This is a genomic window from Candidatus Binatia bacterium, assembly GCA_036504975.1.
Classification (GTDB): Bacteria; Desulfobacterota; Binatia; order UBA9968; family UBA9968; genus JAJPJQ01.
In genome coordinates this window covers 1-102499 of the sequence record DASXUF010000072.1, presented here as the reverse complement: position 1 = coordinate 102499, position 102499 = coordinate 1, and the positions used below count along the sequence as shown (strand labels likewise).

General features: G+C 57.7%; 98 protein-coding genes. 26 read left to right on the top strand and 72 right to left on the bottom strand.

The features are described 5' to 3' along the window. Window positions 1–124: 124 nt before the first annotated feature. From VGL70_09130 to VGL70_08970, 33 genes are all read right to left on the bottom strand, one after another. On the bottom strand, window positions 125–277 hold the full coding sequence (locus tag VGL70_09130; GenBank protein HEY3303681.1) for a DUF5989 family protein: 153 nt from the start codon (window positions 275–277) through the stop codon (window positions 125–127). Between the two features lie 284 nt (window positions 278–561). After that, window positions 562–942, bottom strand: a complete 381-nt coding sequence (locus VGL70_09125) for a GxxExxY protein (protein ID HEY3303680.1) — start codon at window positions 940–942, stop codon at window positions 562–564. Window positions 943–1191: 249 nt separating this feature from the next. Next, window positions 1192–1584 carry an SxtJ family membrane protein gene (locus tag VGL70_09120; GenBank protein ID HEY3303679.1) on the bottom strand — a complete coding sequence of 131 codons (393 nt, stop codon included), beginning with the start codon at window positions 1582–1584 and terminating at the stop codon, window positions 1192–1194. A gap of 331 nt (window positions 1585–1915) precedes the next feature. Continuing rightward, complete coding sequence (locus VGL70_09115) at window positions 1916–3769, bottom strand: carbamoyltransferase (protein ID HEY3303678.1); 1854 nt, start codon at window positions 3767–3769, stop codon at window positions 1916–1918. 22 nt (window positions 3770–3791) lie between these two features. Further along, window positions 3792–4382, bottom strand: a complete 591-nt coding sequence (locus tag VGL70_09110; protein HEY3303677.1) for a low molecular weight protein-tyrosine-phosphatase — start codon at window positions 4380–4382, stop codon at window positions 3792–3794. Further along, on the bottom strand, window positions 4375–5598 hold the full coding sequence (locus VGL70_09105; protein HEY3303676.1) for an ATP-grasp domain-containing protein: 1224 nt from the start codon (window positions 5596–5598) through the stop codon (window positions 4375–4377). The genes VGL70_09110 and VGL70_09105 overlap by 8 nt, the downstream gene beginning before the upstream one ends. Before the next feature lie 138 nt (window positions 5599–5736). Next, the gene (locus tag VGL70_09100; GenBank protein HEY3303675.1) at window positions 5737–6792 is read right to left on the bottom strand and encodes a polysaccharide deacetylase family protein; all 1056 of its coding nucleotides are present in this window, start codon (window positions 6790–6792) and stop codon (window positions 5737–5739) included. Window positions 6793–6820: 28 nt separating this feature from the next. Next, window positions 6821–7948 (bottom strand): glycosyltransferase family 2 protein, encoded by a 1128-nt coding sequence (locus tag VGL70_09095; GenBank protein HEY3303674.1) that lies wholly within the window; start codon window positions 7946–7948, stop codon window positions 6821–6823. A 56-nt stretch (window positions 7949–8004) separates the two neighbouring features. Then, entirely contained in the window at window positions 8005–9480 is a 1476-nt protein-coding gene (locus VGL70_09090; protein HEY3303673.1) for a lipopolysaccharide biosynthesis protein, read from the bottom strand. A gap of 1 nt (window position 9481) precedes the next feature. Next, a complete protein-coding gene (gene fabD, locus VGL70_09085; protein ID HEY3303672.1) occupies window positions 9482–10420 on the bottom strand; it encodes an ACP S-malonyltransferase in 939 nt (312 codons plus the stop codon). Between the two features lie 87 nt (window positions 10421–10507). Then, window positions 10508–11758, bottom strand: coding sequence for a DegT/DnrJ/EryC1/StrS family aminotransferase (locus VGL70_09080; protein ID HEY3303671.1), 1251 nt, complete (start codon window positions 11756–11758; stop codon window positions 10508–10510). Between the two features lie 70 nt (window positions 11759–11828). Continuing rightward, window positions 11829–13247, bottom strand: a complete 1419-nt coding sequence (locus tag VGL70_09075; protein ID HEY3303670.1) for a glycosyltransferase — start codon at window positions 13245–13247, stop codon at window positions 11829–11831. Further along, window positions 13217–14383, bottom strand: a complete 1167-nt coding sequence (locus tag VGL70_09070; protein HEY3303669.1) for a glycosyltransferase — start codon at window positions 14381–14383, stop codon at window positions 13217–13219. The genes VGL70_09075 and VGL70_09070 overlap by 31 nt, the downstream gene beginning before the upstream one ends. Window positions 14384–14463: 80 nt before the next feature. After that, complete coding sequence (locus VGL70_09065) at window positions 14464–15399, bottom strand: glycosyltransferase family 2 protein (GenBank protein ID HEY3303668.1); 936 nt, start codon at window positions 15397–15399, stop codon at window positions 14464–14466. Continuing rightward, a complete protein-coding gene (locus VGL70_09060; GenBank protein ID HEY3303667.1) occupies window positions 15396–16460 on the bottom strand; it encodes a hypothetical protein in 1065 nt (354 codons plus the stop codon). The genes VGL70_09065 and VGL70_09060 overlap by 4 nt, the downstream gene beginning before the upstream one ends. Further along, window positions 16453–17709: an ABC transporter ATP-binding protein gene (locus VGL70_09055; GenBank protein ID HEY3303666.1), complete on the bottom strand. Its 1257-nt coding sequence runs from the start codon at window positions 17707–17709 to the stop codon at window positions 16453–16455. Before VGL70_09055 ends, VGL70_09060 begins: the two co-directional genes overlap by 8 nt. Window positions 17710–17717: 8 nt before the next feature. Next, window positions 17718–18503: an ABC transporter permease gene (locus VGL70_09050; protein ID HEY3303665.1), complete on the bottom strand. Its 786-nt coding sequence runs from the start codon at window positions 18501–18503 to the stop codon at window positions 17718–17720. Between the two features lie 59 nt (window positions 18504–18562). Beyond that, window positions 18563–19624 (bottom strand): NAD(P)-dependent oxidoreductase, encoded by a 1062-nt coding sequence (locus VGL70_09045; protein HEY3303664.1) that lies wholly within the window; start codon window positions 19622–19624, stop codon window positions 18563–18565. Continuing rightward, window positions 19621–20319 carry a PIG-L deacetylase family protein gene (locus VGL70_09040; GenBank protein ID HEY3303663.1) on the bottom strand — a complete coding sequence of 233 codons (699 nt, stop codon included), beginning with the start codon at window positions 20317–20319 and terminating at the stop codon, window positions 19621–19623. The genes VGL70_09045 and VGL70_09040 overlap by 4 nt, the downstream gene beginning before the upstream one ends. Beyond that, entirely contained in the window at window positions 20300–21154 is an 855-nt protein-coding gene (locus VGL70_09035; GenBank protein ID HEY3303662.1) for a sugar phosphate nucleotidyltransferase, read from the bottom strand. The genes VGL70_09040 and VGL70_09035 overlap by 20 nt, the downstream gene beginning before the upstream one ends. Window positions 21155–21208: 54 nt before the next feature. Further along, window positions 21209–22588, bottom strand: coding sequence for an SAF domain-containing protein (locus tag VGL70_09030; protein ID HEY3303661.1), 1380 nt, complete (start codon window positions 22586–22588; stop codon window positions 21209–21211). Further along, on the bottom strand, window positions 22585–23169 hold the full coding sequence (gene rfbC / locus VGL70_09025) for a dTDP-4-dehydrorhamnose 3,5-epimerase (GenBank protein ID HEY3303660.1): 585 nt from the start codon (window positions 23167–23169) through the stop codon (window positions 22585–22587). The genes VGL70_09030 and rfbC overlap by 4 nt, the downstream gene beginning before the upstream one ends. A 69-nt stretch (window positions 23170–23238) precedes the next feature. Continuing rightward, window positions 23239–24381 carry a UDP-N-acetylglucosamine 2-epimerase (non-hydrolyzing) gene (gene wecB / locus VGL70_09020; protein ID HEY3303659.1) on the bottom strand — a complete coding sequence of 381 codons (1143 nt, stop codon included), beginning with the start codon at window positions 24379–24381 and terminating at the stop codon, window positions 23239–23241. 25 nt (window positions 24382–24406) lie between these two features. Further along, a complete protein-coding gene (locus VGL70_09015; GenBank protein HEY3303658.1) occupies window positions 24407–25447 on the bottom strand; it encodes a FemAB family XrtA/PEP-CTERM system-associated protein in 1041 nt (346 codons plus the stop codon). Continuing rightward, entirely contained in the window at window positions 25437–26309 is an 873-nt protein-coding gene (locus VGL70_09010; GenBank protein ID HEY3303657.1) for an XrtA system polysaccharide deacetylase, read from the bottom strand. Before VGL70_09010 ends, VGL70_09015 begins: the two co-directional genes overlap by 11 nt. A 210-nt stretch (window positions 26310–26519) precedes the next feature. Next, the gene (locus VGL70_09005; protein HEY3303656.1) at window positions 26520–27920 is read right to left on the bottom strand and encodes a TIGR03013 family XrtA/PEP-CTERM system glycosyltransferase; all 1401 of its coding nucleotides are present in this window, start codon (window positions 27918–27920) and stop codon (window positions 26520–26522) included. A 14-nt stretch (window positions 27921–27934) separates the two neighbouring features. Then, entirely contained in the window at window positions 27935–28828 is an 894-nt protein-coding gene (locus VGL70_09000) for a CpsD/CapB family tyrosine-protein kinase (GenBank protein ID HEY3303655.1), read from the bottom strand. A gap of 98 nt (window positions 28829–28926) precedes the next feature. Next, entirely contained in the window at window positions 28927–30453 is a 1527-nt protein-coding gene (locus VGL70_08995) for a GNVR domain-containing protein (protein HEY3303654.1), read from the bottom strand. Window positions 30454–30506: 53 nt separating this feature from the next. After that, window positions 30507–31109 (bottom strand): polysaccharide biosynthesis/export family protein, encoded by a 603-nt coding sequence (locus VGL70_08990; protein ID HEY3303653.1) that lies wholly within the window; start codon window positions 31107–31109, stop codon window positions 30507–30509. Window positions 31110–31302: 193 nt separating this feature from the next. After that, entirely contained in the window at window positions 31303–32715 is a 1413-nt protein-coding gene (locus VGL70_08985) for a hypothetical protein (protein HEY3303652.1), read from the bottom strand. 69 nt (window positions 32716–32784) lie between these two features. Next, window positions 32785–34521 carry an AAA family ATPase gene (locus VGL70_08980; GenBank protein ID HEY3303651.1) on the bottom strand — a complete coding sequence of 579 codons (1737 nt, stop codon included), beginning with the start codon at window positions 34519–34521 and terminating at the stop codon, window positions 32785–32787. Window positions 34522–34687: 166 nt separating this feature from the next. Next, window positions 34688–35257 carry a transcription termination/antitermination NusG family protein gene (locus tag VGL70_08975; protein ID HEY3303650.1) on the bottom strand — a complete coding sequence of 190 codons (570 nt, stop codon included), beginning with the start codon at window positions 35255–35257 and terminating at the stop codon, window positions 34688–34690. Between the two features lie 996 nt (window positions 35258–36253). Beyond that, a complete protein-coding gene (locus tag VGL70_08970) occupies window positions 36254–37156 on the bottom strand; it encodes a DUF748 domain-containing protein (GenBank protein HEY3303649.1) in 903 nt (300 codons plus the stop codon). Between the two features lie 453 nt (window positions 37157–37609). Here VGL70_08970 and VGL70_08965 point away from each other — a divergent pair, with 453 nt between their 5' ends. From VGL70_08965 to VGL70_08955, 3 genes are read left to right on the top strand one after another with little or no spacing between them, the layout of a single operon-like run. Continuing rightward, on the top strand, window positions 37610–38140 hold the full coding sequence (locus tag VGL70_08965) for a carboxymuconolactone decarboxylase family protein (GenBank protein HEY3303648.1): 531 nt from the start codon (window positions 37610–37612) through the stop codon (window positions 38138–38140). A gap of 12 nt (window positions 38141–38152) precedes the next feature. Further along, a complete protein-coding gene (locus VGL70_08960) occupies window positions 38153–39244 on the top strand; it encodes an NAD(P)-dependent oxidoreductase (protein ID HEY3303647.1) in 1092 nt (363 codons plus the stop codon). Window positions 39245–39251: 7 nt separating this feature from the next. Beyond that, on the top strand, window positions 39252–39917 hold the full coding sequence (locus VGL70_08955) for a rhomboid family intramembrane serine protease (GenBank protein HEY3303646.1): 666 nt from the start codon (window positions 39252–39254) through the stop codon (window positions 39915–39917). Window positions 39918–39938: 21 nt separating this feature from the next. On the opposite strand, the gene VGL70_08950 is transcribed toward VGL70_08955, so the two are convergent. Further along, on the bottom strand, window positions 39939–40937 hold the full coding sequence (locus VGL70_08950) for an SMP-30/gluconolactonase/LRE family protein (protein ID HEY3303645.1): 999 nt from the start codon (window positions 40935–40937) through the stop codon (window positions 39939–39941). A 264-nt stretch (window positions 40938–41201) separates the two neighbouring features. Here VGL70_08950 and VGL70_08945 point away from each other — a divergent pair, with 264 nt between their 5' ends. Together VGL70_08945 and VGL70_08940 are read left to right on the top strand one after the other, a co-directional pair. Next, the gene (locus tag VGL70_08945; protein HEY3303644.1) at window positions 41202–42836 is read left to right on the top strand and encodes a hypothetical protein; all 1635 of its coding nucleotides are present in this window, start codon (window positions 41202–41204) and stop codon (window positions 42834–42836) included. A 42-nt stretch (window positions 42837–42878) separates the two neighbouring features. Continuing rightward, a complete protein-coding gene (locus VGL70_08940) occupies window positions 42879–43670 on the top strand; it encodes a hypothetical protein (GenBank protein HEY3303643.1) in 792 nt (263 codons plus the stop codon). Window positions 43671–43736: 66 nt separating this feature from the next. Here the strand turns inward: VGL70_08940 and VGL70_08935 are convergent, their stop codons facing one another. The 7 genes from VGL70_08935 to VGL70_08905 form a co-directional block, all read right to left on the bottom strand. Then, window positions 43737–44669, bottom strand: a complete 933-nt coding sequence (locus VGL70_08935) for a dihydrodipicolinate synthase family protein (GenBank protein HEY3303642.1) — start codon at window positions 44667–44669, stop codon at window positions 43737–43739. A 136-nt stretch (window positions 44670–44805) separates the two neighbouring features. After that, window positions 44806–45450, bottom strand: coding sequence for a maleylacetoacetate isomerase (maiA, locus tag VGL70_08930; GenBank protein HEY3303641.1), 645 nt, complete (start codon window positions 45448–45450; stop codon window positions 44806–44808). Window positions 45451–45471: 21 nt separating this feature from the next. Then, the gene (locus VGL70_08925; GenBank protein HEY3303640.1) at window positions 45472–46569 is read right to left on the bottom strand and encodes an ABC transporter ATP-binding protein; all 1098 of its coding nucleotides are present in this window, start codon (window positions 46567–46569) and stop codon (window positions 45472–45474) included. Between the two features lie 2 nt (window positions 46570–46571). Then, a complete protein-coding gene (locus tag VGL70_08920) occupies window positions 46572–48278 on the bottom strand; it encodes an iron ABC transporter permease (protein ID HEY3303639.1) in 1707 nt (568 codons plus the stop codon). A 33-nt stretch (window positions 48279–48311) separates the two neighbouring features. After that, the gene (locus tag VGL70_08915; protein ID HEY3303638.1) at window positions 48312–49628 is read right to left on the bottom strand and encodes an extracellular solute-binding protein; all 1317 of its coding nucleotides are present in this window, start codon (window positions 49626–49628) and stop codon (window positions 48312–48314) included. Between the two features lie 24 nt (window positions 49629–49652). Further along, window positions 49653–50897, bottom strand: coding sequence for a molybdopterin-dependent oxidoreductase (locus VGL70_08910; protein HEY3303637.1), 1245 nt, complete (start codon window positions 50895–50897; stop codon window positions 49653–49655). Between the two features lie 27 nt (window positions 50898–50924). After that, on the bottom strand, window positions 50925–51281 hold the full coding sequence (locus VGL70_08905; protein HEY3303636.1) for a c-type cytochrome: 357 nt from the start codon (window positions 51279–51281) through the stop codon (window positions 50925–50927). 154 nt (window positions 51282–51435) lie between these two features. Between VGL70_08905 and VGL70_08900 the strand changes: the two genes are divergently transcribed. Beyond that, on the top strand, window positions 51436–51720 hold the full coding sequence (locus VGL70_08900) for a hypothetical protein (GenBank protein HEY3303635.1): 285 nt from the start codon (window positions 51436–51438) through the stop codon (window positions 51718–51720). On the opposite strand, the gene VGL70_08895 is transcribed toward VGL70_08900, so the two are convergent. After that, window positions 51709–52437, bottom strand: coding sequence for a hypothetical protein (locus VGL70_08895; GenBank protein HEY3303634.1), 729 nt, complete (start codon window positions 52435–52437; stop codon window positions 51709–51711). The genes VGL70_08900 and VGL70_08895 overlap by 12 nt on opposite strands. A 351-nt stretch (window positions 52438–52788) precedes the next feature. Here VGL70_08895 and VGL70_08890 point away from each other — a divergent pair, with 351 nt between their 5' ends. The 3 genes from VGL70_08890 to VGL70_08880 all read left to right on the top strand — a co-directional run bounded on the left by VGL70_08890 (window position 52789) and on the right by VGL70_08880 (window position 55115). Further along, on the top strand, window positions 52789–53007 hold the full coding sequence (locus VGL70_08890) for a hypothetical protein (GenBank protein HEY3303633.1): 219 nt from the start codon (window positions 52789–52791) through the stop codon (window positions 53005–53007). A 235-nt stretch (window positions 53008–53242) separates the two neighbouring features. Next, window positions 53243–54223 carry an ABC transporter substrate-binding protein gene (locus VGL70_08885; GenBank protein HEY3303632.1) on the top strand — a complete coding sequence of 327 codons (981 nt, stop codon included), beginning with the start codon at window positions 53243–53245 and terminating at the stop codon, window positions 54221–54223. 4 nt (window positions 54224–54227) lie between these two features. Next, complete coding sequence (locus VGL70_08880; protein HEY3303631.1) at window positions 54228–55115, top strand: TAXI family TRAP transporter solute-binding subunit; 888 nt, start codon at window positions 54228–54230, stop codon at window positions 55113–55115. A 121-nt stretch (window positions 55116–55236) separates the two neighbouring features. Here VGL70_08880 and VGL70_08875 read toward each other — a convergent pair whose 3' ends face one another. Beyond that, window positions 55237–55707, bottom strand: a complete 471-nt coding sequence (locus VGL70_08875) for a hypothetical protein (protein ID HEY3303630.1) — start codon at window positions 55705–55707, stop codon at window positions 55237–55239. A gap of 197 nt (window positions 55708–55904) precedes the next feature. Between VGL70_08875 and VGL70_08870 the strand changes: the two genes are divergently transcribed. The 4 genes from VGL70_08870 to VGL70_08855 are packed head-to-tail and all read left to right on the top strand — an operon-like array spanning window position 55905 to window position 60456. Beyond that, on the top strand, window positions 55905–57071 hold the full coding sequence (locus VGL70_08870) for a Rieske 2Fe-2S domain-containing protein (protein ID HEY3303629.1): 1167 nt from the start codon (window positions 55905–55907) through the stop codon (window positions 57069–57071). Between the two features lie 19 nt (window positions 57072–57090). Continuing rightward, the gene (locus tag VGL70_08865) at window positions 57091–58212 is read left to right on the top strand and encodes an extracellular solute-binding protein (GenBank protein ID HEY3303628.1); all 1122 of its coding nucleotides are present in this window, start codon (window positions 57091–57093) and stop codon (window positions 58210–58212) included. A 21-nt stretch (window positions 58213–58233) separates the two neighbouring features. Then, window positions 58234–59346: an extracellular solute-binding protein gene (locus tag VGL70_08860; protein HEY3303627.1), complete on the top strand. Its 1113-nt coding sequence runs from the start codon at window positions 58234–58236 to the stop codon at window positions 59344–59346. After that, entirely contained in the window at window positions 59347–60456 is a 1110-nt protein-coding gene (locus VGL70_08855; GenBank protein HEY3303626.1) for an amino acid ABC transporter substrate-binding protein, read from the top strand. A gap of 7 nt (window positions 60457–60463) precedes the next feature. Here VGL70_08855 and VGL70_08850 read toward each other — a convergent pair whose 3' ends face one another. The 6 genes from VGL70_08850 to VGL70_08825 form a co-directional block, all read right to left on the bottom strand. Next, window positions 60464–60967, bottom strand: coding sequence for a hypothetical protein (locus tag VGL70_08850; protein HEY3303625.1), 504 nt, complete (start codon window positions 60965–60967; stop codon window positions 60464–60466). A gap of 66 nt (window positions 60968–61033) precedes the next feature. Beyond that, window positions 61034–62356: an MFS transporter gene (locus tag VGL70_08845; protein ID HEY3303624.1), complete on the bottom strand. Its 1323-nt coding sequence runs from the start codon at window positions 62354–62356 to the stop codon at window positions 61034–61036. Between the two features lie 9 nt (window positions 62357–62365). After that, a complete protein-coding gene (locus VGL70_08840; GenBank protein HEY3303623.1) occupies window positions 62366–63313 on the bottom strand; it encodes an aldo/keto reductase in 948 nt (315 codons plus the stop codon). A gap of 67 nt (window positions 63314–63380) precedes the next feature. Further along, a complete protein-coding gene (locus VGL70_08835) occupies window positions 63381–63521 on the bottom strand; it encodes a hypothetical protein (protein HEY3303622.1) in 141 nt (46 codons plus the stop codon). 29 nt (window positions 63522–63550) lie between these two features. After that, on the bottom strand, window positions 63551–63826 hold the full coding sequence (locus VGL70_08830) for a type II toxin-antitoxin system RelE/ParE family toxin (protein ID HEY3303621.1): 276 nt from the start codon (window positions 63824–63826) through the stop codon (window positions 63551–63553). A 151-nt stretch (window positions 63827–63977) separates the two neighbouring features. After that, window positions 63978–64193, bottom strand: coding sequence for a hypothetical protein (locus tag VGL70_08825; GenBank protein HEY3303620.1), 216 nt, complete (start codon window positions 64191–64193; stop codon window positions 63978–63980). A 104-nt stretch (window positions 64194–64297) separates the two neighbouring features. Here VGL70_08825 and VGL70_08820 point away from each other — a divergent pair, with 104 nt between their 5' ends. Continuing rightward, on the top strand, window positions 64298–64900 hold the full coding sequence (locus VGL70_08820) for an ABC transporter substrate-binding protein (protein ID HEY3303619.1): 603 nt from the start codon (window positions 64298–64300) through the stop codon (window positions 64898–64900). A 34-nt stretch (window positions 64901–64934) separates the two neighbouring features. Continuing rightward, window positions 64935–65867 (top strand): aldo/keto reductase, encoded by a 933-nt coding sequence (locus tag VGL70_08815; GenBank protein HEY3303618.1) that lies wholly within the window; start codon window positions 64935–64937, stop codon window positions 65865–65867. A 24-nt stretch (window positions 65868–65891) separates the two neighbouring features. Here the strand turns inward: VGL70_08815 and VGL70_08810 are convergent, their stop codons facing one another. After that, window positions 65892–66602 (bottom strand): hypothetical protein, encoded by a 711-nt coding sequence (locus tag VGL70_08810; GenBank protein HEY3303617.1) that lies wholly within the window; start codon window positions 66600–66602, stop codon window positions 65892–65894. A 236-nt stretch (window positions 66603–66838) separates the two neighbouring features. Between VGL70_08810 and VGL70_08805 the strand changes: the two genes are divergently transcribed. Then, the gene (locus VGL70_08805; protein ID HEY3303616.1) at window positions 66839–69229 is read left to right on the top strand and encodes a DUF6600 domain-containing protein; all 2391 of its coding nucleotides are present in this window, start codon (window positions 66839–66841) and stop codon (window positions 69227–69229) included. Window positions 69230–69278: 49 nt separating this feature from the next. On the opposite strand, the gene VGL70_08800 is transcribed toward VGL70_08805, so the two are convergent. The 10 genes from VGL70_08800 to VGL70_08755 form a co-directional block, all read right to left on the bottom strand. Continuing rightward, window positions 69279–70415, bottom strand: coding sequence for an extracellular solute-binding protein (locus VGL70_08800; GenBank protein ID HEY3303615.1), 1137 nt, complete (start codon window positions 70413–70415; stop codon window positions 69279–69281). A gap of 304 nt (window positions 70416–70719) precedes the next feature. Continuing rightward, window positions 70720–71634, bottom strand: a complete 915-nt coding sequence (locus tag VGL70_08795) for a metallophosphoesterase (protein HEY3303614.1) — start codon at window positions 71632–71634, stop codon at window positions 70720–70722. 231 nt (window positions 71635–71865) lie between these two features. Further along, entirely contained in the window at window positions 71866–72813 is a 948-nt protein-coding gene (locus VGL70_08790; GenBank protein HEY3303613.1) for a hypothetical protein, read from the bottom strand. Between the two features lie 23 nt (window positions 72814–72836). Next, the gene (locus VGL70_08785; protein HEY3303612.1) at window positions 72837–73736 is read right to left on the bottom strand and encodes a RelA/SpoT domain-containing protein; all 900 of its coding nucleotides are present in this window, start codon (window positions 73734–73736) and stop codon (window positions 72837–72839) included. Window positions 73737–73910: 174 nt separating this feature from the next. Further along, a complete protein-coding gene (locus tag VGL70_08780; GenBank protein ID HEY3303611.1) occupies window positions 73911–74330 on the bottom strand; it encodes a hypothetical protein in 420 nt (139 codons plus the stop codon). 1067 nt (window positions 74331–75397) lie between these two features. Further along, window positions 75398–75625 (bottom strand): hypothetical protein, encoded by a 228-nt coding sequence (locus VGL70_08775; protein HEY3303610.1) that lies wholly within the window; start codon window positions 75623–75625, stop codon window positions 75398–75400. A 317-nt stretch (window positions 75626–75942) separates the two neighbouring features. After that, window positions 75943–76812: a thioesterase family protein gene (locus VGL70_08770; protein HEY3303609.1), complete on the bottom strand. Its 870-nt coding sequence runs from the start codon at window positions 76810–76812 to the stop codon at window positions 75943–75945. Between the two features lie 100 nt (window positions 76813–76912). Next, complete coding sequence (locus tag VGL70_08765; protein HEY3303608.1) at window positions 76913–77863, bottom strand: isocitrate lyase/PEP mutase family protein; 951 nt, start codon at window positions 77861–77863, stop codon at window positions 76913–76915. A gap of 5 nt (window positions 77864–77868) precedes the next feature. After that, window positions 77869–78789 (bottom strand): alpha/beta hydrolase, encoded by a 921-nt coding sequence (locus VGL70_08760; GenBank protein HEY3303607.1) that lies wholly within the window; start codon window positions 78787–78789, stop codon window positions 77869–77871. A gap of 47 nt (window positions 78790–78836) precedes the next feature. Then, a complete protein-coding gene (locus VGL70_08755) occupies window positions 78837–79817 on the bottom strand; it encodes an amidohydrolase family protein (protein HEY3303606.1) in 981 nt (326 codons plus the stop codon). A 240-nt stretch (window positions 79818–80057) separates the two neighbouring features. On the opposite strand from VGL70_08755, the gene VGL70_08750 reads away from it, so the two are divergent. The 3 genes from VGL70_08750 (at window position 80058) to VGL70_08740 (ending at window position 81986) form a co-directional block, all read left to right on the top strand. Further along, entirely contained in the window at window positions 80058–80432 is a 375-nt protein-coding gene (locus tag VGL70_08750; GenBank protein ID HEY3303605.1) for a hypothetical protein, read from the top strand. 160 nt (window positions 80433–80592) lie between these two features. Beyond that, window positions 80593–81012 (top strand): pyridoxamine 5'-phosphate oxidase family protein, encoded by a 420-nt coding sequence (locus VGL70_08745; GenBank protein HEY3303604.1) that lies wholly within the window; start codon window positions 80593–80595, stop codon window positions 81010–81012. An 11-nt stretch (window positions 81013–81023) separates the two neighbouring features. Next, window positions 81024–81986 carry an ABC transporter substrate-binding protein gene (locus VGL70_08740; GenBank protein ID HEY3303603.1) on the top strand — a complete coding sequence of 321 codons (963 nt, stop codon included), beginning with the start codon at window positions 81024–81026 and terminating at the stop codon, window positions 81984–81986. Window positions 81987–82014: 28 nt separating this feature from the next. Here the strand turns inward: VGL70_08740 and VGL70_08735 are convergent, their stop codons facing one another. From VGL70_08735 to VGL70_08715, 5 genes are all read right to left on the bottom strand, one after another. After that, entirely contained in the window at window positions 82015–83082 is a 1068-nt protein-coding gene (locus VGL70_08735) for an LLM class flavin-dependent oxidoreductase (protein ID HEY3303602.1), read from the bottom strand. Window positions 83083–83176: 94 nt separating this feature from the next. After that, window positions 83177–83650, bottom strand: coding sequence for a hypothetical protein (locus VGL70_08730; protein ID HEY3303601.1), 474 nt, complete (start codon window positions 83648–83650; stop codon window positions 83177–83179). A gap of 837 nt (window positions 83651–84487) precedes the next feature. Beyond that, entirely contained in the window at window positions 84488–84721 is a 234-nt protein-coding gene (locus VGL70_08725) for a hypothetical protein (GenBank protein ID HEY3303600.1), read from the bottom strand. A gap of 671 nt (window positions 84722–85392) precedes the next feature. Then, window positions 85393–86379, bottom strand: a complete 987-nt coding sequence (locus VGL70_08720) for a tripartite tricarboxylate transporter substrate binding protein (GenBank protein ID HEY3303599.1) — start codon at window positions 86377–86379, stop codon at window positions 85393–85395. Window positions 86380–86405: 26 nt separating this feature from the next. Continuing rightward, a complete protein-coding gene (locus VGL70_08715; protein HEY3303598.1) occupies window positions 86406–87284 on the bottom strand; it encodes a methyltransferase domain-containing protein in 879 nt (292 codons plus the stop codon). A gap of 135 nt (window positions 87285–87419) precedes the next feature. Here VGL70_08715 and VGL70_08710 point away from each other — a divergent pair, with 135 nt between their 5' ends. Next, a complete protein-coding gene (locus VGL70_08710) occupies window positions 87420–88406 on the top strand; it encodes an ABC transporter substrate-binding protein (GenBank protein ID HEY3303597.1) in 987 nt (328 codons plus the stop codon). A gap of 205 nt (window positions 88407–88611) precedes the next feature. On the opposite strand, the gene VGL70_08705 is transcribed toward VGL70_08710, so the two are convergent. From VGL70_08705 to VGL70_08690, 4 genes are all read right to left on the bottom strand, one after another. Continuing rightward, window positions 88612–89310 (bottom strand): iron-containing redox enzyme family protein, encoded by a 699-nt coding sequence (locus VGL70_08705; GenBank protein ID HEY3303596.1) that lies wholly within the window; start codon window positions 89308–89310, stop codon window positions 88612–88614. Between the two features lie 35 nt (window positions 89311–89345). Beyond that, window positions 89346–90065, bottom strand: coding sequence for a class II aldolase/adducin family protein (locus tag VGL70_08700; GenBank protein ID HEY3303595.1), 720 nt, complete (start codon window positions 90063–90065; stop codon window positions 89346–89348). 196 nt (window positions 90066–90261) lie between these two features. After that, a complete protein-coding gene (locus VGL70_08695) occupies window positions 90262–92457 on the bottom strand; it encodes a xanthine dehydrogenase family protein molybdopterin-binding subunit (GenBank protein HEY3303594.1) in 2196 nt (731 codons plus the stop codon). A gap of 15 nt (window positions 92458–92472) precedes the next feature. Further along, on the bottom strand, window positions 92473–92931 hold the full coding sequence (locus tag VGL70_08690) for a (2Fe-2S)-binding protein (protein ID HEY3303593.1): 459 nt from the start codon (window positions 92929–92931) through the stop codon (window positions 92473–92475). A 279-nt stretch (window positions 92932–93210) separates the two neighbouring features. On the opposite strand from VGL70_08690, the gene VGL70_08685 reads away from it, so the two are divergent. From VGL70_08685 to VGL70_08660, 6 genes are all read left to right on the top strand, one after another. Next, on the top strand, window positions 93211–94236 hold the full coding sequence (locus VGL70_08685; GenBank protein HEY3303592.1) for a TAXI family TRAP transporter solute-binding subunit: 1026 nt from the start codon (window positions 93211–93213) through the stop codon (window positions 94234–94236). Between the two features lie 60 nt (window positions 94237–94296). Continuing rightward, window positions 94297–96264, top strand: a complete 1968-nt coding sequence (locus VGL70_08680; GenBank protein ID HEY3303591.1) for a TRAP transporter fused permease subunit — start codon at window positions 94297–94299, stop codon at window positions 96262–96264. A gap of 51 nt (window positions 96265–96315) precedes the next feature. Further along, entirely contained in the window at window positions 96316–97305 is a 990-nt protein-coding gene (locus tag VGL70_08675) for an LLM class flavin-dependent oxidoreductase (protein HEY3303590.1), read from the top strand. 108 nt (window positions 97306–97413) lie between these two features. Next, window positions 97414–98175: a phage Gp37/Gp68 family protein gene (locus tag VGL70_08670; GenBank protein ID HEY3303589.1), complete on the top strand. Its 762-nt coding sequence runs from the start codon at window positions 97414–97416 to the stop codon at window positions 98173–98175. Continuing rightward, window positions 98148–98576, top strand: coding sequence for a three-Cys-motif partner protein TcmP (tcmP, locus tag VGL70_08665; protein ID HEY3303588.1), 429 nt, complete (start codon window positions 98148–98150; stop codon window positions 98574–98576). The genes VGL70_08670 and tcmP overlap by 28 nt, the downstream gene beginning before the upstream one ends. A gap of 13 nt (window positions 98577–98589) precedes the next feature. Then, window positions 98590–99003, top strand: coding sequence for a hypothetical protein (locus tag VGL70_08660; GenBank protein HEY3303587.1), 414 nt, complete (start codon window positions 98590–98592; stop codon window positions 99001–99003). 176 nt (window positions 99004–99179) lie between these two features. On the opposite strand, the gene VGL70_08655 is transcribed toward VGL70_08660, so the two are convergent. The 3 genes from VGL70_08655 to VGL70_08645 form a co-directional block, all read right to left on the bottom strand. After that, the gene (locus VGL70_08655; GenBank protein ID HEY3303586.1) at window positions 99180–99908 is read right to left on the bottom strand and encodes an RluA family pseudouridine synthase; all 729 of its coding nucleotides are present in this window, start codon (window positions 99906–99908) and stop codon (window positions 99180–99182) included. A 202-nt stretch (window positions 99909–100110) separates the two neighbouring features. Next, window positions 100111–101184: a mechanosensitive ion channel domain-containing protein gene (locus VGL70_08650; GenBank protein ID HEY3303585.1), complete on the bottom strand. Its 1074-nt coding sequence runs from the start codon at window positions 101182–101184 to the stop codon at window positions 100111–100113. A gap of 53 nt (window positions 101185–101237) precedes the next feature. Next, window positions 101238–102499 (bottom strand): cation:proton antiporter (locus VGL70_08645; GenBank protein HEY3303584.1); only part of this gene is annotated, 1262 nt, incomplete at its 5' end.

The window sequence follows — 102499 nt, the reverse complement described above, 5'->3', positions numbered from 1 at the left end:
AGTGTCCAGTGGGAGTGGCCGACGTAACTCGACCAGGGCATGGTGAACCCCAGGATAATCGCAATCCAGATCAGCCATAGCTTCCACCACATTTTGACCGTCACACAAGAATTTGGCTCATGCTTTAAAACAAGGTATAGATGAACGGCGCGACCGCGGATCCCTGCGTCAATACGATCAATCCGCCTAGAAGCACGAGAACGATAATGATCGGCGCCAGCCAAAACTTCTTGCGCTCTTTCATGAAAGCCCATAACTCAGCGATGAAATCGCCCATTGGCTTGCCCCCTTATTCGATTTTCTCCGCGTCCTCAGCGCCTCCGCGGTGCAATCTCTAAGTCCTTTTTCACCGCAGAGACACAGAGTCCGCAGAGGGATTCTTTCTCTTTGCTCTTCTCGGCGCTCTCGGCGCCTCGGCGGTGAGATATCTGAATTCATTTTCACCGCAGAGACACGGAGTTCGCAGAGGGTTCTTTCTTTTCCCTCGCCTCGGCGCTCTCGGCGCCTCCGCGGTGAGAGATCCGGATTCGTTTTCCACCGCAGAGACAGAGTCCGCTGAGGTTACTTCAAATTATGCACTATTCGCTTGATGCCATTCTTGAGCACAGGCACGTTGAAATTGATCAGCAAACCAAGTGGCCATCCGCCCAGCTTCAGATAGGTCAACAATTGTGCTTGATGAATCGGTTGCAACCCGTCCATCGCCTTTAATTCCAAAACCACCGTTCTTTCAACTAAGAAATCGAGCCGGTACCCGCAGTCCAACGGTAGTGACTTGTAGGTTATAGGCAGTGGCAACTGGCGCTCGAAGGAGATGTTCGCAAGGGAAAGTTCATGCGCCAAACATACCTCATAAGCCGATTCGAGGAGTCCAGGCCCGAGGACCTTATGAACCTCAATTGCCGCCCCGATAATCTTCTCCGTTAGTCCGTTCACAACTATACTCTCCGCGCCCTCAGCGCCTCCGCGGTGCAATATCCGGATTCTCCCCGTCCTCAGCGTCTCCGCGGTGTAATCTCCGAATCGTTTTTCACCGCAGAGACACAGAGTTCACAGAGGGGTCTTTCTCCGCGTCCTCTGCGCCTCTGCGGTGATATCTGAATTCCTTTTCACCGCAGAGACACAGAGTTCACAGAGAGGTTTTCTCCGCGTACTCTGCGCCTCCGCGGTGCAATTCCCGAAGACCCAAAGTTAAAATTGTCGCAACATGTGCGAACCCGGACGCTGCGTCGATGGGACACGGTAGCTTTCGGCTGCCGGATCATAGCGGCGCCGCATCGGATCCCTTCCCGCCAAACGCATGATAAACCCCATGGGAAAAACCAGACCATAAAAGACCACACTCAGGATTATTCTTGTGTTGATCCAGCCGAGAATGTGGCCGAGCTTCATCCAAACTCGGTAGATCGGTCCCAAACTTTGCGGTAGGAGGAGACCGAGAATGAGAAGCGCTCCGGCCGGGATGATCGCCCACAGCCGCACTTCTTTCCCCAACAGGAGCGGCCCAAACCCCAGCAGGGCAAAAATTCCACCGACGAGAAACCCAAAAGAGCGTAATTGTTTAGCGCCGATCACTTCTTGCATTCTTATCTCCCTCGTCTGTGATTTCGATACTTCTCCGAACTTAGCGCCCTTTGCGGCTTTGCGCGAGTCGTAGATTTCGGATCTAATTCTATATCGCGCCAAGTCGCCAAGAACGCAAAGAAAGAAATATTTCTCCGAACTTGGCGTGCTTTGCGTCTTTGCGCGAGTCGTAGATTTCGGATCTAATTCTTTATCGCGCCAAGGCGCCAAGAACGCAAAGAAAGAAATACTTCTCCGAACTTAGCGTGCTTTGCGTCTTTGCGCGAGTCATTCTTGTTCGGTTCCGTAACCCACAATTCAACCGACAATTTCAAATATCTTTGGTTCGGACTTAGTCCAACTCGAATTCATCCTGCCAATTGGTATCTTCGACCCAGGGCTTTTGGTCGGCTTTGTTCAACACATAGTTTTCCAGAACCAGGGTATCGAGCTGGGTGCGCATAAAACAGCGGTAGGCTTCCTCAGGCGTGCAGACGATGGGCTCATTGCGAACGTTAAATGAGGTGTTCACGATCACGCCGCAGCCGGTTTTTGCCTCGAAAGCTTTGAGCAGCTTATAATATCGTGAATTCGTCGCTTCATCGACGGTTTGGACGCGCGCCGAGTAATCAACATGTGTCGCCGCTGGAATATCCGACCGTGGAACATTTAACAAATCGATCCCCCACAATGCTTTCTGTTCCTTCGTCATGGGTGTCCGACGTGATTCTTGCACTGGAGCCACCAGCAGCATATAGGGACTATCCGCATCCATTTCAAAGTAGTCCGACACTCGCTCCCGAAGCACGGAGGGAGCGAAGGGCCGGAAAGATTCCCGGTACTTGATTTTTAGATTCATGACGGACTGCATCCCGGGATTACGGGCGTCCCCGATGATGCTCCGGCCACCCAAAGCTCGCGGCCCGAACTCCATGCGTCCCTGAAACCAACCCACGACTTTTCCGGCTTCCAGGTCTTCGGGGATTCGGCGAAAGAGAGCTTCATCGCTCAAAAATTCATGCGGCGCCCCATTGCTCTGCAAGAACTTTTCAATTTCATCGTTTGAAAAAGCGGGGCCCAAGAAACTCCCCTGCATCGCGTCGCCGCCGCCGTTTAGAGCCCGCGGCTTTTCTTCGAGCCGGTGCCACGCGGTCAAAGCGGCGCCCAGGGCGCCGCCGGCATCTCCTGCGGCCGGCTGGATCCATAATCCTTTGAAGGGTCCTTCGCGCAGAATTCTCCCGTTGCCGACGCAGTTCAGAGCCACGCCGCCCGCCAGGCAAAGGTTTTCCGCGCCGGTTTCGCGGTGGAGGGTCCTGGCCAATCGTAACATGACCTCTTCGGTCACCTCTTGGATCGATCGCGCCAGGTCCATATCGCGCTGCGTGAGCAAGGTTTCAGGCCTCCTGGCCGGACCGCCGAACAGACCCTCAAATTTCCCGTTAGTCATCGTCAAGCCCGTGCAGTAATTGAAGCAGTCCATATTGAGGCGAAAGGTTCCATCCGGTTTGAGATCGATTAAATGATCATAGATGGCTTGAACGTATTTGGGCTCACCGTAAGGAGCGAGCCCCATGACTTTGTACTCACCGGAATTGACCTTGAAACCGGTGTAATAAGTAAATGCAGAATAAAGCAGCCCGAGCGAGTGAGGAAACGAAATTTCCCAGAGCGGAGTAATATTATTCCCCTGGCCAAGCCACGCCGACGTGGTGGCCCACTCCCCAACCCCGTCCATGCAGAGAACCGCCGCTGTTTCGAAAGGAGAAGGATAGAACGCCGAGGCGGCATGGGACTCATGATGCTCGCCAAAGAGAATCTGAGGGAGCTCCGATTTACTGAGACCTCCAGAGACGGCCGCCAATTCTTTCTGCAGCAGACTCTTGAGAAGCATCTTTTCCTTCATCCATACCGGCATCGCCGCCAAAAAAGACTGGAGGCCGCTGGGAGCGAAGGCCAAGTAGGTCTCGAGGAGCCGCTCAAATTTCACGAGCGGTTTGTCGTAAAAGACGACGTAGCGGAGATCGGCCAGAGAGATTCCACCCTCGCGGAGGCAATAGCGTATCGCCCGGCCCGGAAATCCGGCATCTTGTTTTTTTCGGGTGAAACGTTCCTCTTGAGCCGCGGCCACGACCTGGCCGTCCCGCACGAGGCACGCGGCGCTATCGTGATAATAAGCCGATATGCCGAGAATGTCGGTGGAGAGCATTATATTCTCCACTGTTTGTTTCTTAGATCGCATTATCCGTGAGATATTTTAACAGATTGTCACAGGATCGCCGGATCGCTTTATAGCAGACCTCAAAATCCGCTTTGGTCCCGCCGAAAGGATCGGCAATCTCCGTCGATAGCCCGTTGTTGAAATAGCCGAGTTCCACCACCTTTCCCGTGGCCTCCGGATGCTTCTGAAGCAGCGTGGAACTCTGCACTAACTCCATAACGAGAATGAGATCCGCTCCGGCGACCAGCTCCCGACTGAGCGATGTGGTCACATGCGTCTGCAGAGACAGATTGTTTTGCCGAGCTACGGCGGTTGCCAATGGATGCGCTTCCTTCCCCGGTGTGGTGTCGAGTCCAGCCGAGCGGACTTCGATTTCTGAGCCTCGTTCTCTCAGCCTGGAGTCAAAATAGGCTGCGGCCAACGGGCTGCGGCAGACATTGCCCTGGCAGACGAAGAGAACCGAGCGAATCTGCCCCGATAAAGCCCGGCGAATATTACGACTCCGAATGCCGAGCCGCGAAGAGAAATCCGCGATCAACCGACGCGGATCTTTAATGTAGCGGGTGATCGTGTTGACTGAGCCCATCGGCACCTTAATCATTTAAATGGGTGCCCGCTTGACGCGGCCGCAGCAAGTCGCGCACGTATCGGCCCAGCTCGCGGGCAAAGGGCTTCGGATCGTCGAAGCGCAGCACTTCGTTGCGCATGCCGGGTTGATAAAAACGGCAAAACTCGAGCAGGGTTTTCAATTTTGTCGGACTATTCGGCGGGAGAGATAATTCTTCATCCGACTTCAATAGCCGGAGCAGCAAATGATCCAGGTCCCCCAACAGCCAGCGCGATTTCACGCCGATGCGATACCCGTTGACCGGGAGCTGGAGCTCCTCGCCGGCTGCTATTCGATACAACAGACAAGGGAAGTTGATTCCCGCGTCGAGAGCCAACTGCAACGACCCCCAGAAGCGTCCATTCACTTCCATCAGCAACGGAGCGCCTGATTGTCGGTCGACCTTGAATTCCACCATCGCGACCCCGTGCCAACCGACATGTTGTAAGAGGCGCAGGGCATAATCGGTCATCGGCTGCGGCAAGGCGACGCTCTCCCTTAATACGCTGACGCCGCCGGACGGCGGCTTTTCGCGCAGCCGCCGGTGCGCAAACAGCGACACCGGCTTTCCCTTGTCCATAAGGGCAAAGACGCCTTGCCCTTCTCCTTCTATCCGGCGCTGGATCAGCGACGGTTGGGATAAATAATCTATGGTTTTGTACAAGCGTCCCAGCTCCGCCTCGCCGGCGGCGTAATGAATTTGGGTCTTGCGTCGATGGCCTTCGATGTTGATCACCGACACTCCGGGTTTTACCACAACGGGGAAATCAAGAAGACCGTTGAATACCCGATCCCACCGGCCATCGGGAACAAAAACGGTTTCGGGAATCGGCACCCCCAACTGGGCGGCAAGCTGCATGAGACGATACTTATTCGACAAGGACTCGAAGGCGTCCGTGGTTGGGATGGGCAAGATAGTGTGCGCTTCGAATTCCCGGCGATGTCGAACCACCAGCGACATGGCGATTTCTGAGATTGGAAACACCGTGCTGATTTTTAAACTCTTCACAACCTCCAAAAGCCGCGAGACAAATTGCCGCTCATCGGCGTACGGGGAGGGATAAGAAAACGATCGCCAACAGTATTTTGAGGCTGCGGCCAAGCTGTCTTCATTTTCAGCTCCAACCGCGACCTTGAGGCGTTGCCGGCCAAGGGCGCGGGTCACGGCCAGCGCCGCCCGTTCATTGCCATCAGTGATCAGGACACTCATGTGCTGCGAGGAGGGGGAAAAGGTCTCTTCTTAAACTTGGACAACATTCGATCCTCTCCGCGCACTCAGCGCCTCCGCGGTGAGATATCCGGATTCTTCTTCACCACAAAGACACAGAGATCGCTGAGGTGACTTCAATTAGAGGAGCTTAAAGATTCCCGTGATGTGACAAGCAAACAGCGCGGTGGAGAACGTGATATCGTCATGCACGGAGATACGCTTGAGCTGAAAAGGATTATCCCGGGATTCTATATAACCCGGTCGTGTGGTACAGGCATAGCGATATCCCGCCGTGCGGACCAACGCTTCAACCGCATCGGAATAATCCCCGTTCGGATACGAAAAGCCACCTACGGGCCGTTCGACTTGCTCCTCAATGCAGCGTTTCGATTCCTGCAGCTCCACTTTCGCCGCCTGCGGAGCTATCTGCGTCAAAATCATGTGCGTAACGCCGTGCGAGCCGATCTCGACGGAGGATAATGCCATCTCCCGCACCTGTTTCCAGTCGAGCATCGCCACGCTATTAACATCCGCCCGTTGTCCTCTCAACACGAGCCACTGCTGCAATCGCTCGACGAGGGTTCCCAGCTCGGCCCCCGGCAGCTTTTTTAACTCCTCGATAACGGCATCGATGTCTCGTTGTCTCTCCGCCGAAGAAGCCGCGAGCCAGCCTGAGAGTGGGACGGGCAGCTTTTGCCGGTAGTTCCGCAGCGCCGCGCACGCCTCATCGGGCATTTCAGCAAGGACGCGAAGAACATGGCCGAGACGGTAGAACCAAGGGGTTTGACCGGATCCGATGAAGCCTGTCGATAGGAACAAGGTCGCCGGCAACCTGTACTTGCGGAGCAGCGGGAGAGCATTTTCGTAATTGTCCCGCCAGCCGTCGTCAAAAGTGATCACACAAAAAGGCCGGCGGGTCTGCGCCGCTCGCTCACGCCGGGCCAATAGCTCTTCCATGGTAACGACCTGATAATGATGCGCCAGGTAGCGTAACTGTTTTTCGAAGCTTTGCGGCCGCACATACATCCCTGGAGGGACGGCTTCGTTCCGTGCCGCGGCTGGATCGAGAACCCGGTGGTAGTTTAAGATGATGGGATATCCGATCCTTCTAAGCCGGCGATACAGAAATAACGTTCCGCTGTAGTACAAAGCGCCGGCCAAGAGCCAACGAAGCCAAATCTTCCAGGCGAACAACTATCGTCCTCGATCTCAATGCGTAATCTCAGCGTTCCGACGGCTCCCAAGTTATGATCCGTTGTCCGCGAAAGTATCGGAACCACGCAGTTAATATTGATAAATTAACCAGAACGAAGAATGAAGGAATTTTCAAAATATTTCGGGAAGACAGATCTAGTTTTACTCCGCCAAAGGCTAAGATATAAAACGCAAGTTGCAGCACAAAAAGAGAGAGATAAAACGACGACTTGTAAATTAAAAAAGCATTGCTCACAAATGTAAGGATCAGGGCAATAGAAACAAGCCAACGGCACAGCTTATGGCTCAATAACTGCCAGGAAAATATCCCATAGCGAAAAGGATTGAGCATGGGCAGACTCTTCATGAAGACAGAGATCCCTCTCAAGACCGTCCTCACTTTTCGTTCGTACTCTCTGGTTTCGTCGGCGATGTTTTTGTAGTATCCGACGCTTTCCGGATCGGATACGCCTCTGAGACCCAAGTGCACGGCGTTGAGCAAGGTGTTGAAGTCGCTCTGTAGTTCAGGCTGCCAATTTTGGCAGACCTCCCTCCGGGCGGCAAAGAAAGAACCGCTTAAGCCGACCAGTGTGCCGACTCTTGTCTCGAGGTTCCGGAGGAGCATCTCATATTTCACGTAGATGCCCTCCCCCCCGGTGGTTGAACCGGAATCAAAAACTCTATCGACGCTACTGACGCATCCTACGGTGGGATCGTAGAAATTTCTGACGATGTTCGTTATCGCGTTCGGCGGCAGTATGGTCGCGACATCCGAAAAAACGAGTATCTCACCGGTCGCCGTGTTCACCGCGAGCTTCTGCGCGGCCTCTTTTCCGCCTCTTCGCTCCGCCCTCACAAGCTGAACTCCTTTGGAACGAAGGGATCGCACGATGTCGTCGGTTCGGTCCTCGGAGCAGTCGGACGCGACAAAAATCTCCAGCCTGTCCCCGGGATAGTCTTGTTGGAGCGCATTTTCGATCTTCTCTCGGATACGCTTTTCCTCATTGTACGCCGTGATGATAAGAGAAACGGGCGGGGAAATTTTGCCCTTCTTGACCGATCGGTTGCGCAAAAAACCGAGGACGATCAATAGTATCGGGTAGCCGAGATAGGAGTAAAAAACAAATATGATGGCAGACCAAAAGATGGCTTCCATTGCGTCAAGACTCGCAAAAGCTTAGGAAAATATTATCATGCGTTCATGGACGACGACTACCGTTTCAGCATTTCCTTGGCTTCTGCGAACATCTCCCTATTGAAGAGAAGGTAGTATAAAAGGTAAGCGGCGACTCCTAGAGCCGATGATGCCGCCGTCTGAGCCACAAGACCGAAATCTGCGAGGACTACTTTCTGCATCGGCAGCACCGCCATCACCATAAATCCGGTTCCCAGGAAGGGGTGTCTCAGCTCTTTGAAGTACTCGACAAGCGGGAGGCCGACCAGGCTCAGCGAGATCGACGTGGTGATCAGGAATACGGCCGGGAAAACGAGCCAGGCATAGGCAAATCCCGTCAGCCCATAATGCGATCCGATGAAAAAGCTCAATGCGAGGACCGCAGCCATAATCAGATTGTTGAACATCAAAATCCCCGGCCTTCCGATGGCGAGGACCAGCGGAGCGTTCATCGTGTTGATAGCCCGGAAGCTCGCAACCATGCAGAGAATCTGCAGCGGCAAAATCGCCGGCATCCATTTTACCGATAAAAAGATGGGAACCGCGGTTTCCGCAACGAGAAAAATCCCCAAAAATGCCGGAAAGCTCACAAAAGCAACGAACTTGACGATCTTCAAGAAATAGCGCCTCAGCAGGGCGTGATCGTCTTGGACCGCCGAGAAGATCGGAAACGCTACCTGAGAAATCGTGGAGACCACCTTATCAAGCGGAATTGTAGAAAACTGGACCGCAATCGAGTAAAACCCCAGTTGGGTCTTTCCCAAGATCTTCCCGGCGATCAGAAGATCCATGTTAGTATAGAGATACCAAAAGAACCGCGCCAACGCGACTTTGGAGCCGAATTGGGTCATGCCCTTGATCTTGGAGAAGGAGAATGCGAATTCCAGCTTCCAGGGATAGAAGACGAAGAAGAGGAGATTCCTGGTGGCTTCGACGATGATATTTCCCCAAACAAGGCTCCAAACGCCAAATCCGTGCATCGCCAGCCACAACGTGGACACGGCGCCGGACAGGTTCCCGATCATCTCCGCCTGGGATCGTCTGTTGAATACCATATCTCGGGTCAACATATGATAGGAGACCAATCCCAGGCTATGCATGATGAATATGATGGATGCCACCCGGATTACGTCTGCAAGGCGAGGCTCCTTGAAGAACGCTGCGATGAGAGGAGCCGATAAAACGGACAAGACATACAGGACGACGTTAATGAAGATAACCGCCCAACAGATGTTCGATAGGTCTTCTTGCGTGAGATCCTTCTTCTGGATGATGGCGGAGCCGAGCCCCACTTCATTGAAGAGCATGACGAAGCTGAGATAGACGCCGGCCATCGCCATCAGGCCGTAATCGTTCGGCGACAGAATACGGACCACGTAAATGGTGATGGTCCACGAAATCACCTGCCCAAAGACCTTGACCAGGATCACCCAGAACACGCCACCCAGCACCCGCCGCCTCAGATTGATCTCGGGCAAGGCAGTATGTTTGAGTAAAATATTCTCGGCCTTCATATTATTCCGATCGAAAAGCCCGAAGCTTCGCCAGGCTGTTCATATCTTGCACGTTCAAAACCTTCGCCTCCCGGTTGATGTCCCGCATCAAGCCGCTCAGCACCTTCCCCGGTCCGACCTCCAGAAAGAAACGGCGCCCATTTTGGATCAACCGACCGATGGAGCTGGTCCACAGGACAGGGCGTACTATTTGTTCAACGAGACCCTCACGGATCCTATTCGGATCGTCGGGATAAACATCAGCGGTGACGTTCGATAGGACCGGAAAGGATGGGCGTGCCAACGGGCACTCTTGCAAAATCTCCTTCATCCTTTCTTTGGCCTCCGTCATAAATCGACTGTGCCAGGGTCCGCTGACCTTCAACGGCACGACGAGCTTCGCGCCCTTTTTTTTCGCCAACTCCGCCGCCTTTTGCAGCGCCTCTTTCTCGCCGGTGAGAACCGCTTGAAGAGTCGAGTTGTGATTCGCCACTTCGACCGAGCCGGTCTCCTTGACTTCCCCGCATATCGCCGAGAGAGTCTCCATATCCAAACCGAAAACCGCTGTCATGCCTCCGGGATGGCGATCGGCGGCTTCCTTCATGACGGTGCCTCGAAAACGGACCAATATCATGGTGTCGGCGAATGAGAAGACACCGGCCGCGCAGAGAGCGGCATATTCCCCAAGACTGTGCCCGGCCGCCGCCGACGGTACGACTCCTTCCTCCCGAAGGACTTGAAGACAGGCGAGATTGACCAAAGTGATCGCAGGCTGAACGTTTTCCGTCTGGACGAGAGTCGACTCGGGCCCTTCAAAGCAGAGTGTTGTGAAATCTTTCTTGATCAGATCCGAAGCCTCTTCAAAGAGCCGTTTCACGGCGGGATACCCCTCATAAAAATCTTTTCCCATCCCCATGTATTGCGACCCCTGCCCGGGAAACAGGAACACAACGTCTCTCATGAACTCCTCTTTCAAAACAAACTCCCCCAACGTGTACGAGCTGAACGAAAAACCTCCACGATGGTGTGCCGCCAATCCAGTTGCGATTCATTTTTGCATCGCGTCGCAGGCCGGCTGCTGATTCTCCAAACATGAAACTCGCGGCTCTTCTTTGATCTCGAAAGACTGGAACAAGGCGCAAATGGCCTCTTTGTCCCGTTCGGTCATCAGGTGATGTGTCGGAACAGTTATAAGCCTCTCCGCAACCTCCTTGGCTCCCGGATATGATTTCCCATCAAACATCCCTTTGATTTCCTCAATCTCGTTGACGGCCGTCGGATACATGCGGCTGAGCCCGAGCCCCTTTGCGCGTGAGTAAAGATAAACGCGGTCCCGTGTTTCCCGACTGTCGAGAATCAACGGTAGACGCAGGTAGCAGATCGCCGGCTGGATCGAGAATTTTTTAAACGGCAAATGCTCTCGGAAATAGCCGGCCGTCACGGACCGAACCCGATTCGCTGTTTCCAGGCGCCTCGGCCAGTTCCAAAGACATCCCGCCTTCATGCCCGATAATTTCTCGACCGGGAACTGCCTGTAGAAAAGCGTCTCACCTAACTTGAGGAAAGGCAAACCTTCCGGGAACCAATAAAAGATCGGGCGAATGAAAACGGCCATAAACAAGAGCTGCAAGAATTCCTTCGCCGTCTCAAAAAACCCGGGGGTCTCGAGCTCAGAACAGAGACGCTCGATCGCAGGCGCGATCTCAGAAGAGTTGGTCACAATCAGCCCCCCCGACCCACACGTAATGTTCTTGCCCCGTCCCAAACTGAAGAATCCCGCGTCGCCGATCGTCCCGAGTTTCTGTCCCTTGTACATGCCGCCCATCGCCTGAGCCGCGTCCTCTACGAGGTAGGCGCCGCGTTCTCGGCAGAGACGGGCGATCGGGTCCATGTTCGAGGGAGCGCCGAAAAGGTGATTTGGAATTACGCAAAGCGTTTCTTCATCGACGCTCATCTCCAGAGAACGAGGGTCGAAGTCAAGGGTCGCCGGATCAATATCGCAGAGCGCAACCTCCAGACCGGCCTTTACAATCGCGGAGGGAACGGAAAAACAGGTATACGCCGGGATAACGACCCGTTTCCTTTTGGACGAGTCCCTTAACGCCGACAGTATGAGGGTCAGCGCTGCTTTGCCGGAAGATACACACCACACGTGCCTCACGCCAAAATATTCTTTTATTCCTCCTTCTAACTTTTCGCGGTATTTCTTTCCACCGAAAAAGAGGCCGACAATGGCTTTCACCAAATCTATCGTATGGATGGGCGCCGCGGTCGGAGGAATAGTCGGACGAATCTTCATTTACACAATCTGTCTTTCACAAGAGCGTCCCAAGCTCTCGCCAATGGGTCCGTTGAAATATTCCATCCTTTTAATTCCCTGCACACACAGAATCAAGGACAGAAGCAAGATCGCCCGCGAGCGTGCGGTATGCGAAGCGCTCTCTCTCCTCCTGCCGAGGAGGTACAATACGTGTTTGGCCGGTGACCAGACTCTGGATGAGTATCTTAATTTCTGAGGTTTGATTGGGACAACAGATCCCCAGCCGATGTTTATTGACCAACTGAGCCGTTGCCCCTTCGCCCCCAATGACCAGTAGCGGACGCCCGGTCGCAATGTATTCGTAAATTTTAGCGGGAATCTGAAGCGGGGATGCCGGCTGGAGAATCAATAAGATCTCGGCAGCCATCATTTGCCGTGCGCATTCATCGTGCGGCACGGGCGCTTCTCGCCGTATAATCCCTAGTTGTTCGAGATCTCGGGCGAGGTCCTCACAGGAAGCGTCTTTCACCTCCCAAGCTCCGACAAAGCGAATTCGCAGCTGGTTCCGCCCGATTCGATTCTGATCGATCAGTTCCTTGACAGCTTGTAAAAGCGAAGCGGGGTTCCGGTTGCCGTACACGGTTCCGAAATGGCAGAGCTCTATCACGGGGTTAGAAACGGTATGCACCCCTTGTCGAGCATTGCGGCCGTTATCCACTAGATTGTAGGTATCGGCGTCAAAGCCATTCGTAATCGTGATAAATTTTTTTTCCAGGTCTGAGTGATCGGTCCGTAGCTTTGAACAGAGTTCAGCCGTGTTCGCAATGACGCAAGCCGCGGTCTTATAAACCGACCTCTCAAGCTGTGCGGCCTTGTGGAACAAAAAAGGAGAACGAACCTCGAGGTACGGGTTACACGTCCAGGGATCGCGGAAATCTGCCACAAAGGGGACCCGAAACCGCCGCGCAAGGGCTTGGCCCACCAACAACGCGGTCCAAGGCCCACCGGTGGCAAAGACAACATCGGGGTATTCATCAATCGGGATCCGCGAAAGCCACTGCACTGCAGGACGCAGCCAAAAGCATTGAGGGTCGGGAAAAGAAAACAGCCAATCGAGGACCAGGTTTTTTAGGTTGAGATACCGCTGACGAAAACCAACCTGCGCTCTTTGCGAAGCGTGCCCATTGACACCGGTTAACTCTTGGTGTCCTGCCGACGGGATAAATGTACTCATCACCTCGCGAAACCTATTTCGGACCTGCAACAATCTCTGCTCGGGGTTTTTGGACGGTACGCGGTAGATTTGGATCGAATTCGGCAATTGATCGCAGAGACTTTCATCCACTCCCATAGAGGGATACACAGATGCAGCGTCTGTGGTTAGCACCCGCGGCCGCCACCCGTATGTGTCGAGGTATCGGCAGAAGCCGAGCGGGCGCATCGACCCGCTCGCAGCGATAGGGGGAAAATAATAAGCGACAATTAATACCGTCTTCATCATTTCAGCGCGTTGGTCGCTCGTCGCCACGTACTCTCACATGGCTTGGTTTCGGCGAATTGCTTGGCGTATTCGGGTCCCAACCGTTCGCAGATCGTTCTCGCCAGCGAGTCAATGAGGGTTTCCCAATCATGTTCGCGCGCAATCTGTCGTCTGATCGCTATAGCCTTTGAGAAGCTAGCCGCCGGCTGCAGCGCATCGGCTAAGGCACGAGACCAATCGTCCGAGGTCTCGGCCAGAGTGACGACACCGGAGAATTCCTGGATAGAGCGAATAGGGGAGCTCACAACCGGTCGACCGCTCGCAAGATACTCGTGCAATTTTAGCGGATAGATATTGTTGGTATAGGCGTCGACGCGATAGGGCATGATACCGACGTCAAAGTGCTGCGGGTAGGAAGCGAGAACCGTAACGGGCTTCTGTCCTAGAAAGTGAACGTTGCTCCATTGCGACATCTCGCTGATAAATCCTTCGATCCCATGTTGCGGGTTTACCGGCCCTACGAAAACAAATTGCCACTCGCGGTGCCTCATGGCCAATTCCCGCAAGAGCGGCCAATCGAGCTGTACCTTAAGGTTGCCCGTATATCCAATGCGCGGATGGGGAATACGCCGGAGGTCGTCCGGTTCGGGGATTGGGGTCGCGTAAAGCTTGTAGTCAACTCCCTCGGGCACGAACGCGGTGTGCGGGTTGATCGCGCCTTTTCGTTCGAGAAGCGCCGGCGACACGACGAAAACTTGATCGACGTTTTCCAGTATCCTGAGCTCGCGCGGGTCGGATGAAGGAGGGGTGGGCGAAAACGAATATTCGTCGTCGATATGATAGAGCTTGAGATCGAAACCGAGGCTAAAAAGCGCCGGCTCGAACTGAGGATGCCAAAGATAAAGCACGAGCTTGCGGCACCCTTCGCGCTTCAGTCGGCGGGCGGCGTGCTTTAGCCTTCGCTCGAAGGTAAACCTTCGCATCCAGTCCGAATAATGAATTGCCGGGTACCACGGCTCCGGGACATACATATGAAAACCCGGGGGCAGGGAAAAATCTCCGTTCCCGGCGAGGGCGCGGCGCTTTCCTATGCTCTTGCGAAAGTTTTTCCACTCATGTGCAGGCTCCGACCAGACGACGTGAAAGTAGCGGGCGAGGCGCGTTAGAACGTGATGCGGCGTCATCCATACCGGGCTCCATTCATGATAAATGAGCGCGAGAACGCCGACATCCCCAAATAGGGGAGGAGTAGAGTTATCGGTGCTCAAACTTGTCCTCGAGGTAAAAGCGCGTTCCTAATAGGCCGGGCAAGGTCTCTGCCGGACTGCTCGATATCGGAAAGCAGCCTGTGCCGGTTGGTCTTGAGCCAGCGCAGCATCTCGAGCCGACACCAGATGAGATCCGCCGGCGACAGCGGCGCGCGATTGATCGCGCGCTGATATTCTACGAATTGCCTGAAGTAAGGGAAGAGGAGCTTGCCCCTTTTTTCCGGATTGAACCAGACCGTTCGTGAACGACGGTCCGGCGCCAGCGCCGTCGATTGAAGCGGATGCGCTCTGCGAAAAAAGAGGCATTCGGGCAGCATGCGAAAGCGTCCGTAAAGCGCGAGCTCGGCGAGCAGCACCCTGTCCGAGTCCGCGTAATCGCCGTGGAGTCTAGTTTTTTTCAATGCGTCGATCCGCATGAGACCGAAGTCGGGCTCGCAGATGTGATCCATCCTGATGACGTCACGGAAGCGTTCGCGGAGGCGCGGGGAGTCGAGCCGCAAGATCGGGTCCGTCCGCGGCAACAACTCGCCGTTGGCATCGATGTCTTTCGTTTTGGTGTAACAAACGATGACCGAAGGATCGGAATCCAAAACATCGACCGTGCGCTCGAGATATTCAGGCGCCCGAATGTCGTCGTGGTGCGCCAGTAAGAAGTACTGCCCACGGGACAGCTCGTACACCCGGTTCTGGTTGCGACAGAAGCCGACGTTGACCTCGTTCCGGTAGTAACGAACTCGCGGGTCCTGACCGGCATAGTCTCTACAGATCTCGCCTGTCCGATCCGTTGACGCGTTATCCGAGACAATGAGTTCGAAATCCGCAAACGTTTGGGACAACAGCGACCGCAAGGCTTTTTCGACGTAGAGTTCGCCGTTGAAAACCGGCATGCCGATGCTGACGCGCGGCAGGGATCGAGCGGCCGCTCCGTTCATGACTGAATTCTCTGAAGCCATATCTCGCGCCAGAACGTGTAAAGGCTGCGCGGGCAAAACAGTCTCTTGTTGCTGAAGTGCGCGCCGCACACGACTCCGTCTAAAATGATGCAGTCGTTGGAAAGCGGGGTCATCTTTCCCGTCTTTTCGTCGATGAGACGCTCCACCCGGCCCACGACTCGATAGGTCCCGCCGCAATACTTGACCATCTCGGGGTCGAAGGATAGACCGTGGTTGCGGTTTCGGGCGTTGACCGTCTGGATAATTTCATCCTGTGATTTCACCCGCACCATCTCGCCCGGTTGAAGAGCCAGCGCGGCGCGAGGGGTTTTCACCAACGAGCCTTGCTTGAAAGGATACGGAATTCCGCTGCGCCATTTTTGAATCGTCTCGTAGAGAAACATCCACAGGCGATAGCCGCGGCAACGCAAAAGCAATAAAAACCCCCGGAAGATCAGCGCGCCGATGACGTCGGAGATGCCAACGTTGCCCGAACGAACATCGCGCAGATATTGGCGGAGATCCCACCAGGCGAGCGGATAAGAGGCGCGGCGCAGCTCCGTGGCCTGGCAGCGATAGATCGGCTCGCCGCCTTCTTTCGAATCATCGGCGCGGGTCATTTCGAGGAGACGCGCCCGATCACAGCGCGCGCCGTTGCTTTTGCCGGCGGCCGGCTTTGCCGCGAGCGCGCGCGATTTTCCCGCAGCCGCGGAATTCGCCGGCGCCGCGGCGGCTCGCCGCAGCCAGGCTTCCTTCCAGAACAGCAGGCATCCGGCTTGACAGCCGCCATGCGCGGCGCCGCCGCAGCGCAGCCCGTCGAGATGAACGGTGTTGAACATGCGCCGCGATCCGCTGTATTCGATGGTGTCGCAGGTTTTGTCCGCGCGTTTGTAGACACGAACGCGCCGCCCGCAATATTGGAGCATCTCCGGCATGAACGGCAGCGCGTCCAGCCGGCCTTGATCGTCCAGAGTGGCGAGGATTTCTGCCGCGCTCCCTACCTCGACCCAGTCCCCGGCGCGGAACCCATGCCGGCGGAGGCGGGAGAGAAGCTTAGTCATGGAGCGCATCCCGCGCCGAGGGCTGTTCCACGATCTCCGGGTCGGACGCGGCGCCCACCTGGCACATCGTGAGTTTCGGATGCAAAGTCACCGCGCCGCGGACATTCGGAGTTCCGGTCACAAAGAACGTGGCCGCCGCGAGCCAGCGATCGTAGGGCCGGTTGGTAACGTAGCGATGCAAGTGGGCGTTCACGTGAAACGTGCCCTGGGCCAGAAAGAGATCCAGCTCGAAGGTGCACCGAAGCGTTTGGTCGGCGTCGAGGGACAGAGCGCCCGCCCCCAGCCGCTGGGTGCACGTGTCGAAAAGCGGATACTGATGGTCGTCGACGATCATAATGACCACGCTCATGTCTTCATGCGGCGTCCGGGCACGCGCCTCGACCGTGATGTATAATTTGCCGCCCGACTCGAACTCGACCTGCGGACCGTGAGCACCGTGAGTCGTGACCTTGGTGATTTGAACGCCGCGATCCGCATCGATCGCGCGTTGCTGCTGCCCGCGGCTGAAGTAAGTGCGAATGACCTCCGCGGTCGGCCCGATCATTTGCACGGCGCCCCGTTCCAACAGCAGACTGCTCTGGCACAGCTTAGCGACGGCCTGAAGATTGTGAGAAACAAAAACGACCGTGGCGCCGTTGGAGATCACGGAGTTCATGCGCTCGACGCACTTGAGCTGGAAGAGGTAGTCTCCGACGCTAAGCACCTCGTCGACCAGCAGGACGTCGGGATCGACATGGGCGGCAACGGAAAATCCCAGGCGGGCGTACATGCCGGAAGAATATCTTTTGACCGGAGTATCGATAAACTCCTCCAGCCCGGAGAAGTCGACGATGGCATCGAAGCGCTGGCGGATCTCGTCTCGGGTCATGCCCAGAATCGTCCCATTGAGAAAAATGTTCTCGCGACCGGTAAGGTCCGGGTGAAAGCCCGCCCCGACCTCGATCAGAGCGGAGATGCGACCGGCCACGTGAACGGTGCCCCGGGTCGGCAGCATGATGCCGGTGAGCAGCTTGAGGATCGTGCTCTTGCCGGCGCCGTTCCCGCCGATGATACCGAAGGCTTGACCGCGCGTAAGGCTGAACGAGACGTCCTTGAGCGCCCAGAATTCACGGCGCGCAAGCTCCGGCCCGTGCTCGCGCCGGATAAACCGGCGCGCCAGCGCGGGCACGAAATCCCTCAAGGAATCGTGCATTTCGCCGCGCCGGAACTTCTTGAATATTCCTTGAACGTCGAGAACGTAGTCGGCCATGGTCGTCGTCAGATACTTTCCGCGAAGAAAGGTTCGAGTTTTTTAAAGACGGCGAGCGACAAAATGAGGAGCAAGACGCTGACCACGCCGCTATAGCCAAGCCAGGGCAGCGACGGGCTCTGGTGCATAATCACGGTCGCGGAGATCCCTTCCAGCAAGGGAGAAACCGGATTGATAAGCAGCAGCGGCCCCCAGGTCCCGAAGAGTGAAGAGTCATAAAATACCGGCGTAAAAAAGATCGCGAAGGTCAGGAAGGCTTCGACGATGTACTTTACGTCGCGGAAAAAAAGACTGCCGGCGGAGGAAATGATGGCGAGCGCCGACGCCAACAAGACCAAGGGGGCGATGAGAAGCGGAAGCCAGAGCAAATGTACGCTCAATCCCGCGCCCGCGACGATCAGGAGCAAGGTGACGACCGCCGTCGCGACGAGGAAATCGAACAACTGCGACAAGACCGCGGCCAGCGGAAAAATCAAACGCGGCAGATAAATCTTGGTCACAAGGTTTACGTTGGCGACCATGCTGTTCGTGCCGAAGCGCAGCGCCGAAACAAAGAAGGCCCACGGCACCGCCTTCACCGCGACGGAAGTCAGATCCAAGATGGAAAACGGCGTCCCGGAGACCACGGCCAACGCGTAGCGGACCATGAGACCGGCGCAAACGATGACGAGCGGCATGAAGATCGCCCAGAGCATTCCCATGATGGACTGCTTGTATTTCACCTGGATGTCGCGCCACGCCAGCATGTACAGCAGGTCGCGTCGGTCGAAAACTTCTCGTAGGGCGTGGATCATCGACGGCGTTGTCCCCGACGAAGGCCTCAGGTCGGCGGCGGCAGGCGCAGGCCCGATCACTAGCGCGCGGATACTCGACTTCGAAAAGACGCTTGCGGCGACCAGCGGAGCATTGCATCGAGCCGTCCGGCCGCAAGCAACGCTCTGATGTGTTTGATCCGTATGTAGCGCGAGTCGGCAAATTCCTCGACGGTCAATCCATGGTCGCGAAACGCCGCGTAAAGCTGCTCGATGCCGCGGCGGACGGTCCATTGCGGCTGAAACTCGGGCAGGGTTCGGGCGATCTTGTCGCAGTTGACGCGATAGCAGCGGAGATCGGGGCCGCCGCCCTCCGCGTACTTGACGCGGCAGCCCGGCACGATTTCCTCCACCATCGCCGCCACGTCGCGGATCTGGTAATTTTCCCGCGTCCGGCCGACGTTGAATGCTTGATTATGAACCCGCTCCCGCGGCGCCTCGAGAACCGCGATAAAAGCGCGCGCGATGTCCTCGACGTGGACAAGCGGGCGCCACGGCGTCCCATCGCTGGCGATGAGGACCTCGCCGGTCGTGTAAGCGTAGCCGACGAGGTTGTTGACGACGAGATCGGCGCGAAGTCGTGGCGAAACACCGTATGCCGTGGCGTTGCGAAGGAACGTCGGGCTGAAGCCATCGTCGGCGAGAGGAGAGACTTCTTGCTCGACGCGAACTTTTGATTCACCGTAAGCCGTCATGGGATTGAAGGAAGCGCCTTCGTCGAGCAGGCCGTCCCCCGCGGACAATCCATAGAGACTGCACGAAGAAGAAAAAATGAACCGTGGGACGCCGGCCGCCTTGGTCAGCTCGCCCAGTCGAACCGAGGCGCGATAGTTGATGCCGTACGTGCAATCAGGATTGAGATCGCTGAGAGGATCGTTCGAGAGCGCCGCGAGATGAATCACGGCGTCGAACCCTTTCAAGTCCGCGACCGTCACGTTGCGGAGGTCCTTGCGCAGCGCAGGCACTTCGGCCAGACCGTCATTGAAATCGCAACCGGCAAAGAAATCGGTATCGAGCCCGGTGACCTCGTGCTTGCCATCAAGCAGCATCGGGACCAGCACTGCACCGATGTATCCGGTGTGACCCGTGACCAAGACTTTCATCGAATCTCCATTTCTACGATCGCTTTTCGGCCGTAGAAGCCCTCCGCATAACCGCTGGAAGCGTTCGCTTCCATTCCCCTGAGCCTCAGAATCGAGGAAAACAATTCACGCGAAAACCACTGTTTCTCGCTCTGGCTCGGGAAAGAGCCGAGAATCGTGTCGATCTTACGACGGCAAATAGATTCGTCGAGCGGGACGAAGAGGTTGGGCGACCCAAAATCGCCGTCGTATTTCGGGATTTCATACTCGAGAATCAAATGGTCCCGGAAAGTGTTCCAGGTCAGTTCAGACACCAGGCGGTGGTCCTGGTGAAGATCGTGGCGATAGTGCGTCAAGATCAAATCCGGCGAGAACTCGGTCTTGAGCCGCTCGAAGTGCTCCTTGAGCTCGCCGCCGAGATAAGGGAGAAAACCGTCGCGCAACCCGTGGACGACTATCTTTCTGGCATCGACGTTGCCGAGAAAGGCTTCCGCGCTATTCAAAGCCTCGCGCTTGCGCGCCTCGTCCGAGCTGAACACGACCCAGCAGACCTCGAGCTTTCGCCCCGCTGCTGCGAGCTTCAGGACCGTGCCGCCGCAGCCGATCTCGATATCGTCGCAGTGGGCGCCGAGACACAGCAGACGGAGCGGGCCGTGCCCGCCGGCGCCGAGTTTCAGACCCAGCATGGCCCAGCGGCTACCGTCCCCCGCGGGCATGACCGCTCACCGCGCGCGGTCTCGGCTTGCTCTCCCGCGGCGCCGGCGGCGCCTGGCGGGATGGGTTCCAAACTTCCCAGGGCGCTTGGCCCCGAGCATACAGGTCGTCGAGCGTCTGCTTGTCCTTGAACGTATCCATCGCTGCCCAGAAGCCGTCGTATTTGTAAGCCAAGAGCTGCCCGCGCTCGACGAGCCTCTGAAAGGGTTCGTGCAGCAACTCTTCGCCGTCGGCGATGTAGTCGAAAATCTCTTTCCGAAAAACGAAATAACCGCCGTTGATTCTAATGTCCGAGTGGCTCACGTCTTTGATGGACTCGACGACGCCCTCGGCGCCGAGGGTGATAAAGTGACAGCTCAGATTCGGCTTGACGCAGAGGAAGCTCGCCACTTTCCGCTCACGCTTGAACTGATCGACCTGCTCGTCGAGCGGCAGATCGGTGAGCCCGTCGCTGTAGTTGGCAAGAAAAAATTCTTCCCCTTCGAGATACTTCTGCGCGGCCTTCAGACGCTGCCCGATGTTCGAAGTGGTGCCGGTGTCGGCGAAGGTGATCTTCCAATCGTCGATGTCGCTGTTGAAAAGGCGGAGGCTCTTGCCGCCCTGGGACAGAACAAAATCGTTGGAGATGCATTCGTTGTAGTTGAGAAAATAATTCTTGATGTAATCCGCGCCGAAGCCGAGGCAGAGAATGAAATCCTTGTGGCCGTAATGGGCGTAATATTTCATGACGTTCCAGAGTATCGGGCGGTAGCCGATGTTCACCATCGGCTTAGGAATCGTCTCGGAATACTCCCGCAAACGCATCCCCAGGCCGCCACAAAAGAGAACGACTTTCATTGCATATCCTCCGCCGGTTAGAGCAGAATTTTTTGAGATGGAGCCGGGAGCGCGTTATGGAACGGAGCGATGGCTCGCAACATCGCCGTGCCTGCGACCTATGTCGCCGGCGCGCGAGCCCCGCAACCGCTCTTCGAGCCAGCTCTCGTTGCGAAAGTGCCGGTACTGCTCGGCGCGGAGCTTGTCCGCCAGGCGTCCCGCCGGCAATTCCACGTCGTCGTAAGTGAGCGGCTGGTCTTTTGCGATGTCGCGTTTGAGCTTGCAGCCTTCCACCAGACCCTCGGGAAGATAACGCCGCGCGCTCATTTCGTCCGCGTTCACCGCCTCGCCGTAGGTCATATACATGCCGTACTCGTCGAGCACCTCGCCCGCCTTGAGGTCGCGCTTGGCGACGGCGCACACTTCGACCACCGGCCCGCCGAGCGGCGGGGCGATCTCGTCGCCGAACAACACGACGCGCGCGATCGCGTTCGGCATCTCGAAATGCACCAGGTGGTAGGGAGTCCAGAACGGATACAACGGTCCTTCGCCCATCTTGTAGAGATTGAGATAGTGGCGCTGCTTGGGATCGGGGTGCTCGGCCAAACAGAAAGCCTTGATGAGCGGCGGGCCGACCGTATAATCGACGATGCCGCCCAAAGCGCGCAGCTCGTCGATGTCGTAGAGCTTACGGACGTCCATGATGGAGCCGTCGTAGTTGAGGCCGCGGGACATCCCGCGCGACCTGACTTTGAAGCCGGTCGCGTTCGCCACAATCGACTGCTCGAAACTGATTTTGGAGCCGTCGGCGAACGAGGTCACCATCGCGGCGTTCTGCCCCCAGCGCTCGGCCCAACCCTGCTGGGTCGTCGGGTTCCGATACGGGTCCTGAAGTCCTTTCACGTTGACCACCGCGCGCGGAATTAAGCCAAGCCCTTTAACCCAGCGGACGAGATTCATTTGGAGCCCGGGCTCGTCGCCGTCGCATGCCGAGAGGATGACTTTATGCTTTTTCGCGTATACCCGCAGGATGGGGCCGATGGTGGAGTCCACCTCGGCGTTCACCAGCACCACCGGCTTGCCGAAGCGGAAGGCTTCGAGAATCACGTGCGCGCCGAATTCCACCGAGCCGGTCACGTCCACCACCACGTCGATCTCCGGCGACCGGCAGATCATGAACGGGTCTTCGGCGACGGTCGCGACGCCGCGGCGGACGGCATCGTCGAGCTCCTCCTGGATAACGGCGGATTTCACGTCGTCGCGTCCCGAGTAGCGATAGACGTGGAAGGCGCGCTCGGGACGCCGGTTATAGACCGCCGCCATGCGCATGCCGGGAACGCTGTTCTCGATCTGGTTCGTGAGGCCTTGTCCCATGAAACCGGCGCCGATCATACCGACGCGGATGGGCTTGCCCTGCTCTTCCCTGGCTTTCAGGGCGTTATCTACAATAATCATGACGTTCTCCCTTCCTGCTTAAGGCTCATTTTCCGCCTGATCTCCGGCGCGATCTCGGCGAGAAGCTGCCAACCGTCGTCCTTGGGCGAAATCTCGGTCACGGCTAGCGGCCATTTCAAGCCGAGCCGCGGATCGTCGTACTTAAGGCCGCCTTCCAAGCCAGGAGCGTAGAACTCGCCCACCTGATAGCTCGTATCCGTTCTGTCTTCTAGAACCTGATAGCCGTGCGCGAAACGCTCGGGCACGTAAAGCGCCCGATAGTTGTCGGCCGTAAGCTCGACCGCAACATGATCGAGATACGTCGGGCTCTCGGGGCGCAGATCCACGATGATGTCCAGGATGGCGCCGTAGGTGCACCGCACCAGCTTGGTCTCGGCGGCGGGCGGAAATTGAAAATGCATTCCGCGCATCGTGCCCTTTTTCTTGTTGAAGGCGACGTTCGCCTGGGCGATCAGCGGCTTGAGCCCGTGTTCGGCAAACTCACGCTGGCAGAAAGCGCGCGCGAAAAAGCCGCGGCCGTCTTCGAGGCGCTTCAGGTCGAGGATGAAGGCGCCCGGGAGCTTCGTCTCGGTGAAGATCATCGTTATGAGAGAGCCTGGTTCCGTATTATAGAGTGTAGACCTTAGTCAAGCAGGCTTATCGGCCCGAGATCACGATGATCCGCCCGGGATGTGCTCCAGCAGCACCGCGACAATGCGCTCAGCGGCCTGGCCGTCCCAAAGCGGCGGAGCAGCCAGCGCCGGAGGAGGGCATTTTAGAATCCGACCGGCTTCTTTGACGATCGTCGCGGGAGACGTGCCGATCACGCGATTCGTCCCTTGCATCACGGTCACGGGGCGCTCTGTATTGTTGCGCAGCGTGAGACAAGGAATGTTGAGGAAGGTGGTCTCTTCCTGAATTCCTCCCGAATCCGTCAGCACAATCCGTGCGCCGGAAACCAGGGACATGAAATCCAGATAGCCAAGCGGATCCAAGCAATATAACCCTCGACCCGTGACGCGCTCAAAGTCGAAACGAAGGCCTGGCAGTGAGCCGTTGAGGCTTTCGAGCCGTTTGCGAGTGCGGGGATGGACCGGAAAAATAATCGGCAGACGCTGGGCGACGTCCGCAAGCGCTTTCATCAACATCTGCAACGTCTCGCCTTCGTCCACGTTCGAAGGACGGTGCAGCGTGACCACCCCGTACTCGCCTCTCCTCAGGCCCAACTTCTCGTGCGCCGTCGAACATTCCCATAGATGGCGCGATTGCTGCAGGGAGTCGATCATGACGTTGCCGACAAAGAAAATCTTTTTTGCGTCGACGCCCTCGCGCAGCAGATTTTCTTTGCCGCTCTCTTCGGTGACGAAGAGATAATCCGAGAGAGCGTCGGTCACCATCCGATTGATCTCCTCAGGCATTGTCCGGTCAAAGCTGCGAAGTCCGGCCTCGACGTGCGCCAGCGGAATCTGGAGCTTTGCGGCGGTGAGCGCCGCGGCGACCGTTGAGTTGACGTCTCCCACGACTACCACAAGATCGGGGCGTTCCTTCTGTAAAATAGGCTCGATACGCTCCATCACTCTAGCCGTCTGTTGAGTGTGCGACCCCGAGCCGACATCGAGGCAGTAGTCCGGCACAGGAAGATCCAGCTCGCGGAAAAAGACATCGAAGAGCTGGGGGTCGTAGTGCTGCCCCGTATGAATCAAAAGAGATTGAATCGGCGGAGCGCTCCGCCGATTGAATCGCCGGATCGCCCAAACAATCGGAGCGATCTTCATGTAATTGGGCCGCGCCCCGCTTATTAAAATGATTTTCACGGTCTTATCCCTCGCGTTACTATTCCTACGGTATAAATCGCACGATGCTCGGCCCTAAACGCTTGCTCACGAACAAAGGCAAACGCTGCCAGACAGAAATGGCCCACTTGAATTTGGCGTTCGCAGGACTGAGATCCGGCAGCGGGCCGCCGTTCGGCATCCAGTAATGCCAATGGAGCGGAACCGGCTGCGCTCCCCATTGTTCCTTGAACCTGTAGGTGCCGCCGCCCGGGGTGGAGCGCCCGAAATCAAAAAGGCTAAAGCCTTGCTCGCAACCGTATTTGAGCGCCGAGCTGTAAAGCAGCATGTTTGGGGCCAGGCGGTTGAAGCGCCGGTCCGACGACGCCCATGGGATCTCCAATACTCGCCGAAAGGCGTATAAAAACCCGGCGGCAACGGGTTGATCTTTCAGGTAAACGACGCCGATCCGGGAACTGTCCGGAAAGGATTTCAAGATTTCTGAGAAAAAAGTCTTTCCGTAGACGGGCGTCCCGAGATCGCGCATGTTTCTCGAAAAGACATTATAAAAATCCTCCAGCACATCGTCTCTTCCAAGACGGAAAGACATTCCTTCTTTTTCCGCTCGCCGGATTTGGCTGCGTAGCTTCGCGGGGAATTTGCTCCAGAGCGCGTCGAACCCGTCGGGAAGCTGCAAACGCATGGAAACCTTATGCTGCTTGTCCGGCCATTGGAGACCAGAGGGCTGCTCGTGCCGGAGCTCGATGTGGTCGGCCGTAACGTTCTTCGCCAACTTTACAGCGCGCTCCAATAATGCGCTCCGGGAGGTGTCATCGTCCGCCAGGACGCCGCCGTAATTGACGAAGGGCAGGGAAACCAGGAAGCGACCAAACAGTCGGCTCGAAAGACAGACCAAAGGCAAAACCCCGCGAATCCGTCCTTGCCGATCCTTCGATGTCAGGTAGAAAGTGCGGTGTCCGAAGACTCTCTCGATGATGCGCCGCCATGTCATCAAGTGATAGCCGGTAGCTTGAGGATGTCCCATGACATACTCGTCCCACTCGGCGTGACTTGTTGACGTCTCTTCCACGAGGGTTTCACGCTGCATCGGTTTTCAACGTAGTCGCAGGTGCGCTCAAACTCGTCGCATAGACCTCTCGGATCGGGGCAAACGAGAAGTTCGCCAGTAGCCTCCTGAGCTTTCCCTCCATTCGAGCCAAATTCGTATAGTGACGAAAGCGGCTTATCCAACCGGCTTGTATCCGCGGCTGATCCAGATCGATTTCCCACGGGTGAAAGTAAACGATGGCCGGCTGTCCTTCCTGTCGGTTCAGGTAGAGTAAAGCGAGATGGGTCATCGCATAGGGCAAAAGCCTGAAGTATCCGCCGCCGGCGACCGGAATGTTGAGCCCCGCGATTCGGAGCGTCGAAAGAGGAACTTCAGCGATGGGTAGATGTCCGTTCCCGTTTAAGACATGAAAAAACCGTTCGTGACCCGGTATCCCATATCGATCATGGCGTATGGGGAAGATACTCGAATCGTACTGAAACCCTTCCTCCGCCAAAATATCAAGCGCCCAGAGGCTTTCCGCAGTAATCGAATAGCTCGCGGCTCGGTACCCGATAATGGATTGACCGATGATATCCTCGACCACTTTTTTGGCGTGCCGCGTTTCCTCGCGGAATTGTGCCTGGGTCTGGGTGTAGATAAGCCGATGGGCGTAGCCATGTGAGGCAATCTCATGGCCGCGTTTTGAGATGACCTGAACCAGAGCCGGATTATGTTCAGCAACCCACCCTAAAACAAAAAAAGTGGCCTTTGCATGAAATTTGTCCAGGAGATCGAGGATGCGATATGTATTTCTTTCGACGCGGCTCTCGCGGCGGCTCCAATCTTCAAACCGAACCACGCTCTCGAATGCCGACACTTGATAATAATCCTCTACATCGACGCTCAGCGCATTTAACATGGCACCTCCGCACCTTGAGTCTCAAGGAGAAAGAAAGACTGCACGTGTATCGGGTTAAGGGAAGGGAGCGATATCATGTGAAGGGAATAACGCTGCGCAAGCGCAGAGAGGTTAGAGCATTGCGAAGGCCTGTTATCAGGCGTCAACGCTTGGAGGGTTCGGGAATTTTAGAAAGCTCCCGTCATCGGATGGGCGGTGTTTACAATACGACTATCGGGAACCGTGCCTGAGAAGAACGGTCTTGAGAGTCTCGAAAATGATTTGCAGGTCAAACAACGCAGAAATATTCTTTATATAATAGAGATCGTAGTGTAGTTTCTCGATCGCGTCCTCTTCGCTGTCCCCGTAGGGATAGCAAATTTGCGCCCAACCGCTGAGACCGGGTTTCACTGAAAAACGAAGATGATAGTAGTGTATTTTTTCTTTAAGTTTGGAAACGAAAAAGGGTCGCTCCGGTCTTGGCCCGACAAAGCTCATCTCGCCTTTCAACACGTTGACCATCTGAGGAATCTCATCGATTCTCAGTTTACGAAGGATTTTCCCCACGCGAGTGATCCGCGGGTCGCTTTTCGCCGCCCAAACCGGGCCGGTCCCGGTTTCAGCGTCATTCAACATCGAGCGGAATTTGTACAGCATGAATGGCCGCTCGTACTGCCCGACCCTTTCCTGAGAATAAATAGCCGGGCCCTTGGAATCTAACTTGATTGCGATCGCCGCCAGCAAAGCGATGGGAGCTGAGAGAATAAGGCCGATGATCGAGACTACGACATCGACGGCTCTCTTACTGGATAAAATCCATCGATTGCGCCGAAATCCCTCCGAAAGAACGATCCATCCGGGTTGGAGATCGGTGATGGGAATCTTCCCCATGACGCGCTCGTAGAACCGGTGGCAGTCCTCGACCGGTATGCCGCGCAGACGCAGCATAACCAGATCCTGCGCCGGAAAATCGGCACAGCTCTCCGGACCCTCCACCAGGATTCTGTCCACTCTATTGCTCTCCACCACCTGGATCGTGGAATGACGAGGAAAGACGGGCAAACTGACTCGAGTCGGATTACCGTAGGAGAGGACCACTTGCCCCGCTTGATGCCCAATGAAACCAACGACCTCCATGGCCAGATGCTTCCGACGGTGCAACTCCTCAGCCACGATTTTTCCAATCGCTTGAGTGCCGACGATAAGTACCTTGCCGCAAATTCGACGCTTCTTGAGAAGCCTCGTAAACTCGACACGCCAGGCAAAAAGGCCGACCCCGATCAGGAGCATGGTCGTGAGCGAAATATCTCGCAAATCCGGCCTTCTTATGACCTGACTCAGGCCGCCTATAATAAGACAGGTAACGCCGAATCCGCTTACGAGGCGAACGCCCCACTCCTTTTCAGGCAGGGTTGAATCGATCGAATAAAGATCCGCATAATAGAAAACAATGATGACCAAGAACCCTACAATTCCTCCTTGTAACAGGTATGCAGACCAGTGGACCGCAGGGCGGATTTCAGCGAAATCCACCACAAACCGGGCGACCGCCGCGATAACTACTGCCAGGATGAGGTCAACCAAAGGCAGGAGTAAATGGTGGCCGGAATAATAACGGTTGAACAGTCTCATCGGTATGGATCTACTTAGACGGTTTCTTGGTAATAATAGTACTTGGAAGTCATGCCTAGTTCCGCGCCGTTCAGGACGATTCCCATGATTTTATCGGACTTGAGGATTTCCATGGCTTCCGATAGACAATCCCGTGGAGTCTTGCCGGCGCGGACGACCAGGATGACTCCATCCACTTGTCGAGCCATAACCAACGGATCTGGGGTTGAGAGGACCGGCGGGCCATCGATAATGATCTGATGGTCAGGGAACTTTCGGCGAATCTCATCCATCATAATTCTCATCTTCTCAGTCGCCAAAAGCTCCGCGGCCAGACCGGAAAATTTCCCGGCCGGAAGAACCTGGAGGTTAGGAAGGAAGCTTTCTTGAACGTAATTTAAGACGTTCTCGTTTGAGGTCGAAGTCAAATAATCCGTAATCCCGGGACTGCGCTGCATGCCGAAATACTGATGAATTTGAGGATTACGCAGGTCACAATCCATAAGCAAAACTCGCTCTCCGGAATCCAGCGCTACAACGGTGGCGAGATTCGCCGCTACCATCGACTTGCCGTCGCGTTTGATGGGACTCGTCACATAGAGGCAGCGAACGCCCGTCTCCAGCCGCAGCCTCCTTACTTGCTCACGCAGGATTTTGTACTGATCGGCCGCTGGCGATTCTTTCTCTAAGGCAACGAGGGGGAAATTCTTGTAGCTGCGCAGGTCTCGCCCAAATAGAACTTCCTCCGCTCGTTCCCGCCACGATCCCGGAGAGGTAACAACATCCCGGTCCTTGCCGTTGCGCCCAGGCTCGAAACTCCCTTTATTAGAGATCACCGGCTCGCGCAACGCCTGCCGATCCCCAAACCTTGGGATAGTTACGGCCTTTTCCTTGCTTGCCTTTTCCAAGGCTTCGAAGACTCTGCTCATAACAACACCTCCCGGCGATTTGCGCCGATTTCGCTAAAAACATTTCTCCCTGCAGATTTCCCGTGCGGTATTGCGCGACACACCATAAAGATAGCAACCTAAAAAAATAACGGACTTAAAAAATGAATAGAGACAATTCCGACGACCAAGCCTAATCCGGAGACAAAGACTAAAATTCTCTGAGAGCGCCTTTGCTCCAAAATGCTGCCCCTGCTGCTGACGGCTGGAATGGTCGCCAGCAGGGGGACATCTGAATACTCTCTGAGTTCTTCAGCTCGTTTAAACGAGGTGTCGAGATTGTCTTGGAGAAAGACCAATCCAAAAGCCCCGGCCAACCCGGCCCCAAAAGCGACCAGAATAATTAATAAGCGATTCGGCGCCGCCGGCGCTTGGGGCAAATTGGCCTTATCGACGACCTGGAATTGTTCCCCCTTCTGCTTTTTTTCCATATTCTCGGAAAGCTGCGACTCATGCGATTTGCCTTGCAGTTCCTGGTATTTCTTTAGGGTACTGTCGTAGCCACGACTAATTTTAGCGACTTCTATCGCTCGCATGGGCGTGTTATCGATTCGAGCCTGATAAGACGCAATCTGTTTCCTCAAGACATCATTGGCGGCCTCTGTAGTGTTTATTTCCAAGTTCAAGTCTTCGATCTGTTTGAGGAGCATTTGCTGCACCGGGTTTCGCACCAAAGGTGTTGCAACGGATCCTTTCGTCTGAGACTGATTTTTCGCTTCTGCCTCCAGCGATTGAATCTCATTCTTCAGGCGAACAACGTCCGGATGCTTCTCGCTATACCGCGTAAGAAGATCCTCCAATTGCAGCTTGCGATCCTCAACCGTCCGCCATCCAGAAACGCCCTGTTGTCCTTCTGCACTGTTAAACCGACCGACGCCGGAAACCATATATTGCGATTCCGTCAGTTGCTTTGCCAGGCTCGCTTTTCTTTCGTGAAGAGTTGACAGACGGAGCGTATTGCCCTGGAGTTGCGCTCGAAGCTGTTCACTGGTCCTGAGATTGGCATCAAGCTGCTCGGGAAGCTCGAACCGATGTTGCGCCTTGAACAGATTCACCGCGGCCTCTTCTCTTTCCAAATCCTTGCGCAGTCTATCCAACTCCATATTGAGAAAGGTCGTGGTTCCGGTTGCCAACTGTTCCCTCTTCTCCAAATTCTCGTTCACAAAAAGCGAACCGAGCCGGTCGGCCACTCGCTTCGCTATCTCGGGGACCGCATGGTCAAAGGAAATTGCAAAGGTATCGTTGCGCCGGACTTCGATCTGAATATTTCTCCGCAATTTCGCAATCCGGCTATCGATTCCCGTCAACGTCGGGTAGAGATTAAGTTCCTCGACGACCTGCTGCAGGCGGGTTCTGCCGAGAATCGCCTCGGAAGTCGCGCGAATGCGCTGGTCAATGGTAGCCGTCACCGGCGAATGTACGTAAAAAGCAGGGAGCTGCTGCGGAGTAAGCAGGATCACAGAGCTCGACCGGTAAATATCAGGAAGGCTGAGTGCCAGATAGGCGCCCAGGGAGAAGACCACGAGGAACACGGTAATGATCTTCTCTTTCTTTAGATAGAAAAGGTTGGCCAAATTTTTAATATCGAAAGCAGGCGACGACACCATAAAACACCTCCAAAAGTCTTGCTTGAGCTCGCTTCATTGAAAGCTATCTTGCTTCACGGTACGATGACACGGTCGCCGGGCCTGAGCAGGATATCCTGTTTGAGATCGCCCTGGACGATGGCATCATAGTCGACGATATACTCGGTGACTTTGTCCCCTGCCCGGCGTACCAATTTAATGTTGTGCCGATCGGCAAAAATCGTCAGACCGCCGGCCCGGGTAAGCATTTGTAGAACCGTGTCATTCCCCGTCGCCGGATAGGCTCCCGGCTTTGTAACTTCGCCGATCAAAAATATCTCGCTCGATGATATGTTCCCGACGCGAATGCTCACAAAGGGGCTTGTCACAAACTGCCGGTATTTATCCTCCAGCACTTTCCTCAACTGACCCGTCGTCATTCCGGCCGCCTGGACCTCGTTGACAAGCGGAAGAGTGATGAATCCGTCCGGACGAACTTTGACCGGACCAGAAAGAACCGGTTCTTTCCAGACGACGATATCCAGCGAATCGCCGGGACCGATGACGTAAAACTCATCCGCCGGCTTTGCCGGATCCGGAGTTCCGGCGGGCAGTTGAACTTGATGGACGCGAAGTTCCTTTGTTCCGCATGATGCGAGAAAGAATATCCCCAATAGAAAGAACAGCCACTTTTTCATAGTCCCTCCTTGTCCGCTCAAGTTTTTATAAAGACCTATACCCAGGAACACAATGGGGCACGGCATGCCGCTGACGCATTTTCCTTTGACGTGCCCGGCGGCAAGACAACGTTCAGGTCTATTACTCCTCTGAGGGCGGACGGGAGATCTTAATTTCGCACGATTACGGAGAAAGCTACGCTGACAAGGCGGATCAGGGCGGCGGTCCGGGAGATTGCGGCTGAGGCGGTTCCGGGGGTGCGGGTTCCGGAGCTGGCGGCGTGGCGAAGGGGGGGAGTCCGGGCTGGAGCAGAAATTCACGCATGGGCGCTGTCGACAATCCAACATTGGGCCAGACATCGAAATGCGCCGTCAAAGCTAGAAGGACACTGTTGCCCGCCACTCTGCCTCTGTTTAACGATTCGGTCGAGTTATCGGAATCCCGCCAACGGTGGCTATATGTGAAAGTCGAAGAAAGCCACGTCGTGATCCAATATTGAAGCCCGCTACTAGCGCGAAAAACATTTATATCGGTGTCTGACCCATTAATTATAGAATAGTCAAGGCGCAAGATGCCCTTCAGTTGTTGGGTCAGGCGAATTTCGAAGCCGCTGAAAAAAGTTGTTGTTTGGGCGACGCCGGAGGAAAGCCCGAAATTGCTCCCAAGACCAGTGCGAGCCCCTGCCTGAAAAACAGCCGTCCGCCAAAGTTTGATGATAGTGGCACTTGAATTGTTCACAATTTTAGGGCCTGTGCCTCCCGTGTTTAAACCCAGCCCCGTCGACAGCGAGAGTGTCAAGGTGGGGCTCAACCGAATCTGTAGGGCACTCAAATAATCGTCCCCCAAGTCGAAACTATGGATGACGACACTGTCTGAGTTATTGCCACTGCGAGAAAAGTGCGTAACGGTATAACCCACATGCAGGTTATGGTTGCCCCATGCATAAACACCTCGGACGCCTATAGAATTACCAATTTCATTCCCCACCGCATCGAGATCCGTATAAGTCAGCCCATATCTTCCAATAAGAGTAAATCTCGGCCTCATCAGGTATGCACCGTGAACTAAAAAATTGTTTTGGAAGACCTTGCCTCGATTGAGCAGACCGGTTAAATCCTGGTTATCGGAAAGAGTCGGAGGGGAGCCAGGTGGAGGAACAGAAGTTGGCGTGGTCGGAGTCTGACCCTCCGCTCCCAAACCTGTTCGCGTGACGCCCCCGCGGGACATGGCATCCCCCACAAGGAAAGTGAGTCTTGGAGAGTACTGGTAGTTAAATAGAGCATTAAAATTAATATTGTCGCCGAAATTGTTCAGATCGCTGTGATGCGCATAGAGCTGTCCGGACGGACTGAGGTTGGCAATTAATGTTGGGTTGATTTGGCCAGGAGGTGAATACAGGACCGTAAAGGTCGGAACAATTGCGGTGATAAAGTCCGACTCATTCTTGCGGCCGGGACTATTGGAAAAAAAAATGTTATCGTTGTATTCTTCTGACGCGGTCAAAGAAAATCTGCCGGCCCAACCCGCCGTCGCTTCCCCGACTGAAAAAAAAGATAAGAAACATAACAGGCAACTGACCCACCCAAGAAAAAACCTGCCCGCACTGAGTCGGAACGTCACGGCCATCGTTATACGCTAGCATACTCGAATATTCTTTTGCAACAATGACTCACAGCAGTTTCAACCGCAATCGCTTCAGGGATTCTCTTTATAGGCCGAGCTGTCGGTCACCGCAATCCACCGACTGGCTGTTGCGACCTCCCAGGCACGGTAGGCGTCTTCCAAGCTCTTCAATCCGCGAATCTCAACCCGATGGACCATTAAATTATCGAAAACTTTCCGCGGTGTGATAGCAACTGCGTATCCTTTAAGACGCACAGCCTGACTCAATTTTGCCGCCTCCTGGGCATTAAAGAATGAATCGAGAATAAGATGATGGCTACCATCCGATTGTCGGCGCAGCAGAGTCTCTCGCGTGAGAGGAGGAAGCGAGAGCTGCTGTCCCGCAAAAACCCAGTTAAGATCTTCGATACGTGGGTTATACTCTTTGAGAAGGTCCATGCCTAGCACCATTCTGTCGGCGCCGTAAATCTGACCGGCAATTCGGCTGATTGTATTGCCGCGTTGAATCACAACAGACCGGTCCCTCCGCTCATCCGAAATGCCCGCCATTCCCTCTGTGGATTGAACGGAGTAGCCGACCGATGAGCGTTGCGCTTTCTGTTGACCCTGGGCTTCATTGTTTGAAGACGCGGCCGCTTCGACCGGCCTGGCCGATGCCAGTGCGGTTTCGCTAGCGACTGGAGATTTCCCATCCTCGGCACCTTCCATCGAATTCCCTGAAGTCTCCAGCCGGACGGTAGTTTGGATTTTTGCCGGCTTCCATGGACTGAACACAACATCCGAGAACCACGCGTAGAAGTCCGGCTGGAAAAACACCCCTCCGATTAAGAAGGCGAGAAGAATTGATGCCGCAAAACTTCCAACCAAAACTGGCTTGATATTCCGTAAACGGCGGACCGCTGGTTCTTCTCCCGCATTGGATCGTTTCTTATCTTCATTCTTTCCATCTTTTGTGATTGTCTTGGCCGCAAAAGAACCGCCATCGCCAACGCGCCGGTCCATATCATCCAGCTGGAGATCACCGGCTGCCTCTCGGATCATGTCGCCGGATATTTTTTTTGCCGATGTAGCATATCCAATGAGCAACGCGTTGTCACATATAATATTGATCAGCCGCGGAATGCCTTTGGAATAGGAGGCTACCTCCCGGACGGCGTCTGCCGTGAAAAGATCGTCCCCTTCGAAACCTGCCATTCTCAGACGGTAGTTGATAAACGGACCGACTTCGCGGTCCTTAAGGCGGTCCAGCCGGCAGTGAAGCGCCACGCGTTGCTTAACCTGGCGCAGTTGCGTCTGCGAGAGCTTGGCATCGAGCTCAGTTTGCCCGACCAACACGATCTGCAAGAGCTTTTCGCTCGAGGTTTCCAAATTGGACAATAGCCGGAGATTTTCCAAAACATCGTCGGTCAGATTCTGCGCCTCATCTACCAACAAAACGACGGTCCCGCCCCTTCGAGACTGGGCGATCAAGAACTCGTTAAGCGCCTGGATTTTTTGAAGCCGCCCCGAGCCTATTACCGGGAGACTCAGTTCGTCACAAGCGAAGCTAATCAACTCTTCGAAGCCGAGTGTCGTGTTGTAAAAAAATATTATTTTAACGTTCTCCTCAGGACCGTTCATTAATTTCCTAAGAAGCGTCGTTTTTCCGGTTCCGACCTCTCCGGTAAGAACGATAAATCCTTTTCGCTCCCGTACTCCGTACAGAAGGATGGCATAAGCCTCCTGATAGGTCGGATTGCTGTAAAAGTACTTCGGGTTAGGAGTAACGTTGAAAGGTGTTTCTCGAAAACCGAAGTAATCGTTATACATGTCGGCGGTTGTGGTATTTTTACGGAACTAGAGGGCACGGAGATGGAATGGGGAGACTGAGTAGCTATTATTTAGGCAGGAGATACGCGTTTATTGTCCGGCGGACATAGCTCCGCCGTCTAAGGTTCTAGCCTCACTGAAGATGCCTCTTAGAAAAGCCAAATCCTCAGGCGTGAGCCTGAGGATTACATGAACCCAAATCAAACCGGGCCGATTTGGACGGCTGAGCAACCCAACCACAGTTTATCAACTGGAGAGGCACCTCAACTTTAATTTGGCGGCTTAACAATTTCATCAGAATTTTCACACGCCCCTTGGCACAAGGCGGTTCCTGGATAATTCCGACCAGTCCCTCAAACGGTCCACCGGTTATCTGCACTTCTTGGCCTTTCCTTAGGTCCGAGCGTGCGGGTATGATTCCGTCAGGTGTTCCCTCTTGTTTTAGAAACGCAATGACACTCTCGTCAAGAGGCGCGGGCGCCCCATTGAAGCTCACGATGCGCTTCACACCAGGCGTCCAAAGAATACAATGATATTGTTCCGGCGTGTAGATCCGCGTAAATAGATAACTAGGGAACAAGGGCATGATTCGTTTGCGCTTTTTCAAAGACTCCGGAAAAAGAAGCTTAGGAAGAAAAACCTCGACACCTCTGAGTTTTAAGCAAAATTCGGCGAACTCTTCTTTCTGTGGCTTGGAGTACACGGCATACCACTTCTTTGCCTCGAGAACCGACATAGAAATTCACCCTACACCCGTAAACTGAATTGTAGGCGTTTTACGCAATATAAATGCCAAGCAAATAACAGAACTGATATGCCACAACTACTTAAAAATACAAACAATTATGTCGTTCAAAAGTTTCTATATCTCGGCGGACTGTACAAGAATCGGGCACAAATGCCATTGTTTGGTCTAATCCCCTAGGGGCTTCGTCCTTATTCGATCCAGGATATTCAGGGCATTCTCGCCTGATCGGGTAAATCCTCCGCACGAGTCAACTACCGAAAAGTTTTGAATTTCTTGTAAAATTTTGGCTGTCCGATCAAATTGAGGTTCGGTCGGTTAAGCCTTATTTCTATAAGCGTCAGGCAGTAGATGCTTTGCGGTCTTGATGATGTGCCTTTGAAACGGCGCCGAATCCCTCGATGATCTTCTCGCAACTCTCTCCTTCGTTAGGCACTGTAGAAAAGTCCTCCATCCGTAGTTCCGGCGAAAAGTGCACAGCCACCGATCCATCAATCCATTGAAAAAGCTTCGATGTTTCCCCGCAGTGCTAAGGCAGCCCCCGGTCAAAACATCCCAGCTTTTACCCGCATCCCTGCTGCGTGCGATGCGCGCGGCGGCCGTGTGCAACTTTCTCCAAACGCCCGGACCGGTCTTAGCACCGGCGACAAACAAAAGGTTCCCGTGAAGCGGATGTAAAGGAGCGGATCGAGGTATCCGATCCGAAAATCTATTGGCGTTAGGTTCATCCAGGTCTCGCCGCCATTGTGACTGGCGCAAACGCCAGCGATGTCCGTCGGTCCGCAGTTGGTAGTCGGCATGACGAGATAGACTTTTCCTGGATCGGAAGAAAGCACTGAGACGCGGTGCGCGTCGGGATTTAGCCCTAAACCGGTTTTCCAGTTTCGGCCGCCGCCTTCGCTCTTTAGAAATTCTCCTACTTCGACCGCGAAGACAAGATCGCAGGTGGATTTCTCTTCGGCAGACTCCCTTTTTCGCGACTCAACCTTAGCGTTTTTGATCGCCGAAAATGTCCCGTATCGCAGAGCCTATCGCGTCGGTGATTTTGCCCGCGCTCTCCACTCCCTCTCGACCAAGCGTCCCGATTCCTGTCGCCATTCCCTTAACCGTAACGCCCAACTGCTCCGCCATACCGGTCGCAACGCGGTTAGCGAGCGATTCGTTTAGCGAAAAATTTGGATGGCTGATGTCACCGTGGAGAGTAAAGTCCACGTCGATCGCGCCTTGGTGGTCCTTGAGAAAGCCGACGACCGCGTTTCTCGGCAGCCCCATGAAAATTTTCATATAGCCGCGCGGTGGCGCGAATCCGAGATCCCTGATGACTGCCCTCCCCTTTCCATCCAGTCTGCTGTTCCGGACTTCGGATCGGACGTTCAGATCCAAAGTCCCTCGATCGACGCGCGCTTCTCCTTTTTTGACAAGATAGGGTTGTAGGCTTACGAGATCGACGGCGTCGACACCCCCTTGCACGACTATTCGGAAAATCGTGACCGCACGCTCGTTCCGTCGATCTTTTCGCTCGCCAGTCCCTAAAAGACTTGGGAGCAGGATCAGCTTCCCCGGAGCGCGCACAAGTGAAAGGTAGGGTTGCTCGACGGTGACGGACGAGATCTGAACTTGTTGCGTCAAAAGACTTGCAAGACTCGGCACGATCGTCACGCGCTCGGCGTAAAGCGTCCGCCTCACCGGCCAATCTTTCGGCCCTGCGATCTCGATCCCTCTGAGCTCGACCGAATTCCAGCCGACGTTCAGTTCCGCAACTTTGCTTCCTGACCCGAGAGCTGCCACGACTTTGTCTTTCAGCGTTCGCACCGCCATACGAAAGCCGACGACCGTACCGGCCGCAAAGAGAAAAATCACCGCGCAGATAATAATGCCCCAACGTTTCATGGAAAATCTCGAAGCGCTATTGTGACAATGGTCGAGACGCTCTGCAAGCCGAACGATGTCCAAAATCCGCAGGTTGATCCGAATAACTGTAGGTGAATGCCTTCAAACCAGGTGGCGCGAAAATAATCGACCGTTCACACATCTTCTTGAAAACGACGCTCTTGTCGTCAACGACAAACTGGCACAGGGCTTGCGCTTGTTACTATTCAGATTTGTCGAACGAAAGGAGATCGCCTCAGAAAACAAAAACTTACAATTGATCAAACCCGGGCATGCACATGCTGCCTCAGGGTAGCCCACGAAGAGGGTAGCCGGAAATGTTTTCGGTTACCCTCTTCGTGTTTTCTTCCGGGAATTGCAATTTGAGCCTGGCCTCTTGTAAGCTCGATTGCGTCGGCTTTCGATAAAAAATCCATGGATGTATCGTTCCGATGAGATCAAACAAGGTTTGCTATGGCGCGCGTGTCTTTGATTGACGAGAAGGTTCATCCCGAGCTGTCCGAACTGATCGCCAAGCTCCGTGGCGCGCGCAGCGGCCGGCTCTTGAATATCTACCGTATGATGCTGCACAGCCCGGAGCCGGCACGCTGCTGGTTCGAGCTGAATCAGGCCGTCCGTTATCGGACGGAGATCGACGGCCAGAGCTGCGAGCTGGCGATCCTACGCGTTGCGATATTAAACGGCGTCAATTACATTCTACGCGCGCACGGTCCGGCCTACGCTCTGAAGGAAGGAATCACCGAGGCGCAGGTCGATGCACTGGCGAATTGGCGCGAATCGCAACTGTTCAGTGCTCCGCAGCGGGCGCTACTGGCTTACGTCGATGCGATGACGCGCGATATCGACGTGCCTGACACCGTCTTCGCCGAAGTAAGAAACCATTACAGCGAGCGGCAGACCGTGGAGCTCACGATGCTGATCGGCGCCTATAACATGCTCTCGCGGGTGTTGAAGGCGCTGAAGATCGATCCGGAAACGGACTAGTCGAGCGCATCGATGGCCAAGTCGCCGCGATCCATCATCGTCGTCGAAGACGATCCTTTTCTTCGCCTGATCCAGGTCATTCTCGACCCAAAGACACCCGCCGCGCGCACGGCGGCGTTCGCCGACTTCGTCGCTCACGATCTGCCAGACTTCCATGGCTGGCGTGAAGACCTGCGCGCCCGTATCGGCGGCCTCTACCCTGCGGAAGTTCGGCTCGTCACGGATGAAGCCATGCTCGGCGCCAATCTGAGCGGCGCCCAAGTCGTCGTCGTAGAAGCGTTCAAGATCGGCGCGGAAGAGATCGCTGCGGCGGGAGGTTCGCTCAAGATCGTGCAGAAATACGGTACTGTCACTTCGTCGATCGATCTCGCCGCGTGCGAGCGCGCGAGCGTCCGTGTGCTGACGGTAAGGCGGCGGGCGAATATCGCCACGGCGGAGCATGCTCTGGCCTTTTTGCTCGCGCTGGCGCGCAAGCTCAATCAGACCGGCGGTCTCATCACCGTGGAGCAGCTAAGCGCCGCGGGCTTTTCGCCCACGCATTACGACACGACGCACACCGCAAATGGCAACTGGGCGCGCGTCCGCGGTCTCTGGACCCTGTTCGGCCGACAGCTCGGCATCGTTGGCCTGGGCGAAATCGGCCGCGAGCTGGCGCTCCGCGCCGCGGCTCTCGGCATGCGCATCGTCTATACGCAACGCCATCGATTGGCGCCAGAGGAGGAGCGGCGCTATCACGCGGCCTATTCTTCGCTGGATGAACTTCTCGCGGCCTCGGACTGCGTGAGCCTCCATCTGCCGGGAGGCGCCGCGACGCGCGGCACCATCGGCCGCCGCGAGCTTGAAACCATCAAACCCGGCGCGCTGCTCGTCAACGTCTCGCAACCCCAAATCATCAATCGAGCCGCGCTCATCGACGCGCTCGCGTCGGGGCGGCTAGGCGGCTTCGCCCTCGACGTGCCGTACGAGGAGCCGGGCCGGGCCAACGACCCCTTGCTCGGCTTTCGCAACGTGATCGTCACGCCGCATCTCGGCGCTTCTCCGCGCTTCAACTCGCTCGATGATTTTGAGGAGCTGCTGCTCAATCTTGCACGGGCGCTGGGCTAATAGCGGGATGAGAGTCAACTCTCTTTTGATCCTCGCTTGCATCGCGGCCAGCCTTTGGGCCTGGCAGCAGCCGCCGTCGTTCGCCGAACAGAATCTTGTCTTCAGCTCCAGCAATCTGATGCACGGCAGGCTGTGGACCCTGCCCGTGGCGTTGTTCATTCACGGAAGCCCGCTGCACCTGTTCGGCAACATGCTCTTTCTATTTGTCTTCGGCGGCACGTTGGAGAAAACCGTCGGGCGGTGGAAGCATCTCATGGTTTTTTTTACCGGTGGGGTCGCGGGCTTCGCGCTCAGCCTGCCGTTCATGCCGCGGGGCGCCGGGATGCTCGGCGCCTCGGCCGCGATCTTCACCGTCGCCGCCTGCGTGATGCTCGTGCGCCCGCTCAAATTCTCCTGGCTCTTCCTCGCGCCGCAGGGCTTGGTGGCGATCATCTACTTCGTCTACAACGTCGTCGTGGTCTACGATCCCAGCCGGGTCCCTGGCTACGATCCCCAGGTGGCCTACGTCGCGCACATCATCGGCTTTCTCGTCGGAATTCCTTTCGGCATCGCCTCTAGCCCTCAGTGGAAAAAGAATCTTCTCATTACCCTGGCGCTCTTCGGAATTTATCTGGCGATTGTCTCCGGCGCGTTGAGCGCTCTATTTCAATCACTGGCCACACAAATGCGATGAATCTATTCTTTGTCGAACTTTCTACGGCGTGATCTGCACGATCGAGGCGCCGATGCCATCAATGGAAGTCTTGCCGTCGGCCGCGAGGTTGTCGCGCCGCGGCGTGTCGAAGTTGTTGACGTAGGCCGTGTTGCCGACAAAAACGACAGACGTGGGAAATTCCAGCGGGCCCTTGCTGCCGTTCTTGGCGATGTCCTCGACTTTTCCGTCGAGCGTGACCATGACGACGGCGTTGCGCTCGTTGGCCGCGACCCAAAGTCTGCCGCTCGGATCGAAGGCCGGTCCGTCGGCGCCTTCCAACAACGGGCTCTGCGCCACGAGCGCCGGCGTGCCGGCTTTTCCGTCCGCGCCCACGGCAATTTTCCAGATCGCGCCCCGCGCCGTATCCGCAACGTAAAGGATTTCTCCTTTGGCATCGAAGACGAGGCCGTTGGCCGGAATCGCCTGCTGTGTTCTCCCATCCGGCAGCGTCCGGGTATGAAGCTCGATCTGCGCCCAATTTTCGGCGGCGCCGCCCGCGGGCCCGATGCGATAGATTTTTCCATTCCGGCCTCCCGAGACGTAGAGCACGCCGCGTCTGTCGAAGGCGATGCCGTTCGCGCCTTCGGTGCCGGTAGCAAAAGTTTCGGCGACACCGGGCTTGTCGGGATTGAGATCGGCTTTCTTGATGCGGAGAATTTCGCGGAACGCGCCGCTGGTAAGAAAAAGATCGCCTTGTTGGTTGAAAACCAGTCCCGAACTGTCGGCTCTGACTTTTTTGCCACCGATCTCGCGCGCCTCGATTCGGCCGACGACAACCAGCTTGGGATTTTTAGGGTCGATCCGAATGACGTTGCCGCTGACGCGGTCGCAAACATAGAGCAGCCCTTGCTGATCGGCGGTGACGGTCTCCACGATAACGGTTTGCTCGGCGCTATTGGGATCGAGATCGACCAGGACCGATACTTTGGCCGCTTCGGCGTCAAGCGCGACGCCGAGCCAAGCCAGGAGCGCAGTCAATAACAGTAAAATCCTCATCATTTTTCCCCTCCCTCTTTTCTATTGCCCCTCTAGTTGTGGCCGCAAAATAAGGCAACTATCCAACGGGCGTCAAGGACAAAGATGTAAGGATAAACACGCGAAAGAAGGAAAAACGCCACAGGCGCCGGCGAAATGCCGAAAGTTGTCCACCATAACTTGTCTCAATCTGTCTTTTTTTTCCAACGCAGTTCCTCCTTACGCTAGAGCGCTGGCTGGCATCTGCCCGGCATGCGGCTTGCTGTCCTGTTACCGCCAGAGGGGGACATGGTTCACAGTTTTTTTCGTCTTTCACTTTTATTGGCAGCCATTGCCCTGTGGTTCGGGACGTGTACTCCCGCCCAAGCGATCGATAGCATCCCCGGCGGGCCGTTACCCGATTCCCTGCCGCTTTTCCCCGCCGACAACTGGTGGAACCGCGACATCAGCAGTTGGCCGGTCGATCCCAACTCGGCAGGCTACATTGCATTCATCAACAACGGCGTCACGCGTCGGCTTCATCCCGATCTCGGCGGCGACGCTTCGACGGCGCAAGATCCTAACGCCATCTATGGCATGCCCTACGCCGTCGTGTCGGGAGTAACGCCCTCGTACCTGGTCGCCGTGGATTTTCTGTATTCCGACGAGAGCGACGGCGTCGATCACGCAACCGACATGAGCTTTCCTTTTTATCCGATTCCCCCCGAGGCTGCGTTCGAGCCATATTGGATCGAAGGCGGCGATCCGGGCAACGTTGATCGGCGCGGCAGCCAGGACCGGCACCTGCTCATCGTAGACGCCGACCGCAACTATCTCTACGAGCTTTTCAACGTCTATTACAATCCGACGGAGAATCAATGGTACGCCGGCTCAGGCGCCTTCTTCGACATGAACACCAACGACCGGAGGCCCGACACCTGGACTTCGGCCGACGCCGCCGGCCTGGCGGTCCTGCCGGGACTGATCCGGTACGACGAAGTTTACGATCCGGGCATCGCCGAAATCGGCCACGCGTTTCGCGTCACCGTGCGCCGCACCAACGGCTACGTATATCCCGCGTCCCACCGCGCGGGATCGACCTCGGGCGCGTTGCCCATGGGCGCGCGCCTGAGGTTGAAGGCGAGCGTGGACGTGACCCAGCGAACGAGCGACCCAAACGTGCAGAAAATATTTCGCGCCATGCAGAGGCACGGCCTCATCGTCGCGGACAACGGCTCGGACATGTACATAACCGGAACCTACGACACGCGTTGGGACAACTCTGTCTTGAATCCTGCGTTCGCTGCGCTTACGGCAAGCGACTTCGAAGTGATTCAGTTAGGCTACAATGCTCCCGCTGAAACCGCGGCGGCGCTTAAAGCCGTAAGCATAAGCCCGTCGGGCGTAACGGGCGGGCAGACGGCGAGCGGCATGGTCGTTTTGACCGCGGCGGCGCCCGCGGGAGGAATCATGATCGATCTTTCAGTTGACGATCCGGCGATCACCGTGCCAGCGACGGTCACGGTTGCGGCCGGCGCGACATCGGCGAATTTCACCGTGAATAGCTCGCCGGTTGGCGCGGCGACGACCGCGACGATCACGGGTAGTTATGACGGGACCGGCAAAACCGCAGCGCTTGCGGTCATGCCTCCCGTGCTATCGTCTCTCAATTTAAATCCGACGACGGTCCCTGGCGGCACGACTTCGACCGGCACGGTGCGGTTCAACGCCAATGCACCATTCGGCGGAATCGTAATAACGATTTCGAGCAGCAGACCGAAACGCGGGGTCGTGCCGCCGACTGTCACGATTCCGGCTGGAGGAAATTCCGCAACCTTCCCCATTAATACGACCGCAGGGCCAAAAGTTTTAGCGACGATCTCCGCGTCCTACAACGGTACAACCAAAAAAGCGACGCTGACGGTTCAGAGAAAAACATCGTAAGCGTATTTCTCAGCGTTCCAGTTACTGCCGATGGAGGCAGCCATGGTCGATGCGTTCTTTCGTGTTTCATTACCAGTGGTAGCGGCCGCGCTGTGGTTCGGGAGCTGTGCTCCGTCAACAGGGATTCATGATATTTCCAGCCGTCCGGTCTCCGGATCGCAGCCGGATTTCAGGCGATTCCCAGCGGTAACAGTAAGAGCTCTGAATCTGAGCCCGTCGAGCGTTACGGGCGGCCAGCCCGCGCATGGAACGGTCGTTTTGACCGCCGCCGCGCCGGCGCCAGGCATCGTGGTCGAACTTTCGGCGGACGATCGGGCGGTCAATGTCCCGGCGACGGTCAAGGTCGCCGGCGGCGCGACATCAGCGGCTTTTACCGTGACAACGTTGCCGGTAAGTGCGACGACTACGGCGATGATTACCGGCAAACACGACGGGGTCAGCAAAACCGTGGGCCTCGCCGTCAAGTCGTCCCTGTTGACCTCTATCAGCCTAAACCCGACGACGGTTCCGAGCGGCTCGACGTCGACGGCGACTGTTCAGCTCGACGGCAACGCTCCACCGGGCGGAATCGCGGTCACGCTTTCGAGCAACAAGCCGAGTAGAGCTGGCGTGCCGCCGAGCGTCCTAGTCGCTGCTGGAAGCGACTCCGCTACCTTCGCGGTGAATACGACCGCGGGCGAAGCAGTTGCGGCAACGATTTCGGCCTCTACGGATAGCGTCACTAAAACGGCGGCGCTCACGATTCAGCAGAAAAAACCGCAACTCTCCACGACGGCGCTCAAACGCGCGGCAAGCAACGCGCAGAACAAGCCGCGAGTCCCCCAAACCTACTGACTGAGGCGGAGTCTGTCCGGTACGCGCGCAAGGATCGTGCGCGGCGAAGACATGAAGTGGCCGCTGCTACGCTACCGGCTCTAGACGCGCAGCCCGGAGCCCGTCTCTCAGCGCATTCACCTCGTCGGCCGGCAGCGGTACCAGCGGCGATCTCAAGGCCGGGCTCGAGATTTTTCCCAGCAGCCAGGCGCAATACTTGTAGCGTATGTGGAGAAAGACGTACGGGTCGCGGTAAACCAACCGGAAGATCGGAAAGATTTCATCGTGCAATTGTTTTGCGCGCTTCAAATCGCCTCGCTTCACCGCCTCGAACATCTCGACGTCGTGCGCCGGACAGAAATTGGCCGAGCCCGATAGCGCGCCGTCGGGCAGAAGTTGAAACGCATAGTAGAGTGTGCGCCCGTTGGCCGGCAGCAGAAAAATTTTCCGCGGCACGGCGCGGACAGCGCGAACTTCTTCTTCATATTGGGCGACGTCCACGTTGGTCGCCATCTTGATCGCCTGGACTTGTGGAATCTCGCGGCAGATGCGCGCCAGGACTTCCGGCCGGTAGTAAAAAGGATTGTTCGGCGAATACTGAAACAGCACGATCGGCATGTCCGGAACCGTCTCGGCCACCGCCCGAATCTGCGCGATGCCGAAATCCGGGTGACGGTCCGCGTGCCAGGCGAAGAGCGGCGGCGCGCAGAGCATCACCGCGCTCGCGCCGGCCTCCTTCGCGTCCTCGACCTGCTCGATCAATTCCCAAGTCGGCAACGCGTGAACCCCCGCGACGACGGGATAGTCCGTCCCCAGCGTCTGCCGCGCAAGTTTGACCACGTCACGTTTTTCCTTACGATTCAGCAGCTCGCCTTCTCCCGCGTGGCCGTTGCAAACCATGCCGGTAACGCCTGCCCGTTTCAGCTCGAGGAAAAGCCGTTCCAGCTCGTCGGCGCGAATTTCTTTTCCGTCCGGCTCGAACGGCGTGATGTTGGCAGCGTAGATGCCTTTAAATTCCATCGCGCTCACCTCCTACCTTTTCTTAAAGGAGAGCCGATGCCCGCTCGGAGAGTTCGCGCATCCGTCACTGCCGGTTGGCCTAACCACGGATCTATTGCGCGAACTCGGAGAGCGGGTGTCGGCTCTCCGCTCCGCCTCATTCCGCGTCCGGCTGATTTTCCGGCGCGGCTTTGACGAATGCCGGCAGTGTAACGCAGTGGGCGTCGATCCGGACCAGAGTCGGATAACCCGAAAAATCGCAGCCGAACCGCCTGGCATTGGCAACCTGCGGCACGAGACAAAGATCGGCGAGCGTCGGCGCATCGCCGAAACAGAACTTGCCCCGCTTCGAAGCGGCGAGCACCATTTGCTCTAGAGCCGAGAAGCCGAGGCCGATCCAGTGCTGTGCCCAACGGTTCGCCTCCGCTTCCGGCTGCTTCAGCTCGCTTCTCAAATAGCTCAAGACTCGTAGATTCTGTATCGGGTGAATCTCGCATGCGACCGCCAGCGCCATCGCGCGCACGAGCGCGCGGTCCGCCGGATCTTTCGGCAGAAGCGGCGGCGCGGGGTAACGCTCTTCGAGATACTCGATGATCGCCAGCGACTGCGTGAGCCGCCGCCCGCGGTCTTCCAAGGTCGGCACGAGCGCCTGGGGATTTTTCGCTTTGTAGCCGGAAGAAAATTGCTCGCCGCCGCCGCGCCGCAAGTGGATCGGCGCCTGCTCATATTCCAGGCCCTTTAAATTCAGCGCGATGCGCACGCGATACGAGGCCGAGCTGCGAAAAAAAGTATAGAGCTTCATCATCCGTCCTCCGATACAAAACTATCTCAAATTCTCATCAAGTACACACCCGACGTCGGGCGGGTCGAATACCACCGCGACTTCATCGCCGCGGTTGAAAAGATTTCTCGGATTGGCCACGTGGGCGCGGATCGATTTGCCTTTGACATCCACTTCGTATTCCACTGAAGAGCCCTGGTAGGCGGTCGCGGTGACCCTGCCGGTCAATCGATTGGAATCCTGGGGAGCGGCGCCGACCGGCAGCAAGGTCATCGTTTCAGGCCGGATATAAAGCGTGATTTTCCCGGCCGGCGCGCTCTGAAGTTGCACTTGCGCCGCGGCGGTCTTGATTCTAAGCCCTTCGTCGGTTTCGACTTCCACGAATCCGTCCCCCGCCTGCTTGATCGAGCCAAAAAACAGATTGGATTGGCCGACGAACTCGGCGACGAAGCGCGAGCGCGGGTTCTCGTAGATCTCGCGCGGGCTGCCTTCCTGGACCACTTTTCCGCCCTCCATGACGGCGATGCGCGTGGAGAGGGCGAGCGCTTCTTCCTGATCGTGCGTGACGTAGACCGTCGTGATGCCGAGGTCGCGCTGGAGCTTCAGCAGCTCGATGCGCATCTCGGCGCGGAGCTTGGCGTCGAGATTACTCAATGGCTCGTCCAACAACAAAGCCCGGGGCTGCACGACCAGTGTCCGGGCCAGTGCGACGCGCTGCTGCTGCCCGCCGGACAACTGCGACGGCCGGCGCTTCTCCGTCGCCGCCAGCCCCACGCGCTCGAGCGCGTCGGCGACCCGCGCCCCGATCTCAGCACGCGGAAATTTTCGCTCGCGCAAGCCGAAGGCGACGTTCTCGAAGACGGTCATGTGCGGCCACAGGGCATAGTTCTGAAAGACCATGCCGACGTCGCGCCGCCAGGACGGAACGTGGTTCACGAGGCGGCCGTCGAGAAAGACCGCGCCTTCGTCCGGCGCGGCGAACCCCGCGATCATTCTCAAGAGCGTCGTCTTGCCGCAGCCGCTCGGACCGAGGAGAGTGAAGAACTCGCCGCGCTCGATCGTAAGATCGATATGGCGCGCCGCCCAAACGTCGCCGTACCTCTTGCCGATTTTTTCCAATCGGATTTGCGCCGCGTCCACCGTTACACTCTAAACGCGCTGCCGGCGCGGGCGCCGAAAATACGGTGCGTCAGATAAGTCCCCAGCGCCACCATGGCGATCGCCACGACTCCCAGAGCGGCGCCGGCGGCCCGGCCGAGCGCGCTCTGCATGTAGACGTAGATGCCGTAGGAGATCGGTCCCAACTCGATCCTGGGCACCAGCATGATCGTGGAAGAAAGCTCGACGCACGAAGTGATGAAGGCGATGAGCCCGCCGGCCACGACGCCGCCGCTGATGAGCGGCAGGGTCACGCGGAAAAAAGTTCTCAGCCGGTTGGCGCCGAGATTCTGCGCCGACTCCTCGAGGCTCACGTGAACCTGCTGCAGGGCGGCGTAACAAGCGCGCACGGTGTAAGGCAGCCGGCGCATGGTATAGGCGACCACGAGGATGAGCCAGGTGGAAGTCAGCGGCGCGCCGACGCCGGGAAAATCCCAGCCGTGGAAGACCCGGATGTAGCCCACCGCGAGCACCACGCCGGGAATGGCGAGCGGCAAGGTGGCCAGCGCGTCGAGCAGATTTCTTCCCCATAGCCGGCTCCGCAGCAGGAGAAAAGCGATGGCGGCGCCGAGCGCGACGGCGAAGCCGGCGGCGAGCCCCGTGTAGAGCAGCGTGTTTTTGATGAAGTGAGGCGCGCGAAAGAGAATCTCCGTGTAATTATCCAAGGTCAACCGGGTGGGCAGGACGGAAAAGCTCCAGACCTTCGAGAGCGACAGAAGGAAAATACCGATGTGCGGCAGCAGGCCGATCGTCACTGCGAGCGCGCTCAAGAGCAGAACGAAAAAGAGTTTCTTTCCATGGATCGGCCGGCTGGCGCCGGCGCCGCCCTGGACGGTGGCGTATTCGGCGAGGCTCAGATACTTCCGCGCCGCTAGCAGAGACGCGAGCGAGAGAACGACCAGCACGACACAGATGACGTAGCCGTCCACATCGTCGATGCCGATGGTCGTGATGCGGAGATAGGCCTGCGGCGCGAGGAGATTCTTGTAGTTCAACATCAGCGGCGTGCCGAGATCGTCGATCGCCCGGATAAACGTGAGAAGAGAGCCGGCGATAAAGCCGGGAAGCATGAGCGGCAAGGTGACGCGGCGAAAGAGCCTCGCCCCGTGGCACCCCATGCTCTCTGCCATCTCCTCCAGCGAAGCATCGATGTTGCTAAGCGATACCGCGGTGTTGAGCATGATGAACGGAAAGAAGTGCAGCGTCTGCACCAGGACGACGCCGGTCAGGCCGTCCATGAAGGGAATCGTGAAGTCGAACCAACGTAAAAGCAGAAGATTGACGGCGCCGCTCCGGCCGAGGATCTGCTGGAACGCCACGGCGCCGACAAACGGCGGGATGACGAGCGGCAAGGTGGCCAGCGTCTGCAGCAAAATTTTTCCCCGGAACTCGTAGCGGGCGATCACGTAGGCGAGCGGAATGGCGATCAAGCTGCCGAAAAACACGACGAGAAAGCCGCTCCAGAGGGTGTTCCACAGCGCCTCGCGGAAAAGCGGCCGGAGAAAAAAGTTTTGAAAATGGATCGCCGTGAAGCTGCCTTCTTCGCCGGCGAGAGCGACCCAAAGAACGCGCAAGACGGGGTAGAGCATGAAGACGAAGAGCAGGGCGAGCAGCGCGAGCATGATCGCGCCCTGCAGCCAATCGATCTTTTCTCGCAACCGCAGCGCCGATACGGCTTCACTGGTGATCATGGAAGCTGAAGGCTGACGGCTGATCGCTGACAGCTATTTGGCCAGACCCGCCGCTTTGTCCGCCAGCTCTTTGGCTTTGGCGTAGTTCGCCTTGGCCGTGGTCTCCCACTCGGTCTCCATCTGCGCCTTGAGCCCGGTCTTGCCGCGAAAACCGGCGACGACTTCCTTGTCGCTCGCCTTCTTTTCATCGATGGTCACCTGTGACGCAAACTTTCGTGCTTCAGCGATCAAACTGCGCGCCTGCGCGACGTTCGGCCCTTTGCCGGCCGCGGCCGCTTCTTCGGCTTTGTAGATGCTCGCCCACGCGTCCTTCAGCTCCCTGTGGCGGAAGGTGACGATGTGATCGTAGAGCGAGTTGACGATGTCGCGCCGGCCGGACGAGAGCTGGTCGTTGAAATCCACGCCTCCCATCTTGGTCTTGAAAGGGTTGGGATAATTCGTTGGCGCTTTGGCGTAGAGATCGGGCATGACGGGAAGCCGCGCGATGTCCGGAGAAAAGAGCAGCATCTGCCCGGGCTCGCTCAATAGGTAATTGACGAAAGCCTTGGCGTTCTCCATATTCGGCGCGCCCTTCACGATCGCGACGCTGGCCGGCACGACCGACGTCAGGGAGGGATAGACGAAATCGACCGGCTGCCCGCTGGCGATGGCGGACAGGCCGAAGAAGTCGATCACGACGCCGATGCCGTACTGGCCGCTGATGACCGCCTCCGGCACTCCGAAGCTCCGCTCGGTGATCGCTCCCATGTTGCCGCCGGCGTTGAGGAGAAGATTCCAGCCCTTGTCCCAGCCGTAGGCCTGCAGAATCGTTTCGATGGTCAGATGCGTGGTGCCGCTGCGCGAAGGAGCGCTGATGACCAGATGGCCGTGATAACGCGGGTTGGCGAGGTCCGTCCATTCTTTCGGCTGCGGCAGCTTGTGACCCTGGAGATAATTTTTGTTCCACATGAGACCGTAGCCGCTGATGGCGAAGCCGAAATAGGTTCCGTCGGCGTCGTGCACGGGAAAGTTGCCGACCTTCGACGGAATCTTCGCCATGGCTTCCTTCGGCGGCGCATATTTTTCGAGCAGGCCGTCTTTTTTGAGCGTCTGGAACGCGTCCGGCGCGCTGACCCAGAAGATGTCCGCTTCGGGCTTCGCCTTGGTCTCGCGCAGGTAGGTCACGCCGGCGTTGGTCTGCTTGTTGTTGATGACGACTTTGACGTCCGGATATCTTGTCTCGAAGGCCTTCTTGTAATTTTCGAAGAGCTCTTTGGGAAAAGAAGTGACGATCACAACCTCTTTGGCCTGGAGGGAATTGGCCGCGAGACATAGCGCAAGCGCCGAGAAAAATAACGTGCAGCGTTTCATAAGGCCTCCTTCGTTTCGCATCCTTTATCCTTTTACGGTCACCGGGTGGTCCACCATGGCGTTGAACAGGTAACCCTGCTCGTTGAAAGCAACGCGCTCCGGCTGCGCGTTGCCGCGCTCGTCGGTCGCGCGCACGCGGATCGTCTGTTTGCCGGGCCGCGCCTCCCAGTCGGCGTCCCAACGAACCCACGCCTTGGCGATGTTCGGCTCTCTAAGCCTTGCCCTCTGCCAGCTCTTTCCTTGATCGAAGCTGACCTCCACTCTCTCGATCTTGCCGTTCGGCGACCAAGCGCGGCCGCGCACAAGCCTCCGCCCGGCGGCGATTTCGCCGTTCCACGGAAGCTCCAGCGCGCTCTTCACCGCCTGGAGCGAGAGAATCGGCCCTTTGGCGGGCGCGCTCGGCTGGTAGTCCGGCCCGATCATCACGTAGGTGTCGGTGTTCCATTGCGAGAACAGCGGCTCTTCGGAGACCTGGATGCGCCCCACCCATTTAATGTTCGCGACGCCGATCCAGCCGGGTGTGAGCAGCCGCGCCGGGAAGCCGTGATCGGGCGGGAGCGGCTGGCCGTTCATCGCGTAGACGACGAGCGTGTCTTCCTCCATCGCTTTGGCGAGCGACATCGGGCGGCGCACTTTGAGATCGTCCAGCCCTTCGGGCATGACGTCGCGCGCCGACTTCTTGACGCCCGCGCGGTCTAAAAGCTCGCGCAGCGGCACGCCGGTCCATTCCGCCACGCCGACGGCGCCGAGCTTCCACTGCGTGCCCTGGGCTTTTTTGCCGTGCGCGGTCTCGAAAAAGCTCCGGCCGTTGCCCGCGCACTCGACGTAGCGAAGGAACGATGCGGCGGGCATCGCCAGGAGATCGTCGTAGGTAAGCTCCAGAGCGCGGCTCACGCCGGTGCCTTCGATCTTGAGCCGCCAGTTGCCCGCCTCGATCTTCGGCGTGCGGGTGTGATTGCGCACGAAAAATAATTCGTTGGGGACGAGGTAGCCGCGCCCATACATCGCCTCCCAGCGCATTTCCTTGTTGCTGCCGAAGTCGTTGAACAGATCGGGCGGCGTCGGTTTCAAGACCGGCTGCGCGTCCGCCGCGCCGGCGCGGGCCGGCAGGAGCGCGCCGCCGGCGAAAGCCGCGAGCGAGCCCGATGCCGCCAGGAGCTTGAGGAAGCCGCGCCTGGAGAGGCCATGCCTTTTCGCCGCCAGTCGCATAAACTCATCGGCGCGCGCGGCGAGATATTCATCTTCGCGGAGCAACGTTTCCCGGCTCATAATCGCCTCCTTTGCCTTCCGGCCTCGCTATTTCTTGCAGAAGCCGCGGATCAATTTCACCAGCGAACGGATCTGCTCGTCGCTGAGAGAGTCCTTCCACGACGGCATGACCGTGGAGCGTCCCACGCTCTGCCCGCCTTCTTTGATGATCTTGAACAGCGTCTGATCGGAATCGGCGGCCATAACTTTGCAGTCGGTAAAGTCAGCCGGTTTTGGATGAAGTCCCGCCGCGCTGGGGCCGTCTCCCCTGCCGCTCGATCCGTGGCAGACCGAGCATAGGCCGTTGAACAAAGAAGCCGCATCTTCGGCGCTCCACGAGGATGAGGGCGCGACGGCGCCGAGAGAAAGAAACCCGAGCAAAAAAAATCCGCGGCTCGTTTTCAATGCTTGGTCCCGGTATGCGGTTGATAATCCAGTTCTTCCGCCTTTGTCAACACTGCACGGAGCGTCACGACGCTCGGGCATCAAGCGTTCGGAACGCGACGAAGCAAAAAAAATGTGTTATGGAGGAATACAGCAGCTTTGAGATCGCCGCCTGATGGCTATCCCGGATGCCAACCAACCCCGCGCACCGACCGCGAGACGGCTGCGCTTTTTACTGGGGGTCGCTCTGATCGCGGTCAGCTTCACGGTTTATCTCGCCTATTTCGTCATTGTCTTGTTTCTGCCATATTCGGCGGAGGCCAAAGTGGGCGTGATTGTCGCGGCTTCGCTGGTGAGTTGGGCCGGATTCAGCTTGGGAATTTTTCTTGCCGGCCATGAAGGCTACCACTGGATAAAACGGGCGTGCGCGCGAAGGAACGCTTCGAAATCAGTCGGATGAGCGCGCGCGGTAGCGGTAGGCCCGGCTCCGGCGCGTCGAGCCGGCGAGCTCGGAAAACACCAGGCCGCGGAAGATCATCAAAAAAGTGAGCAGAAGCCCGAAAATCGAAAGGAGAAAAAAGAAACGAAAAAAAGACGGCAGGTAGGAGGCCGGAACATCCAACCAGCCCAACAAAAAGTAAGCGACGGCGGTGATCAACACGTTGGGCACGAACCATTCGATCCAGTTCTCGACGATGAACTCGTAACTCGCGGAGAGCAGCGCGAGTCCCGAAGACCGCGTTTGATAAATCAATTCCGGCACCGGGTTTAGGATGATATAAAGAAAAAGCTGTACAATGAAAACGATCAACGGCCCATCCTCCGTCGAAAAGGCCACGCGCGACAACAGCGTCATCGGGATCCACAGGATGAACGCGAGCCCTATAATCTCCCAGAGATAGACCGAAAAGCCCTTAAAAAAATCGTTGAGATCGAACTTCCCCATCCGGACGACGTTCTCGATGAGGAACAGCCCCGAGCTCGCGCAGGCCGCAGTCACCGCCGTCATAATGAATCCGCCAATGAAGCCCAACGGCGCGGCCAGCGCCGCGGCGACGGACAAAATCAAGCTGTAGGCCAGCGGCGCGAAGATGATGCCCCAGTTGGCGGCGAGCAATTCGACGGAGCGCTTGAGCGCGACCCGATAGATCCACAACGTAGCTTTGACGGTTTCCATAAAAGCGGCGCCCCATCTTATAGCAGTTAGCGATACACGAGCCAAACTCTCCCGGCCCAAAAATAAATTCGGGTGACGAGGACTTCGCCATTTTGCCCGATCGGAAATCTGCGCCGGCAAACGCGAGCGAGCTTCGCGTGAAAAATTTGCGCAGAATGTGATTCAGGGGATCGCCATAGCAAACTATTTCACTGGCACCGAATCTGCTGTTGACTCCTTAACCGTCGAATTCAGTTCGCCCATCGCAAGATATGGTCAGACACCGTCCTTTGTTCTCTAAATAAGACAATCGAATCACAATTTGACGCGCGGTTACCGGCAAAAAATTTTACACCGACAGGAGGTTCGATCATGAAAGCTCAAGAAATCAGCATAGAGAAACCCAGCGTTTGGCAGCAGATTTTCTTGCAAAGTAAAGTGAACGGAGCGCCGTACTACGGCGATTTGCTGCCGGGACGAGATTGGAACTGGCCGAGAGACAGCTATCTCAAGCGCCGGCTCAAGCGTCTGCGATCGCAACCGTTGTCCGACGACTCGGCTATTTCATCTTGCAATCTTCAGCGCAGATAACTAGGGCTAAAATGTTTGCTCTCGCCAAACTTTTCCGCCGCTCGTGCCGCCAAATCAAAGCCCGCCTGGGAAAACCCAGGCGGGCTCGCGCGGAACGAACCCAAGGCGCCTGGATTCCTCACCTTCGATAACCTTTTTTTTCTCCCGCCTCATTTCTTTCCTGCTTGTCCGGCGATTCCCGATGCGTTAAGGATGGTGCGGCCTCGTTCGGAAGCCGTTCAAGGAGGTTGCCGCCATGAAGAACCGATTTCGGTTCATCACTGTCGCTTTGCTGCTGGGCTTGACCGTCGGATCGGCGCGAAACGCTGGGGCAAGGATTTACATCGCCTACATCACCGATACGACCAGCTCGGTGGTCTACTGGCTGGCCAAGGACGCGGGCTTGTATAAGAAGCACGGGCTCGACGTCGAAACGCTCTTTATCGACGGCAGCGTCCGCGGCATCCAAAGCATGATCGCCGGAGATTTGGGTTACAGCGGCGCCGTCGGGACGGCGGTCATCAATGCCAAACTCGCGGGAGCAGACGTTGCGATCGTCCAGAGCCAGATGAATACCCTGCCCTATTTCATCGTCGGAAACGCGAGCATCAAATCGCCCGAGCAGCTCAAAGGCAAAACCGCGGCCGTCCATATCCCGGGGACCTCGGCGGACTTCGCGGTCAGACTGGCCCTTGCGAAAGTGGGAGTCGCTTACAAAGACATCAAGGCCATCACGGTCGGCGGGGCGCCGGCGCGCCTCGCCGCGATGATGAGCGGGCAAGCGGATTTTACCGTGGTCACCGAGGGAGAGAGGCTCCGGGCGGAAAAAGCCGGGCTCAAAGCGATCATCGACATGGCCAAGCTCAAAGTGCCGTTCCAGTTCACCTGCATCGCCACCACGAGGAAAAAGATTCGGGAGAATCCTGATGAAGTGCGGCGCGTGGTCCTGGCCATGACCGAAGCGGGTCATTTCTTCAAGAAGCACAAAGAGGAATCGATCAAGGTGATGCAAAAATACACCCGCGGTTCAAGCCGCGACGTCCTGGAGGCGGCGTACGTAGCCAACGCCGCGCTGCTCGTGGACGATGGTTATCCGACGCTCGAAGGATTGAAGCAGACGCTGGAGATCCAGGCTTTGACCGACCCGAGGGCGGCCAAAGCGAAGGGCGAGGATTTTGTCGAGCTTAGATTTGTGGATGAAATGAGGAAAAGCGGGTTTGCGGAGAAGCTGCGATAAACAAATGCCCGAAACGTTAAGAATCGCGACGATTAATACTGGAGGAACCTGGGGGCGGATTCTAGCTTGGCTGGCCGACGGCGTGAAGGCCGCGGGTTTTCAAATCGAGCTTTTGAAGCTCGGCGGCGAAGTTCCGGAGCTCGCGCTCGCGGTGGACAAGGGCGAAGCCGACATTTCCGTCACGACGACCTTTGCCGCGCGCGCCGCGCATGAGGGCAAGGCGCCTTACTCGAAGCGTCTCCGTATAAGGGGGCTAAGCGAGCTCCAGTACCCGATGCACTGGTTCGTCAACATGGCGCGCGCCGATCTTGAGATAGATTCATTCGCGGACCTGGCGGAAAAGCATCCTGCGGTTCGATTTTGCTTGCCGGCACCGAATATGGTCGTCTCCTATCCGGTCAGAGGTATTTTCGGCCATTTCGGCATCGACCCGTATGAAGACGTTCCCCGCTGGGGCGGGAAGGTGATCACCGATTTTTCCTCCGTCCCGCGACTCATAGCGAGCGGCGAAGCGGACGGCGTCTTTAGAGAAAACAGCCCGCTCCGTTACGACCCTTCCCAAAGCCGCGCGATGAACTTTTTCTCTTTGACCGAAGCCGAAGCCCGAAAGCTCGCCGAGGAGCTGCGCATCAAGCCCAGCCTCATTCCAGCCGGCACGTACAAAAACCAGGAAAAAGATCTCTGGACGTTGGACGCGGAAGGCTTCACGCTTTACTGCCGCTCCGATCTGCCTGAGGAGACCACTTATAGAGTGGCGGAAGTTATCGACCGTTCAACTTCGACGCACTACCTCGGCTCGTCGATTTTCTACTCGCCGCGCTTCGCCGTCCAGACCGGCATGCCGCTCCATCCCGGAGCGCAAAGTTATTTTCGCCGATTGGGCTATCTCTGATTCGAGGCGTGAGGCTACAGTTGGGCGGAAAGCGTTAGGGAAAGGAGTGCGGCACGAGAGTAATTGTGAGGCTGGTTTCTAGAGAAGCTCCGCTAGAAAGACGGCTTCGGCCATTTTCCCGCTACCGGCTGTCTTCCCACACATCTTTCTTCTTTTGCGTGCCCCTCAACGACAATCCCTCCTGCTGGCTCTTATAGATGGACAGGCTGTAAAGCTCCTCCTGCTGAACGTCTCCGTTCTCGTCCTCGTATTCGAATGTGATCTTGCGCTGGTCTTTAGCCAGCTTGATCAAGCGCCCCTTCTTATCGTCCACTATTCTACCGACCGTCCGAAGCGACTCCGCCAGGGAAGTTGCATCGGGAGTTGTTAGGACGCCCTTTTGCCGCGTCGCGCCCATCTCATCCAATCGATTGACATCTTCTGGGCTGTACTTTCGCGCAAACGGCTGCGCCGAGCCGATGCTCCGGCCTTGGGCGACAAAAACAGTGTCTTGGACCGTTATTTCCACTGATTCAATCGACAGCGCGGCCAGGTCCTGTCCGATCGCACGCAAGGCGACCGCGTGCTTTAGACCGCCGACAGGCCGCTTCATCAATGCTGCGCGCACTCTAAACATACTTATATAGATCGGTTAATGCACCGGTTTCTTCAGCGGGTTCTTCTTTTTGTAAAAGCCGACACTTAGCTGAAAAAATTACATAATTGACACGGTGCCGGGCTTTTACTAGCATCGTTTATAGAGGCGCATCGTCGGCATTCAACGGCGTCGAGCTAAAAAGCGGCTCTCCCATGCTCACCCAAGAAGAGAACGAGCTTTTCACTCGCATAGGCCCTGGGACACCGGCGGGCCAACTCCTCCGGCGCTACTGGCACGTCGTCGCCGCGGCATCGGAGCTGACCGAAGAAAAACCAAAAAAACGAGTAAGGGTGCTGGGAGAAGATTTGGTGCTCTTCCGCGATGGACGCGGTCAGTACGGTCTCGTAGCCGAGCATTGCTCGCATCGCGGCGCGTCGCTCTACTATGGATTTGTCGAGGAGGACGGCATTCGCTGCGCCTACCATGGATGGAAGTACGACGCGTGCGGCAAATGCCTGGAGCAGCCGTTCGAGAGCGTGGAGGCCGGGTTCAAAGAAAAAATATCACACCCGGCCTATCCCGTGGAGAAACTGGCGGGGTTTTTGTTCGCCTACATGGGACCGCCGGAGAAAAGGCCGCTTCTGCCCAGGTGGGACATCCTTACGCGACGAGATGGAGTGAGGAAGCTGGAGATCTATCAGATCCTTCGCTGCAACTGGCTTCAGGCGATGGAGAACTCGGTCGATCCCGTGCACACCTATTATCTCCACGCGCACACCCTGAGAATGCGGGGCAATAACCAAGGCGCCTACTATTATCGACCGCTTAGCAAGCTCGATTTCGAGCTGGTGGTCCATCCTGCCTGGGCGGGAATTCAGAAGCAAAGGATTTTTGCCGGCGACGAGGGCCGCGTCGAGGCGCCGCACCCGCTCATCTTCCCCAATATGCTCCTGGTGCCCGCCACCAACAGCTACAACATGCATTTTCGGACGCCCGTCGACGACTCCAACACGCAGATCTTCCACGTGAGCTTCCGTCCAACCAAAGACGGCGGCGCGGTGGACCAGCCGGAGGATCCGCCCGCCGAGTTTGTCAGCACCAAGAACAAAGACGGCGAGTTTCATATGGAAAATTTTCCTAGCCAGGACCAGATGGCCTGGGAAACGCAGGGCGCCATCGCCAATCGTCCCAACGAACACCTCGGGGAGTCGGACCGCGGCATCATCATCTTCCGAAAACTTTTGCGCGATCAGCTCCGCGCCATGCAAAACGGCGCCGATCCTCAAGGCATCAACAGAGATCCGGACAAAGACGAGGTCATTCGTCTCATTCCCGAAGGCTATACCGCTTTTTCAGATCGAGCGGCGCAAGACGACTAAGCCAATTAACCGGAAAACAATGATCGCGGCATTTGCTATTTGCCTCCTTCTTTTAACCGGCGCCTCAGGCCTGACCGCGGAATCTAAGCCGGCCTGGCAGATCGAATGGGAAACGACGGTTGCGGCGGCCGAGCGGGAGGGCCAGCTCAGCCTTTATATCTTCGAGGCCGGACCCGTAGGCGTGGAGACCGTGCAGGCCTTCGAGAAGGCCTATCCGAAGATCAAAGTCAGCCAGCTTAGGGCGCGCGGCAGCGATCTTGGACCGCGCATCGTTGCGGAGCGAAGGGCGGGGAAGTACCTGGTGGATGTCTTCACCGGCGGCAAAGGGACTGCCCACGCAACGCTCTACGTCGGCAAGACGTTGGATCCGATCAAGCTTTTGCTGCTCTTGCCCGAGGTCCTGGATGAGAGCAAATGGTGGCAGGGAAAACATAAATACGTAGATCCCGAAGGGAAATACATCTTCGCTTTCCTCGGCAACGGCGGCGGCGTTAACATCAACTACCACACGAAACTCGTGAGCCCCAAGGATTTTAGCTCCTACTGGGATCTCCTCAATCCCAAGTGGAGAGGCAAAATCACCGCCACCGATCCGCGGACCCGCGGGATGGATACGCCGGTTCTTTTCTTCTACTACCACTCGAAGCTTGGCCCCGAATTCATGAAGCGGCTCTATGGGGAGATGGACGTGACGATCGCGCGGGACTATCGCCAACCCGTGGATTGGCTGGCGACGGGGAAATTCTCCCTCTGCATTCCTTGCGTCAGCGACGAGATGGACAAAGCGATGAGGCAAAATCTGCCCGTGGCGCAAATCTCCAACTTGAAGGAAGGCGGCACTTTGACCTCCTCAGGCGGCACGCTGAGTTTTATGAATCAGGCGCCGCATCCCAATGCCGCCAAAGTCTTTATCAACTGGCTCCTCTCGCGCGAGGGGCAAACTCAGGTCCAGAAAGGACCGAAGGACCGGCCCGGCACGGGCTCCAACTCGCTCAGAATCGATATTCCCAAAGACGACGTGCGGGATGAGAACGCGAGAAGAGACGGCGTCGAGTATTTCGACGGGGACGACGATAGATATTCCGACCGGCGGCCAGCGGACAAGTTACTCAACGAGATTTTAGGTAAACCGGGCAAGTAACCCCCGTCTGATGATCCTGCCATGACTCATTCCTGGCCGTCCAACATTCTTGCCGTTGCAATGCTTCTGTTGTCGGACTGCGTCGCCGGCGCGGCGGAAGCGCCGTCGCGCAGCGAATGGGAAAATATGGTCGCGGCGGCGGAAAAAGAGGGCCAGCTTGTCGTCTATACGGGCGGAGTGGCATCCCAGGCGAGGATAGAAGAGGCATTTCAGATCGCCTACCCCAAGATCAAGGTAACATCAGTCACCGGGCGTGGCTCGCAGCTCGGGCCGAGAATTATCGCCGAAAGGCGAGCGGGAAAATATCTGGTGGATTTTTTCATCGGCGGCAAGGGCACCGCTTCCGCGACCCTCCTCCCCGGCAAAGTGCTCGCCCCCATCCAACCCCTGCTGATCCTGCCCGAAGTTCTGGATCTGTCCAAATGGTGGCAGGGCAAGCATAAGTACGTAGACCCGGAAGGGAAATACATTTTCGCTTTCGTCGGCAGCGGCGGCGTGGTCGAGATCGGCTACAACACCAAGCTGGTGAATCCGAAGGAGTTCACGACTTATTGGGACCTGCTGAATCCCAAGTGGAAAGGAAAAATGACCGCCAGCGATCCGCGGATGGGCGGGATGGATACTCCCGTGCTCTTCTTCTATTACCACTCCAAGCTCGGCCCCGAATTCATGAAGCGGCTCTACGGCGAGATGGACTTGACGATCACCCGCGACTACCGCCAGCCGATCGATTGGCTCGCGGCGGGCAAATTTTCCCTCTGCATACCTTGCAACACCCGTGAAACCGAAAAGGCGATGAAGCAAGGTCTCCCTCTGGGACAGATCCTCGAGCTGAAGGAGGGGGGGACCTTGAGCTCGGGCGGGGGCACGATCAGTTTCATCGATAATGCGCCGCACCCCAACGCCGCCAAGCTCTTTGTCAACTGGCTTCTCTCCCGCGAAGGCCAGATGGAGTTTCAGCGGCGCGACGGCGCGGACTCCCTCAGGACCGACATCCCCAAGCAGAACGTGCTCCCGGAGAACCGCCGGCTCGACGGCGTGGATTATTTTGACGGCGACGAGGTCAAATTTTCCGACCGCCGCCCGGCGGATAAGCTCCTGAACGAGATCCTCAACAAACCGCCGAGACAGTAAATGCCCTCCCTTGGTGGCGTGACGATCGGGGTGAGCCTCCCCAAAACCGGCCGCTACGCTCCGAAGGCCGGCCTCGTCTACGAACGCGCTTACAACCTCTGGCTCAAGGAGATCAACGAAAGAGGCGGGCTGCTCGGCAGGCGCGTCGGCTTTCTGGTTTACGACGACGGCAGCGCGCCGGAGAAGGCCGCGGAAAACTATCGCCGCCTGATTTACGACGACAGAGTACCGCTGCTGCTCGGTCCTTGTCACAGCGCGCTCGTGGAAGCGGCCGCGCCTATCGTCGAAAGCGCCCGCAGACTGTTGCTTCAAGGCAGCGGCAGCTCGCACGAGATTTTCCGGCAAGGCCGCAAGTATCTTTTCCTCTGCTGGTCGGGGTGCGATTTCGATTATCCCAAGAGTTTTTTCGAGCTGATGGGTCGTTCGCGGGAGCCCGGGCGACTCCGAACGGCGGCGCTGGCTTACACCGACGGGAGAATCGGCCGCGCCGTAGCGCTCGGAGTCAAGCATTACGCGGCGCTCTACGGATTCGAGCTGGCGCACGCGGAAGTTATAGCCAAACCGCCGTTCGACTATTCAGGTTTGATGCAGCGGATAAAATCCAAACGGCCGGATGCCGTGCTCATCGGTCTCGATCACACCCGTCCGGACGAGCCGATGCATTCGTGTATTTTAGAAGCGCAAAAAGCCGGACTGAAGCCGACTACGATCTGGCTATCCGACAATCCGTCCGTCGACGACGCCCATCTCGGCAATGCCATCCACGGGGTCTTCATGCGCGCGACCTGGGTCGCGATCGATCCCGACCTGCTCGCGAAAAATTTTGCCGGATCATTCCGCGCCGCGTACGGCATCGAGCCGGAGTACCATGCGGCCGGCGGCTATGCGTGTTGCCAGGTGCTCGAGCAGGCAGTGGAGGCGACGGGGAATTTAGCTAACGAAGCTTTGAGAGAGACGTTGCTGCGACGGACGTTCAAGACCGCGATGGGGGAACTCAGATTCGGCGCGAACGGCCTTTCTTCCGGCCGGATGAAACTGTGTCAGTGGCAAAACGGCAAGTTAGAGATCGTCTACCCGGAGTCCGAGCGCACCGCCGCGCCCGGGTCCTGACCTTCCCTCACTTGCTGTCCTCCCAAACATCTGTGAGCTTTTTCGTGCCCCTCTCGGACACCCCTTCCTGCTGGCTCTTGTAGGTCGTGAGGCTATAGTGCTCCTCCGTATGGGGCTGACCGCTTTCATCCTGGTACACGAATGTGATTTTATTCTGTTCTTTGGAGAGCTTGACCAGACGCCCTTTTTTCCCATCCACCACTCTGCCGACCGCCCGAAGCGCTTCGGGCAGGGAAGATGCGTCAGGCGTTTTTTGGATGCCGGTTTTGCGCGTCGCGCCCAGCTCATCAAGCCGCTTGATGTCTTCCGGTTTGTATCGGCGCATCAACGGCTCACCGCCGGAGCCGATGCGGCGGCCGTGAGCGACAAAATCCTTGTCTTCGACCGTTATATCGAGAGATTCCAGCATAATCGGAGTCAGGTCCTGACCGATGCAGCGCAGCGCGACCTGGTATAGCAGTCCGGTGAGACGCCATTTATCGGACCCGTCCGAATTCAAAAGGCGCATCATAATTCTTCCTATTAGGCAACAAGAGGAAATAAAATTCAAGCGGAAAAACTAAAACGAGGCAGAATACTATGGGAAGATTTGGCGCGAAATGGTTGTCGGCTTCGCCGCCATCGCCTCCTGCCTCCGCCCAAGCCAAAAACCGTTCAACAGCCAGGCGACCGACAGCGGCACGGCGACTAGCGCGATGCCGGTCAGTCCCAGAAAAGACAACAGGCCGTACGACCATGCGCCGAGCTGATCGCCGCTCCGATAGACGACGGTATCGATAAAGCTCTTCGCTTTATACTTGTCCTCGCGCGGAACGACCGTGAACAGCACCTCGCGCGCCGGCCGCGCGACGGCGAAATTCCCCGCGCGCCGCAGCACCTGAAACGCGACGACGATCGCGACCGTCGGCGCGACGCCGAGCGCGGCGAAGCCGACCGCGCTGAGTCCGGGAAGCAGAGTTAACGTCAGCGCCGTGCCGAGGGCGCGGATAATGCGCTCGGTGAAGAAGAACTGGGTTCCGAGCGTTAGAACGTTGACCGCGAGATCGATCTTGGCGAAAAAGGCGGTGCGCGTCACCCGGTCGGCGAAGCTCTGACCGACGACGGCCGCTTGCTCGAAATAGAGAAAGGTGGAAGTGATCGCGTAAAGCAGCATGTAGACGCTGATGTTGAGGAGATAGGGCGACCTGAGCGCGTGGGTCACGCCCGACAAGATATTTCCCCCGACCGGCGCCTCTCCGCTCTCTACGGACGGACTCGAGCGCAGCGCTTCCGAGTGACGCGACAGACGGCGCACGCTGAAAACGGCGATTTCGAGGAGACCGGCGGAGACGAGGAGCAAATAGACCGGCCCGACTTGCTCGGCGAGCCCGGCCGTCAAGCTCGATCCTACGATGCCGCCGAGCGTCGCGCCGGCGGCGATAAAACCGAAGAGCCGCTTTCCCTGCTCGGAGGTGAAGACGTCGACCATCAGCGCCCAGAAGATCGAGACCACGAACAGGTTGAAGACGGAGGTCCAGATAAAAAAGACGCGGCCGATCCATATATTTAGCTCCGGCGTCGCGACCTGAAGCAGGAAGAAGAAGAGCAAGAGGTTCGCCAGGAAGAATCGATAGGCGACGGAGATAAAGCGCGCGCGCGTCAGCTTGCGCACGAGCGCCGCGAACGGCGGATTGACCGCGATCATTCCCACCAACGTTCCGGTAAAAAGCCAAGGCAGATTCTCGACGCCGCCCGCGACGCCCATTTCGTCGCGGATCGGCCGGATCACGTAGTAGGAACAGAGAATGGAAAAGATGTAGAGCCACGACCAGGCGAGCGCGCGCGTCTCTTCGGGCCGCACGTCGATCAGGCGGCGGAGCAGCCGGTCGGCGGCGCTCGGCTCGCGAGCGGTCAGCGCCATCGCACGCGCTCAGCCCGCCTCGAGGAAAGTTTCCATGCGGCGGCGCATCGCGGCGTCGGGCAGGCGGCCGCGCGCCGCGCCGAGATTGTCGAGGACGTATTCGACCTTCGCCGTCCCCGGCATGCAGCAGGTCACCGCCGGATGCGAAACGATGTACTTGAGAAAGAATTGCGCCCAGCTCGCGCAATCGAACTCGCTCGCCCAGGGCGGCAGCTTTTGCCCCTTGACCGCGTTGAAGAGCCGGCCGCGCCCGAACGGCAGGTTGATCATCACCGCCATGCCGCGCTCGGCGGCGAGCGGCAGAATTGTTTTTCCGGCCTCGCGGTTGTCGAGCGCGTAGTCCACCTGGATGAAGTCGAGCGGCCCCGCTTTCATCGTGCGCTCGAAGTCGCCATACTGCCGGGGAAACGAAGTGGTGATGCCGAGATAACGGATGCGGCCCGCCTGCTTCCAATCGCGGAGCGTGCGGAAGTGCGCTTCGGTGTCGCGCAGATTGTGCACCGCGATGAGATCGATCTTGTCCGTGCGGAGCTTTTTGAACGAGTCCTCCATCTGGCGGATGCCGGCGTCTCTGCCCTGGATGCTGACTTTGGTTGCGATGAAGAGATCGTTCCTGATCTTCAGCTCCGACGTAAGCTCGCCCACCACCGCCTCGGCGGTGCCGTACGTCGGCGAGGTGTCGATCAGTTTTCCGCTCAGCTCTTTGAACTGCCTGAGCGTCTCGCGAAGCGGCGCTTTTTGCGCCTCGGTCTGAATGTCCTCATAGCGCCGTGCCGTGCCGATGCCGATAACCGGCAAGCTCTCGCCGCTCGACGGGATCTTGCGCTGAATCAGCGGCCCGGTCTCAGCGAGCGCGCCGCCGCACGGCAGAAAAGCCGAAGCCCCGGCGGCGATGCCGGCCTTCAGCAGGTCGCGGCGGCTAAGCGCTATGTTATCGGGGATTATGGGACGGGACACGAATACCGGAATATCGCCGGCGGGCCATTCGTGTCAAGCGAACGGCAAAAGATGGGCCTCAGCATTTTTACCGGCGATAGTCGCGATAGTAGCCGCGCCGATAATGATGGTCATGGTCTATGTAAGCGAAACAACCCGCCAGAAAAGACATCATCACTACGAACATACCAGCCGCCAAAATTCTCCGTCCTACTTTTAGCGATTTCATCTTGCGCCCTCCTTTTTTCACATAAAGAACTACCGGCAATGACCATCGAGAATCTCCACGTCGTAAACCTGCCCCTCCCGCCACTCGAAACAAATCCGCCAGAGATCATCGATCGCGATGCTGTACCGGCTCGCATGGCCGTCCGCACCGTTAGGTATCGGCTGCCAATCCTCCTGCGCCGCAACCGCCCGGTCCAACGTTCGTAAGTGCCGCAAGGCGGTCCGTTGAGCCTCTTCAGGGATTCTATCGGATCTTTGCCGGCTGAAAATTCTCTCGGTCTCCCTGGACTTGAACGTTTTGATCATGGAGTTATTTCCCTTAACACCAGACTCGTAAACTTCCTCCTTCAAGAGGGCCGCCCCCCATCACCGAGTCGGTGATGCGAGTGCGGCCCTCACCTCATCCACCGCCCCTTACCACCGATGATATTCGCTGCCATAGTGATGATGGTGACCGTCATCGATCCGTCTGTAGTAAAAACACCCCACGAGGCTCGACACGAGAACTGCCATCAAACCGGTCATCAGCACGTGTTTTATCCAGTTTCGCATCGCACACCTCCTTCTTCAGTTGAATAATCGAAGCAACGGCTGTGCCAGGCAAACAATCAAAATGATCGCGCACTTTAGAAGCAGCGCCGGGCGTCACACCTGGAAAAAAGGTAATATCCACGGAAAAAATTACGCATTGACCCCCTACACCTACACCACCCTCCTTGACCCGATCGCGGTTTCCTATAACCTGAGGCGGTGACCTACTACCGAGAGGAAAGCTTCATGGACAAATTTGGGAAGGTTACGGCCTACCTATTTCTCACGGCGATTCTGCCGCTCTGGTCCTTAGGCTTTGCGACCGCCGGCGAACCGACGGAGCAGATCCGCGCGGCCATCGAGCGCGGCGTGGAGGTTCTCAAAGACGCGAAGCTCAACGGCGCCAAAGAAAGAGCCGAGACCGTCCAACGTCTGAAGCAGGTCGTTTATCCGCTGTTCGACTTCGAAGAGATGGCCAAGCGTTCCCTCGGCGCTCACTGGCGGCGTCTCGATCCGCCACGGCAAAAGGAATTCGTGGCGCTCTTTACCGAATTGCTGGAACGAACCTACGCCAACAGCATTAACCTCTACGACGGACAAACCGTCACTTACACGGGAGAAACGTTGGACGGGGACTACGCCGAGGTCAGCACGAAAATCATCACCAAAAAGGGCGAAGCCTTTTCCGCGGTCTATAAACTGCACCGCGTCGATGGCAAATGGAAGATCTACGACCTCGTCGCCGAAGGCATCAGCGTGGTCAACAACTACCGCTCTCAGTTCAACCGCGTCATCGTCAACTCGTCCCTGGAAGAGCTGATGAGAAGACTCAAGGAGAAGGCGGCTTGAGGCTCGGGGTGGCGGAGGGGAATGCAGAGTGCTGATGGCGAAAAGCTATTCCTCGATTGCCCGGCAGCTTTCGCGGCGCGAGCTTCTGCGCCTCGCGCTCGGCGCCGGCGCGCTCGCGTTGAACGGCATGACGATGGCGGCCGAATCATTGATCCGCCGGCCGATTCCGCGCACCGGAGAGTTCTTGCCCGTGATCGGACTCGGCACCTGGCAGACTTTCGACGTTGCGGAATCCGAGCGCGCCCTGCTCGGCCGGGTGCTGAGCGAATTCGTCCGCCTGGGCGGCAAGGTCGTCGACTCCTCGCCCATGTACGGACGATCGGAGATCGTCGTCGGCGATCTCGCCGCCAAGCTCGGCTTGCACAAACAATTATTTCTCGCCACCAAGGTGTGGACCAGCGGACGCGACGACGGCATTCATCAAATGGAAGAATCGTACCAGCGCCTCAGGACCGAGCGCATGGATCTGATGCAGATTCATAATCTGGTGGACTGGCGCACTCACCTCGTGACGCTGCGCCGCTGGAAGGAGCGTGGCAAAACGCGCTACCTAGGGGTGACCCACTACACCGAAAGCGCCTACGATGAGCTGGCACGCGTGCTGGAAGCGGAAGAGCTCGATTTCGTGCAGCTCAATTACTCGATCGCCGAGCGTACCGCCGAGCGCCGGCTGTTGCCGCTGGCCGCGAAGCGGCGCGTCGCGGTGCTGATCAATCGCCCTTTTGCCGAAGGCGCGCTGTTCAGGAAAGTGCGTGGCAAGCCGCTGCCGCCTTGGGCGGCTGAGATCGGCGCTGCGAGCTGGGCGCAGTTCTTTCTCAAATTCGTTGTTTCACACCCGGCGGTGACCTGCGCCATACCGGCGACGAGCAAGTTCGAGCATCTTGTGGACAACATGCAGGCGGGAGTCGGAGCCCTTCCCGACGTCGCCACGCGCGAGCGCATGGTCCGCTATCTCGATGAACTATAGAGGGGTGATTCTTTTTCAGCGGACTTACCGGAGAAACCCCATCAATTGCAGATTGTCCGGATTAACGAACTCGCCTTCAATCCTGACGTAATCTCCTTGGCGAAGCCGGCGGAAGTTATCCACGTCGACTCCCCGGGCATTATAAGGAAGAGTTACGGTCACCGTTCTACCGCCGGAGCGGGGCCTCACATCGAACACGCCGCGATCGTAGTCGAGCCGCTCGACCGTACCCTCGATAACATCGCGTCGCGGCGTCAGAGGAGTAGCGCCCCGCGCGATTGACGGCGAAGAGGCACGCGCTTGGACCGGCAACTGAAGGATAATAGTATCGACATAGGGACGTGACGGAGGATTAGGCATAGGCATAAAGGCTACGACATCGCCCGCCTCCAAACTGTCGGGAGAATAGTCAAAACCGTGATATCGAACTCGGGTGTAGGCGACATCGTAAGGAAGGATGTCCCTGCGGCCGGTATCGGTCCACACAACCCGGATCTCGCGTCTGCTCCGATCGATTTCGGCGACCTCGGCACGCACCTCACCCGGTTGCAAAACGACGTCCCCTTCCTGCGGACGTTGCCCCGACCGGGCCTCGTCTAAAGTTGGTCTGCGGGCCAGTTCCGCCGCGCACCCGTCAAAGATCAATACGACGGCCAACGCCAAAAAACACCGTTGTCGAACATGATTTAACCGATCCATTTCAGTCGCCTCCCTTTTTTTCTTCGCGCTCGCCATTCACACCTCGCGAGCGAATAAAGCCGCACCGGGTAGTTTATTGTGGAATTCGCACCTAAACGTGTCAATTAGGTGGATACCGGAGCGGGGTAAACCTGTAAACCAACTTATCGACCCAGTCGTCCAACCTACTGGTCCATTGTGTTGCGCCTTACTGCGCACTAAGCTTGAAAATAACTTAGGGCCCCGGATACGGAATCGTGTCGACGGATTGCCGGCGAGGGAGGGAGGATCGCATGATTTCTTTGGGAGCGAAAAAATTAAGCCTTCGGAGTCTGGCGGCATCGCTGGCTTTCTTAATGCTGTTTGTGAATGCGCCGTTGCCGGCGCCGGCACAGGAATTCGACGACGACGACATCGAGCAGACCGTCGCCAGGATTTCGTATATTTCGGGGGCGGTGTCCTATGGCCGCGGCGACGATCCCGACGACTGGGACACTGCGATCACCAACGTGCCCTTCACGCTGGGAGACAGGATCTACTCCTCGCCGGACGGACGCGCCGAGTTGCAACTCCCGGGCGGCAACTTCGTCCGCATCGGGCGAGGAAGTTATCTGACCGCGCTCACTCTCACCCACGACACCAAACAATTCTATCTCGGCAACGGCGCGGCGACGGTCATTATTCGGCGCCTCGATCCGGACGAGATTTTCGAGATCGACACGCCCAACGTGGCGGTGACGTTCGACACGCCGGGACGCTACCGCGTCGAAGTCGATGACGACGGCAACACGCGGGTCATCGTGCGGCGCGGAACCGCGGTCGTCGCGGCGGACGGCCGGGAGGTGACGGTGGAGCAGGCGGAGATGCGCATCACCGGCATAGACGCACCCCGCTATGAGATCGTCGGCCTGCGCGCGGCGGACGCGTTCGACCGCTGGGTGGACGAGCGCGAGGGACGCTACGAGCGCGTCTACCGGGACGCGGACCGGTACGCCAACGAGCGCATCGTCGGCCTCGAAGATCTGGCGGATCACGGACGATGGGAAGAGATTCCGGAGTACGGCTACGCCTGGACGCCCACACGAGTCGCCGTCGGCTGGCAGCCTTTCACCGTCGGCCACTGGTTTTGGCAGGACCCATGGGGCTGGACCTGGATCAGCGAAGAGCCATGGGGCTGGGCACCGTGTCATTACGGCCGCTGGACCTATTACCGTTCCCGTTGGTACTGGGTGCCGGTCGAACGCAGAGTCCGAGTCGTGAGGTACGTCCCGGCCGTCGTCGAAATCGTTTACGTCGGAGGCCACGTCGGCTGGTTCCCGCTCCATCCGCGCGATCGTTTCGTGCCCTGGTGGAGCGGGCGCGCGAGAGTCGAGGAAGTTACGTACGTGAACCGCACGCGCGTCGTCGTGATCGATCAGGAGACGTTTGTCTCCGCACGGAGAGTCACGACCCGAATCGTGCGCGATACCACGATCATCAGGGAAGTGACCACGGTCCGCGTGCGCGAGCGGAGCATGCCGATTCCGCGGCGCGAATCGATACGCGTGGCTTTTGAAGAAGGGCAGAGACGCCAAATCCAGGGGCCATCGGAAAAGATTCTCTCGCGACCGGTCGTCGTGCGCACCGCGCCGGTGCCCCCGCCGCCACGATTCGAAGAAAAGTTGCGCGCGATCCGCGAGCGCAAGGGACAACCCCTGGCGCCGCAAGAGATCGTAAGCCTCGGCGCCAAGGAATTCAAAGCCAACCAGCGTGCCCGAATTCGGCCCGCAGCCGAGGGGCGCGGCGGGTTCGCTCCGGCGAAAGAGAGCCCATCGACGCCTCCACCACGGTCCGTAACTCCATCGAAGGGCAGAAAGCTCGCCACGCGGGATGAACCGGTGCTCACCGACCTGCCGCGCAAACGGGAGCGGCAACCGGAGAAACAGGAAAAGCAAGTCCAGGAGCAGGAGCGGAAGGATCAAAAACGCGACGAGCTGCAGATTAAAAAGCAACAAAAAGAGATCCAGGAGCAAAAGCAGAAAGACCAGCAGCGCGATGACCGCCAGCAGAAGGACCAAGAACGTCAGAAGAAGCAGCAGGAGCAGGATCGACAGAAACAAGAGAAGCTGCTTCAGGAACAGCAGCGCGACCAAGAGCGCGAAAAGCAGGAGCAGGGACGCAAGCAGAAACTCGAGGAGCAGCAGAGGCAGAAACAAGAAAAGCAGCTCCAACAGCAGCAACAGAGAGATCAACAACAGCGCGACGCCGAGCAGCGCCGTGAACAGGAGCGGCAACGGCAGCAAGACGAGCGCGAGCGCCAGAAGCAATTACAAGAGCAACAGAAAAAAGACCAACAGCTCCGGCAACAGCAGCAGCGTGAAGAGCAGCAGCAGCGCGAGCAGGAACGCCTGAAACAGCAGGACCAAGAGCGCCAGCAGCGCCTGCAAGAACAAGAGCGCCAGAAACAACTCAAGGAACAGCAGCGCCAACAGCAGCAGAGCCAGAAAGAACAGCAGCGCCAGGAGCTGAAACGCCAGCAGCAGCAACAGCAACAACCGCAGGAGGAACAGGCGCGCCAGAAACAACTGCAGGAGCAGCGCCGGCTGCAGAAGCAGCGCGAAGAACAAAAACGTCGCCAGGAGCAAGGCGGGGAAGCGCCGGCGCCTACCGGTCCAACAACCCCACCTCCACCCCCGCCGAGATAACGCAGGCGTGAGGCTAGAGGCGCGAGGCGAGAGTCCTCACGCCTCTAGCCTATTTCAACGTGGCTTCGAGAAACGCGAGCACCGACTTCGGGTCCCTAAAGCCGATCACGCGGTAGTTGCGCCCAGGAACCCGCTTCGCGTCGGCCAGCACGTCGTCCTTGGGAATATCGATTCTCATCGAATCGGAGCCTTCCACGACGACCTTATTCATCACTCTCTGCCAGAGGATTTGTCCCCGGCGCGAGAGCAGCCAGTTGACGTAAACCTTGGCGGCGTTGGGATGCGGCGCCTTGTTCAAGAAAGCCAGAACGCTGCTGCTGCCGCCGCCGATCTCGCTGCCGCCTTCTTTCAAGGAAGCAGCATCGACCTCCCCGATCGGCAGCCCTTGTTGGATCGCGCGCTCGGTATCCCGGCAGGCAAAGCAGACGTGAAATTTCCCCGAGGCGAGCCAGTCGGTCCCTTGCCGCCGGTTGCCGGAAATCGTCACGTCCATCTCGCCGAAGAGCCGCTTCAAGAATTCCGGGCCGAGATCCGGATCGTTGAAGAGGGACGTGGCGGCGTTCAATCCGAGACTGCTGGACTTGGGGTCCATGAAGAGAATTCTCCCCTTCCACTTGGGTTGCAGAAGATCGTAGTAGGATTTGATCTCCGCGGGGTTGACGAAATTTTTATTCACGTAGATCGTGGCGCCGCCGGATACGCTCCCTTCGAACAAGAGGAGGTAGTTGTTCTCGGGATCGGCGTAGATGTGTTTCCCGCTAAACCATTTCGAAACGTCGGTGACCTCCGGCAAGAGCAGCAGCGGCGTGATCGGATCCAAGGCTTTGCTGAGATAAAGGACGCGATAGGGCGTGCTCGGGCCTCCGGAATAGAGATCGACGAGGAATTTACCCGCCCGGCGCTCCGCCACGATGCGCGCGCCGAGCTCGCTGCCGTGGCCGCTCGCAGTCGTGACCCTGATTTCCGGATACTCCTGGTTGAACGCTTTGAGGATATCGGAGTGGGTAATCTCCTCGCCGCCGTAATTGACCAGTTGGCCTTCCTTCTTGGCGGCGCGAACGGTTTTTTCCCACTCGACCTGCCAGGAAGGCTTATCTTCGGCGGCGTGGAGAAATAAGAACGGAAAAAAAATCGCCAACAGGGAAATCAGCAGACTGGTTTTCATGGTCTGACAAAGGCGCGTCATATGAGACCTCCTTTGCGTTGCTGCCACCGCCATACTGCAAACTTACGATGCGGTCAAGCTCAAAGTACAAGCGCAGGCGTACTCTTTTCAGCACGTCGCATAGCTCGCCACCGGCGAGGTCAAGATAGACTGCGTTTGGAGCCCAACCGCCCGGCCGGGGGTTTCTCGAAGGGACGATGCGTGGGACGAGGAAGCATCAAGCGTACTTCAGATGTTCTCTTAGAATTCTCGTGCCGCGCAACACAGCCGTATCGCATCGGCCCGCAGAGAGACTCGCGGCCGGGCGGTTGGCACGTAGCCTTTATCACCGGCCTGTTATCTGGATCATGACCGCTTCGGGATCCGCGCCATAGCGCCAGGGCAGCCCCACGCTTCCCAAGCCGCGCGAGACGACGAGGAGAGACGAGTTATAGGCGTAGGCGCCCTCGTCGAGACAGAACTGGCTCTGGCGCACGAGCGGCGGGCCGTTCCAGAAACGGATCTGGCCGCCGTGGGTGTGGCCCGAGAGCGTCAGCGGAACACCGCGCGCCTCGGCGTCGTAAAAAGAATCCGGATTATGCGCCAGAAGAAGATGGGGCGGGCCGTGCTGCGACAACAACCGATCCCAATCGGGCTTTCCCAGGATGCGGTCGTCGATGCCGCCGAGAACGAACTTGCCGCCGCCGTGCGCCAACGCCACCGCCTGGTTCGTGAGGGTCGTGATGCCGATCGAGCCTAGACGCGCGCGAATCTTCTCCGTATCGCGGCCGAAGTAATCATGATTGCCGTGGCAGTACCAGGCGCCGAGCGGCGCGCGCGCGAGCGGCGCGAGCGCGGGGAGAAACCCATCGAGGTCGCTCGCCCGCGCCGTAACAACGTCGCCCGCGACCGCCGCGAGGTCGGGCTTTAGCGCCATCAAGGAATCGACGATCTCCGCCAGGATTTCCGCCTTGAGAAAAACGCCGGTATGAATGTCGGACAGCAATAGAACCTTAAGCGGCGCGAGATCTCTCGGCCACCCAACGGGTGTGAGCGAAGTTTCAGCCAGACAAAAACGGCGCGGTAGAAGCCAGGTGTAGGGATGCCAGAGGCCGAGCAGGTGGGGAAAAACAAAGCGCGACACCAGTCGGTCCGTCTGGCGTTCAAGCACTTTGAAGAGACCTTTGTTCGGGTCGAGCCAGCGGCGCTCCTTTCCCGTCATGCGCCGCGGCGGTGCCAGTTGCCGTCTTCTCTCAATCAATCGTACGCACAACCTTTTTTGAGCTGACAATTTTTCAATGGAAGATTTACGGGAATGGATTGAACCTTCTAGAGGACTTCGCTTCTTTAATCTTGAAACTCCGGTTCGAGGGCGGTCAGAAAGGTCCCAGCTACAAGGCGCGCGAACAGCGACGAGCGGAGGCGTACTTTTTTCAGTACGTCGAGCGAGTCGGTGGAGCGCAACGCCGTAGATGGGCCTTTATGGCCGCCCTCATGTTTTATACAACCCGTCGATGAAGCCGGCTTGATCGAGTTCGCGCAAGTAGTGCGTGTCCCAGAGCGCCAGCGGGCTGAAAGCCTTGGCCTCGGGAATTTTCATCAGGCACAGCTCGTAGGCGTTCGCGACCGCTTCAAGGGAGGGATACGGCTTGATCGGCATCCGGGTCAGGCTCTCGTAGCGGCCGCCGGCTTCGGGTTCTCGTTTTCTTAAGCCGTCGAGAATGCGCTCGGTCTCTTCGCGATGCGTGCGCGCGAAGTGGATGCCCATGACCATCGCTTTAACCATTCGCTCGCCGAGGCGGTCTTTTAGCTGCAGCGCCGTGAGGGCGGTCGTGAGCGTCGGGCCGTTGATCATCGGCAGCGGATCGAGCGGAAGAACGTGCAAGCCCGCCTCTTCGAACTGCGCCGTCCCGCCGGTGATCAAAGCCGCGTCCGCCTTGCCCGACGTGAGCAGCTCGAACTGGCGCTTTCTGAACGCCGGCGACATGTCTTCGCCGATCTCCACCCACTGGACGTCGCTGAGCTTGAGCCCTGCGCGAAGGATATACAGCATGTGATTTCCGCGCAGGTGATTAAAGCCAGCGACGCGCCCTTTGAGCGCCAGATCGACGATCTTTTTTCCGCGCAGCTCCGCCAGCGAGCCGACCGGCTCGCGCGACACCAGTCGGTCGCGCACGCTGTTGCTCGGCGAGGCGATACAGACGATGGGCTTCCCCTGGCCAACGAGCGCGTACGGCGTGATGTGATTGCCGGAGATAAAGTCGATTTTGCCGTCGAACAGTGCGCCTTCGGCCTCCGGCGGGCTCGCACAGAATTCCATCCCGCGCATCTTGATGCCGACCTTTTCCCAAATCCCGGCCTTGTCCAGCACCTCCCAGATCGGCAGATGCGAGTAGGCGCGAAAATATCCGCGAATCTCAACCGGCTCGTAGTCTTTCATCGAATTTCCTCCCGCCATTTTGATCAACGTTCAGGCGTTGACTTCTGTTCTATCGATTTACGCATTTTGCTGGAGCCGCCCATGTCCACGACATCATCCAAGTCGAAAGAGTCACGCTCCAGGATTTCCCGCGCAAGCTGGGCGTAAAACTGATTGAGTTCGAACGCGCTTTGCAATCCATAGTCGCGCACGCCCACGACCACCTTCTTCAAATCCTCTCTGGCTTCGGCAGGCAGCGATTGGGGGACATCGGGAAGCTCGCGCAAAAGTCCGGAGTCGAGCCAGAATATCGCCTCGCTCAGCCGGTTGAGATACGCGATAACCGCCTTGTCCTGGGAAAATGGGCCCTTGTAGACGAGCCGGTGCGATGCCTCCGCCCATATCGTGCCGCGATGCGTGTGGATTTGGATTTCGACGATGCGGCCGTCGACGTCGGCAAGATAGTGAATTGCGCGGTAACCGGTCCCGCGTTGGTCGGTGATCATGTCTTCTTTCTCCACGGTTTTGAGCGCGCGTTCGATATTCTCAGTGACCAGCGGCAGGGCGGCGTAACTCGGGATGACGATGCGGCTGCCGGCAATGTCGGTCATCTCCGAGAGGCAGTTATACTTTCTACGCGAAATTTTTTCCTGAATGCTGTCTACGACTTTCAGGCGCGCCAGCACGCGAAACGGGGGATCCGGATGGGGCGCCTTCAGCGCCGCGCGGACTTTTTCCAATGCCGGCGAGTACTGCTGCCGGTATTTCTCGACGAGCTGAGTCTGTTGCGCCGGACTGAGGTTCCGGTATTCCGCGACGGAGTCGCCGAGCTTGCACGCGGCGCTCTGTAACTTCGGCGCGGCGGCCGGCGCGCATGCGATCTGAGCCGCGAGCAGCGCCGAGGCGATAAGGCTGATAAATATGCTCTTGTCGTGCTTACGCATCTTAGGGATATTTTCTTCTTGTCTTCACTGAGACAGATGACTGGACGATCTGATCAGTCGAATAAAACTTAAAATAGGCCGGATTGAGGATCGGCGTCAAGCGCGGTGGAGGGTGTCTAGTCAAGCAAGCGCGGCCTTGGCGGCGTTCAGTCGAAGCACCTCCACGCGCTGCCGTTACTCCTGCGCGCGATGCGCCAGGCGCTCGTAGTCGACGCCCCGAAGCTCCGCGGCGATCTCGGATGTGGTGCTCAACGCTAGCCACAGCGCGAGTTTCCCATGGATGCCGAGCGCAATGGCCTCCAGGCTTTCAAGCAGGCGCAGCGAGCCGCTTGCCTTATCATCGACCCGCATCTTGATGCGCGCGACCTTCTCCGTCAGCCAGGCGCTCACTTTGCGTGTGCGGCTCTCTTCTATCCCTAATTTGCGCATGAGAGCCAGCAGTTCCTGTCGATCCGCCTCGATATCGGCCCTGATCTCCGCCAGCGACTTCGTTATCCCCGTGCCTTCTCGTTCGAGATCCTCCAGCAGCTCCAGCGCCACCACCGACCCCGCCAAATGATCGTTCAAATAAATTTCCAGATGCTCCTTGGCCATATCACGCCTCCATGCGTCTGTTGACTCATGGCCAGCATAGCACTGGCAAAGGAAAGTAGAAGATAGCGACAGCATCAAGGCGGAGCGTGTACAGCGACGGCTCCCGAGTTGAGTGAGAAATCCGTTGATGGGCAAGGGGGCATAGTGTAAATTACGCTCTCATGGCTTCCCCGGTACGATCAGAGTTCTTGCTGCTGCTTGAACGGGAATTTGGAAGATTACAGCGAATCGGAACAAGCGCATCGCTGTTCACAATCCGCAACAAGGCACGGGTATACGTTCGATACTCCAAAGTCACAATGACGGTTCAACATTTTTTGGGCTACGACAAGGAGACATCGCACTGCTGGAAGGTTTTCCTTCTTTCATGGCCTTTTTGTGGGAAGGTCAAAGAGAACCGCTACTCATACCATTCGAACGGTTTGCGGCTGTCTTTCGGTCTGTCGAGCCTGCCAGCGATGGCCAGTACAAGGTGCACATATACTCAAATAACGAGGGAACTGATCTCCACATCGTCCGCGCGGGGAGATTCGGTGTGGATGCGTACTTCGGTCTCACTGGGCTCCGCGCGGTTGTTCTAGGAGAAGATGAGCCCTACTTGCCGAATTTTCGCATCATCAGATGCAGACGATAGTAGGCTCAATAGGTAGTTTGACCGGTCATTCCGTATATATTCCGATGAATGACAGACCTTTTCTGGATTGGAGTATTGTAACTCGCTTTGATTTGGCTAGTGATGTTCCGTCAACCGGTAGGTATTCGCCCGCAGCTTGTTTGCCTCTCATAGACGTTCTTTGGATTCATCCAACGCAAAATTTATTAACTGCGGCGTTTGAAATCGAACACTCCACACCGATCTACTCCGGGCTTCTCCGATTCAACGACGTTCACGTTGATTTCAAACTGCCTCGCGCAGGCATCGTTGCTGACGCAGAGCGGGAAGAAGCTTTTCTTCGACAAATCAACAGGAGAACCTTTCGTGCTAGTGGCCTAAGCGACGTATGTCTCTTTTACAAGTACAGTGATATCTATCGTTGGTATCTCAGACTTCGTTCGGGACATCCGGGTTAATTTTCATCGGTTATCGATTCACCTGAAAGGAACGCCGCCGCGTAGGAGCCAACGGTTAATACTCCGCTTTCTTGGACATCGGCCCAAAAGAGGTAATCATTTTCGTTCTGGCTGGCGTGTATTTCTTTAGCAATCTCATCTCGCTCGACCTCCGTACTGAACGGTCCTTGAGCGAACGGCTCCAGTCCATCATCAACCTCAATCAGATAGTACTTGGCTTCCATTCTTCAGTTCCTCCATAGTTGGCTCGTTTTACTTCGACTACTTTCTCTAAAACCATTCGTCGATAGTAAACCTGATTCAGGATTATCCCAAAAAAGGTTACCTTATAATATCGGCACTACCTATGAACGATAAGAACCGGAATGATTACCTAGGCCTGGATTACCTTCATCGTGACCGCTGAGTGTTTCTTATGGTCGAAAGTTTGGTCGTAGTCGCGCAGGAGGATTCGGGCGTGCCTCATAAGACAGGCGCAAGGTGCGGGCACGCGATTAGAATTGAGGCAAGCACAATGTGGATAAGAATGCTTTCTCGTCCCTCAACTTTTCGGCCCTCGTAATATGTCATCGACGAGATCCTGCGGTGCGGCAGTGGGCTTGCCTTGGGAATTGACGAAAATCCCCAGGGAATAATCACGCGCGAGGAGCTTCCGGTTGCCGGCGTTGTAAATTTCGTGAATCCACGCGCCGCGCACTTTGCCGATTTCGCAAATCCAGCTCACGATCTCGACGGCATCGTTGTCGCGCGCGGGAGCGAAGTACTCGATGTCGTGCCCTCCTTGAAAGACCGCCCAATCGCCCGCGCGCAATTGCTCCAGCGGGTGGCCGGCGGCGCGGATGGCGTCATAGTAAGCCTGCTCGATCCAGTTGAGAAACACCGCGTGGTGAACGCGCCCCATGGGATCGAGCTCGTACGTCTGGACACGGCGCGCGGATAGGTAGCGGTAGCAGTTCTCGATCTTCTTGGACTTATACGCGCGTATGCCCAAATCTTCCGCCTCTCCGGCCGGTGAAAAGGCGCCGATGAATTCCTCCGGCAAGCGCACCGGTCGTCCGGTTTTCGTATCGACATAGACCCAGTGAGCACGCGCACGAGCCACACGAGCATTGTCGCCAGAGCGCCTGACGTCGTATTCCCGAAAACAGTCGACTCTTCCACGCTCAGATAACCAGGTCGTCACTTGCAACTCGTCACCGTAAAGGACTTGCAGGTGGTAGCGAATTTCCAGCCGGCGCATGACCCATCCGGTGCCGCGTTCTTCGTACCAGCGAAGTCCGTAGCCGGGTTCCGCGGATGCCTGAATCGCCGCCTCTTGCAGGTACTTGACGCAAACGGCGTTGTTGAGGTGCCCGAAAGAGTCGAGCTCGTCGTGGCGGATGCGGAATCGACAGCTGAGCTTACGCGGCATTTGGCTTGTCATTCACCCCACTAAACGAAACGAGGAACAGGAGACAACCAACCAGGATTGCCGCGAAGGGACGATAAGCGCGGCGATTCAGCTTGATCGCTCAGTGCTTCTTATGCCCGAACGTTTTGTCGTAGTCGCGCTGGAGGGATTCGGGGATGAACTGTTCTTCGAGCTTACGGATCTTGTTGGTGTCGAGCAGCGGCTCCTGCGCGCGTGGCACGACGCCCCATTTGCTCTTCTGCGCCCTGGCGTTCCACTCTTCCAGCGCAGCCGGGCCGCGCTCTTTGAAGTCGTGCATCAGCTCCCACGTGGCTTGAAGCCCGTGCGCCGTCGTGAGGCTCGGGAAAAGAACTGCGGCGGCGCCGAGCTGCTGGAACTCCTCTAGCGTCGGCGACGGCGGCGGGCCGTAGTACGGAGCGATGACCGGCGCGGGAATTCTCCGGCAGGCGTCTTTTATCTCTTCGCGCGAGCGCAGCGTGTTCACCCAAATAGCATCCACGCCGGCTTCTTTCACGTAAGCGGTCGACCGCTCCACGGCATTCTCGAAACTCCCGCCTTCCGAACCGATCGAGTCGCAGCGCGCGACGATGACGAAGTCCGGATCCAATTCGTTTTTCGCCGCGACCGCCGCTTTGTACTTGCCGATCGCCTCCTCGACGGAGATCAAGCGCCGCCCGGCCTGGGTTCCCGATTTCTTCGGCGCCTCCTGATCTTCGATGTGGAGTCCCGCGGCGCCGGCGCGAATATATTCTTGGACCGTGTGGTAGACGTTCACGGCGTTGCCGTAGCCGGTATCGGCATCGGCGAAAATCGCGATGTGGCTGCCGGCGGAGAGGCGGCGCGCCGCTTCGACCATTTCGCCGAGACCGATCAGACCGACGTCGGGCTGGCCGTAGAGATAGGCCGCGATCTGCGAGCCCGCCATGAAGAAAGCTTCGTAGCCCAACGCCTCCGCCATGCGCGCGTGGAGCGGGCTGAAGCCTCCGGGCATGACGAGCAGCTCGGGTTTTTTCAACAGCTCACGAAACCGCGTCGTAATTTTCGTTGCCATTGCCCTCACGCCTCCCCGATTTTTAGTCCCATCATTATCAACGCCGCCCGGCCGACGAGGCCGAACGGGTTCGCCATCGTCTCCTGAATCTCGAAGTGGTTGAAGCCTTCGCCGACGAAAAACTCCACCGGCTTCCCCGCGGCTTTTACGGCGGCGGCGAACTCGCGCGATTGGCGTTGAAACTCCGGCGTCTCGAGCGTGCCGTGGGCGACGACGAGCGGCATATTTATTTTATCGATGTGCCGCTGCGCGCTGAGCGCCTCCTCCGTGGCGTCGTCGAGGTTCACGTATTTGCTCCGTTTGGAAAGCCGCACGGCCTTCAAGTCGTACATGCCGCTGATGAGCACGGCGCCTTTGACGATGTCGGCAGGCAGGCCGAAGTCCTTCTGCCAGTCGGTGATCACGACGCAGCCGCCGAGATGCCCGCCCGAGGAATGGCCGGAGACATAGAGACGGTTCGGGTCGCCGCCGAAGCTCACGGCGTTTTTGTAGACCCAGGCGACGGCGCGGCGCACCTGGTCGGCCATCGTCATGAGACTGCCGCCCGCGTTCTGCACCCAGACGAAGTCGGGGATGACGAAGTGGGCGCCCGCGGCAAGATACATCTCCGCCATGTAAGCCGAGTCCCGGGCCGTGCCGCCCTTCCACGCGCCGCCGTGAATGAAAATCATGACCGGCGCGTTCGCCCGCTTGGTTTTATAAATGTCAAGCTTCTCGATCTCCGTCGGCCCGTAGGCCGCGCGCTCGGGCGCGCCGATGCGGGCGATCGTCCGCTCGCTCGCGAGCCGGCGGCGCTCAGCGATATGCTCGCGGTTCGGCGCCCAGACGGCCTGGTCGTAGGCGTCGTCGAGCTCCTTCTGATCCATGTCGAGCCACACGAGCGGACCTTTTTGCCGCATTGCCGCTGCCATTCCGGATTCACTCATAGATTCCTCGTTCTGCCTTTTTTTTTCCGAAGTCTTTGGACTCTCGCCTAGAGTTTTATCGCCTTGGCCGCGTTGCCGCCGAGCACCCCGCTCCGCTCCTCTGCGGAAATTTTTAATTCCTTGATCCTCCCGACCGGATCGAAATCGCCCATCGCCATCGGATAGTCGGTTCCGATCACGACGCGATCGGCGCCGACGGCGCGGATCAAATAGTCGATCGCCGCGACCGAGTGGAGGATCGTATCGAAGTAGATTTTCTTAAGATACGCCGAGGGCTTTTGCGAGATGTTTTTCCTGAACTCGGGCCGTTGCCCGAAGGCGTGATCGAGCCGCCAGATATTGTAAGCGACCAAACCGCCGCCGTGAGAAAGACAGAAGCGGAGGTTTTTGTGCTTCTCGAACATACCCTTGAGAATCATCCGCTCGATCATCAGCGTCGTCCTAAAGGGAAAGTGGAGGACATTGCCGAGCATCCCGTTGATCGGGTCCTCCCTGTCGATGCCGTCCTCGACCGGATGGACGAACAACAGCAGATCGAGGGACTCGGCCGCTTCGAAGAACGGCGCGAAAATCGGGTCATCGAGTAGTTTGCCCCCGACGGCCGTGCCGATCTCCAGCCCTTTGAGGCCCATTCTTTTCGCCTCCTCGGCGATCGCGATCGACTCGGGGACGCTTTGGAGCGGCACGCTGCCGAAGGCGACGTAGCGGTCCGGATGGCGCTCGGCGACCGCCTGGAGCGCCTCGTTCTGCAGGCGCGAGAAGTACGCGGCGGCCGCGGGCTCCGCCCAGTAGAACAACAGAATCGGCGACGGCGAGATCGCCTGAATGTCGATATTCATTTTGTCGAGATCTTTGATGCGCGCCGCCGCGTCGTAGGAGCCCTCGGCCAGATTTCTCCTCATGCCGCCGCCCGAGGTCACGCTCAAGCGGCCGTTTTGCAAGACGACCCGCGGCGCCTTGTCACGGTATTTGCCGGCGTTCTGGAATGCTTCGACGGGAAAAAAATGAGAATGTAGATCGATGTTCATTCTTCAACGTCTCCTGGCATTGTCGTGCTTCCAAAGTGGTCAAAATATGGCAAGCGTCTGACCGGGTCAAGGAGAAAAGAGGCGGCGAGCCGGAGGCAAGGCGAATGACGAAAAACAGCGCGAAGACAGATTGAACTTTCGGCGGCAATCCCGTAAAGTCTTTTTTGTACGTAAGACTTTTTGAAATTGACAGCTTTGAGCGGTTAAGGTTTTTTTTCGCTCAATCACAAGGAGGTGAGCATGAGTGGACGTGAAGTATTGAAGGAAAACGAAGCTATTCTTAGAGGGATCATCCGCAGCATCGACAAGAATCTCGACTACACCGCCGGAGACAGCCCCCAGTCCGAAGGAGCAAAATTTACCGTCCAACTCTCCCTACGCGGCCGGCATGCCACCGTTTCGCTGTCGCTTGAGGATTTGATTGCGGCCGCTCAGGACGTCGTGCGGAAAAACGCCCTGCGGCAGAAGATCAAGAGTACCCGAGACCACATGATGGACGTTCACGTTGTCGACGTCATGGGCAACAAGACGGCCAAAATGCTGAAGCAATCCGCAGCCACGCAGGAGAGCTTTCAACGCCCGATGTTTCGGCGCTCGTTCGGCGGCAGACGATAAACCCATCGCCGGCCCCGGGCTCGCGGTAAACCGGCATGACTTTCCATTGATTTTTTTACCCGTGTCCCAGCGGGCTTTTTCCTGCGACGGCACGACCCGGCCTTGACGGGCCGCCGGCTTTCTAATACTCGTTCGGCAAAACGCATTCATAGGGGCGCAGATGATCAAAATAACCGAGGAGATGAGGACGCGCATCGGCAATGCCCTGACCGAGAAAAAGACCTGCGTCTGGGCGACCAGTTCGAAAACCGGCGCGCCCGACCTGAGCTTTCGCGGCAGCACCTATGTCTGGGACGACGAGCACTTGGCTTTCTGGGACCGGTCGCGCGGCCTGAGCACGCGAAACATCGAGGAGAATCCCCAAGTCTGCATGATTTATTTCGACTCATCGACGCGCGTCGGCTGGCGCTTCTACGGCCAGGCCACGATCTTCAAGGAAGGCGAGATGCGCACGAAGATCATGGAGCGGACGATCAAAGAAGAGCTGGACAAGGATCCGGAGCGTAAAGGCTACGGCGTGCTGGTCAGAGTCGATACGATCCGCCGCTACAGCGGCGACGAGATTTTCCAGCAGCGCTGAGGGCGCCGACCATGTGCTTCCGGCTGGCGCTTTGCGTCGCGATTTTTCTGGCGACCCCTTCATCGGCCCCGGCGATCGACCGAATACGGATCGCCGTGTCCAATCCTAACATGCCCAATCTCACCTCGGCCGCGGCGCAAAAGAAAGGCTTCTTCAAAGAGGAAGGAATCGACGCCGAGATCATCCGCATGAACCCCAACGTATCGATCACCGCCTTGGCCACCGGCGATATCGATTACTCGCAGCTCTTCGCCGCAGTGGTGGGCGGCGCCATCGCCGGATTGCCGATGCGGATCGTGGCCGGGTTCATGACCAACTGGCCGCTGGTTCTGATCGCCCGGTCCGAATTCAAGCCGGTTAAGGATCTCAGGGGAAAGACTCTCGGCGTAAGCTCCTATGGCGCGACGCCGGAAGTCGCCGCCCGCTTGATCTTCAAGCACTTCGGCATCGACTCGGAAAAAGAGATCAAAGTGCTCGCCTTGGGCTCGGACGCGGCGCGGATTACGGCGCTGAAGGCAAAGGCGGTGGATGTGATCATCACTTCTCCTCCTGCAGACGCGCAGATGGAGAAGCTCGGCTACAACGTGGTGGCCAGGGCGCAGGAATTCTTCAATCTGCCCTATCTTGGGCTCGGCGCCACAACGAAGAAAACCAAAGAGCGTCCCGACGAGGTGAAGCGCGTCATCCGGGCGACGCTCAGGGCCAACCGCTACATCCACGCGAACAGGGACGGCGCCGTCCAGCTTCTGGTCGATTGGGGCAAAGTCGAGCGGGAGTTTGCCTACCAGTCCTACGACGGCCTGAGAAACCTTTTCAACCTCGACGGCAACGTTCCCGACGACGGCCTGAAGCTCGTCATCGACCAGGCGAGAAACGCCGCCAAGATGACCCGCGAGGTCTCGCCCTCCGACGTCGCCGACTTCAGCCTGCTGCGCGAAGCGCAGAAAGATTTGGCAGCGAAGGCGAAGCCGTGACCCGCTTGCTTTCCGCCTCCCCTCAGTCTCAGCGAAACGCCGGCATGACCTCCTTGGCGAAGAGGCGCATCGATTTTTTGATCTCTTCGTGCGGGATGCCGCCAAAATTAAAAGTCGTCGTAAGCGTGTCGAAATAATAATGCTTGATCGCGCCGTGGATAATTTGAATGCACTCTTCCGGGTCGCCGTAAAGATTACGGCCCGCGGCCAGCATTCCTTCCCAATCGTAGTTGTCCGTCTCCACAAGAGATGATTTGCGGCCGATTCGGGAGATCGCGTCGTATCGCGTGATTGCCGGAGCAGCCACGGCTCGGGCCTTCTCGCTGGTCTCATTCACGTGCGTCCTTACGTGAAACTGGCAGCGGCGCTCGCGGGAATCGTATCCCCCGTCACTCAACCCGCGCTTCCAAGCCTCGACGCCGGCGCGCACTTTATCCGGCGGGTGCGGATGGCCGACGGTCATGATGTGATAGCCGTGCCGCCCGGCCCATTCTAAAGTCCGCGCGGAGGTTCCCGCCACCCAGATCGGCGGATGGGGCTGCTGCACCGGCCTGGGGTAGAGCGTGATCTCCTCGAAGCGCCAAAACTTTCCCTGATGGCTGCAGCGCTCGCTGGACCATGCTTTGAGAATCACCGCGAGCGCTTCCTCCATGCGCTCTTGCCTCTCCCCCGCTGAAATACCGTAGACGCGATAATCCAATTCCGTGTTCCCCGAGCCGATTCCGAACTCGAGCCTGCCCCACGCTAGGGCATCGACCATCGCATATTCCTCGGCGCTCTGAAGCGGGTGGCGCAGCGGCAAGATCGCGATGCATGGACCGAGACGAATGCGCGACGTCCGCGCCGCCGCGGCGGCGAGCAGCACCGCCGGATCAGGCACCAATCCGCCGTAACCGAGAAAATGGTGTTCGTTCAACATGAAGCATTCCCAACCCAACTCTTCGGCCAGCTCAATCTGCTCGAGGATTTGCCGATAGTATACGTCGTAAGGCGGATCGAGGTCGGAAAAGTAAGTTGTGAGAACATTCATGTAAAAATGCATGAGGTTTCTCGCGGCGACGATCATCGCTCGGCGGGCCGATCTTATGAGAAGCACACGGGGTCTTCAAGCGTCAAAAAAAGGCCCGGATCGAAACGATCCGGGCCTTTTCTGCATTTATGAAACTGGAACGAGTCGTAAGGAGATTGACTCAGCGACCCCCGGGACGATCACCCCACTCGCGCAACGACCAGGCCGGTCGCTGGCGCGCGCAAAACCGGCGGTCCGCATCCACGTTTCGGCGCGTCCCTTCGAGGTCCACGACGACGGTGAAGCAATGCTCGCCGCGGTGGAAGCGGTATCGCTCCACGGCTGGCATCTCGATTTCATTGATCCCGGGCCGGAGCGTATAACGGCGCGGGCCGCCGGCAACCTCGTCTCCTTCTCGGATCTCGATCTCGGTGTCGCATTCTCGATTGGCCTCCGAGCGTACCCTAACCTTCCAGCCGCGGATGCGCTGTCCCTCGAGGAGCGGGTCCGGAGTCACGTCAAGGTCCTGAATAATGAAGCGATCGCCTCTGCGACACAGGCTGCGCCTATATTCTCCCGCGCTCGCATCGGACACGACGCCTATGACCAGGAACCCGAATAATGCCGTTGCCAAAGTCGTTTGGAACCAACGCATAGCCCCCTCCTTGTCATAATGATGTCGGACTATATACCACGAATCTTGTGCGGCTCAATGCTTCTTCGGCCGCTTCCGACACGTGGCGGAATCTATCTTCGCCGCCATTTTCACCTCCTGTTTAAACGGTTTCCGAATCAATTCGAGCTAACGATTATAATATCCCTGGTGGTAATGCCGGCGGTAGCCGCCTCTATCTACGATGATACATCCCGCAAGAGAACCTAAGAACATTATCACCAGAGCAGCCGTTATTAACCTTTTTGCCTTTTTCATCTCTCTACCCCCCTTTCGCCTTATTAGACGAACAATCAGCCAAAACGGTTAAAAATAAGTTAGGGTAGAAACCCGGCGGCGCACAAAAAAAGGCCCGAGTTTGATAAACTCGGGCCTTCTCAAATCGGTCAAAGCTTTTTGGTGAGTGGCCGCCGATGACTATTCTCTAACAATCGCGGTAATAACGGCAGTCGCGATAATCGCGATAGTAGGGATCGCGAACGGTTACTAATGGGTAAGGCCCGCGAACATAATAGACACATCCGCTGATCGAGGTCAGAAGTAACGCCATTAAGGCGCCTGCCAAGATCGTTTTGGACTGATCCATCTCGGGCTCTCCTTTCTGGCCTTTATTAGACGAGTGAGAGAGGAAATGGTTTACACGAGGGGCCAAAGGAGGCAGATGAAAGCCAAGAGCTCTGAGGTTACAAGAATGAAGGCAAGCAGACGGGTCTCGGCGCGTAAATCGTAGAGTTTAAGGAATTGCGAAAAATGCGCCACGGCAGCAAATACGGGTGTCTGAAATGTTAATCCAACCTCTCAATAGCGAAAGCCCGGCCTTTACAGAGAAAAAACCGTGCCTCCCTGGCCTTTGACTTCGATCGGGTCAAAATCTCTAAGCTCGCGAATCTCGATCGTCTCTTCCAAGAAGTCGCCGCCCGTGACCGAGGTAAGAAGCTCGGCCGCCTTTTCTCGGCTCGGCTTGGCGGCGGATTCGGCAAATAGGGTTCGGGCAACCTTACGGTCGGGACTCTTACCATCGCCTTTGGGTCTAAACTTGACAACGTAAACCATTGCCGGGATTCCTCCTAATCCGGGATCGCGTCGTACCACCAGTTAGATTCGGTCGCCGGACTGCCGTCTTTTGGCGGCGGAGGTCTTATCCAACCGCTCGATCGCTATCAGCCAGGCAAGCAAAATCAGCAGAGAACCAAACAAAAGCATCGCAACCTCCGGCATTAATCCAACTTCTGTCACTTACAACGAGCAATGAGCATGCCAACGGCCTAGCGGGCTGCTGAAACCTTTCGTTCACCCTTCAAGCTGTTTAGGGTGAACGAAGGAAGAACTAAAAAACTTGAAGATTTCCCATTCGTGCCGAGCCTGTCGAAGCACCGACCCGACTTTTAAGCAGCCTCTAGTGTAAACAGGATGGTAAATTTTACCCTGTATCAATCGCGTCTAATGACGCAAACCGTCACAGGCAAGATAGCGATGACCAATTTTCTGTCCCTCTTAATATTGACGAACCCGATCCACGCCTCTTCATGGCTGTAAAAAAAGTTTATGAATGGTTTGTTGAGCAGGAGGTTAGGGTTTTCGACACTCCCCGGCATGTGAGCGCCAGAAAATCGGCGCTTCCCGGCAAAACTATAACAGTGAATCCGGCGTCGGGCCGCGTCGAACCACAGCCCGAGCTCCAGGAGATAAAGGCGCTTTGGGTTGTCAGTGCGGGGTAGCGATCCCTAGCGCTCGACTTTGACACCCGCTTGCTGAAGGACGGAACGCATAAGCTCGATTTGCTCATCGAAAAATGGCGCAAGATCGGCGCCCTTAAGGAACACGTCTTCTACCTGGTTATCCTCCAGGTACTTCTTCCAACTTGCCGTTTTGATCAAACCGGTAAAGAAATTTTCCCAGTAGCCGACGACATCTTTCGACACGCCCGGAGGGGCGAGGAAGCCCCGCGCGTTGGCGATGATCGCCATGTTGATGCCCTGCTCTTTGATCGTGGGAACGTCCGCTAAGACGGCCAGGCGTTTTTCCGTGAAAGCGGCGATCGGCCGCAACCTTCCGGCGAGGATGTGCTCTCTCACGTCTTGCGGCTGCGGGATGATAATCTGGACGTTCCCGGCCAAAAGATTGCTGATTCTGTCTTTGACCGCCGGCGTGGAGATGAAATTCCATTTGACCCCGGTGGCGCTTTGGATCAAGAGACCGGTCAGGCTCTCGATGGCCGTCGCCGAGCCGCCGGCCTGATTGAGGCCGCCCGGATTTTTCTTCGCCGCCGCGACGAAATCGTTCATGTTCTTGTAGGGAGAGTCCGCCCTGACCACGGCGATCGTGGGCTCCAGAACCAGGCGGACGATCGGCGTCAAATCCTTGACGGTGTACTGGGCCTGTTTACTTGTCAGCGGCGTGGCCACCCAGGTATTGGTGAAGACGGCGATCGTATGGTCGTTGCCTTTTTTCTCCACCAGATAGGCCATCGCTTCCACACCCGCCCCGGCCGTTTTGTTCACGACCCGGATCGGCTGGTGGAGAAGTTTTTCTTTCTCCGCCATCTCGATCACTGCGCGGGCAAAGACATCTGAGCCGCCGCCCGGCGCGCTGTGGACTACCAAATCGACCGGGCGGCTCGGCTTGAAGCCCTGGGCCCAGGGTGAAGCTGGATAGAAGCCGGTCATGAGAAGAACCACGAATCCCAGATACAGCGCCTTTCGTTTCACCACGGTTAGCCTCCCTTTCACTTTTGTCTTCACGGTTTCACGGCCGACGCAAGAATGGCGGGCATGGGCAACTCAAAGACGCCATTATTTTCGTAAAGGCGGCTGGTATTCGCCATCATTCCCCGGATGCGTTTGAGCGCCTGCGGAGTCTGACGGCACAGCAAGCCGGCGGTCCGCACGGTGGCGGTTTGCATGGCCTGGAATAAAGAATCTGCGGAAGAAAGCCGCCAAGTCTGCGGAATTTTCTTAACCTTGGGATCGACGAAGCCAGCTTCGAGGAGAGACCGAGCGCACTCGTCCCAATCGCTGAAGCGAAAGAAAGGCGGTCCTTCGGGCAAAGCCACATTTATATCGCCGTGAGCCGGAATCGCGCCGAGCGTAATGCCAAAGCCCGCCGTCTCCACGGGCTTTGCCCAAACCGTGAAAGCGAACCGCGCGCCGGCCCGTAGCACACGGCGCGCCTCGCTCATCGCCTGGTTCGGCCGGGCGAGATGGAGCATGCCGAAATTCATCACGACGGCATCGAAGCTTCCGTCGGCGAACGGCAAGGCTTCGGCATCGCCCTCGCGAAAGTCGATCGACGGGTATTTTTTCTTTGCTTCAGCAACCATCGGCGCAGAGAAATCGATGCCGATAACGATAGCGCCTCTTCTGGCGGCGGCAACGGCGACGTAACCGGGCCCGGTCGCCACGTCGAGCAAACTTACGCCGGGACCCGCGCCGACGCTGTCCAGCAGCGGCTCGATCGCTTGCGTCGTTAGGCTGCCGAACGATTGGTCATACCCGGCAACCACGCTCTCCCATCCGGCATGCTCGAAATCACGAAAGGCGTTCGACATGGTCCGAAAATAGGTGAAGAGGACTCGAAACGTCAAGCGTAAAACGTTCCATGCTTCGACAAGCTGCATGAACGGGAGTCGCCAGCACGTCAAAGTTCAGCCGTTCGCCCTGAGCGTGTCGAAGGGTGGACGGCTGATCCCACGCCTTGACCTGGGTGCTTCAACGGTAGTAGACGACAGGCATGGCAAAATTAAATTTAAGTTTTGTTTCCGCCTTACGAGCGCGTCGAGCCGCTGATGGACGGCACGGTCGAGGTGGAAGGAATAGATCTCATCCCCACCTATTCACATCCCGGCGAGACTTTCTGGCGCCAGCTTAAATTTCACGAATTCGACGTCGGCGAGATGTCGCTGTCGTCGTACCTCATCGCGCGCTCGCGTGGCGTGGACATGGTCGCGATCCCAGTCTTTCCGAGCCGGCGGCTGTTTCACCTCGAGGTCGCGTACCACGCGGACTCGGGCATCAAAGAGCCGGGCGACCTCGTCGGCAAGCGCATCGGCGTCGCCGAGTACCAGCAAACCGCCGCGCTGTGGACCCGGGGAATTCTCGAGCACGACTTCGGCGTCTCGCAGTACAAAGTCCACTGGTATATGGAGCGGAGCGAAGAGCTGAGCCACGGCGGCGCGACGGGCTTCACGCCGCCGCCGGGAATCTCCTTTCACCGCATCCCGCCGGACAAGAGCCTGGCGTCGATGCTGTTCGATCGCGAGCTGGACGCGGCGGCCGTCGTCGGTCCGTGGACGAGATCGGCGAGCGTCGTCGATCGTTCGAGCCGCATCCCCGGAAGCGGCGACTGGAGCAAAGTCAATCTCCTTTTTCCCGACCGCATGGCGGAGAGCGGGCGTTTTTTCAAAAAGCACGGTTTCTTGCCCGCAAACCATACCTACATCATCCGCGGCGCCATCTATCGCAAATATCCCTGGGTCGCATTCAACCTGTACAGCGGATTCGTAAAGGCCAAGGCGCTGGCGGCGGAGAAGCTTCTTGAGCGCATCCCGTCGGCGCTGTTTTTCGGCCGTGAATATCTCGCGATGACACGAGAGATCGTGGGCGACGATCCGTTCGCCTACGGCGTCAACGCCAACCGGCCGATGCTCGAACGTCTTGTCGATTACTCACACGAGCAGGGACTCACCAAGGAAAAAGTGAAGATCGAGGATCTCTTCGCTGAAAGCACGCTCGACTTGTAGGAAAGTTAAAGGGTTTAAAAGTTTCGGGGTTGAAGCGTGTTCTAGGCATCAAGGCCCGTCCGCGGGTTTCTCGAAGGGCCGATGCGTGGGACGAGGAAGCATCAGGCGTACTTCAGGAGGCTCTCTCGGCACTCTCGTGCCGCGAAACACAGACGTATCGCATCGGCCCGGAGAGAGACTCGCGCGGGCCGATGATAGGTCACATTTATTGATCCGCCGCCAAACCCGCGTCCCAGATGTCATAGAGAAGTTCCATACGGCGGAAGGTGTGTTTACGGGTTAATTCTTGAAGTTCCGGCGAGGTGATGTAGCGGACCGCGATTTCCTCCGCGAGGTTGCCGTGCTCTTCGTCGGCTTCCGTGTGTACGGTAAAAAACTGGACGTCGTCCGGCTTCATATTATAGTTTTTGATAAAGCCGTGACCTAGAGCCGCCGCCGCCGGACCGAAGGTTCCCTCCGCGCCGATCTGGATCGCCATGACGACGAACCACGGCAGCGTGTGAATGATCAGTTCGACGTAATAGAGATGCGCGGCGGTGGAGGGGAGAAGCTCGGCGTTGTCGAGCTGGCTGCGTGTGAGACCGATGGACTCGGCGAAGCGGATCGCCAGTTGGTTGTGGCCTGCGGTGCCCGTGTCCATGCCGCGGGTTTCTTCCTCGACGACACCCCAAAGTTTTTGTGCGATCTCCGGATCGCTGCACGCCAAATAGCGCAGCATGGAGATGCGCGGCACGGCGGCGCGGAACTGATAATCCTGGATCGCCCAGGCGCGGATCTGCTCCATGGTCGCTGTGCCGTTGCAAACCGCTTTTAAAAACGGATGTTTGATGCGAATCTTGGGAAACGCCTGAATCTCTTTTTTGAGCTGTCGCACGAAATCCACGGACGAAATCGCATCACTCATCTTTCATTCCTTTCTTAATTCCTAATTCCCAATTCCTAATCCCTATTTTTCAACCGGCTGACGAAGTATTCCCAGCCGCGCAGCGGGAAGCGCTCGTCCGCGCTGAACGTTTCCAGCTCCTCACGGCTGAGATAACGCGGCTCGCCGTGGAGCAGCGCCAGATGGGACAGCTCGCCGAGCTTGGCGAGACGAACCGTGCGCTGGACGGCCTGCTCGATGCTCGCGCCGACAACCGTGTCGCCGTGCGCGCGCAGCAAGACCACCGGGCCGTCGCCCAGCGTCCGCGCTAGCTCCTCGCCCCGCTCGATCGTGCGCACAAGGCCGGCGGCTTGATAGACCGGCGGGCCGTCGGCGGAGAGAAATTTTCCATAGTGGTGCAGCGGCCGGAGCTTGATTGGCAGCACGCTGAAGAGCGTGCTCCACACCGAGTGCGTGTGACAGACGGCCATCACGTCAGGGCGGGCTTGGAACACGCATGCGTGGATCGGCCACTCGTTCGGCGGCGTCTCCGCGCCGCCGAGATACTTCCCGTCGAAGTCCTGCATGATGAGCCGCTCCACGGTCGCACAGCCGGGACTTACGTTCGCGATCGTGAGAAAAGCGTCGGCGCCCGGCACGCGCACGCCGACGTGGCCGTAGCCGTCGGTGATGCCTTCGCGATCTAAAATGTGACACGCGGTAACGAGCTTCTGCTTGATCTCGTCGAGCTCGGCCGCGTCGAAGGCGGGCATGCTCACTCGACTTGAAGTTGCCATATCTCCTCGGAAATGAACTCGGCGATTGCACGAACGTTCGCAACAATCACCTTCGCACCTTCGAAATCTATTCGGCAACCTCTGGCCTGTCAAGCTACGGAGGTGCGATGACGCAGCAATGCTTCGAATTCCAGATCGCAAATCTCAGACGAGCATCTGAGATCCGCCATCTGAGATTTCGAGCGCAGCGAGATCGTCAGGCGCGCAGCAGCTCGCGATTGATCGGGAGCTTGCGGACACGCTTGCCGGTCGCGGCGAAGATCGCGTTCGTTACCGCGGGCGCGATCGGCGGCGTGCCGGGCTCGCCGGCGCCGCCCTGCTCGCCCTGCCCTTGCAGGATGTGCACTTCGACCTTGGGCGTCTCGTCTATCCGCAGCATCTTGTAGTCGTTGAAGTTCGACTGCTCGACGCGGCCGTTCTTGACCGTAATCTCGCCGTAGAGCGCGGCGGTCAAGCCGTAGATGAGCCCGCTTTCGGTCTGCGCCGCCATCATCTCGGGATTGACGACCCATCCGGGGTCGATCGCGGCCACGACGCGATGCACCTTCACCGTCCCGTCTTTCGCCACCGAGACTTCCGCCACCTGGGCGCAGTAGCTGCCGTAGGCGAAGTGGGCGGCGATGCCGCGGTTGACGCCGGCGGGGAGCGGCTTACCCCAACCCGCCTTATCGGCCGCGAGGTCGAGCACGGCGAGCAATCTCACCGCGAGCGGCTTCGCCAGGAGCTGTCGCCGGTACTGGTACGGATCCTTGTCGGCCGCATGCGCCAGCTCGTCGACGAAGCTCTCCAGGATGAAGCCGTTCTGCGAGTTGCCGACCGAGCGCCAGAATCCCGACGGCACGCCGGGGTTGTTGTTGATGTAATCGACGTGGACGTTGGGAATGTCGTAGGGAAAATAGTCGCCAGCGCCTTGCACCGAAGTCGGGTCGAGCCCGTCGGCGCGCAAGAGGTGGGCGAAGGTTTTGAAATACTTTAGGATCGACGCGCCGACCACGCGGTGGCGCCACGCGACCGGCATGCCGTTCGCATCGAGGACCGCGGTAAGGACGTTGTGCGACGCCGGCCGGTAGGGCGAGTGCTGCATGTCGTCCTCGCGCGTCCATATGACCTTCACCGGCACGTTGCCGGCGGCGCGCGAAGTTTCCACCGCCTCCACGACAAAGTCGCTTTCGAGCCTGCGGCCGAAGCCGCCGCCGAGATAAGTCGTATGGATCGTGATCGCCTCGGGCTTGAGACCGGTCGCCTGAGAAACCCAGTGCTGGTTCCATGACTGCCCCTGTGTCGGCGCCCAGATCTCGACCGCGTCGCCCTTGAAGTGCGCGGTCGCGTTCATCGGCTCCATGCACGCATGGGCGAGAAAAGGCACTTCGTAAATCGCCTCAACGCGCTTTGCGCCGCCGGCGAGCGCCTTGTCGACGTCGCCTGTCTTCAGCCGCTCCGCGGCGCCGCCGCCTTTGGCAAGCTCCGCCCAGGATTTGTACATGTCCGGCGAGCTTACCTGGGCCATCGCCCCTTCGTCCCAGTCAACTTCCAGCGCGTCGCGTCCTTTCTTCGCCGCCCAGAAGCCGTCGGCGGCCACCGCCACGCCCGAGCTGATCTGAACGACCTTCTTCACGCCCTTTACTTTCATCGCGCCGTCGGCGTTGAAACCTTTGACCTTGCCGCCCAATACCGGCGAGCGCGCCACGACCGCGGTCAGCAGGCCGGGACGCTTGACGTCGAGGCCGTAGATCGCTTTGCCGTTGACCTTGAGCGGGATGTCCTGGCGCTTGGTCGCTTTGCCGATGATCTTGAACTCCGCGGGCGCCTTGAGCTTCAACTCCGCCTCCGGCGGCGGCGTCATCTTCGCCGCCTCCGCGGCGACCGCGCCGTACGATACCTTCTTGCCGCTCGGCCGGTGGATCACCCATCCTTTGTCGGCGACGCACTCTTGCCGGCTCACCTTCATCTTCTCCGCGCCGGCGCCGATCAGCATCGTCCGCGCGGCCGCGCCCGCGCGGCGCACCGGGACGCCGACGTTGCGCACGCTGGAGCTGCCTCCGGTGGCCTGAGCGCCGCCGACCGCTTTGAAGCCGACGTAGCGCGGATTGCCGAAGGCGGCGTCGATGCCGCCCTGCTCGACGCGCACGTCCTTCAAATCGACCTCCAATTCCTCGGCGATCATCATGGCGAGCGCGTTGTGTGCCCCCTGACCCATCTCGGCCTGGCCGCAAAAGAATGTGACTTTGTCGTCGGCGCCGATCGTGAGGAAGGAATTGAGCTTGACCGGAGCCGCGGCGGCTTCAGCGAAGCGCGCCGCGCCGGGGAGGTAAAAACCGATGATCAGGCCGCCGCCCGCCGCGGCGCCGGCCTTGAGGAAGTTTCTCCGTCCTGGGTCGAAAGAAGTTTTCATGTCACGCCCCCTTTCTCATCTTCTCATCGTGGCTGCCGCGGCGTGGATCGCCTTGCGAATACGGTTGTAAGTGCCGCAGCGGCAGATGTTGCCCGACATCGCCCGGTCGATGTCGGCGTCCGACGGGCTCTTGTTCTTGGCGAGCAGCGCCGCCGCCGACATGATCTGCCCGGACTGGCAGTAGCCGCACTGCGGCACCTCCTCCGCGATCCACGCCTTTTGCAGCGGATGGCTGCCGTCGCGCGCGAGCCCTTCGATCGTGGTCACCTTCTTGCCCGCCGCCTGAGCGACCGGCGCCGTGCAGGAACGCACCGGCTCGCCGTTCACGTGCACGGTGCAGGCGCCGCATTGCGCGATGCCGCAGCCGTACTTGGTGCCGGTGAGTCCGAGCGTGTCGCGCAATACCCACAGCAGGGGCGTGTCGGGCGCGACGTCCGCCTTGTAAGCTTTGCCGTTGACGGTCAATGAAATCATGACGTCTCCTCCGATCTGCTTCCTTCAGTTCATGCAACTAAAAATGTCCCGCTCAGTCTTGAGTCCGGCGCCTGAAGAGATATGAAAAGACCCCGTCCGAGCCGGTGCCAAAAGACGGCCTAAAAATAGGACAGGCTTGTCACCGGCGTCAAGGAAAATACCGGAATACTCAAGCGGCTTGCAGGCGCCACGATTTTGACTCTAGAATACGCCATTTCCAAAATCGCCAGGGCGTGATAGGAACCGGGAACAAAATCGAAAGCAAAAGGAGGAACCACCATGCGCCGCTTCGTCATTGTTTCTAGTTTCTTTATTCTGATCTTGTTGGCCGGCGCCGCCCAGGCGCAGCAACCTCCTCGCTCGGCCACGATCGGGACCAATACGCCTGGCACGCTCTTCTACGCGCTTGCCAGCGGGGTGGCCAAGGTGGCGAGCGGGGCTTCACCCGTTCAGGTCTCGGTTCAACCCTACACCGGGACCAGCACTTTTCTCCCGCTCGTCAATACCGGTGAGCTCGACTTCGGGATGGTGAACGGCGTCGATATGGGGATGGCCTATGTGGGACCTCAAAAGCTCAGCGTCGGCGGCAGAAACCCGTTCCCGCATGTTCCGAACACCCGGCTCGTCATGCGCGGTTCTCCGCTGATGACCTCCGCGATTGTGCGGAAGGACTCGCCCATCAAGACCATTCACGAGATCAGGGGTAAGCGGGTGACGGGCGAGTACCCCGCCCATCTAGCCGTCTGGTACAATATGTTCGGCATCCTCGCCAGCGCCGGCCTCACGTGGCAGGACGTGAAGGTTGTCCCGGTGCCGGCGGTCAACGATGGAATGGACGCGCTCGTCCAGGGTCGCGCCGACGTCAGCACGCACGCGCTCGGCTCCGCGAAGGTGAAAGAAGCCGATGCGACGATCGGAATTCGCTACGTCTCGATCGATTGCTCGCCGCAGGGCGAGAACCGTTTGCGCTCGGCCGTCCCGGGCTACTACGCACGCTCCCTCAAGGCCGGGGCCTCAACCGGTGTCGTCGAAGACACGTGCTTTGAAACCTACGACATCTATTTCATTACGCACCATGCTGCCTCCGACCAACTGGTGACCGCGGTCCTCAAAGCGGTCTGGGACAACATCGGTCAGCTCAAGCCGCTCCATCCGGGCTTCGACGAGTGGACACGTGAGCGCGCGGCATCTGCTGACATCACCATCCCCTATCATCCGGCAGCCATCAAGTTCTACAAAGAGAAAGGACTCTGGAAGCCGGAGATGGATCGAGCCCAGGAAAGGGCCCTGGCGCAGAATCGCTGACCGAACCCTCCCCATTCCCCCCTGCGGCAGGACGGAGGTGAGGGAAAATGGGTTCTGAAGATGATCGACGACATCGCAACTGCGACAAAGTTCCGCTCCTTGACCGGGCCGGCAAGGGTGGTTGACCGGACTCTCCTGTTTGCCCTCACGCTAGTTGGCGCGGCGTGGGCCGGAGAGCTCCACGTCCTCCTAAATCTTACCTTCTTCAAAGAGCAGTTCCTCGGGCTTTTCTTCGCCCTCGGAATGGCGGGCGTATTTCTTCACGTCAAGGGCCGGATAGGCGAGCCGGGCGACCGGGTGCCTTGGTACGACTGGTTGTGCTCGGCCGGCAGTCTCCTCACGGGCGGTTATATCCTGGTCATGTATCCATCGATCGCATACCGGCTCGGTATCCTCTCGCCGGAACGATGGCTACTTGGCGCGCTGGCTGTCCTTCTGATTCTCGAAGCCACACGCCGCGTCGCAGGATGGGCTCTCGTGTGGGTGGCGGTCCCGTGCATTCTGTACGCGAAGTTCGCTTATCTCTTCCCCGGCCTCTTCTTTGCGAAAGGCTCGTCGTGGGAGCGCATCGCGAGCTACCTGTATCTTGACGCCAGCGGTATCCTCGGGGTTCCTCTCACCGTTGCCGCGGCCGTTGTTGTGGCGTTTATCTTCTTCGGCCAGGCCCTCTACGCGGTCGGCGGCGACAAGTTCATCACGGATATAGCCTTGATCGGCATGGGACGGTATCGCGGCGGGTCGGCCAAGGTTTCTGTGATCTCCTCCAGTCTCTTCGGAACCGTCTCGGGCAGCGCGGTGGCCAACGTGGCGGTGGACGGCGCCATTACGATTCCCATGATGAAGCGGGCCGGCTATCCAGCCCACATGGCGGCGGCGATCGAAGCCGTCGCCTCGAACGGAGGACAAATAACTCCACCGGTCATGGGGGCGGCGGCGTTTCTCATCGCCGAGTTCCTCAATATTCCATACGGTCAGGTGGCTCTAGCGGCAGCGGTTCCCGCGTTGCTTTATTATCTTGCTCTCTTCACTCAGGTCGATCTGGAAGCAGCCAAGTATGGTCTCGGCGGGCTCCCGGCGGCGGAGTTGCCAAAGCTCCGGCCCGTCATGCGGCTTGGATGGGTTTTCCTTTTTCCGCTCGCGTTCCTGATCTACACGCTCATGTTCCTAAACTGGGAGGCGGGGAAAGCCGGGATAGCAACCGTGGTGCTGACCTTCATCGTTGGGGCGCTGCAAAAAGAAACTCGCCCGACCTTCAAAGCGATCGTAACCTGCATCGAAGAAACCGGGCGAACCCTCCTGGATATCGTCGTGATCACCGCGTTGGCCGGAGTCGTGATCGGCGCCCTCCAGCTTTCAGGCTTGACCTTCAAGCTCTCGCTGATCCTGGTGACCTTCTCGGGAGGCAACGTGTTTCTCCTTCTCGTCTTTACCGCCCTTGTCTGCATCCTCCTCGGAATGTCGTTGCCCACCGCAGTTGTGTACATCACCCTCGCGGTGCTGGTCGGACCCGCGCTGACTCAGCTCGGCGTGGACCCGCTCGCCGCGCATCTCTTCCTCTTCTACTTCGGCATGCTGTCGTTGATCACGCCGCCCGATTGTCTGGCCACGTACACGGCAGCCGCGATTGCTCACTCCGACTTTTGGAAGACCGGCTGGACCGGCATGCGGCTCGGCATCGCCGCCTACGTCGTCCCGTTTGTCTTCGCCCTCCATCCTGCCCTGATCCTCAAAGGAGCGCTGGGGGAAATCGTCCTTGCCATCGCCACCGCTTCCATAGGAATCTTCCTTCTCGCGATCGGTTGTGCCGGTTATCTTTTCCGCGCGTTGGGATGGGGAAAACGGGGCTTGTTCTGGCTCGCCGGGCTCCTCTTGTTGCTTCCTTCATGGAGCGGGCCGTGGCTCATCGCCGACGCCGCAGGCCTCGCCCTTGGCGTGTTGCTCGTTGTATGGGAATGGAATTTCATGCTTCGACAAGCTCAGCATGAACGGAAGATTCCAGCCGCTTCAAAGCTCAGCCGTTCGCCCTGAGCCCGTCGAAGTGTGAACGGCGAGATTTCAGAGGCCCGTACGAGGTTCAAGATGAAGTTCGGAATGTTCGTAATCGGCGACAATCATCCCGACGCGCACAAAAATCTGAGCGCTTACTACGACGAGATCGTGGAGCAGGCGCAGTGGGCCGAGACTCTAGGCTACGAATGCTTCTGGTTCGGCGAGCACCACTTCGATTTCGCCGGCGTCATCCCGTCGCCGCCGGTCCTCATGTCCGTCGCCGCCAGGGCCACGAAAAAAATCCGCCTGGGAGTCGCCGTTTGTCTTCTTCCTTACAGGAATCCGCTTTTCGTCGCCGAAGAATACGCCATGGTGGACGTGCTGAGCCATGGACGATTGGACTTCGGCGTCGGCAGAGGGACGCCGCCGGAGCTGGCGGCGTTCGGCGTCAAGGAAGATAACCGGGACTTGCTGGTGGAAAGCCTGGAAGTCGTGAAGATGGCCTGGAGCGAGGGAAAAGTTTCCTATCGAGGCAAGCATCATCGAATCGACGGCGTCTCTCTCAACATCAGGCCGGCGCAGAAGCCGACGCCGCCTTTCTTCATCGCCGCGCTGAGCGAAGGTTCGTACAAAGTCGCAGGCGAGCTGGGCTATCCCATCCTCGGCATTCCCTACGCGAGCTGCAAAGACATCTCCGACTTGAGGACGAAGATTGCATTGTACCGTGAGACCCTCGCAAGCAATCGCCACGATCCGAAATCATTCGATGTGATTCAGTGCTTTCATACGAACGTGGCCGCAACGAACGCCGAAGCCGATAAAAACGCCAAGCAAGGCATCGCTGCGCTCCTGGCGGCGCGTATAAATGTCAGGCCGAGGAGCTACGACGAGCTTTACAAGGAGCGGCTCGTGATGGTCGGCGATCCGCAGCGCTCGATCGAGCAGATCGAAGAGGTCCGCGCCACCGGGACTAACTACATTATCTTTATGATGAACTTCGCCACGCTGGAGCAGAAAAAAATTCTCGAGTCGATGGAGATCATGGCGAAGGAAGTCATTCCGAAGTTTGCGGACGCCTAGGAGGATTCGCTTCGAGATACAAGTTGCGCTACGCCTGCTGTATATTGCTTTTAAGTTGGCAAAAACCGACATGCCAGAAACCAACCTCTCGTCCCAGCCGGGTGAATGATGGCAGACAACTCCTCCATTGAATGGACGGATGCTACCTGGAACCCGGTAACCGGCTGTACAAAAATCAGTCCCGGCTGCAAAAACTGCTACGCGGAGCGCCTCGCGCTGCGCCTCAAAGAGATGGGCAACGCTCGTTATGCGAACGGGTTTAGTCTGACTCTTCATACCGAGGCCTTGGAACTTCCCCTCCGATGGACAAAGCCAAAGATGATTTTCGTAAACAGTATGAGTGACCTTTTCCACGAGTCGGTTCCTGAAGACTACATCCAGAAAGTTTTTGCCGTTATGCAGAAGGCGCACTGGCACAAATTTCAAATTCTAACCAAGCGCGCCGATCGGCTTGCTCGCCTAGCCCAACGATTGTCATGGCCGACACACATTTGGCAAGGCGTATCGGTAGAGAGCAAGGCGTACGTCAATCGCGTCGCCCTACTCCGACAAGTTCCGACAGCTGTCAGGTTTTTATCCGTCGAGCCTCTACTTGGACCAATTCCCAACTTGCCACTGGACGGGATTCATTGGGTCATAGTCGGCGGTGAGAGCGGTCCCGGACATCGCCCTATTCGCGTGGAATGGGTGCGCGACATTAGGAAGCAGTGCGTTTCGGCTAACGTTCCGTTCTTCTTCAAACAATGGGGCGGGAGAACTCCGAAGTCTGGCGGCCGAAAGCTTGACGGGCGGTTCTGGAACCAGATGCCGCGCCTCGACCACACGTCTGCTGATAGGGATGAATGGTTATTAGAGCCTCGGACGGCCTAAGAGCACGAAAAGCAGGCCATTGGACAGAGGAAAAACTCACCTATCTTCGCAAATACCTGGAAGCTTTAATGACGGCCATGGCGCCAAAGCGGACGACTGGCGTGTGGAACAAGTTGTTTTACATCGATCCGCTATGCGGCTCCGGAAAATGCCGTTCTGGGACTCATGAATTTGACGGATCGCCGCTTATAGCTCTAGGGATTCGTCCTGCCTTCGACCATTTGTATCTCAGCGATAGAAGCGCTCACAACATCTCCGCGCTTAAGAAGAGAATTTCCGATGCGGATGTTTCACGCGTCTCGTGTGAGGTCGGCGACTGCAACGTAGTGATCGATAAGATCGTCCGTAAAATTCCGGAGCGAAGCTTGGGAATAGCTTTTATAGATCCCGAAGGTTTTTGAGGTAGATTTTTCAGTGTTGAAGACTATCGCGAGCCGGCCGATCGACACCTTGTACTTCTTTCCGAGCATGATCGGCGTGAAACGAAATCTCCGGCAGTCGTTTCTCCAAGAGGGCGGTCGCTTGGACGCTGTTTTAGGTCCTGAATGGCGCAACGTTCCGGCTGCCAAGCTCGCCGTAGGTAAACCGCTTACCGAAAGCGAGTTATCCAATCTCGACACGTCGTTAATCCATTACCTACGGCGGCAAGTCAGAGCGTTAGGTCTCGTCCACCAAGATGATAATCCACCTGTGTTTCGCAACGAGCAAAAAGCGCCGATGTATCATCTATTATTCTTTTCGAAGCACGCGGCAGGATTAAAAATTTGGAACGGGATCAAAAAGATCGACCCGAGCGGTCAAAGGTCATTGCCCGGTGAAGGATTTTGATAACCGATGAGTCAACGCTTCCGCCGACGGGTTGTAAAAGAAAAAAGAATGCGGGTCAAAGAATGCGGGTCAAAGTACATTTTTGTTGAGGCAGGTTTCTGCTTTCTAGATCGCCTAGCCAAATAGTTCTCTGACCCCAATTCCCCCCCCCCGAGTAGGACTTCTTCAACAGTCTGTCAAAGCGTGAGCCCGTTGCGATCCACTTGATTCCAATTGCCGACTAACTGGTTGAAATATGCCGGCGCCTTCGTTTCGAAAGTGACCGGCTTGCCGCTGAAGGGATGTCGGAAGGAAATCGATCGGGCATGAAGCGCCAGACGCGCGTGGCCGCGATCCGCTTTTCCATACTTCTGATCGCCCACGACCGCATGTCCGATGCCGGCGAGATGGACTCGTATCTGGTGCTTCCTTCCCGTCAATAGATCGACCTCCAGCAACGCAAAGTCCTTCGTCTCTTTAACCACGGTATAAGCCGTTCGGGATAATTTTCCCTTTGTGGCGTCCGACGTGGAGTAAACGAAGTGAGCCTTATTCTCCGCCAGATATGTCGTAATAGTCCCCGATTTTCTATCGCATCGGCCATGAACGACTGCGAGGTATTTCTTCTTCGTTTCTTGCCATTGATCCTGCAAGGAGAGTTTCGCTTCCATATTCTTTGCGAAGACAAGTATCCCTGAAGTTTCCCTATCTAGCCGGTGCACGATGAAAATGCGGTTCCGCGACTTGCTGTAACCCTTGCGGACATAATCTGTAACGATAAAGTAAGCCGTACGCGTTTTGTCCGTATCCGTCCCCATCGTTAAGAGTCCCGCCGGTTTATCCACCACGAGGATATCTCTGTCTTCGTGAAGTATCATGAGTCCTCTCGGCAGAGATTTGGCGCCCGGATGGGAATGTTTACGCATCGTGAACGCTCGGTCTGTCGTTATCAGCCGCCTAACCGTTTCGGCTGAGCGGCTAGGCTTCCACTAATTTTTGTGACGGTCCCAATTTGTCAATTTTTTCAAAATCTTGTCAACGATTTCAAGCATCACCTGCAAAGGAGGAATCTGGGTCAAGCGTTTTTCTGGAGATTGCGTTTTTCTGAAGACATCGGGCGGCGGGCGGTTATTCCTGCTTTTTCGGCTCCTCGCGATCGCCGCCGGCCGGCTCACCCTTGAGGTAAACGATGCGGGTCGGAAACGGAAACTGGATGCCTTCTTTTTCGTACCGGACGTGGAGCTTCTTGATGAATTCGTGCTTGAGCAAAATGCCGTCGGTGAATTCGCGCGCCCGCAGGATGACCGTGAAATCGATGCTCGACTGATTGAAGGTGTGGTAGCGAATAAACGGCTCGAAGCCGGCGATCGCTCCCGGCGTCGTTTGCAACGCCTCTTTGGCCACCTCGCTGGTAACTTTATCGACTTTTTCCAAGTCGCTGTCGTAGGCGACTCCTACCTGCACCAAGACCGCCAGCTCCGGGTCGGGAAGGTAGTAATTGGTGATGTTGTCCTGCACGAGCTTGTTGTTCGGCACCACGACCGTATTGTTGGGCAGCATCTTTATTCTCGTGCTGCGCCAGCTGATGCGCTCGACGTAGCCCTCCTCGCCGGTTTGCAGCTTGACGAAATGGCCGATCTCGATGGGCCGGTCCGCCTTGAGGTAAAGTCCGGCGAAAAAATTCCCCAGCGTATCCTGCAAGGCGATCGCCACGGCCAAGCTGCCGATGCCGAGCGTGGTGAGAATCGGCGTCAAGGAAATGCCGAGATTGTCGAGAATGAGCATGCCGCCGACGGCGATCAAGACGATCTTGGTGAAGATTTCGAGCGGACCGCGGATGTTGTAGAGGCCGTAGCGCGCCTCGATGTTGCGGAGTATGAGGAGCGCGCCTTTGATTGCGAGGACGACCGCGAGCAGGAGAGCAGAAATCACTAGGAGTTGGCGCACCGCCCCTCGCGCCTGGTCGGGAAGCGGAGCGGCGTCAGCGATCAGCAAAAGCGCCCCAACAACGAGCAGCGGATAGAGATAACGGTCAAGCAACCGATAAATGCGTTCGTCGATTTCGATTCGTCGCAGCGCCCTTTTGATCGTCCAGAGAAGGACGACGTTGACGAGGTAGGCCAAAATCGCCGTGGCGAGCACGATGAGCAGCAAAACCACCCACGGGCTGGCGGGAAATTTGATGCCGAGAAATTCGGTCATGAGCGACGCCCCTCGATCACGCTTAAGTTATAGCAAACAGCCGCGCGGTCAGGCTAGGTCTCTTTGGATCTTCGTCCAGTCTCCGCGCCGCGCGAGCGGCGGAAGCTCCACTGAAGCCAAGGCGGGCTGACGAGCGTGGTGAGCATCACCATCACGAGAATGGCGGCGAAGGTCGCCTCGTCGACGATGCGTTCTCCGCCGACCGAGAGAGTGAGTCCGATGCCCGCGAAGATCAGACCGACCTCGCCGCGCGGCACCATGCCGATGCCGATTGCCAGCCGATTGAGTCCGCGCTCCACGACCGCCAGGCCGCAGGCTTGCTTGCCGATGATCGCGACTACGGTCAAAGCCAGGGCGAGTCCCAGCACGTCGAGACGAGCGAGCCAGGCGACGTCCATTTTGATGCCCATCTGCACGAAGAAGAGCGGCACGAGAAACGCGGAGACGGGATGCAGCAGGTCTTCCAGGGAGCGTTCTCCTTCGGAAACGAATTCGTTCCACGGCATTCCTTCGAGGATGAGCCCGGCGGCAAAGGCGCCGACGATCGGCGCCAGGCCGATCAGCGCGGCGAGGTACGCGAGGAGAAAACAAAAAGCCAGCGATACGGCCAAGAGCATGCCTTCGGTTCGCGCCTTGGCAAGCTGGCGCAGCACGCGCGGGGCGAAAAAAAGTCCGACGGCCAGAGAGCCGACGAGAAAGACCAGGACCTTGGCGACGAGCCAAACGATCGCGCCCGCCGTGAAGACCTCGCCGGCGCCGCCGGCAAGAATCATCCCGGTGACGATCGCCAATATGATCAGGCCGAGCACGTCGTCGATGACCGCGGCGCCGAGGATGACTTTGGCCTCGCGGCTCTGGACCTGGCCGATGTCGCGCAGCACTCGCGCCGTGATCCCGACGCTGGTCGCGCAGAGCGTCGCGCCGATAAAAGCGTGGACGTAGTAGGAATGGTCCGGCAGCAATGACGCGCTGACGAGCCACCCGAGAACGAACGGAAGCACGACGCCGACGGTGGCGACGAGGAGAGACGAGAGTCCCACTTTCATGAGACCGGCGAGGCTCGATTCCAGGCCGATCTCGAAAAGCAGCAGCACCACCCCCAGGCCCGCCAACATTTCCAGCGAAGGATCGGTCTTGAGATACTCGAGGCCGTCCACGCCGAGAAGACCGAGATTGCCGATTACCATTCCGGCGAGAAGCTCGCCCATGACGGCGGGCTGTCCCAATGTTTCCGCGAGCCATCCGCCGAGCTTGGCCGATGGAAGGACCACCACGAGGGCCAGGAGCACGCGGCTGATCGGGTCGTCGTGGCCCT

Excerpts from the sequence above, each read along its gene's own strand:
- VGL70_09130 (HEY3303681.1), bottom strand. The coding sequence starts at position 277 with ATGGGCGATTTCATCGCTGAGTTATGGGCTTTCATGAAAGAGCGCAAG.
- VGL70_09120 (HEY3303679.1), bottom strand. The coding sequence starts at position 1,584 with ATGCAAGAAGTGATCGGCGCTAAACAATTACGCTCTTTTGGGTTTCTC.
- VGL70_09115 (HEY3303678.1), bottom strand. The coding sequence starts at position 3,769 with ATGCTCTCCACCGACATTCTCGGCATATCGGCTTATTATCACGATAGC.
- VGL70_09110 (HEY3303677.1), bottom strand. The coding sequence starts at position 4,382 with ATGATTAAGGTGCCGATGGGCTCAGTCAACACGATCACCCGCTACATT.
- VGL70_09105 (HEY3303676.1), bottom strand. The coding sequence starts at position 5,598 with ATGAGTGTCCTGATCACTGATGGCAATGAACGGGCGGCGCTGGCCGTG.
- VGL70_09095 (HEY3303674.1), bottom strand. The coding sequence starts at position 7,948 with ATGGAAGCCATCTTTTGGTCTGCCATCATATTTGTTTTTTACTCCTAT.
- VGL70_09090 (HEY3303673.1), bottom strand. The coding sequence starts at position 9,480 with ATGAAGGCCGAGAATATTTTACTCAAACATACTGCCTTGCCCGAGATC.
- fabD (HEY3303672.1), bottom strand. The coding sequence starts at position 10,420 with ATGAGAGACGTTGTGTTCCTGTTTCCCGGGCAGGGGTCGCAATACATG.
- VGL70_09080 (HEY3303671.1), bottom strand. The coding sequence starts at position 11,758 with ATGAAGATTCGTCCGACTATTCCTCCGACCGCGGCGCCCATCCATACG.
- VGL70_09070 (HEY3303669.1), bottom strand. The coding sequence starts at position 14,383 with ATGACGCCGCATCACGTTCTAACGCGCCTCGCCCGCTACTTTCACGTC.
- VGL70_09065 (HEY3303668.1), bottom strand. The coding sequence starts at position 15,399 with ATGAACGGAGCGGCCGCTCGATCCCTGCCGCGCGTCAGCATCGGCATG.
- VGL70_09060 (HEY3303667.1), bottom strand. The coding sequence starts at position 16,460 with ATGACTAAGCTTCTCTCCCGCCTCCGCCGGCATGGGTTCCGCGCCGGG.
- VGL70_09055 (HEY3303666.1), bottom strand. The coding sequence starts at position 17,709 with ATGGCCGACTACGTTCTCGACGTTCAAGGAATATTCAAGAAGTTCCGG.
- VGL70_09050 (HEY3303665.1), bottom strand. The coding sequence starts at position 18,503 with ATGATCCACGCCCTACGAGAAGTTTTCGACCGACGCGACCTGCTGTAC.
- VGL70_09045 (HEY3303664.1), bottom strand. The coding sequence starts at position 19,624 with ATGAAAGTCTTGGTCACGGGTCACACCGGATACATCGGTGCAGTGCTG.
- VGL70_09040 (HEY3303663.1), bottom strand. The coding sequence starts at position 20,319 with ATGCCCGCGGGGGACGGTAGCCGCTGGGCCATGCTGGGTCTGAAACTC.
- VGL70_09035 (HEY3303662.1), bottom strand. The coding sequence starts at position 21,154 with ATGAAAGTCGTTCTCTTTTGTGGCGGCCTGGGGATGCGTTTGCGGGAG.
- VGL70_09030 (HEY3303661.1), bottom strand. The coding sequence starts at position 22,588 with ATGATTATTGTAGATAACGCCCTGAAAGCCAGGGAAGAGCAGGGCAAG.
- rfbC (HEY3303660.1), bottom strand. The coding sequence starts at position 23,169 with ATGATCTTCACCGAGACGAAGCTCCCGGGCGCCTTCATCCTCGACCTG.
- VGL70_09015 (HEY3303658.1), bottom strand. The coding sequence starts at position 25,447 with ATGCAGCGTGAAACCCTCGTGGAAGAGACGTCAACAAGTCACGCCGAG.
- VGL70_09010 (HEY3303657.1), bottom strand. The coding sequence starts at position 26,309 with ATGTTAAATGCGCTGAGCGTCGATGTAGAGGATTATTATCAAGTGTCG.
- VGL70_09005 (HEY3303656.1), bottom strand. The coding sequence starts at position 27,920 with ATGAGACTGTTCAACCGTTATTATTCCGGCCACCATTTACTCCTGCCT.
- VGL70_09000 (HEY3303655.1), bottom strand. The coding sequence starts at position 28,828 with ATGAGCAGAGTCTTCGAAGCCTTGGAAAAGGCAAGCAAGGAAAAGGCC.
- VGL70_08995 (HEY3303654.1), bottom strand. The coding sequence starts at position 30,453 with ATGGTGTCGTCGCCTGCTTTCGATATTAAAAATTTGGCCAACCTTTTC.
- VGL70_08990 (HEY3303653.1), bottom strand. The coding sequence starts at position 31,109 with ATGAAAAAGTGGCTGTTCTTTCTATTGGGGATATTCTTTCTCGCATCA.
- VGL70_08985 (HEY3303652.1), bottom strand. The coding sequence starts at position 32,715 with ATGGCCGTGACGTTCCGACTCAGTGCGGGCAGGTTTTTTCTTGGGTGG.
- VGL70_08980 (HEY3303651.1), bottom strand. The coding sequence starts at position 34,521 with ATGTATAACGATTACTTCGGTTTTCGAGAAACACCTTTCAACGTTACT.
- VGL70_08975 (HEY3303650.1), bottom strand. The coding sequence starts at position 35,257 with ATGTCGGTTCTCGAGGCAAAGAAGTGGTATGCCGTGTACTCCAAGCCA.
- VGL70_08970 (HEY3303649.1), bottom strand. The coding sequence starts at position 37,156 with ATGAAACGTTGGGGCATTATTATCTGCGCGGTGATTTTTCTCTTTGCG.
- VGL70_08965 (HEY3303648.1), top strand. The coding sequence starts at position 37,610 with ATGGCGCGCGTGTCTTTGATTGACGAGAAGGTTCATCCCGAGCTGTCC.
- VGL70_08960 (HEY3303647.1), top strand. The coding sequence starts at position 38,153 with ATGGCCAAGTCGCCGCGATCCATCATCGTCGTCGAAGACGATCCTTTT.
- VGL70_08955 (HEY3303646.1), top strand. The coding sequence starts at position 39,252 with ATGAGAGTCAACTCTCTTTTGATCCTCGCTTGCATCGCGGCCAGCCTT.
- VGL70_08950 (HEY3303645.1), bottom strand. The coding sequence starts at position 40,937 with ATGATGAGGATTTTACTGTTATTGACTGCGCTCCTGGCTTGGCTCGGC.
- VGL70_08945 (HEY3303644.1), top strand. The coding sequence starts at position 41,202 with ATGGTTCACAGTTTTTTTCGTCTTTCACTTTTATTGGCAGCCATTGCC.
- VGL70_08940 (HEY3303643.1), top strand. The coding sequence starts at position 42,879 with ATGGTCGATGCGTTCTTTCGTGTTTCATTACCAGTGGTAGCGGCCGCG.
- VGL70_08935 (HEY3303642.1), bottom strand. The coding sequence starts at position 44,669 with ATGGAATTTAAAGGCATCTACGCTGCCAACATCACGCCGTTCGAGCCG.
- maiA (HEY3303641.1), bottom strand. The coding sequence starts at position 45,450 with ATGAAGCTCTATACTTTTTTTCGCAGCTCGGCCTCGTATCGCGTGCGC.
- VGL70_08920 (HEY3303639.1), bottom strand. The coding sequence starts at position 48,278 with ATGATCACCAGTGAAGCCGTATCGGCGCTGCGGTTGCGAGAAAAGATC.
- VGL70_08915 (HEY3303638.1), bottom strand. The coding sequence starts at position 49,628 with ATGAAACGCTGCACGTTATTTTTCTCGGCGCTTGCGCTATGTCTCGCG.
- VGL70_08910 (HEY3303637.1), bottom strand. The coding sequence starts at position 50,897 with ATGAGCCGGGAAACGTTGCTCCGCGAAGATGAATATCTCGCCGCGCGC.
- VGL70_08900 (HEY3303635.1), top strand. The coding sequence starts at position 51,436 with ATGGCTATCCCGGATGCCAACCAACCCCGCGCACCGACCGCGAGACGG.
- VGL70_08895 (HEY3303634.1), bottom strand. The coding sequence starts at position 52,437 with ATGGAAACCGTCAAAGCTACGTTGTGGATCTATCGGGTCGCGCTCAAG.
- VGL70_08890 (HEY3303633.1), top strand. The coding sequence starts at position 52,789 with ATGAAAGCTCAAGAAATCAGCATAGAGAAACCCAGCGTTTGGCAGCAG.
- VGL70_08885 (HEY3303632.1), top strand. The coding sequence starts at position 53,243 with ATGAAGAACCGATTTCGGTTCATCACTGTCGCTTTGCTGCTGGGCTTG.
- VGL70_08880 (HEY3303631.1), top strand. The coding sequence starts at position 54,228 with ATGCCCGAAACGTTAAGAATCGCGACGATTAATACTGGAGGAACCTGG.
- VGL70_08875 (HEY3303630.1), bottom strand. The coding sequence starts at position 55,707 with ATGAAGCGGCCTGTCGGCGGTCTAAAGCACGCGGTCGCCTTGCGTGCG.
- VGL70_08870 (HEY3303629.1), top strand. The coding sequence starts at position 55,905 with ATGCTCACCCAAGAAGAGAACGAGCTTTTCACTCGCATAGGCCCTGGG.
- VGL70_08865 (HEY3303628.1), top strand. The coding sequence starts at position 57,091 with ATGATCGCGGCATTTGCTATTTGCCTCCTTCTTTTAACCGGCGCCTCA.
- VGL70_08860 (HEY3303627.1), top strand. The coding sequence starts at position 58,234 with ATGACTCATTCCTGGCCGTCCAACATTCTTGCCGTTGCAATGCTTCTG.
- VGL70_08855 (HEY3303626.1), top strand. The coding sequence starts at position 59,347 with ATGCCCTCCCTTGGTGGCGTGACGATCGGGGTGAGCCTCCCCAAAACC.
- VGL70_08850 (HEY3303625.1), bottom strand. The coding sequence starts at position 60,967 with ATGATGCGCCTTTTGAATTCGGACGGGTCCGATAAATGGCGTCTCACC.
- VGL70_08845 (HEY3303624.1), bottom strand. The coding sequence starts at position 62,356 with ATGGCGCTGACCGCTCGCGAGCCGAGCGCCGCCGACCGGCTGCTCCGC.
- VGL70_08835 (HEY3303622.1), bottom strand. The coding sequence starts at position 63,521 with ATGAAATCGCTAAAAGTAGGACGGAGAATTTTGGCGGCTGGTATGTTC.
- VGL70_08830 (HEY3303621.1), bottom strand. The coding sequence starts at position 63,826 with ATGATCAAAACGTTCAAGTCCAGGGAGACCGAGAGAATTTTCAGCCGG.
- VGL70_08820 (HEY3303619.1), top strand. The coding sequence starts at position 64,298 with ATGGACAAATTTGGGAAGGTTACGGCCTACCTATTTCTCACGGCGATT.
- VGL70_08815 (HEY3303618.1), top strand. The coding sequence starts at position 64,935 with ATGGCGAAAAGCTATTCCTCGATTGCCCGGCAGCTTTCGCGGCGCGAG.
- VGL70_08810 (HEY3303617.1), bottom strand. The coding sequence starts at position 66,602 with ATGGCGAGCGCGAAGAAAAAAAGGGAGGCGACTGAAATGGATCGGTTA.
- VGL70_08805 (HEY3303616.1), top strand. The coding sequence starts at position 66,839 with ATGATTTCTTTGGGAGCGAAAAAATTAAGCCTTCGGAGTCTGGCGGCA.
- VGL70_08800 (HEY3303615.1), bottom strand. The coding sequence starts at position 70,415 with ATGACGCGCCTTTGTCAGACCATGAAAACCAGTCTGCTGATTTCCCTG.
- VGL70_08790 (HEY3303613.1), bottom strand. The coding sequence starts at position 72,813 with ATGAAAGACTACGAGCCGGTTGAGATTCGCGGATATTTTCGCGCCTAC.
- VGL70_08785 (HEY3303612.1), bottom strand. The coding sequence starts at position 73,736 with ATGCGTAAGCACGACAAGAGCATATTTATCAGCCTTATCGCCTCGGCG.
- VGL70_08780 (HEY3303611.1), bottom strand. The coding sequence starts at position 74,330 with ATGGCCAAGGAGCATCTGGAAATTTATTTGAACGATCATTTGGCGGGG.
- VGL70_08775 (HEY3303610.1), bottom strand. The coding sequence starts at position 75,625 with ATGGAAGCCAAGTACTATCTGATTGAGGTTGATGATGGACTGGAGCCG.
- VGL70_08770 (HEY3303609.1), bottom strand. The coding sequence starts at position 76,812 with ATGCCGCGTAAGCTCAGCTGTCGATTCCGCATCCGCCACGACGAGCTC.
- VGL70_08765 (HEY3303608.1), bottom strand. The coding sequence starts at position 77,863 with ATGGCAACGAAAATTACGACGCGGTTTCGTGAGCTGTTGAAAAAACCC.
- VGL70_08760 (HEY3303607.1), bottom strand. The coding sequence starts at position 78,789 with ATGAGTGAATCCGGAATGGCAGCGGCAATGCGGCAAAAAGGTCCGCTC.
- VGL70_08755 (HEY3303606.1), bottom strand. The coding sequence starts at position 79,817 with ATGAACATCGATCTACATTCTCATTTTTTTCCCGTCGAAGCATTCCAG.
- VGL70_08750 (HEY3303605.1), top strand. The coding sequence starts at position 80,058 with ATGAGTGGACGTGAAGTATTGAAGGAAAACGAAGCTATTCTTAGAGGG.
- VGL70_08745 (HEY3303604.1), top strand. The coding sequence starts at position 80,593 with ATGATCAAAATAACCGAGGAGATGAGGACGCGCATCGGCAATGCCCTG.
- VGL70_08740 (HEY3303603.1), top strand. The coding sequence starts at position 81,024 with ATGTGCTTCCGGCTGGCGCTTTGCGTCGCGATTTTTCTGGCGACCCCT.
- VGL70_08730 (HEY3303601.1), bottom strand. The coding sequence starts at position 83,650 with ATGCGTTGGTTCCAAACGACTTTGGCAACGGCATTATTCGGGTTCCTG.
- VGL70_08725 (HEY3303600.1), bottom strand. The coding sequence starts at position 84,721 with ATGGTTTACGTTGTCAAGTTTAGACCCAAAGGCGATGGTAAGAGTCCC.
- VGL70_08715 (HEY3303598.1), bottom strand. The coding sequence starts at position 87,284 with ATGCAGCTTGTCGAAGCATGGAACGTTTTACGCTTGACGTTTCGAGTC.
- VGL70_08705 (HEY3303596.1), bottom strand. The coding sequence starts at position 89,310 with ATGAGTGATGCGATTTCGTCCGTGGATTTCGTGCGACAGCTCAAAAAA.
- VGL70_08700 (HEY3303595.1), bottom strand. The coding sequence starts at position 90,065 with ATGGCAACTTCAAGTCGAGTGAGCATGCCCGCCTTCGACGCGGCCGAG.
- VGL70_08695 (HEY3303594.1), bottom strand. The coding sequence starts at position 92,457 with ATGAAAACTTCTTTCGACCCAGGACGGAGAAACTTCCTCAAGGCCGGC.
- VGL70_08690 (HEY3303593.1), bottom strand. The coding sequence starts at position 92,931 with ATGATTTCATTGACCGTCAACGGCAAAGCTTACAAGGCGGACGTCGCG.
- VGL70_08685 (HEY3303592.1), top strand. The coding sequence starts at position 93,211 with ATGCGCCGCTTCGTCATTGTTTCTAGTTTCTTTATTCTGATCTTGTTG.
- VGL70_08680 (HEY3303591.1), top strand. The coding sequence starts at position 94,297 with ATGATCGACGACATCGCAACTGCGACAAAGTTCCGCTCCTTGACCGGG.
- VGL70_08675 (HEY3303590.1), top strand. The coding sequence starts at position 96,316 with ATGAAGTTCGGAATGTTCGTAATCGGCGACAATCATCCCGACGCGCAC.
- VGL70_08670 (HEY3303589.1), top strand. The coding sequence starts at position 97,414 with ATGGCAGACAACTCCTCCATTGAATGGACGGATGCTACCTGGAACCCG.
- tcmP (HEY3303588.1), top strand. The coding sequence starts at position 98,148 with ATGGTTATTAGAGCCTCGGACGGCCTAAGAGCACGAAAAGCAGGCCAT.
- VGL70_08655 (HEY3303586.1), bottom strand. The coding sequence starts at position 99,908 with ATGCGTAAACATTCCCATCCGGGCGCCAAATCTCTGCCGAGAGGACTC.
- VGL70_08650 (HEY3303585.1), bottom strand. The coding sequence starts at position 101,184 with ATGACCGAATTTCTCGGCATCAAATTTCCCGCCAGCCCGTGGGTGGTT.